The 110,195-nt window shown below is 73.9% G+C and carries 68 protein-coding genes; 29 read left to right on the forward strand and 39 right to left on the reverse strand.

Annotated features, from left to right (window positions below; genetic code table 11):
* The 8 genes from ACWDN5_RS08110 to ACWDN5_RS08145 all read left to right on the forward strand — a co-directional run.
* Positions 1 to 13,018 (forward strand): amino acid adenylation domain-containing protein (locus ACWDN5_RS08110; protein WP_449675418.1); only part of this gene is annotated, 13,018 nt, incomplete at its 5' end.
* Between the two features lie 27 nt (positions 13,019 to 13,045).
* Entirely contained in the window at positions 13,046 to 13,270 is a 225-nt protein-coding gene (locus ACWDN5_RS08115; RefSeq protein WP_091309248.1) for an MbtH family protein, read from the forward strand.
* Between the two features lie 71 nt (positions 13,271 to 13,341).
* Positions 13,342 to 14,679, forward strand: a complete 1,338-nt coding sequence (locus ACWDN5_RS08120) for a serine hydrolase domain-containing protein (protein WP_449675420.1) — start codon at positions 13,342 to 13,344, stop codon at positions 14,677 to 14,679.
* A 145-nt stretch (positions 14,680 to 14,824) separates the two neighbouring features.
* Positions 14,825 to 34,756: a non-ribosomal peptide synthase/polyketide synthase gene (locus ACWDN5_RS08125; protein WP_449675422.1), complete on the forward strand. Its 19,932-nt coding sequence runs from the start codon at positions 14,825 to 14,827 to the stop codon at positions 34,754 to 34,756.
* Complete coding sequence (locus tag ACWDN5_RS08130; protein ID WP_449675424.1) at positions 34,753 to 36,003, forward strand: MFS transporter; 1,251 nt, start codon at positions 34,753 to 34,755, stop codon at positions 36,001 to 36,003. Before ACWDN5_RS08125 ends, ACWDN5_RS08130 begins: the two co-directional genes overlap by 4 nt.
* Positions 36,000 to 37,205, forward strand: a complete 1,206-nt coding sequence (locus tag ACWDN5_RS08135) for a cytochrome P450 (RefSeq protein ID WP_449675426.1) — start codon at positions 36,000 to 36,002, stop codon at positions 37,203 to 37,205. The genes ACWDN5_RS08130 and ACWDN5_RS08135 overlap by 4 nt, the downstream gene beginning before the upstream one ends.
* Positions 37,206 to 37,288: 83 nt before the next feature.
* Positions 37,289 to 38,083: a hypothetical protein gene (locus ACWDN5_RS08140; RefSeq protein WP_449675428.1), complete on the forward strand. Its 795-nt coding sequence runs from the start codon at positions 37,289 to 37,291 to the stop codon at positions 38,081 to 38,083.
* Positions 38,084 to 38,459: 376 nt separating this feature from the next.
* Entirely contained in the window at positions 38,460 to 39,236 is a 777-nt protein-coding gene (locus ACWDN5_RS08145; RefSeq protein ID WP_449675430.1) for a sugar phosphate isomerase/epimerase family protein, read from the forward strand.
* On the opposite strand, the gene ACWDN5_RS08150 is transcribed toward ACWDN5_RS08145, so the two are convergent.
* From ACWDN5_RS08150 to ACWDN5_RS08160, 3 genes are all read right to left on the reverse strand, one after another.
* On the reverse strand, positions 39,220 to 40,089 hold the full coding sequence (locus ACWDN5_RS08150; protein ID WP_449675432.1) for an NADP-dependent oxidoreductase: 870 nt from the start codon (positions 40,087 to 40,089) through the stop codon (positions 39,220 to 39,222). The two genes, ACWDN5_RS08145 and ACWDN5_RS08150, sit on opposite strands and share 17 nt — an antisense overlap.
* A gap of 1 nt (position 40,090) precedes the next feature.
* Positions 40,091 to 40,681 carry an HD domain-containing protein gene (locus ACWDN5_RS08155; RefSeq protein WP_449675434.1) on the reverse strand — a complete coding sequence of 197 codons (591 nt, stop codon included), beginning with the start codon at positions 40,679 to 40,681 and terminating at the stop codon, positions 40,091 to 40,093.
* A gap of 92 nt (positions 40,682 to 40,773) precedes the next feature.
* Complete coding sequence (locus ACWDN5_RS08160) at positions 40,774 to 41,433, reverse strand: lytic polysaccharide monooxygenase auxiliary activity family 9 protein (protein ID WP_310976952.1); 660 nt, start codon at positions 41,431 to 41,433, stop codon at positions 40,774 to 40,776.
* Between the two features lie 384 nt (positions 41,434 to 41,817).
* Between ACWDN5_RS08160 and ACWDN5_RS08165 the strand changes: the two genes are divergently transcribed.
* Positions 41,818 to 42,114, forward strand: a complete 297-nt coding sequence (locus ACWDN5_RS08165) for a hypothetical protein (RefSeq protein ID WP_310976953.1) — start codon at positions 41,818 to 41,820, stop codon at positions 42,112 to 42,114.
* Between the two features lie 236 nt (positions 42,115 to 42,350).
* Here the strand turns inward: ACWDN5_RS08165 and ACWDN5_RS08170 are convergent, their stop codons facing one another.
* The 5 genes from ACWDN5_RS08170 to ACWDN5_RS08190 form a co-directional block, all read right to left on the reverse strand.
* A complete protein-coding gene (locus tag ACWDN5_RS08170; RefSeq protein WP_449675436.1) occupies positions 42,351 to 43,157 on the reverse strand; it encodes an MBL fold metallo-hydrolase in 807 nt (268 codons plus the stop codon).
* 53 nt (positions 43,158 to 43,210) lie between these two features.
* Positions 43,211 to 43,822, reverse strand: a complete 612-nt coding sequence (locus ACWDN5_RS08175; RefSeq protein WP_449675438.1) for a DUF3618 domain-containing protein — start codon at positions 43,820 to 43,822, stop codon at positions 43,211 to 43,213.
* A complete protein-coding gene (locus ACWDN5_RS08180; protein WP_310976958.1) occupies positions 43,819 to 44,253 on the reverse strand; it encodes a phage holin family protein in 435 nt (144 codons plus the stop codon). The genes ACWDN5_RS08175 and ACWDN5_RS08180 overlap by 4 nt, the downstream gene beginning before the upstream one ends.
* Positions 44,253 to 45,350, reverse strand: coding sequence for a hypothetical protein (locus ACWDN5_RS08185; RefSeq protein ID WP_449675440.1), 1,098 nt, complete (start codon positions 45,348 to 45,350; stop codon positions 44,253 to 44,255). Before ACWDN5_RS08185 ends, ACWDN5_RS08180 begins: the two co-directional genes overlap by 1 nt.
* Before the next feature lie 171 nt (positions 45,351 to 45,521).
* Positions 45,522 to 45,986, reverse strand: coding sequence for an SRPBCC family protein (locus tag ACWDN5_RS08190; protein WP_310976962.1), 465 nt, complete (start codon positions 45,984 to 45,986; stop codon positions 45,522 to 45,524).
* Positions 45,987 to 46,095: 109 nt separating this feature from the next.
* On the opposite strand from ACWDN5_RS08190, the gene ACWDN5_RS08195 reads away from it, so the two are divergent.
* Genes ACWDN5_RS08195 through ACWDN5_RS08205 form a run of 3 tightly spaced genes read left to right on the forward strand, consistent with a single transcriptional unit; the run spans position 46,096 to position 48,044 of the window.
* Complete coding sequence (locus ACWDN5_RS08195; RefSeq protein ID WP_449675442.1) at positions 46,096 to 46,476, forward strand: STAS domain-containing protein; 381 nt, start codon at positions 46,096 to 46,098, stop codon at positions 46,474 to 46,476.
* Positions 46,477 to 46,506: 30 nt separating this feature from the next.
* Positions 46,507 to 47,316 (forward strand): nucleotidyltransferase family protein, encoded by an 810-nt coding sequence (locus ACWDN5_RS08200; protein WP_449675444.1) that lies wholly within the window; start codon positions 46,507 to 46,509, stop codon positions 47,314 to 47,316.
* Positions 47,313 to 48,044, forward strand: coding sequence for a metallophosphoesterase family protein (locus tag ACWDN5_RS08205; protein WP_449675446.1), 732 nt, complete (start codon positions 47,313 to 47,315; stop codon positions 48,042 to 48,044). Before ACWDN5_RS08200 ends, ACWDN5_RS08205 begins: the two co-directional genes overlap by 4 nt.
* Before the next feature lie 103 nt (positions 48,045 to 48,147).
* Here ACWDN5_RS08205 and ACWDN5_RS08210 read toward each other — a convergent pair whose 3' ends face one another.
* From ACWDN5_RS08210 to ACWDN5_RS08225, 4 genes are all read right to left on the reverse strand, one after another.
* Complete coding sequence (locus ACWDN5_RS08210; protein WP_449675448.1) at positions 48,148 to 51,354, reverse strand: BTAD domain-containing putative transcriptional regulator; 3,207 nt, start codon at positions 51,352 to 51,354, stop codon at positions 48,148 to 48,150.
* Between the two features lie 292 nt (positions 51,355 to 51,646).
* Positions 51,647 to 52,789 carry a cytochrome P450 gene (locus ACWDN5_RS08215; RefSeq protein WP_449675449.1) on the reverse strand — a complete coding sequence of 381 codons (1,143 nt, stop codon included), beginning with the start codon at positions 52,787 to 52,789 and terminating at the stop codon, positions 51,647 to 51,649.
* Positions 52,790 to 52,970: 181 nt separating this feature from the next.
* Positions 52,971 to 53,330 carry a hypothetical protein gene (locus ACWDN5_RS08220; RefSeq protein ID WP_310976969.1) on the reverse strand — a complete coding sequence of 120 codons (360 nt, stop codon included), beginning with the start codon at positions 53,328 to 53,330 and terminating at the stop codon, positions 52,971 to 52,973.
* Positions 53,331 to 53,707: 377 nt separating this feature from the next.
* Positions 53,708 to 54,337: an SGNH/GDSL hydrolase family protein gene (locus ACWDN5_RS08225; RefSeq protein ID WP_449675451.1), complete on the reverse strand. Its 630-nt coding sequence runs from the start codon at positions 54,335 to 54,337 to the stop codon at positions 53,708 to 53,710.
* 17 nt (positions 54,338 to 54,354) lie between these two features.
* Here ACWDN5_RS08225 and ACWDN5_RS08230 point away from each other — a divergent pair, with 17 nt between their 5' ends.
* Positions 54,355 to 55,197, forward strand: coding sequence for an alpha/beta hydrolase (locus ACWDN5_RS08230; protein ID WP_449675453.1), 843 nt, complete (start codon positions 54,355 to 54,357; stop codon positions 55,195 to 55,197).
* 69 nt (positions 55,198 to 55,266) lie between these two features.
* Complete coding sequence (locus ACWDN5_RS08235) at positions 55,267 to 56,241, forward strand: quinone oxidoreductase family protein (RefSeq protein ID WP_449675455.1); 975 nt, start codon at positions 55,267 to 55,269, stop codon at positions 56,239 to 56,241.
* Here the strand turns inward: ACWDN5_RS08235 and ACWDN5_RS08240 are convergent.
* Positions 56,222 to 56,482, reverse strand: a complete 261-nt coding sequence (locus ACWDN5_RS08240; protein WP_449675457.1) for a hypothetical protein — start codon at positions 56,480 to 56,482, stop codon at positions 56,222 to 56,224. The genes ACWDN5_RS08235 and ACWDN5_RS08240 overlap by 20 nt on opposite strands.
* Before the next feature lie 207 nt (positions 56,483 to 56,689).
* Here ACWDN5_RS08240 and ACWDN5_RS08245 point away from each other — a divergent pair, with 207 nt between their 5' ends.
* From ACWDN5_RS08245 to ACWDN5_RS08260, 4 genes are all read left to right on the forward strand, one after another.
* A complete protein-coding gene (locus ACWDN5_RS08245) occupies positions 56,690 to 57,442 on the forward strand; it encodes an SDR family oxidoreductase (protein WP_310969705.1) in 753 nt (250 codons plus the stop codon).
* Positions 57,439 to 58,209, forward strand: a complete 771-nt coding sequence (locus ACWDN5_RS08250; RefSeq protein ID WP_449675459.1) for an SDR family oxidoreductase — start codon at positions 57,439 to 57,441, stop codon at positions 58,207 to 58,209. Before ACWDN5_RS08245 ends, ACWDN5_RS08250 begins: the two co-directional genes overlap by 4 nt.
* Complete coding sequence (locus tag ACWDN5_RS08255) at positions 58,206 to 59,741, forward strand: acyl-CoA carboxylase subunit beta (RefSeq protein ID WP_449675461.1); 1,536 nt, start codon at positions 58,206 to 58,208, stop codon at positions 59,739 to 59,741. The genes ACWDN5_RS08250 and ACWDN5_RS08255 overlap by 4 nt, the downstream gene beginning before the upstream one ends.
* Positions 59,742 to 59,863: 122 nt before the next feature.
* Positions 59,864 to 61,108: a cellulose binding domain-containing protein gene (locus tag ACWDN5_RS08260; protein ID WP_449675463.1), complete on the forward strand. Its 1,245-nt coding sequence runs from the start codon at positions 59,864 to 59,866 to the stop codon at positions 61,106 to 61,108.
* A gap of 12 nt (positions 61,109 to 61,120) precedes the next feature.
* On the opposite strand, the gene ACWDN5_RS08265 is transcribed toward ACWDN5_RS08260, so the two are convergent.
* Complete coding sequence (locus ACWDN5_RS08265) at positions 61,121 to 62,695, reverse strand: long-chain-fatty-acid--CoA ligase (RefSeq protein WP_449675465.1); 1,575 nt, start codon at positions 62,693 to 62,695, stop codon at positions 61,121 to 61,123.
* Between the two features lie 174 nt (positions 62,696 to 62,869).
* Here ACWDN5_RS08265 and ACWDN5_RS08270 point away from each other — a divergent pair, with 174 nt between their 5' ends.
* The gene (locus tag ACWDN5_RS08270) at positions 62,870 to 63,643 is read left to right on the forward strand and encodes a maleylpyruvate isomerase family mycothiol-dependent enzyme (protein WP_449675467.1); all 774 of its coding nucleotides are present in this window, start codon (positions 62,870 to 62,872) and stop codon (positions 63,641 to 63,643) included.
* Here ACWDN5_RS08270 and ACWDN5_RS08275 read toward each other — a convergent pair.
* On the reverse strand, positions 63,603 to 64,313 hold the full coding sequence (locus tag ACWDN5_RS08275) for an alpha/beta fold hydrolase (protein ID WP_449675469.1): 711 nt from the start codon (positions 64,311 to 64,313) through the stop codon (positions 63,603 to 63,605). The two genes, ACWDN5_RS08270 and ACWDN5_RS08275, sit on opposite strands and share 41 nt — an antisense overlap.
* A gap of 11 nt (positions 64,314 to 64,324) precedes the next feature.
* Entirely contained in the window at positions 64,325 to 65,500 is a 1,176-nt protein-coding gene (locus ACWDN5_RS08280) for an MFS transporter (protein ID WP_449675470.1), read from the reverse strand.
* A gap of 83 nt (positions 65,501 to 65,583) precedes the next feature.
* Between ACWDN5_RS08280 and ACWDN5_RS08285 the strand changes: the two genes are divergently transcribed.
* Entirely contained in the window at positions 65,584 to 66,477 is an 894-nt protein-coding gene (locus tag ACWDN5_RS08285) for a LysR family transcriptional regulator (RefSeq protein WP_449675472.1), read from the forward strand.
* Between the two features lie 4 nt (positions 66,478 to 66,481).
* Here the strand turns inward: ACWDN5_RS08285 and ACWDN5_RS08290 are convergent, their stop codons facing one another.
* Together ACWDN5_RS08290 and ACWDN5_RS08295 are read right to left on the reverse strand one after the other, a co-directional pair.
* Positions 66,482 to 67,054, reverse strand: coding sequence for a hypothetical protein (locus ACWDN5_RS08290; RefSeq protein WP_449675474.1), 573 nt, complete (start codon positions 67,052 to 67,054; stop codon positions 66,482 to 66,484).
* A 128-nt stretch (positions 67,055 to 67,182) separates the two neighbouring features.
* Positions 67,183 to 67,851 carry a TetR/AcrR family transcriptional regulator gene (locus tag ACWDN5_RS08295; protein ID WP_310969716.1) on the reverse strand — a complete coding sequence of 223 codons (669 nt, stop codon included), beginning with the start codon at positions 67,849 to 67,851 and terminating at the stop codon, positions 67,183 to 67,185.
* 129 nt (positions 67,852 to 67,980) lie between these two features.
* Between ACWDN5_RS08295 and ACWDN5_RS08300 the strand changes: the two genes are divergently transcribed.
* Positions 67,981 to 68,889, forward strand: a complete 909-nt coding sequence (locus tag ACWDN5_RS08300; protein WP_310969717.1) for an SDR family NAD(P)-dependent oxidoreductase — start codon at positions 67,981 to 67,983, stop codon at positions 68,887 to 68,889.
* A 12-nt stretch (positions 68,890 to 68,901) separates the two neighbouring features.
* Here the strand turns inward: ACWDN5_RS08300 and ACWDN5_RS08305 are convergent, their stop codons facing one another.
* The 5 genes from ACWDN5_RS08305 to ACWDN5_RS08325 form a co-directional block, all read right to left on the reverse strand.
* Positions 68,902 to 70,038 carry a hypothetical protein gene (locus ACWDN5_RS08305; RefSeq protein ID WP_449675477.1) on the reverse strand — a complete coding sequence of 379 codons (1,137 nt, stop codon included), beginning with the start codon at positions 70,036 to 70,038 and terminating at the stop codon, positions 68,902 to 68,904.
* 394 nt (positions 70,039 to 70,432) lie between these two features.
* On the reverse strand, positions 70,433 to 71,608 hold the full coding sequence (locus tag ACWDN5_RS08310) for a mandelate racemase/muconate lactonizing enzyme family protein (protein WP_310969719.1): 1,176 nt from the start codon (positions 71,606 to 71,608) through the stop codon (positions 70,433 to 70,435).
* A gap of 1 nt (position 71,609) precedes the next feature.
* Complete coding sequence (locus ACWDN5_RS08315; RefSeq protein ID WP_449675479.1) at positions 71,610 to 72,437, reverse strand: carbohydrate ABC transporter permease; 828 nt, start codon at positions 72,435 to 72,437, stop codon at positions 71,610 to 71,612.
* Positions 72,437 to 73,384, reverse strand: coding sequence for a carbohydrate ABC transporter permease (locus tag ACWDN5_RS08320; RefSeq protein ID WP_449675481.1), 948 nt, complete (start codon positions 73,382 to 73,384; stop codon positions 72,437 to 72,439). Before ACWDN5_RS08320 ends, ACWDN5_RS08315 begins: the two co-directional genes overlap by 1 nt.
* A 5-nt stretch (positions 73,385 to 73,389) precedes the next feature.
* On the reverse strand, positions 73,390 to 74,658 hold the full coding sequence (locus tag ACWDN5_RS08325) for an ABC transporter substrate-binding protein (protein ID WP_310969722.1): 1,269 nt from the start codon (positions 74,656 to 74,658) through the stop codon (positions 73,390 to 73,392).
* Between the two features lie 151 nt (positions 74,659 to 74,809).
* On the opposite strand from ACWDN5_RS08325, the gene ACWDN5_RS08330 reads away from it, so the two are divergent.
* Positions 74,810 to 75,568, forward strand: a complete 759-nt coding sequence (locus tag ACWDN5_RS08330; protein ID WP_310969723.1) for a FadR/GntR family transcriptional regulator — start codon at positions 74,810 to 74,812, stop codon at positions 75,566 to 75,568.
* Positions 75,569 to 75,611: 43 nt separating this feature from the next.
* Here ACWDN5_RS08330 and ACWDN5_RS08335 read toward each other — a convergent pair whose 3' ends face one another.
* From ACWDN5_RS08335 to ACWDN5_RS08400, 14 genes are all read right to left on the reverse strand, one after another.
* Positions 75,612 to 75,989, reverse strand: coding sequence for a hypothetical protein (locus ACWDN5_RS08335; RefSeq protein WP_310969724.1), 378 nt, complete (start codon positions 75,987 to 75,989; stop codon positions 75,612 to 75,614).
* Between the two features lie 77 nt (positions 75,990 to 76,066).
* Positions 76,067 to 77,257 carry a glycosyltransferase gene (locus ACWDN5_RS08340; RefSeq protein ID WP_449675484.1) on the reverse strand — a complete coding sequence of 397 codons (1,191 nt, stop codon included), beginning with the start codon at positions 77,255 to 77,257 and terminating at the stop codon, positions 76,067 to 76,069.
* Entirely contained in the window at positions 77,254 to 78,711 is a 1,458-nt protein-coding gene (locus ACWDN5_RS08345; RefSeq protein ID WP_449675515.1) for a serine hydrolase domain-containing protein, read from the reverse strand. The genes ACWDN5_RS08340 and ACWDN5_RS08345 overlap by 4 nt, the downstream gene beginning before the upstream one ends.
* 2 nt (positions 78,712 to 78,713) lie before the next feature.
* Positions 78,714 to 79,394 carry a hypothetical protein gene (locus tag ACWDN5_RS08350; protein ID WP_449675486.1) on the reverse strand — a complete coding sequence of 227 codons (681 nt, stop codon included), beginning with the start codon at positions 79,392 to 79,394 and terminating at the stop codon, positions 78,714 to 78,716.
* The gene (locus ACWDN5_RS08355) at positions 79,391 to 80,599 is read right to left on the reverse strand and encodes a cytochrome P450 family protein (protein WP_449675488.1); all 1,209 of its coding nucleotides are present in this window, start codon (positions 80,597 to 80,599) and stop codon (positions 79,391 to 79,393) included. The genes ACWDN5_RS08350 and ACWDN5_RS08355 overlap by 4 nt, the downstream gene beginning before the upstream one ends.
* Before the next feature lie 13 nt (positions 80,600 to 80,612).
* On the reverse strand, positions 80,613 to 81,485 hold the full coding sequence (locus ACWDN5_RS08360; RefSeq protein WP_449675490.1) for a TauD/TfdA dioxygenase family protein: 873 nt from the start codon (positions 81,483 to 81,485) through the stop codon (positions 80,613 to 80,615).
* A gap of 23 nt (positions 81,486 to 81,508) precedes the next feature.
* A complete protein-coding gene (locus ACWDN5_RS08365; RefSeq protein ID WP_449675492.1) occupies positions 81,509 to 89,923 on the reverse strand; it encodes an AMP-binding protein in 8,415 nt (2,804 codons plus the stop codon).
* Positions 89,920 to 93,663: a non-ribosomal peptide synthetase gene (locus ACWDN5_RS08370; RefSeq protein WP_449675494.1), complete on the reverse strand. Its 3,744-nt coding sequence runs from the start codon at positions 93,661 to 93,663 to the stop codon at positions 89,920 to 89,922. Before ACWDN5_RS08370 ends, ACWDN5_RS08365 begins: the two co-directional genes overlap by 4 nt.
* Before the next feature lie 662 nt (positions 93,664 to 94,325).
* Complete coding sequence (locus tag ACWDN5_RS08375; protein ID WP_449675496.1) at positions 94,326 to 95,534, reverse strand: cytochrome P450; 1,209 nt, start codon at positions 95,532 to 95,534, stop codon at positions 94,326 to 94,328.
* Complete coding sequence (locus ACWDN5_RS08380) at positions 95,531 to 96,064, reverse strand: GTP-binding protein (protein WP_310970577.1); 534 nt, start codon at positions 96,062 to 96,064, stop codon at positions 95,531 to 95,533. The genes ACWDN5_RS08375 and ACWDN5_RS08380 overlap by 4 nt, the downstream gene beginning before the upstream one ends.
* Before the next feature lie 52 nt (positions 96,065 to 96,116).
* Entirely contained in the window at positions 96,117 to 96,476 is a 360-nt protein-coding gene (locus tag ACWDN5_RS08385; RefSeq protein WP_310969732.1) for a DUF742 domain-containing protein, read from the reverse strand.
* 1 nt (position 96,477) lies between these two features.
* Positions 96,478 to 96,894 carry a roadblock/LC7 domain-containing protein gene (locus tag ACWDN5_RS08390; protein ID WP_310969733.1) on the reverse strand — a complete coding sequence of 139 codons (417 nt, stop codon included), beginning with the start codon at positions 96,892 to 96,894 and terminating at the stop codon, positions 96,478 to 96,480.
* Complete coding sequence (locus tag ACWDN5_RS08395) at positions 96,891 to 98,207, reverse strand: sensor histidine kinase (RefSeq protein WP_449675498.1); 1,317 nt, start codon at positions 98,205 to 98,207, stop codon at positions 96,891 to 96,893. The genes ACWDN5_RS08390 and ACWDN5_RS08395 overlap by 4 nt, the downstream gene beginning before the upstream one ends.
* Positions 98,208 to 98,463: 256 nt before the next feature.
* Positions 98,464 to 101,919, reverse strand: a complete 3,456-nt coding sequence (locus tag ACWDN5_RS08400) for a CHAT domain-containing protein (RefSeq protein WP_449675500.1) — start codon at positions 101,917 to 101,919, stop codon at positions 98,464 to 98,466.
* A gap of 84 nt (positions 101,920 to 102,003) precedes the next feature.
* Between ACWDN5_RS08400 and ACWDN5_RS08405 the strand changes: the two genes are divergently transcribed.
* The 5 genes from ACWDN5_RS08405 to ACWDN5_RS08425 all read left to right on the forward strand — a co-directional run bounded on the left by ACWDN5_RS08405 (position 102,004) and on the right by ACWDN5_RS08425 (position 106,331).
* On the forward strand, positions 102,004 to 102,366 hold the full coding sequence (locus ACWDN5_RS08405) for a hypothetical protein (protein WP_449675502.1): 363 nt from the start codon (positions 102,004 to 102,006) through the stop codon (positions 102,364 to 102,366).
* Positions 102,363 to 103,169: a hypothetical protein gene (locus tag ACWDN5_RS08410; RefSeq protein ID WP_449675504.1), complete on the forward strand. Its 807-nt coding sequence runs from the start codon at positions 102,363 to 102,365 to the stop codon at positions 103,167 to 103,169. The genes ACWDN5_RS08405 and ACWDN5_RS08410 overlap by 4 nt, the downstream gene beginning before the upstream one ends.
* Before the next feature lie 22 nt (positions 103,170 to 103,191).
* Complete coding sequence (locus ACWDN5_RS08415) at positions 103,192 to 103,782, forward strand: tetratricopeptide repeat protein (RefSeq protein WP_449675505.1); 591 nt, start codon at positions 103,192 to 103,194, stop codon at positions 103,780 to 103,782.
* A gap of 133 nt (positions 103,783 to 103,915) precedes the next feature.
* A complete protein-coding gene (locus tag ACWDN5_RS08420; protein WP_449675507.1) occupies positions 103,916 to 105,376 on the forward strand; it encodes an RICIN domain-containing protein in 1,461 nt (486 codons plus the stop codon).
* An 88-nt stretch (positions 105,377 to 105,464) separates the two neighbouring features.
* Positions 105,465 to 106,331 (forward strand): expansin EXLX1 family cellulose-binding protein, encoded by an 867-nt coding sequence (locus ACWDN5_RS08425; RefSeq protein ID WP_449675509.1) that lies wholly within the window; start codon positions 105,465 to 105,467, stop codon positions 106,329 to 106,331.
* Between the two features lie 4 nt (positions 106,332 to 106,335).
* Here the strand turns inward: ACWDN5_RS08425 and ACWDN5_RS08430 are convergent, their stop codons facing one another.
* The gene (locus ACWDN5_RS08430; RefSeq protein WP_310969741.1) at positions 106,336 to 106,815 is read right to left on the reverse strand and encodes a MarR family winged helix-turn-helix transcriptional regulator; all 480 of its coding nucleotides are present in this window, start codon (positions 106,813 to 106,815) and stop codon (positions 106,336 to 106,338) included.
* Positions 106,816 to 106,924: 109 nt separating this feature from the next.
* On the opposite strand from ACWDN5_RS08430, the gene ACWDN5_RS08435 reads away from it, so the two are divergent.
* On the forward strand, positions 106,925 to 108,100 hold the full coding sequence (locus tag ACWDN5_RS08435) for an FAD-dependent monooxygenase (RefSeq protein WP_449675511.1): 1,176 nt from the start codon (positions 106,925 to 106,927) through the stop codon (positions 108,098 to 108,100).
* Between the two features lie 407 nt (positions 108,101 to 108,507).
* Here the strand turns inward: ACWDN5_RS08435 and ACWDN5_RS08440 are convergent, their stop codons facing one another.
* Complete coding sequence (locus ACWDN5_RS08440; RefSeq protein WP_449675513.1) at positions 108,508 to 108,741, reverse strand: hypothetical protein; 234 nt, start codon at positions 108,739 to 108,741, stop codon at positions 108,508 to 108,510.
* Between the two features lie 201 nt (positions 108,742 to 108,942).
* Here ACWDN5_RS08440 and ACWDN5_RS08445 point away from each other — a divergent pair, with 201 nt between their 5' ends.
* On the forward strand, positions 108,943 to 110,115 hold the full coding sequence (locus tag ACWDN5_RS08445; protein ID WP_396136904.1) for an ROK family transcriptional regulator: 1,173 nt from the start codon (positions 108,943 to 108,945) through the stop codon (positions 110,113 to 110,115).
* Positions 110,116 to 110,195: the final 80 nt, after the last annotated feature.

The raw sequence follows: 110,195 nt of genomic DNA on the forward strand, positions 1-110,195 counted from the left end.
GGCCGACGCCCTCGGCCTGCCCGAGGTCGGCGTCGAGGACAACTTCTTCGAGCTCGGCGGCGACTCGATCCTCAGCATCCGGCTCGTGTCCGAGGCGGCCAAGGCCGGCCTGCGGATCACCACCAAGGACGTCTTCCGGCACCAGACGATCGCCGCCCTCGCCGCGGCCGCCGGGGTGGCCGAGCCCGCGGCCGAGCGGCCCGCGGCGACCGGCGAGGTGCCCGTCACCCCGATCCAGCACTGGTTCCTCGACACCGACCCGGCCGACCCGGACCACTTCGTCCAGCAGCTGAGCGTCCGCCTCGCCGACGACGTCGACGAGGACCGCCTGCGCGCGGCGGTGAACGCGGTCGTCGCCCACCACGACGCCCTGCGGCTGCGCTTCCGCAAGACCGCCGGAGGCTGGACGCAAGCCCACGCCGAGCCCGGCGAGGCCGACGTCTTCGGCGCGGAAATCGACGTCGAACACGGCCCGCTCGTGCGCGCGGAACTGGACGGCACGATCCTGCGCCTGGCCGTGCACCACCTGGTGGTGGACGGCGTCTCGTGGCGGATCCTCCTCGAGGACCTCGACCACGCCTACCACGGACGCGCCCTGAGCGCCCGCACGACGTCCTTCCAGGAGTGGGCGAACCGGCTCGCCGAGCACGACTTCGCCGCCGACCTCCCGTACTGGCAGGCGGTCGAGGGCGCCCAGATCCCCGTGGACACCGACGGCGCCGGCACCGTGGCGAGCACCCGCACGGTCACCACCCGGCTCGACGCCGAGCTGACCCGGGCCCTGCTGCAGGACGTCCCGGGTGTCTACCGGACGCAGGTCAACGACGTGCTGCTGGCCGCCCTCGGCGGCGCCCTGCGCCGCTGGACCGGCACCGGCCGCGTGCTCGTCGACCTCGAAGGCCACGGCCGCGAAGACCTGTTCGACGACGTCGACCTGTCCCGCACGGTCGGCTGGTTCACGTCGATGTTCCCGGTCGCGCTCGACGTCCCCGACACCGGCGCCGGGGCCGTGCTCAAGTCCGTCAAGGAGCAGCTGCGCGCGATCCCGGCCCGCGGCCTGTCCTACGGCGTCCTGCGCCACTTCGCCGGGACCGCTCCCGCGGTGAGGCCCCGGCTCAGCTTCAACTACCTCGGCCGCTTCGAGGCCGAGGGCGAGCTGTACCGGGGCCTCGAGCGGGAGCTGGAACTCGAGCAGCACCCGGATGACGTCCGCGCGCACGCCGTCGACGTCGTCGCCCGGGTCACCGACGGCCGCCTGGAGATCACCTGGTTCTACTCGGACCAGCTCCACGCCGAGGCCACGATCCGGACCGTCGCCGACGACCTCGTGCACGGCCTCGCCGGGATCGTCGCGCACTGCACCGGGCCGGACGCCGGCGGCCGCACGCCGTCGGACTTCCCGCTCGCCGCCCTCGACCAGGCCGCGGTGGACCGGCTGGCCGGCGACGGCCGCGACGTCGAGGACCTCTACCCGCTCACCCCGGCCCAGGCCGGCATGCTCTTCCACCGGCTCACCGGCGGCGGCCGCCACGCCTACCTCCAGCAGGTGACGTTCGTGCAGAGCGGCGTCCCCGATCCCGCCGCGCTGGGCCGCGCCTGGCAGCGGGTGGTGGACCGGACCCCGGTGCTGCGCAGCCGGGTGGTCTGGGACGGCCTCGACGAGCCCGTGCAGGTGGTCCACCGGCAGGTCACCCTGCCGATCGAGTACCGCGACTGGACGACCGAGCCGGCCGACCTCGACGCCGTGCTGGCGGCCGACCGGGACACCGGCCTCGACCTGGGCGAGCTCCCGCTGATGCGGCTGCTGCTCGCGCGGGTCTCGGCGACCGAGGTCCGCGTGGTCTGGACGTTCCACCACCTGCTGCTCGACGGCTGGAGCCTCTTCCAGGTGCTCTCCGACGTCGCGGCGGCGCACGCCGGGCGCCCGCTGCCGACCCGCCGCCCGTTCCGCGACCACGTCCGGTGGCTGTCCGAACAGGACACCCCGGCCGCGGAAGCCTATTGGCGGGAACGGCTTTCCGGCCGGCCCGAGCCGGCCCTGCTGCGCACCGACCGCGCTCCGGCCGGGCACCCGGTCGAATCGACGGCCTCGCTGCGGATCGAGCTGCCCGCCGGGCCGCTGCGTGCCGCCGCGCAGCGCCACGGCCTCACCCTCAACACGCTCGTCCAAGGCGCCTGGGCGGTGCTGCTCGCCCGGCACACCGGCCGGCCGGAGGTCTGCTTCGGCACCACGGTCGCCGGGCGGCCCGCGGAACTGCCCGGGGCCGGCGAAATCACCGGCATGTTCATCACCACGCTGCCGGTGGTCGCCGACGTCGACGAGCGGGCCACGGCGGTGGACTGGCTGCGCGGCCTCCAGGACACCGAGGCCGGGGCGCGGCGGTTCGACCACCTGTCCCTGGCGCGCCTGCAGAACTGGGGCGGGGAGTTCGACAGCCTGCTCGTGTTCGAGAACTACCCGGTCACCGCGGAACTCGGGCTGCGGGATCTGCACGGCGTCGAGACGACCAACTACCCGCTCAGCGTCGTCGCCTACCCCGGCGAGGAGCGCCTGGAGTTCCTCTTCGGCTACGACCCCGAGCTGTTCGACGCCGACACGATCGCCGGGTTCGCCGGGCACCTGCGGACGGTGCTGTCCGAGCTCGCGACCCGGCCGCACGAGCCTCTTTCCCGGCTGCGCATGCTCACCGACGCCGAACAGCGCGCCGTCCTGGCCCGGGGGACCGGCGCCACGCAGGACGGCCCGGACACGACCGTGCCCGCGTTGTTCGCCGAGCAGGTCCGCCGCACGCCGGACGCGATCGCCGTCACCGGCGAAGAAACCCTGACCTACGCGGAGCTCGACACGCGGGCGAACCGGCTGGCCCGCCGCCTGCTCGACCTGGGCGCGCAGCGGGACGGCCTGGTCGGGCTGCTGCTCGGCCGCTCGGCCGACGTGGTCGTCGCCGAACTGGCGGTGCTCAAGGCCGGCGGCGCCTACCTGCCGCTGGACGCCCGAGCGCCCCGCAGCCGGCTGACCGCGCTGCTCGACGGCGCCGGTGTCCTGGTGACCGACGACTCCGGCCGGGCGCTCGCCACCGAGATCCACAGTGGACCGATCCTGTCGGTCGGCGAGCTCGGCGACGAACCGGCCGAGGCGCCGGACCTCCCGATCCGGCCGGCGAACCTGGCCTACGTCATGTACACGTCGGGCTCGACGGGGACGCCGAAGGGCGTGGCCGTCAGCCACCGGGACATCGTCGGCCTGGCCCGGGACCGGTCGTTCGCCGGCCCGGCGCACCGGACCGTGCTCATGCACTCGCCGCTGGCCTTCGACGCCTCGACGTACGAGGTGTGGGTGCCGCTGTTGAACGGCGGCCGCGTGGTCGTCGCGCCGCCGGGCGACCTCGACGCCGACGTCCTGCGCCGGCAGATCGGCGGGCACGGCGTGACCGCGGTGTGGCTGACCGCCGGGCTGTTCCGCCTGCTCGCCCAGGAAGACCCGGCCTGCCTGGCCGGGGCGGGCGAGGTGTGGACCGGCGGGGACGTCGTGCCCGCCGAGGCGATCCGCCAGGTGCGGGCCGCCTGCCCGGGCCTGACCGTCGTCGACGGCTACGGCCCCACCGAGACCACGACGTTCGCCACCCGGTTCGTGCTCGGGCCGGACGCGCCGGTGCCCGCCGTGGTGCCGATCGGACGGCCCCTCGACGGCATGGCCGCCTACGTCCTCGACCACGGGCTGCGGCCGGTGCCGCCGGGTGCCGTCGGCGAGCTGTACCTGGCCGGCACCGGTCTCGCCCGCGGCTACCTCGGGCAGCCCGCGCTGACCGCCGAACGGTTCCTGGCCGACCCCTTCGGCGCGCCGGGCGCGCGGATGTACCGCACCGGCGACCTCGTCCGCTGGGCTCCCGGCGACGTCTTGGAGTTCGCCGGCCGGGCCGACGACCAGGTGAAGATCCGCGGCTTCCGCGTCGAACTCGGCGAGATCGAGACGGCGCTGACCGCGCACCCGGACGTGACCGAAGCCGTCGTCGTCGCGGCCGTGCACGGCGGGGCCAAGCGGCTGGTCGCCTACGTCGTCGCGACCGGGACGCCGGACCTGCGCGAGTTCCTGCTGCGGACGCTGCCGGACTACCTCGTCCCGGCCGTGTTCGTGCCGCTGGAAGCCCTGCCGCTCAACGACAACGGGAAGGTCGACCGCCGGGCGCTGCCCGCACCCGACTTCGTGTCCGGGCTCGGGTACCGCGAGCCCGCGACGGACGCCGAGCGGCTGCTCGCCGGCATCTGGGCCGAGGTCCTGCGGGTCGGCCGCGTCGGCGCCGACGACAACTTCTTCGAGCTCGGCGGCGACTCGATCCTCAGCATCCAGGTGGTCTCGCGGGCCCGCCGGGCCGGCCTCGACCTGATGCCCGGACAGGTGTTCGACCACCCGACCGTCGCCGCGCTCGCCCTCGCCGCCACCCCGGCCGCGCCCGCCGCGGCCGACGCCGGGCCGGTGACCGGCGACCTGCCGCTGACGCCGGTGCAGCACTGGTACCTCGACCCGCGGCCGGTGCACCCCGAGCAGTTCGTCCAGTCCGTTTCGGTGGAGGTGCCCGACGCCACGGAGCTGCCGCGCGCGCTGCGCGAACTCCAGCTGCACCACGACGTCCTGCGCCTGCGGTTCACCCCCGAGGGCCCGCGTCACGCGCCCGACGCCCAGGACGTCCTCGACGCCACCATCGACCTGGAGCACGGGCCGCTGCTGCGCGCCGAGCTGTCCGGCACCACCCTGACGCTGGCCGCGCACCACCTGGTCGTCGACGGCGTGTCGTGGCGGATCCTCCTGGAAGACCTGGAAACCCTCCTGGCCGCCGGCGGGCTCCCGCCCAAGACGACGTCGTTCCGCGACTGGGCCCGCACCCTGGCCCGCCACACGGCCGACGGCTTCTTCGACGACGAACTCGACCACTGGACGGCCATCGACGCCGACCCGGCCCTGCCGGTCGACGCGACCGGTGACAACACCTACGGCTCGGCCCGCTCGGTGGTCGTGCGGCTGCCCGCCGAACCGACCCGGGCCGTGCTGCACGACGTGCCGGGGGCGTACCGGACGCAGGTCAACGACGTCCTGCTGACCGCGCTCGGCCGCGTCCTGCGCGACTGGACCGGCCGCGACCGCGTGCTCGTCGACCTCGAAGGCCACGGGCGGGAAGACCTGTTCCCCGGCGTCGACCTCTCGCGGACCGTCGGCTGGTTCACCTCGATCTTCCCGGTCGAACTGACGTCGTCCGGCGAGGACTGGGGCGAAGCCCTCAAGGCGACCAAGGAACAGCTGCGCGCGATTCCCCGCCGCGGCCTCGGCTACGGCGCCCTGCGCTACCTGGCCGGCCGCGTCCCGCGCCTCGCACCCCGGATCAGCTTCAACTACCTGGGCCGCTTCGACCACGGCGGAAGCCTGGGCGGCGCCGCGCACCCCGACCAGACGCGGGCGCACCAGCTCGACGTCGTGGGCGCGGTCGTCGGCGACGAGCTGGAACTGACCTGGCACTACTCCGCGGGTGTGCACACCGAGGCGACCGTGCGCCGGCTGGCCGACGCCCTCCTCGCCGCGCTCACCGGGATCGTCGGGCACTGCGCCCGGCCGGACGCCGGCGGCCGCACGCCGTCGGACTTCCCCCTCGCCCGCCTCGACCAGGCCGCGGTGGACCGCCTCGCCGGCACCGGCCGGACGGTCGAGGACATCTACCCGCTCACCCCGATGCAGTCGGGCATGGTCTTCCACAGCCTCGTCGACGGCGCGGCCGGGACCTACCTCAACCAGGTGCGCCTGCGGCTGACCGGCATCGGCGACCCCGAGCGCCTCGCCCAGGCGTGGCAGCAGGTGGTCGCGGACACGCCGGTGCTGCGCACCCGCGTCGTCTGGGAGGGCCTCGACGAACCCGTTCAGGTCGTCGAGCGGAAGGTCACCGTCCCGGTCGTCCACCTCGACTGGAGGACGCTGGACGACGACGAGCGCGCCCGCGAGCAGGACCGGTTCCTCGACGCGGACCGGGCCGAGGGCTTCGACCTGACGGCCGCGCCGCTGCTGCGGCTGGCGTTCGCGCGGCTGCCCGGCGGCGATCTGCTGCTGGTGTGGACGTTCCACCACGTGCTCCTGGACGGCTGGAGCGCCGCGCAGGTGTTCGGCGAGGTGTGCGCCCGGTACGCGGGGGCCGCCGTGCCGGGGCACCGGCCGCCGTTCCGCGAGTACCTGCGCTGGCTCGGTGACCAGGACACCACGGCCGCCGAAATCCACTGGCGCGAGCAGCTCGCGGGGTTCCGGACGCCGACGCCGTTGCCCTACGACCGCCGTCCGGTGGAAGCCCACCGCGCGCGGTCCGCGGCGTCGGTCCGGGTGTCGGCGCCCGCCGACGGGCTGCGGGAGCTGGCGCGCCGCGCCGGCCTGACGCTCAACACGATCGTCCAGGGCGCGTGGGGACTCGTGCTTTCCCGCTACAGCGGGGAATCCGGCGTCGTCTTCGGCACCACGGTGTCGGGGCGGCCGGCCGACCTGCCGGGCGTCGAAGCGATGGCCGGGCTGTTCATCAACACCCTGCCCGCGCCGGTGACCGTCCATGATGGACTTACGGTGGCCGAGTGGCTGCGGGACCTGCAGACGGCCCAGGCCCGTTCGCGCCGGTTCGACTTCGTTTCCCTGGCCCAGCTGCAGACCTGGGCGGGCGGCAGCACGCTGTTCGACAGCATCCTGGTGTTCGAGAACTACCCGTTCGACACCGAAGCCGTGGCCGCGCACGGGATCGGCCTGCACGAGGACGGCGAACTGCAGCCGACCAACTACCCGCTCAGCGTCGTCGTCACGCCGGGGGAGCACCTGGCCGTGTCGTTCGACCACGACCCGGACCTGTTCGACCGGGCCACCGTCGAGCGGCTCGCCGGGCAGCTGCTGCTGGCCCTGGACCGCATCGCCGCGAACCCGGGAACGCGGGTCGGCGAACTCGACCTGCTCACCGGCGACGACCGCGAGCGCGTGCTGCGGACGTTCAACGACACGGCACACCCGGTGCCCGAGGCCACCGTCGTGAGCCGGTTCGCCGACCAGGTCCGCCGGACCCCGGACGCGCCGGCGGTCGACGACCTCACCTACGCGGAGCTCGCCGCCCGCGCCGACCGGCTCGCGGCCCGGCTGATCGCCCTCGGCGTGCGGGCCGAGGACCGGGTCGGGCTGCTGCTGGAGCGGTCGGCCGGCCTCGTCGTCGCCGAACTCGCGGTGCTCAAGGCCGGGGCCGCCTACGTCCCGGTCGACCTCCGTGCCCCGGCGAGCCGGATGCGCCTGGTCCTCGAGGAAGCCGGGGTCTCCGTCGTCATCGCGGGGGAGTCCTACCAGGACGTCCACAATGGACTCACCGTCCGGGTGGACGAGACCGGCCCGGAAGGTGCGCCGGAAGTCCCGGTGCGGCCGGGAAACCTGGCGTACGTGATGTACACGTCCGGGTCGACGGGCAAGCCGAAGGGCGTGGCGGTGACCCACCGCGACATCGTCGCCCTGGCCTCCGACCGCTCGTTCGCGGGCGAGGCGCACCGGACCGTGCTGCTGCACTCGCCGCAGGCGTTCGACGCCTCGACGTACGAGGCGTGGGTGCCGCTGCTCAACGGCGGCCGGGTGGTCGTCGCCCCGCCCGGCGACGTCGACGCCGAAGTGCTGCGTGCGGTCGTCACGCGGCACGGGGTTCGCGCGCTGTGGCTGACCGCCGGGCTGTTCCGCCTGCTGGCGCAGGAGGATCCCGGGTGCCTGCGGGGGGTCGGCGAGGTGTGGACCGGCGGGGACGTCGTGCCCGCCGCCGCGGTCCGCCAGGTGCGGGACGCCTGCCCCGGGCTGACCGTCGTCGACGGCTACGGCCCCACCGAGACCACCACCTTCGCCAGCCGGTTCTTCCTGGCCCCCGAAGACGCGGTGCCGGACGCGATGCCGATCGGGCGGCCGCTGGACAACATGGCCGCCTACGTCCTGGACGAGGGACTGCGGCCGGTCCCGCCGGGCGTGACGGGCGAGCTGTTCATCGCCGGTGCCGGCGTGTCCCGCGGGTACCTCGGCCGGCCGGGCCTGACCGCGGACCGGTTCGTGGCCAACCCGTTCGGGTCGCCCGGCGAGCGGATGTACCGCACCGGGGACGTCGTGCGCTGGACCGGCCACGGGGTGCTGGAGTTCGTCGGCCGCGCCGACGACCAGGTGAAGATCCGTGGCTTCCGGATCGAGCTGGGCGAGATCGAGACGGCCCTGGCCGCGCACCCGGACGTCACCGAGACGGTGGTCGTCGCGCGGGACCGGCGGCTCGTCGCCTACGTCGTCACCGCCGGGAAGCCGGACCTGCGGGCCTGGCTGCAGCGGGACCTGCCCGACTACATGGTCCCGTCGGCCTTCGTGACGCTCGATGCGCTTCCGTTGAGTGCCAACGGAAAGGTCGATCGCCAGGCGCTCCCGGAGCCCGCCGCGCAACCGGTGGCCGGGTACGTGCCGCCGCGCACCGAGACCGAGCGCGTGCTCGCCGGAGTCTGGGCCGACGTGCTCGGTGTGCCCGGTGTCGGCGTCGAGGACAACTTCTTCGAGCTCGGCGGCGACTCGATCCTCAGCATCCAGGTCGTTTCGCGGGCCCGGCGCCACGGCCTCGCGCTCACGCCGCGGGACCTGTTCGCGCACCAGACCGTCGCCGCGCTGGCCGTGGCGGCGGGGTCGGCCGCGGTGACCGTGGCCGAGCAGGGGCCGGTCACCGGCGCCGCCGCGCTGACCCCGATCCAGCTCTGGTTCTTCGCCGGTCACTTCGGCGATCCGAACGGGTTCACGCAGTCGGTGCGGATCGAGCGGCCCGAGCCGTTCGACGTCGAGACGCTGCGCGCGGCGCTGACCACGCTGACCGGGCACCACGACGCCCTGCGGATGCGGTTCACCGTCGCCGGCCAGGAAAACGCCCCGGCCGGACCGGCCGAACTCCTCGGCGCGGAGATCGACGTGACCCGCGGGCCGCTGCTCACCGCCGAACTCCTGGAGCCGGCCGTCCTGCTGCTGACGGTCAACCACCTGGTCGTCGACGGCGTCTCGTGGCGGATCCTCCTGGAGGACCTCGACACCGCCTACCGCGGGGGCCCGCTGCCGCCGAAGACGACGTCGTTCCGCGACTGGGCCAACCGGCTCGCCGGCCACGCCGAAGCCGGTGGCTTCGACGACGAACTGCCCTACTGGCGCACCGCGCTCGCCGTCGACGGGTCGCTGCCGATCGACACCGACGCCGCCGAGGCGGGCACCGGCACGGTCACCACGCGCCTGGACGCCGAGCTGACCCGCGCGCTCCTGCAGGACGTCCCCGGCGTCTACCGGACGCAGGTCAACGACGTGCTGCTGGCCGCGCTCGGCCGGGTGCTGGCCCGCTGGACCGGCCGCGACGGCGTGCTGATCGACCTGGAGGGCCACGGCCGCGAGGACCTGTTCGACGACGTCGACCTGTCCCGCACGGTCGGCTGGTTCACCTCGCTGTACCCGGTCGCGCTGCGGATCGACGACGACTGGGGCACCCTGCTCAAGTCGGTCAAGGAACAGTTGCGGGCCGTGCCCCGCCGCGGCATCGGCTTCGGCGCCCTGCGGTACCTGACCGGGACCGCGCCCGCGCTGCAGCCCGAAATCAGCTTCAACTACCTCGGCCGGCTCGACGGCGCGGCCGGCAGCCTCGACTCGGCGGTCGGCGAGGGCGCGGGCCGGGCGCACCTGCTCGACGTCGTCGGCCGGGTGGACCGGGACACCCTCGAACTGACCTGGTCCTACTACCGCGACACGCACACCGCCGCCACGGTGGAACGGCTGGCCGCCGAACTGGTGGCCGCGCTGGGCGAAGCCGTCGCGCACTGCGCCGAGCCCGGCGCCGGCGGCCGCACGCCGAGCGACTTCCCGCTGTCCACACTGGACCAGCGGCAGGTGGACCGGATCGCCGGCGACGGCCGCGGCGTGGCCGACATCCACCCGCTGACGCCGATGCAGGCGGGCATGGTCTTCCACGGGCTTTCCCAGGAAGCCCAGGGCGTCTACTTCGAACAGGTGACCGCCGTCCTCGACGGCGTGGCCGAGCCGCGGTTCCTGGCCGAAGCCTGGCAGCACGTGGTCGACCGGACGCCGGTGCTGCGCGGCAGCGTCGTCTGGGAGGACGTTCCCGAGCCGCTCCTGGTCGTCCACCGCGACGCGCGGGTACCGGTCACCGAGCTGGACTGGCGGGACCGCGACCGCGAAGAAGCCCTGCGCGAGCTGCTCGCCGATGACCGTGAGACGCCGTTCGACCTGGCGACGGCGCCGCTGCTGCGGGTCACCCTGGCCCGGCTGCCGGACGACGCCGTCCAGCTCGTCTGGACCTTCCACCACGTCCTGCTCGACGGCTGGAGCGTCTTCCAGGTGCTCTCCGACGTCTGCACGGCCTATGCGGCCCTGCGCGACGGCACCGCGCCCGCTCTGCCGCACCGCCGTCCGTTCGGCGACTACGTCACCTGGTTGCGCGGCCAGACCGCCGACGGTGCCGAGGAGTACTGGCGCCGCGAACTCGCCGGCGTCACCGAGCCGACCCCGCTGCCCTACGACCGGATTCCCGCGGCCACCCACGAATCGAGCTCGTCGACGTGGGTCAGCCGCGATCTCGGCGAGGCGGCGACCGCCCGGCTGGCGGCGTTCGCCCGGCGCGAGCGGCTCACCGTCAACGCCGTCGTGCAGGGCGCCTGGGCGCTCCTGCTGGCCCGGCACAGCGGCGAGGACGACGTCTGCTTCGGCGCCACCGTGTCCGGCCGCCCGGCCGGGCTCGCGGGAGTCGACGACATCACCGGCATCTTCATCAACACCCTGCCGGTGCGGGTCACCGCCGACCCGGCGGCCCCGGTCGCCGGCTGGCTGCGCGGCCTGCAGACCGCCCAGGCGGAGTCACGCCGGTTCGAGCACGTCCCGCTGACCGCGGTGCAGGCCTGGAGCGGTGTCGAGGGCGGCCGGAACCTCTTCGACAGCCTGGTCGTGTTCGAGAACTACCCCGTCACGGCGGACGACGTCGCCGGGCACGGCGTGCGGCTGCGCGAGCTGCAGGCCATGGAGACGACCAACTACCCGCTCACCGTCGTGGCCGCCCCAGGCCCGCGCCTGTCGCTCGGCCTCGGTTACGACACAGCGCTGTTCGACGAGGCGACGGTCGAACGGCTGGCCCGCCAGCTCGAACACCTCCTGGACGCGATCGCCGAAGACCCGGCGCGGCCGCTGCGGGACTTCGATGTCGCCGAGCGCGACCAGGTCCTCGTGGCGTTCAACGACACGCACCACGAGGTCCCGGCGGTCACCCTGACCGAACTGATCGAGGCCCAGGCGGCGCGCACGCCCGACGCGGTCGCGGTGGTCTCGCGCGAGGAGCGGCTCACCTTCGCCGAACTCGACGTGCGCGCCGACCGGCTGGCCCGGCTGCTGGCCGCGCGCGGGGCCGGTCCGGAACGGATCGTCGCGCTCGCCCTCCCGCGCTCGGTGGAGATCGTCGTCGCCCAGCTGGCCGTGCTGAAGACCGGCGCCGCCTACCTGCCGGTCGACCCGGACTACCCGGCCGAGCGCATCGCGTTCATGCTCGCCGACGCGAAGCCGGTCGTCGTGGTGACCAAGCCGGGGACACCGCTGCCGGTCGGCGACGCGCTCGTCCTCGACGGCTCGGAGGCACACGGCCCGGCCACCCCGCTGGGCCGGTCCGTGCCGCTGACCGCACCGGCGTACGTCATCTACACCTCGGGCTCGACCGGCACGCCCAAGGGCGTCGTCGTCACCCACGCCGGCCTGGCCAGCTTCGCGAGCGCCGAGATCGCCCACTTCGACGTCCGGCCCGGCGACCGTGTGCTCCAGTTCTCCTCGCCGAGTTTCGACGCTTCGGTGCTGGAGCTGTGCATGGCGCTGCCCGCGGGGGCCGCGCTGGTCGTACCGCCGCCCGGGCCGCTGCTCGGCGAGCACCTGGCCGCGGTGCTGCGGGAGGAAGGCGTCACCCACGCGCTGGTCCCGCCGGTGGCCATGGCGAGCGTGCCGGACGTCGCGCTGCCGGCGTTCCGGACGCTGGTGGTCGGCGGCGAAGCGTGCCCGGCCGACCTGGTGGCCCGCTGGGCGCCGGGCCGCCGGATGATCAACGCCTACGGCCCCACCGAAACCACGGTGGTGGCGACCTGGAGCGACCCGCTCGAACCCGGCGCCACCCCGCCGATCGGCCGGCCGATCCGCAACACCCGCGTCCGCGTCCTCGACACCGCGCTCCGGCCGGTGCCGATCGGGGCCGCGGGGGAGCTGTACGTCGCCGGGGCCGGGCTCGCCCGCGGGTACCTCGACCGGCCGGGGCTCACCGCCTCGCGGTTCCTCGCCGACCCCTTCGGGGCGCCGGGGGAGCGGATGTACCGCACCGGCGACCTGGTGCGGTGGCGCGCCGACGGCACCCTCGAGTTCCTCGGCCGCGCCGACGACCAGGTCAAGATCCGCGGCTTCCGGATCGAGCCCGGCGAGATCGTGGCGGTGCTGCGCAAGCACCCGCAGGTGCGCGACGCCGCCGTCGTCGCGGACGGGCAGCGGCTGATCGCCTACGTGGTGGGCGAGGCGGGGACCGGGCTGCGGGAGCACGTCGCCGCCGCGCTGCCGGCCCACTTCGTGCCCGCCGCGTTCGTCCGGCTCGACGCACTTCCCTTGACGGCCAACGGAAAGCTGGATCGGCGCGCGTTGCCGGCGTCGGCAACGCCGGCGGAGACCGCCGAGTACGCGGCTCCGGAAACCGAGACCGAAGAGGTCCTCGCGGCCATCTGGGCCGAGGCCCTGGACCTCGACCGGGTCGGCGTCGAGGACAACTTCTTCGCCCTCGGCGGGGATTCGCTGCGCAGCCTGCGGATCACGTCGATGACGAAGTCCGCCTTCGACGTCGAGATCACGCCCAAGGACGTGCTCACCGCGGGCACCGTGCTGGCGCTGGCGGAGCTCGTCGAAGAACGGGTCCTGCAGGACCTCGAGCGGCTCGCCGCCGGCCAAGACCACTGAAACACCCTTCGGAGGAAAGGAAATCCCATGCAGGACGACGCCGAATTCCAGGTACTCGTGAACGACGAGGGCCAGTACTCGCTGTGGCCGGTCGCGAACGAGGTACCCGCGGGCTGGCGCGCCGACGGCTTCCGCGGCGGCCGCCAGGAGTGCATGGACCACGTCGACGAGGTGTGGACCGACATGCGGCCGCTGAGCCTGCAGCGGCAGATGGCCGCCGACGCCGAGCCTGCCGCGGCCCGTCGTGAGTGAAAAAGCGGGTTAGCACCCGCCTTTCCCCTCACGACCGGCTCCTTCGACCCGACGCGGAAGGTCCCCACCCCATGCCCACACCCACCACACTCAGCCAGTCCACCCTGCGGGTGCCGGTACCCGCGGCCGACGGCCGGCTGCAGCGGCTGCTCGCCGGGCTGGCCCACAAGCACGGCGTGCCGGCCGCCCAGCTGGTCGTCACCGACGGCGGCCGGACGGACTCCGTCACGGCCGGTGAGATCACCGCCGAGGCGAAGGTCCCGGCCGGCTCGATCACCAAGACGTTCACCGCGGCCGTGGCGATGCTGCTCGTCGCCGACGGCGACCTCGACCCGGACGACCCGCTCGGCGAACACCTGGACGGCCTCGGCCCGCAGGTCGGCAGACCGACGGTCGGGCAGGTGCTCAGCCACACCGGCGGGCTGCCGGCCGCGCTCGGCGCCGCGGCGGACGGCGGCTCGGCCCGCCGCTACCTGCGCGCCTGCCGCGAGGCCGGGCTCGTCCAGCCGCCCGGCCTGGGGTTCTCCTACTCCAACGTCGGGTACGTGCTGACCGGGTACGTGATCGAGGCCATCACCGGGATGAGCTGGTGGGAGGCGGTGGAGACGCTGCTGCTCGACGAGCTCGGCATCGACGCCGCGTTCGTCGTGGAGCCGGGCGCACGCCGCCGGACCGGCGCGCACGTCAGCGGGCACGCCGTCCACGCGGCGACCGGCCGCGCCCGGCCGGTCGCGCAGACCCTGACGCCCGCGGAGGCCGCGGCCGGGGCGCTCGCGCTGAGCGCGTCGGACCTGGCGGCATTCGGCGGCCTGTTCCGCGGCGACGGCCCGCTGCCGGCGGATCTGGCCGAGCTCATGCGCCGGCCGGTCCCGGGGGCGGAGCCGTTCGGCCTGGCCGACACCTGGGGGCTCGGCCTGGCGGGCTACCGCGGCGCCGACGCGGACTGGACCGGCCACGACGGCACGGCCGACGGCACCTCGTGCCACCTGCGGATCGACGCCGCACACGGCCGGATCGTCGCGTTGACCACCAACGGGAACACGGGTGCGGCCCTGTGGACGGACCTGGTCGCGGCGCTGCGCGCCGAAGGCCTGCCGGTGGGCGACTACGAACTGCCCCGCGACCTCGACCGGGCCGCCCGCCCGGCGGCGGACCTGACGGGGCACTACACCAACGGCGACCTGGAGTACCAGGTGGACGTCCGCGCGGACGGCGACGCGGTGCTGGTGGTCGACGGCGAGGTCTACCCGGAACTGGCGCTGCTGCGCGACGGGTCGTTCTCGGTCCGCGAGCCGGCCACCGGCCGCCGCATCATCGGCGGCCGGTTCCTGACCGATCCGGCGACCGGGACGGTCAGCGCCATGCAGGCCGGCGGCCGCGTCGCCCGGCGGCGCCGCCGCGCCTCCTGAATTCCCCGCTCCGGCCGGAGGCGCGAGTGTCGCGAATGAGTCATGGGGGACCTCCGGCGTCCCGAATGAGTCATTCGCGGCATGGAAACCCCGGGCGACATCCAGACCCGGACCACCCGAACTGCGTTGTGAGGAAACGAAAGCGATGACCACCTCGAGGAAGAGCCGCATCGATGCGTTGCCCGCCGAGCTGCGGGAGACGCTCAAGCGCCGGCTGGCCGGGCGGGCGGAGCGGACCGATGTCATCGGCCGGGCGCCGCGGGAGGACGCCCTGCCGTTGTCGTTCGCGCAGCAGCGGCTGTGGTTCCTCGACGAGTTCCGCCCCGGGGATGCCGAGTACAACAGCGCCGTCGCGCTGCGGCTCACCGGGCCGCTCGACACCGGCGCGCTCGCCGGCGCGTTGCAGCAGCTGGTGGCTCGCCACGAAGCCCTGCGCACCACCATCGACGACGCCGGCGGCACCCCCGTCCAGGTCGTCCACGACACCCTGGAAGTCCCGCTGCGGACCGTCGACCTGACCAGCGACCCCGCGCTGCGGCCCGCCGACCTCGACGAGGTGCTGGGCACCGAGTACAGCCGGTCGTTCGACCTGCGCCGCGGGCCGCTGGTGCGGCTGCTGCTCGTCCGGGCCGCGCCGGAGCACCACGTCCTGCTGATCACCGCCCACCACGTCGTCACCGACGGCGAATCGATGGGCATCCTCGTCGGTGAGCTCGGCACGCTCTACGCGGCCGCCGTCCGGGGCGAGGCCGCGGACCTGCCCGAGCCGGCCGTCCAGTACGCGGATTTCGCCGTGTGGCAACGCAACCGCCTCGCCGGGCCCGCCCTCGACCGGCACCTCGCCTACTGGACGACGCAGCTCGCCGGCGTCGAACCGCTCGACCTGCCCGCCGACCGGCCGCGGCCCGCCGTCCGCACCACCGCCGGGGCCGTGCACCACTTCCGCGTCCCGGCCGGTGCCGCCGCCGGGCTGGCCGAACTGGCCCGGACCCACGACACCACGCTCTACACCGTCCTCGTCGCGGCCTGCCAGGTGCTCTTCGCCCGCTACACCGGCCGCACCGACATCGCCGTCGGCACCGTGGTGTCCGGCCGGAACCGGCCCGAACTGCAGCGGACCGTCGGCTTCTTCGTCGACACCGTCGTCATCCGGTCCACTGTGGACCGAACCGCCCCGTTCGGAACGTTCCTCGATGCGGTCCGCGCGACCGTGCTGGAGTCCTTCGAGCACGCCGAAGCCCCGTTCGAAAAGCTCGTCGAAGCACTGCGCCTCGACCGCGACGCCAGCCGCACCCCGCTGTTCGACGCGATGGTCCTGCTGCACGGCAGCGCGGGCGGCCCGGTGGACTTCGCCGGGCTGACGGCCGAGCCGGTCGAGGTGGCCCGCCGGGCCGCCAACTTCGACCTCACCGTCGAATTCCAGCCGGCCGGCGGCGCCCTCGAAGGCTCCCTGGAGTACAACACCGACCTCTTCGACGCGCGGACCGCCGTCGCGATCGGCGAGCACCTCACCGTGCTGCTGACCGCGATCGCCGCCGACGCCCGGCGCCCGGTCGGCGACCTGCCACTGCTCACCGCCGCTGAAGAATCCCGGCTGCTCACCGAGTGGAACGCCACCGAGCTGGACGTCCCCGCGGCCACCCTCACCGAGCTGTTCGAGTCCCAGGCCCAGCGCAGCCCGGACGAGACTGCGCTCGTCGCCGGCGACATCGCGCTGAGCTTCGCCGAGCTCAACGCGATGGCCAACCGCCTGGCCCGCCACCTCGTCACGCTGGGCGCCGGCCCCGAGCGCGTCGTGGCCCTCGCCCTCCCGCGCACCGCCGACGCGATCGTCGCCTTCCTCGCCGTGCTCAAGGCCGGTGCGGTGTACCTGCCGATCGACCCCGCCCTGCCCGCCGACCGGAAAGAGCTGCTGCTGCGCGACTCCGGTGCCGAACTGGTCCTCGGGCCGGCGGACATCGCGGACCGGGACCACCCCGGTACCGACCTCACCGACGCCGACCGGATCGCGCCGCTGCGGCCGGACAACACCGCCTACGTCATCTACACGTCCGGGTCGACCGGCCGCCCGAAGGGGGTGGCCGTCCCGCACCGCAACCTCACCAACCTGCTCTTCAACCACCGCAACGATTTCGCCGCACCCGGACGCCGGCTGCGGGTCGCGCTCACGGCGACGCTCTCCTTCGACACCTCCCTCGAAGGCCCGCTGCTCATGGCCGACGGCCACGAGCTGCACCTGATCGGCGAGGACACCCGGCTCGACGCGGACGCGCTCGTCGACTACATCGCCGAGCGCCGGATCGACTTCCTCGACCTCACCCCGACCTACCTGCGCCGGCTGATCCCCGCCGGGCTGCTGACCGACCCGCGCCACCGCCCGAAGATCCTCATGCTCGGCGGCGAAGCCCTCGACGACACGCTCTGGCGGGACCTCTCCGGCGCCGAAGTCACCGTGGCGCACAACTTCTACGGCCCCACCGAGTACACCGTGGACGCCGTGTCGTGCCGGGTCGGCGAAACCGCCCGCCCGGTGCTGGGCCGTCCGCTGGCCAACACCCGCGCCTACGTCGTCGACCAGGACCTGCGGCCGGTGCCCGCCGGCGTGCCCGGCGAACTTTGCCTCGCCGGGGCGCAGCTCGCGCGAGGCTACCTCGGCCGGCCGGGCCGGACCGCCGGCAGCTTCGTCGCGAACCCCTTCGGCGCGCCGGGGATGCGCATGTACCGCACCGGCGACCGCGTGCGCTGGACCGCCGACGGGCAGCTGGAGTACCTGGGCCGCCTCGACGACCAGGTGAAGATCCGCGGCTTCCGCGTCGAGCCCGGCGAGGTCGAGGCCGCGCTGGTGCGCCTGCCCGGCGTCTCCGCCGCCGTCGTCGTCGCCAACCGGCCCGAAGGCGGGCACGCCCGGCTGGTCGCCTACGTCGTCGGCACCGCCGAGGTCACCCCGGACAGCCTGCGCGCCGCTCTGCGGGCCACGCTGCCCGACTACCTGGTGCCCTCGGCGTTCGTCCCGATCGACGCGATCCCGCTGACCCCGCAAGGCAAAGTCGACCGCCGGGCGCTGCCCGCCCCGGACGCGCCGGCGGACGGCCAGGCCTACGTGCCCGCGCGCACCGCCGTCGAACACCAGCTGGTGGCGATCTGGTCCGAGGTGCTGGGCAACGACCGCATCGGCGTCGAGGACAACTTCTTCGGCCTCGGCGGCGACTCGATCCTCAGCATCCAGGTGGTCGCCCAGGCCCGCCAAGCCGGCCTGCGGCTCACCTCGCGCGACATCTTCCTGCACCAGACCATCGCCGGCCTCGCGACCGCCGTGCAGACCGCCGCGGTGCTCACCCCGGCGGCGGGGCCGGTCGCCGGCCCGGCCCCGCTCACCCCGATCCAGCACTGGTTCTTCGCCACCCACGGGCCCCTGGCCCACTTCACCATGTCGCAGCTGCTCGAACTGCCCGCCGACGTCGACCAGCAGGCGCTGCGGACCGCCCTCGACGCGGTCGTCGCCCACCACGACGCCCTGCGCACCCGGTTCTTCACCGTCGACGGCCACTGGCGGCAGGAGGTCACGCCGACGCCGCCGACCGGCGTCCTGCGGATCCGGGACCTGTCCTCCCTCGGCGACGCCGGGCAGCGCGCCGGTATCGAGGCCGCGGCCGCGCAGGTGCGCGCCGGCCTCGACCTCGCCACCGGCACCCTCGCCGGCGCGGCGCTCCTCCTGCGCGGCACCCGGTCGCCGCTGCTGTTCCTGGCCGTGCACCACGTCGTGACCGACGGCGTGTCGCTGCGGCTGCTGCTCGGCGACCTCGAAACCGCCTACGGCCAGGTGGTCGCCGGAGCCCCGATCCGGCTCGCGGCCACCGCCACGCCGTTCACCCAGTGGGCGCACCTGCTGGAACAGCACGTCCGCGACGGCGGGTTCGACGACGACCTCGAGCACTGGACGCGGGTGGCCCGCCGGGTCCCGGCGCAGCTGGCCGCCGACCACGCGGGCGCGGGCACCACCGGCTCCACCCGCACGCTGACCGTGACCCTCGGCGCCGAAGACACCGACGCGCTGCTGCACCGCGTCCCCGCGACCTACCGGACCCAGGTCAACGACGTGCTGCTGAGCGCGCTCGGCCGGGCCCTCGCCGACCGCACCGGGCAAGACGGCGTCCTGATCGCCCTCGAGGGGCACGGGCGCGAGGACGTCCTCGACGGCGTCGACCTCTCCCGGACGGTCGGCTGGTTCACCACGCAGTTCCCGGTGGCGCTCGACCTGCCGCCGTCGGGGGAGTGGGGTGCCACGCTCAAGGCGGTCAAGGAGCAGCTGCGGGCCGTCCCGCGCCGAGGCCTGAGCTACGAGGCACTGCGGTACCTCGGCGAGCCGGACGCGCCGGGCCATGCCCTGCAGGCGTTCCCGCTGCCGCAGGTCTGCTTCAACTACCACGGCCGCTGGGACGCCCAGGCCGGCGACCGGGGGCTGTTCCGCGGGCGGCACGACAGCCCGGGCGCGGACATCGCCCCGGAAGAGGCGAGCACCTACCAGCTGGACGTCACCGGGGTGGTGGAGTCCGGCGCGCTGTCGCTGACGTGGTCCTACTCCGACCAGGTCAACGACGAGCACACCGTCCGCGAGCTGGCCGAGGCGATGCTGACCGGTCTGCGGGAGATCGTCGCGCACTGCGCGCAGCCCGGCAGCGGCGGCCGCACGCCGTCGGACTTCCCCCTGGCCCGCCTCGACCAAGCCGGGGTGGACCGGCTGGCCGGGGACGGCCGCGATGTCGACGACATCTACCCGCTGACTCCGCTGCAGGCGGGGATGTTGTTCCACAGCCTCCTCGATCCCACCGCCGACGCCTACGTCGATCAGGCCCGGATGCTCCTGGACGGCGTCCGCGACCCCGACGCGTTCGCGGAGGCCTGGCAGCAGGTCGCCGACCGCACCCCGGTCCTGCGCACCGAGCTGGTCTGGGACGGCCTCGAGGAACCCCTGCAGGTCGTGCGGCACCGGGCGGTCGTCCCGATCACCCGCCACGACTGGCGGGGCCTTTCCGAAGCCGAGCAGACCGCACAGCTGGACCGGCTTTCGGCGGAAGACGCCGCCACCGGCCTGGACCTCACCACCGCGCCGCTGATGCGGCTGGCCGTCGTCGCGCTCACCCACGACCGCGTGCTGCTGATGTGGACCTCCCACCACATCGTGCTCGACGGCTGGAGCCTCGCCCAGATCTTCACCGAGGTGTGCGAGCAGTACGCCGCGATCACCGAGCACCGGGTCCCGCGCGTGCCGGCCCACCGGCCCTTCCGCGACTACCTCGGCTGGCTCGCCGCCCAGGACGTCACCGCGGCCGAAAACCACTGGCGTGATGTGCTTTCCGGCTTCGCCGCCCCGACCCCGCTGCCGTGGGACCGGCCCCCGGCGCAGGCCCACCGGACCCGTTCGTCGCGCACGATCCGGACGTCGTTGTCCCCAGAGGACACCACTCGGCTGCGGGACGTGGCCCGGCGCCACGGCCTCACCGTCAACACGCTCGTGCAGGGCGCCTGGGCGCTGCTGCTGGCCCACTCCGGCGGCGAGTCCGACGTCGTGTTCGGCACCACCGTCTCCGGCCGTCCCGACGACCTGCCGGGCGTGGAGAACATGATCGGGATGTTCATCAACACCGTCCCGACCCGCACGCGGATCGACCGTGGCGAGCCGGTCCTGGCCTGGCTGCGCCGGCTGCAGGACGAGCAGAACCAGGCCCGCCGCTACGACTTCCTCGCGCTGGGCAAGCTGCGCGCCCTCAGCGACGTCCCGCCGGGGGAGAACCTGTTCGACAGCATGGTCGCGTTCGAGAACTACCCCTTCGACGAGAACGCCGCCGCGCAGGCGGGCGTCACCCTGCGCGAGGTGACCGCGCTCGACGCCACGACGTTCCCGGTCACCCTGCGCGCCTACGCCGACCGGCAGCTCGGCTTCGAGCTGGCCACCGACCCGGCGCTCTTCGACGAGGAGACGGCCACCGCGCTGGCCGCCCGGCTGGAGACCCTGCTGCTCGGGCTCGCCGAGGACCCGGACCGTCCGATCGCCCGGCTGCCGTGGCTGTCGGCCGCCGACCGCGCCCGGCTCACCATCGAGCCGCTCCCGTCGCTGCCCGCGCCGACCCTCACCGAGCTGTTCGCCGCCCAGGTCGCGGCCCACCCGGACGCGGTCGCCCTCACCGCCGAAGGCACGCACTGCACCTACGCCGAGCTGAACGCGCGGGCCAACCGCCTGGCGCACCGGCTGATCGCGCTCGGCGCCGGGCCGGAACGGTTCGTCGCGCTGCGCCTGCCGCGCTCGCCGGAACAGGTCGTCGCGATCCTCGCCGTGCTCAAGGCCGGGGCCGCGTACCTGCCGATCGACCCGGCGACCCCGGCCGAACGCGTCGAGCGGATGTGCGCCGACACCGCTCCCGTCGCCGTCCTCGGCCCCGACGACGTCGACGTGGCGGAGGGGCCGGACACCGATCCGCCGCCGCGCTGCACGCCGGACCACCCCGCCTACGTCATCTACACCTCCGGCTCGACCGGGCTGCCCAAGGGCGTGGTGATCCCGCACCGCAACGTCACCCGCCTGTTCGCCGCGACCGCTCGCTTCGGCTTCGGGCGCGACGACGTCTGGACGCTGTTCCACTCCTACGCGTTCGACTTCTCCGTCTGGGAGATCTGGGGCCCGCTGCTGCACGGCGGCCGGCTCGTCGTCGTGCCGCACGCGGTGTCCCGCTCGCCGCGGGAGTTTCTGCGGCTGCTGGCCGACGAGCGGGTCACCGTGCTCAACCAGACGCCGTCGGCGTTCTACCAGCTCGTCCGGGCCGACGAAGACGACCCCGGCGCCCGGCTCGCGCTGCGGTACGTGATCTTCGGCGGCGAGGCGCTCGACACGCGCCGGCTGGCCGGCTGGTTCGCCCGCCACGGCGACCGCGCCCCGCGGCTGGTGAACATGTACGGCATCACCGAAACCACCGTGCACGTCACCGAACACGAACTTCGGTCCGAGGTGGACACTCCGGGTGTCATCGGCACCGCCCTGCCCGACCTGCGCGGGTACGTCCTCGACGCGGACCTGAACCCGGTCCCGGCCGGGGTGCCCGGCGAGCTCTACGTGGCCGGCGACGGCCTGGCCCGCGGCTACCTCGGCCGCCCCGGGCTGACCGCGGCCCGGTTCGTCGCTGACCCCTTCGGGGCACCCGGGTCCCGGATGTACCGGTCCGGCGACCGCGTGTCCCGCACCCACGACGGCGCCCTGCGCTACCACGGCCGCGCCGACCAGCAGGTCAAGATCCGCGGCTTCCGGATCGAACCGGGCGAGATCGAAGCGACCCTGCTGGCCTTGCCCGACGTCGGGTCGGCGGCGGTGCTGGCCCGCGAGGACGAGCCCGGCCGCAAGCGGCTGGTCGCCTACGTCGTCCCGGCGAGACCGGACGCGCCGCCGAGCATTGCGCGGCTGCGCGAGCACCTGGGCCGGTCGCTGCCGGACTACATGGTGCCCTCGGCGTTCGTCACACTCGGCGAACTCCCGTTGACCCGCAACGGGAAGCTCGACCAGCGGGCGCTGCCGGCCCCGGCCGCGGCCGCGGCGGAACCCGCCGAGTTCGCCGAACCCCGCACCGAAACCGAACGCACGGTGGCGGCGGTCCTGGCCGCGACGCTCGGCCTGGAGCGCGTCGGCGCCGACGGCAACTTCTTCGAACTCGGCGGGGATTCCATCCTCAGCATCCGGTTCACCTCCGCGCTGCGCGAGGCCTTCGGCGTCGACGTGTCCCCGCGGACGGTGTTCGACCACCCGACGGTGGCGGGCCTGGCCGCCGCGCTGCCCACCGCGTCGGCCACGCCGCTGTCCGCGGCGATCACGCCGGTGGGCCGCGACGGCGAGCTGCCGCTGTCCTTCGCCCAGCAGCGCCTGTGGTTCCTCGACGACTTCGCGCCCGGCAGCACCGACCACGTCACGGTCTTCGGCGTGCGGCTGCGCGGCGACCTGCGGCCTGGCGCGCTCGCCCGGGCGCTCACCACGCTGATCGCCCGGCACGAGTCGCTGCGCACCACGTTCCCGGCCGTCGACGGGCGTCCCCGCCAGGTCGTGGGGGAGCCGTGGCAGCTCGCGCTGCCGGTCACCGACGTCGCCGGCCCGGAGGAACTGCGGCGGCTGCTGGCCGAGGACCTCGCCCGGCCGTTCGACCTCGCCCGGGGCCCGCTGCTGCGGGCGCGGCTGGTCCGCGTGGCCCCGGACGACCACGCCCTGGTGCTGTCCCTGCACCACATCATCACCGACGGCTGGTCGATGGGTGTCCTGATCGGCGAGCTGGCCACCCTCTACAGCGACGAGCGCGCCGAACTCCCGGCGTTGCCGATCCAGTACGCGGACTTCGCCGCGTGGCAGCGCGAGCGCCTCACCGGCGACTTCCTCGACGAGCAGCTCGGCTTCTGGCGCCGGGAGCTCGACGGCCTGCGTCCCCTCGACCTGCCGACCGACCGCCCGCGTCCGGCCACCCGGACGTCGAACGGTGCCGAGCACGAGTTCACCCTCGGCGCCGAGGCTCTTGCCGGGCTGCGGCGGCTCGGCCGGGACCGCGACACGACGCTGTTCACGGCGCTGGTCGCGGCCTGCCAGCTGGTGCTGCGCCGCTGGTCCGGCCAGGACGACGTCGCCGTCGGCACGGTCACCTCGGGCCGCGACCACCCGGAGGTGCAGGACCTGGTCGGGCTCTTCGTCAACACCGTCGTGCTGCGGTCCTCGGTGGACGGACGCCGCGGCTTCGGCGAACTGCTCGGCACCGTCCGCCGGACCGTCCTGGACGCCTTCGCCCATCAGGAGGTGCCGTTCGAGCGGATCGTCGACGAACTGAGCCCCGACCGCGACCCCAGCCGCACCCCGCTGTTCGAGGTGCTGGTCACGCTGCAGAACGCCGGCAACCGCCTGCCTGCTCTGGCCGGCCTCACCGCCGGCGAGCTGACGCTGCCGATGACCACGGCCGGGTTCGACCTGAGCGTCGAGTTCGAAGAGCGCCCGGACGGGCTGCGCGGATTGGTGAACTACAACACCGACCTGTTCGACGCGGCGACCGTGCGCCGGTTCGCCGAGCAGCTCACGGTCCTGCTCGCCGCGGTCACGGCCGAGCCCGACCGGCCCGTCGACACCCTTCCCCTGCCCGCGGCCGAAGAGGAACTGGTCGTCGGGACGTGGAACGCGACCGGCCGGCCGGAACCGGAGACGACCGTCGTCGGGCTGTTCGAGGCTCAGGCCGCCCGGACCCCGCACGCGACCGCGCTCGTCAGCGGCGGCACCACGCTGACCTTCGCGGAGCTGAACGCGCGCGCCAACCAGGTCGCGCGGGTTCTCGTCGCCCGGGGTGCCGGGCCCGAGCGGCTGGTGGCGGTCGCCCTGCCGCGCTCGGCCGAACTCGTGGTCACGATCCTCGCCGTCCTCAAGGCCGGTGCCGTTTACCTGCCCCTGGACCCCGAGCTTCCCGAACGGCGGCGGGAGGCGCTGCTGGCCGACGCGCGTCCCGCCCTCGTGCTCACCGAACCCGTTGCCGCCGAGGAAGCGGACACGAATCCCACCGACCGGCCCGCGCCGGACCACGCGGCCTACGCGATCTACACCTCCGGCTCCACCGGAACGCCGAAGGGCGTCCTCGTCACCCACCGCGCAATGGCCAACTTCGCCGTCGACCACGCGGATCGGTTCACCGCCGCGGCCGGGAAGGACCGGCTGCGGGTGGCGCTGACCGCCGCGTTCTCCTTCGACGCGTCCTGGGAAACCGTGCTGCTGATGCTCACGGCCGGGCACGAACTGCACGTGATCGACGGCGACACCCGGCTCGACCCGGCCCTGCTCGCCGGGTATGTCGCCGAGCACGAGATCGATCTGGTCAACTCGACACCGTCGTTCGTCCGGCACCTGCTGGAAGCGGGTCACTGCCCGCCCGTGCTCCTGGTCGGCGGGGAGGCCGTCGGCGAGGCGTTGTGGCGCGACCTGAGCGACCTCGACGGTGTCACCGCGTTCAACCTCTACGGCCCGACCGAGTGCACGGTCGACGCCACCCTCTGCCGAATCGGCGAGACCGACCGCGAAGTGATCGGCCGTCCCACCGGGAACGTGCGGGCCTACGTCCTCGACGACCGGCTGCGTCCGGCCCCGATCGGCGTGCCCGGCGAGCTGCACCTGGCGGGCGTCCAGCTGGCCCGCGGCTACCTGAACCGGCCCGGGCTGACCGCGGATCGCTTCCGCGCCGACCCGTTCGGCCCGCCGGGCAGCCGGATGTACGCCACCGGCGACCGTGCCCGCTGGACCGCCGACGGTCACCTCGAGTACCTCGGGCGCGTAGACGACCAGGTCAAGATCCGCGGCTTCCGGATCGAGCCCGGCGAGGTCGAGGCGGCACTGCGAGCCCTGCCCGGCGTCGCCGACACGGTGGTCGTCGCCCGTGACGGCCGGCTGGTCGCCTACGTCGTCCCGGGTTCCGCGGCGGATCCGGCGCGACTGCGGACGGCGCTGAAGGAAACGCTGCCCGAGCACCTGGTGCCGTCGGTGTTCGTCCCCCTCGAACGGCTGCCGCTGGCCACCAGCGGCAAGGTCGACCGCCGCGCGCTGCCCGCGCCCGCCGTCCACCCGGCTCCGGCCGCGGGACGGACCGCTCCGCGCACCGACGCCGAGCGGCTGCTGGCGGAGATCTGGGCCGACGTCCTCGGCGTCGGCGAGCCGGGGGTGGACGACAACTTCTTCGCCCTCGGCGGGGATTCGATCCTCAGCATCCAGGTCGTGGCCCGGGCCCGGCGGCACGGCCTGCGGCTGACCTCCCGGGACGTCTTCCGCCACCAGAGCATCGCCGAGCTCGCGCTCGTCGCCGGCACCGGGTCCGGTGCACCCGAGGCCGGGTTCACCGGTGCGGCACCCCTCACGCCGATCCAGCGGTGGTTCTTCGAAACCGGCCGCCACGACCACTTCACCATGTCCACGCTCGCCGAACTCGACCCGGACGTCTCGGTGCCCGCCCTCGAAACCGCCCTCGGCGCGGTGCTGGCCCGCCACGACGCCCTGCGCACCCGGTTCACCGGCGACGGAAGGCAGGAGTTCCGGACCGGCGCCGCACTCCCGGCCCTGCGGCACGTGTCCGATGTGGACACCAGGGCGGTCGCGGCCGAAGCCCGCGCCACGCTCAGTGTCGAGGACGGCCCGCTGGTCGCACCCGTGCTGATCACGGCCCCCGGACAGCCACCGCGGCTGCTGCTGGTCGTCCACCACCTGGTGATCGACGGCGTGTCCTGGCGGATCCTGCTGGAAGACCTCGAAACCGCCTACCGCCAGGTGGCCGCCGGGCAGCCGGTCGACCTCGGCCCGGCCCCGGCGAGCTACCTCCGCTGGGCGGACCGCCTCGCCGGGCACGGCTTCGACGCCGAACTGCCGTACTGGACCGGCGTGCTCGACGGCGTCGACCCCGCCCTGCCGGTGGACGCGACGGGGGAGAACACCGCCGGAAGCGCCCGCACGATCACCGTCCGCCTGGACGCCGAGACCACCGACGCCCTGCTGCGCCGAGTGCCGGAGGTCTACCGCACGCAGATCAACGACGTCCTGCTCAGCGCGCTCGGCCGGGTGCTGACCCGCTGGACCGGCCGCGACCGCGTCCTGGTTTCCCTGGAAGGCCACGGCCGCGAAGAGCTCTTCGACGACCTCGACCTCTCCCGCACGGTCGGCTGGTTCACCGCCGAATACCCGGTCGCGCTCAGCCTCCCGGCGGCCGACGACTGGGGACCGACGCTCAAGGCGGTCAAGGAACAGCTGCGAGCCGTCCCCGGCAAGGGCCTCGGCTACGGCTCGCTGCGGCGGCACGGCGACCCGGTGCCGCAGATTTCCCTGAACTACCACGGACAGTGGACGGCCGGTGGCGACGCCGAGGGGCTGTACCGCGGCTGGGGCGGCGACCTCGGCGACGACATCGACCCCGCACGGCCGCGCACCGCCCTCCTGGACGTCGTCGGCATCGTCGACGGCGGCCGCCTCGAACTGGCCTGGACCTACGCCCCCGGCATCCACCGCGAAGACACCGTGCGCGGGCTCGCCGGGCAGGTCCTGACGGCGTTGCGCGAGATCGTCGCGCACTGCGCCACCCCGGGGGCCGGCGGCCGCACGCCGTCGGACTTCCCGCTCGCCCGGCTGAGCGCGGCCGAACTGGACACCGTGGCCGGCGACGGCCGGGCGGTCGAGGACGTCTACCCGCTCACCCCGCTGCAGGCCGGGATGGTGTTCCACACCCTGGTCGACGACGGGTCCCCGGCCTACTTCGAGCAGGTCCGCATCCGGCTCGCGGGGGTCGCCGACCCGGCCGGGCTCGCCGCGGCCTGGCAGCGGGTCGTCGACCGGACACCCGTGCTGCGCACGCGGCTCGTCTGGACCGGCGTCGAAGAGCCCGTGCAGGTGGTGGACCGGGCGGCGACCCTGCCGGTCACCCACCACGACTGGCGCGACCTCGGCCCGGCCGGGCGGGAAGCCGCCCGGAAGGACGCGCTGGCGGCCGACCGGGCCGTCCCGTTCGACCTGACCCGGGCCCCGCTGACCCGGCTGACGATCGCCGCCCTCCCCGGCGACGAGGTCGATCTCATCTGGACGTCCCACCACGTGCTGTTCGACGGCTGGAGTTCCGCGCAGGTCTTCGCCGAAGCCTGCGAGGAGTACGCCGCCGCGTCCGCCGGCGTCCGGCCCGCCCTGGTCACCCGGCGCCCGTACCGGGACTACCTCGGCTGGCTGGCCGGCCGCGACCAGGCCGCCGCCGACGCGTTCTGGGCGGGCACCCTGGCCGGCTTCGACGCGCCGACCGCGTTGCCCTACGACCGCCCGCCCGCCGAAGCCCACCAGTCCCGCTCCACCGACTCGGTCCGGATCGAGCTGCCGCCGGCCGCGACCCTGCGGCTGCGGGAGTTCGCCAGGACCCACGGCCTCACCGTCAACACCGTCGTCCAGGGCGGCTGGGCGCTGCTGCTGGCCATGCTGTCGGGTGACCGCGACGTCGTCTTCGGCACCACGGTCTCCGGCCGCCCGGCCGACCTGGCCGGCGTGGAGACCATGATCGGGCTGTTCATCAACACCATCCCCACCCGCGTCCGGGTGGACGGCACCCAGCCGGTCGCGCGGTGGCTCGGGCAGCTGCAGACGGCCCAGAGCGAGGCCCGCGACCACGACTTCGTGTCGCTGGCCCGGCTGCGCCCGCTCAGCGACGTCCCGGCAGGGCAGAATCTGTTCGACAGCATGGTCGTGTTCGAGAACTACCCGATCAGCGAGCCCGCCACCGCGGGCGCGCCCCGGGTCGTCGAGGTCGCCTCGGCCGACGCCACGAACTTCCCGCTGTGCCTGCGCGCGTCCCTCGACGAAGGCCTCGCGCTCGACCTCGCCTACGACCCGGCGCTCTTCGACACCGGCACCGTCACGGCGATGACCGACCGGCTGGGGTGGCTGCTCGACGCCGTCACCGCGGACCCGGACCGGCCCCTGGCCCGCGTGCCGTGGGTCGATGTCGCGGAACGCGCCCGGGTGCTCGCCGACGCCCACGGCCCGGGCGCCGCCGGGACGCCGTCCACGGTGCCCGCGCTGTTCGCCGACCAGGTCGCCCGCCACCCCGGCGACCCCGCCGTGCTCGCCGGCGAGCGGACCCTGACGTACCGGGAGCTGGACGAACGGGCCAACCACCTGGCCGGGCGGCTGGCCGGACTCGGCGTCGCCGTCGAGGACCGGATCGGGCTGCTGCTCGCGCCGTCGGTGGACCACGTCGTCGCCGAACTCGCCGTGCTCAAGGCGGGGGCGGCCTACGTGCCCCTGGACACCCGGGCGCCGCACGAGCGGTTGCGGGCCGTGCTCGCCGAGGCCGGGGTGTCGGTCGTGGTGGCCGGTGACACCTGGGTGCCCGCCGCCGAAGCCGTCCACAGTGGACCGGTGCTGACCGTCGGCGAGCAGCGGTCCGCCGCGGCGCCCGACGCTGTCGTGGGACCCGAAAACCTCGCCTACGTCATGTACACCTCGGGTTCCACCGGGGTGCCGAAGGGCGTCGCCGTGCGCCACCGCGACATCACCGCGCTGGCCCAGGACGGCCGGTTCGCCGGCGGTGCCCACACGCGGGTCCTCTCGCACTCGCCGCTGGCCTTCGACGCCTCCACCTACGAACTGTGGGTCCCGCTGCTGGGCGGCGGCGCGACGGTCCTGCCCGACGGGCCGGACCTGACGCCGGAGTCGTTGCGGCACGCGATCTCGGCCCACGGCGTGACGTCGGCGTGGCTGACCGCCGGGCTCTTCCGGCTGCTCGCCCAGGACGCTCCCGACGGCCTGCGCGGCCTGCGCGAGGTGTGGACCGGCGGCGACGTCGTCCCGCCCGCCGTGGTGCGCGCGGTCCAGGCCGCGTGCCCCGGCCTCGTCGTGGTCGACGGCTACGGGCCCACCGAAACGACCACCTTCGCCACCTCCTTCCGGATGGCCGGCGAGCCGGTCCCCGAACCGGTGCCGATCGGCCGTCCGCTCGACGGCATGCGCGCGTACGTGCTGGACGCCGAGCTGCGCCCGCTGCCCGCCGGCGCCCCCGGCGAGCTGTGCCTGGCCGGCGCGGGCCTGGCGCGCGGCTACCTCGGCCGGCCCGGCCTGACCGCCGAGCGGTTCGTGCCCGACCCCTTCGGTGCGCCGGGGGAGCGGATGTACCGCACCGGCGACGTCGTCCGCCGCGGTGCCGACGGCGAACTCGTGTTCCTCGGCCGGTCCGACGACCAGGTCAAGCTGCGCGGGTTCCGGATCGAGCTCGCCGAAGTCGAGGCCGTGCTGGCGGCCCATCCGGCCGTCGCGCAGGCGGTCGCGAGCATCCACACCGACCCGGCCGGCACGCGGCGGCTGATCGCGCACGTCGTCCTCGAACGCGCCGCCGATCCGGACGAACTCCGCGCGCACACCGCCGCGACGCTGCCCGAGTACATGGTGCCCGCCGTGGTGCTGGTACTGGCCGCGCTTCCGTTGAACCGCAACGGGAAGGTCGACCGCCGCGCGTTGCCGGCGCCGGACGGCCCGGTCCCGTCGCAGCGGCCGTACGTCGAACCGTCGACCGCGACCCAGTGGGCCGTCGCCGGGATCTGGCAGCGGCTGCTCGGCGTCGAGCGCGTCGGGGCGCAGGACAACTTCTTCGAGCTCGGCGGCGATTCGATCCTCAGCATCCGGCTGGTGTCCCGGCTGCTGGCCGAATGCTGCGTGTCGCTGTCGCCGCGGGCGGTGTTCGCCCACCCGACGGTGTCCCGGCTCGCCGCCGCGATCGAAACGGTCGGGGCGACGGCGGCCGACCCGATCCCGGCCGTGCCCCGCGACGGGGAGCTGCCGCAGTCCTTCGCCCAGCAGCGGCTGTGGTTCCTCGACGAGTTCGAGCCGGGCGGCACCGAGTACGTCACCAGTTCGGCCGTGCGCCTGCGCGGCGAACTGGCCGTCGACGCGCTCGCCGCGGCGTTCACCGCGCTGGTCGCCCGGCACGAGCCGCTGCGGACGACGTTCGGCTCGGCCGACGGCCACGGTGTCCAGCTCGTGCACCCGCCGTCGCCGGTGCCGCTGCCGGTCGTCGACACCCGCGAGGAGGAGCTCGCGGAGATCCTGCGGGCCGACGCCGAACAGCCCTTCGACCTGAGCGAAGGGCCGCTGCTGCGGGCGAAACTGATCCGGCTCGCGCCGCGGGAGCACGTGCTCACGGTGGCGGTGCACCACATCGTCACCGACGGCTGGTCGAACGGCCTGATCGCCGAAGAGGTCGGCGCGTTCTACGCGGCGGCGCTGCGCGGCGAACCGGCGGACCTGCCGCCGTTGCCGGTGCAGTACGCGGACTTCGCGGCCTGGCAGCGCGGCCGCCTCGCCGAGCGGGTCCTGGCCGGCCAGACCGACTACTGGACCGAGCGCCTGCGCGACCTGACACCGCTGGAGCTGCCCACCGACCGGCCGCGCCCGCCGGTGCGCACCACCCGCGGCGCGACGCACGAGATCGTCGTCCCGGCGGCGGTGACCGCCCGGCTCGAGCAGGTGAGCCGGCAGCGGGAGACGACCCTGTTCACCACGCTCGTCGCGGCGTGCCAGGTGCTGCTCGGCCGCTGGGCCGGCCAGGACGACGTGGCGGTCGGCACGGTGACGTCCGGCCGGGAGCGGCCGGAACTCGAAGGGCTGGTCGGGTTCTTCGTCAACACGCTGGTGCTGCGGTCGCAAGTCCGTCCGGAGGTGGCGTTCACGGCGTTCCTCGACGACGTCGCGGCCGGGGTGCGGGCGGCGTTCGACCACCAGGACCTGCCGTTCGACCGGGTCGTCGACGCGGTCCAGCCGGGCCGCGACCCGAGCCGGACACCGCTGTTCCAGGTGATGGTGGTCCTGCAGAACAGTCCCCGCGAGACGGCGCACCTGCCCGGCCTGGAGACCGAGGAGCTCCCGCAACCGGCGACGGCGGCGAACTTCGACCTGACCCTGGAGTTCCAGCCGGACGGGGGAGAGCTGCGGGCGGCGCTGACGTACAACACGGACCTGTTCGACGCGGCCACGATCGACCGCCTGGCGGCGCACCTGGGCGTCCTGCTGGCGGGGGTGGCGGACGACCCGGACCGGCCGCTGGCCCGGCTGCCGCTGATCGGCGCGGCCGAACGCGAGCTGGTCGTGGAGGCGTGGAACGACACGGCTGTCCCGGTGGAGCCGGTTGCGTTGCCTGCGCTGATCTCGGCCGGTGCTCAGCGGACGCCGGACGCGCCGGCGGTCATCGGGGGCGAGTCCCTGACGTACGCCGAGCTGGAGGAGCGGGCGTCGCGGCTGGCGTCGGTGCTGGCCGGGTACGGGATCGGGCCGGAGCGGATCGTGGCGCTGGCGCTGCCGCGGTCGGTGGAGATCGTGGTGGCGCAGCTGGCGGTGTGGAAGGCCGGCGGGGCGTTCGTCCCGGTGGACCCGACTTACCCGATCGAGCGCATCACGTTCATGCTCGCGGACGCGCGTCCGGCCCTGGTCCTGACGCTGGACGGTCTGGCACCGCCGGTCCCGGACGGGGTGCCGGTGCTCTCACTGGACGACCCGGCGGCGTTCGCCGGCGAGCCCGCCGAGGCTGTCCCGGTGCGGCCGGAGCACCCCGCGTACGTCATCTACACCTCGGGCTCCACCGGGCGGCCCAAGGGCGTGGTCGTCACCCACGCCGGGCTGGCGTCGTTCGCCGCCGCCGAGGCCGAGCACCTGCGGGTCGCGGCGGGGGATCGCGTCCTCGCCTACTCCTCGCCGAGTTTCGACGCTTCGATCCTCGAACTCTGCCTGGCCCTGCCGTCCGGTGCGGCGCTCGTGGTGGTGCCGCCCGAGCCGCTGCTCGGCGAGCCGCTCGCCGAGTTCCTGGCGGCCCACCGGATCACCCACACGCTGATCCCGCCGGCCGCGCTGGCCACGGTCCCGGCAACGGACCTGCCGCACCTGCGCACGCTCGTCGTCGGCGGCGACGCCTGCCCGGCCGAGCTCGTCGACCGGTGGTCCCCGGGGCGGCGGATGATCAACGCGTACGGGCCCACCGAGTCGACGATCGTCGCGACCTGGAGCGAGCCCCTGGTCCCCGGCACACCGCCCCCGATCGGCCGGCCCATCCCGAACACCCGGGTGTACGTGCTCGACGCGGCCCTCCAGCCGGTACCGATCGGAGTGGCCGGCGAGCTGTACGTCGCCGGGCCGAGCCTGGCCCGCGGCTACCTCGACCGGCCGGGCCTGACGGCCGACCGGTTCACGGCGAACCCGTTCGCCGCGCCGGGCGAGCGCATGTACCGAACGGGCGACGTGGTCCGCTGGACCGCGGCCGGCCACCTGGAGTTCACCGGCCGAGCGGACGACCAGGTCAAGGTCCGCGGCTTCCGCATCGAACTCGGCGAGGTCGAGGCGGCCCTGACCCGCCATCCAGGGGTGGCGGCCGCGGTGGCGGCGGTCCAGCAGGACGAGTCGGGGCACAAGCGTCTGGTCGCCTGCTTCGTCGCCGCGCCGGTGCCTGGGGCGCTGCCGGAGACCGCGCGCGCGGTTGGGGCGGACATCGCGCCGGAGAACGGATCGGGGGTCGCGATGGCGGCTGCGTCGCAGGCCGGTTCGGAGGCCGCGCCGCCGATCGCGCCGGAGACCGGGCGGGGGACCGCGCCGGAGGTCGAGCTGCACCCGGCGCCGGAGACCGACTCGGAGGCCGCGCCGCCGATCGCGCCGGGGGCTGGGCGGGGGACCGCGCCGGAGGCCGCGCCGCCGATCGCGCCGGAGGCCGAGCGGGGGACCGCGCCGGAGGTCGAGCTGCACTCCGCGCCGCCCACCGAGCCGGCGGGCGGTCCGGTCAGTGCCGCCGAGTTGCGCGAATTCCTCGCCCGGTCGCTGCCCGGCCACCTCGTCCCCTCGGCGCTCCTCGAACTCCCCGCCTTGCCGCTCAGCCCGAGCGGCAAGGTCGACCGCCGCGCTCTTCCCGTGGTCACCACCGCCGCCGAGCCTGCCGCCCGGCATGTCGAGCCGGTCAGCCCGGCCGAGCGGGCCCTCTGCGAGATCTGGGCCCAGGTCCTCGGCCTGGACCGGGTCGGCACCGCCGACAACTTCTTCGAGCTGGGCGGCGACTCCATCCTCAGCATGCAGGTCGTCTCGCGCGCCCGCCAAGCCGGCCTGCGACTATCCACAAAGGACATCTTCCTGCACCAGACCATCGCCGCCCTGGCGCCCGAAGCCGGCGCGGTGGCCGAACCGACCGAAGCCGAGGGCCCGGTCGTCGGCCCGGTGCCGCTGACTCCGATCCAGGACTGGTTCTTCGCCACCCACACCGTCAACCCGCACCACTTCAACCAGTCGATGCTCGTCGAGCTCGCCGACGGCTTCGACGCCGCCGCCCTCGAACAAGCCCTCGCCGCGGTCTGGACCCACCACGACGCCCTGCGGATGCGCTTCACCCAGACCGAAGACGGCTGGCACCAGCACAACGCCGACGTCGAGCCGGTGCCCGAACTCCGCCGCGCGGACCTCACCACCGAGGCCGACCGCCCGGCCGCCCTGGAACGGATCGCCGACGCCGTCCACGCCGGGTTCGACCTCACCCGCGGCCCGCTGCTGGCCGCCGTCCTGGTGACGGCCGATCCCGGGTGGCGGCCGCGGCTGTTCCTCGCCGCGCACCACGTCGTCGTCGACGCCGTCTCCTGGCGCATCCTGCTCGACGACCTCGACACCGCCTACCGCCAGGCCGTCCGGGGCGTCCCGATCGACCTCGGGCCGCGGACGACGTCGTTCCGGGACTGGGCGCACCGCCTGCGCGACCACGTCCGCGGCGGCGGCTTCGACGACGAACTCGAGTACTGGGCCGGCCTGCCCGCCGCGGGCGCGCTGCCGGTGGACGACGACGCCACCGGCACCGGCACCGCCGAGGTCACCGTGGTGCTGAACGCCGATGACACCGACGCCCTGCTGCGCTCGGCGCCCGCGGCCTACCGCACGCGCGTCAACGACGTCCTGCTCACCGCCCTGGCCTGGGCACTCGCCCGGTGGACCGGCCGCCCGGACGTGGCGATCGCCCTCGAAGGCCACGGCCGGGAGGACGTCCTCGACGGCGTCGACCTCAACCGGACCGTCGGCTGGTTCACCACCCTGTTCCCGGTCGCACTGTCCGTGGAGGACACAGAAAGCGCGGACTGGCGGACGCTCGTCAAGTCCGTCCGCAAGCAGTTGCGGGCCGTGCCCGGCAACGGGTTCGGCTACGGCGCCCTGCGCCACCTCGGCGCACCGGACGTCCGGGAGCGGCTGGCGGGCCGCACCCCGCAGATCTCGTTCAACTACCTCGGCCAATGGGACGGGGCCGGCGGGCCGGCGACGTCCGAGAGCCTCTACGCCGCCGTCCGCGGTTCGCTCGGCCGCGACCACGACCCGGACGAGCACCACCCGCACCTGCTCGACCTGGTCGGCGCGGTGCAGGACGGCGAGCTGGTGTTCTCGCTGATCTACCAGCCCGCCCGCCACGACCGGCGGACCGCCGAAGCGCTGGCCGGCGACTTCGCGGCGGCGCTGCGGCAGATCGCCGCCGACAGCCAGGTCCCGGCGCGCCGGAAGGAGCGGCGGTGACCACGCGGCTGTCGCGCAACCGCAACTACCAGCTGCTGTGGGGCAGCCAGGCGCTGTCGGAGGCCGGGTTCAGCGCGTCGATGATCGCCTTGCCGCTGCTGGTCCTGACGGTGACCGGCTCGCCGGCGCTGTCCGGGCTGGTGCTCGGCGTCGACGCGATGGCCCAGCTGGTCGCCGGGCTGCCCGCGGGCGCGCTGGCCGACCGGTGGGACCGCAAGAAGATCCTGCTCGGCTGCGAGGCGGTGTACGCGCTGGCGGTGGGGAGCCTGGCCGCGGCGATCTTCTGGGACAGCGTGGGCGTCCCCCACCTCATCGCGGTCGCGGCGGTGATGGGCTGCTGCCGGTCGCTGTTCGGCCCGGCCGAAGGCGCGATGCTGGCCGGCGTCGTGCCCCCGGTCCAGCTGCCGACGGCGGTGGCGATGAACTCCGCGCGCGGCGCGCTCGGGCAGCTGTCGGGCACCGCGGTCGGTGGGTTCCTCTACGGCCTCGGGCGGGCCGTCCCGTTCGCCTTCGACGTGCTCGTCCACCTGGTTTCGCTGGTCGCGCTGACCTTCGTCCGGGCGCCTCGCCGCGAGGCCGCGCCGGTCGAGGGCGGGCACCTCGGCAAGGAGATGGCCGAGGGGCTGCGCTGGGTGTGGAGCGAACGGCACGTGCGCGTCACGGTGGCGTGCGCGGTCAGCCTGAACTTCTTCTTCAGCGCCTACTACATCGTCATCATCGTGCTGGCCAAGGACCGCGGCGTCACCTCGGGCGAGATCGGCGTGATGGCCGCGATGCTCGGCGTCGGCGGCGTGGCCGGCTCGCTGATCGCGCCCTACCTGCAGCGGCGGCTCAGCCCCTACGTGTCGATCATGAGCGTGTTCTGGGTGCTGACGCTGCTGACGCCGCTCGCGGCCGTCATCCACGGCGGCTACCTGCTGGGCGCGCTGTTCGTCGCGATGGCCCTGCTCCCGCCGACCGCCAACACGACGATCGGGACCTACCAGCTGCTGCTCACCCCCGACCGGCTGCGCGGCCGCCTGACCAGCGTGATGGGCGTGATCGGCGGGGTGTCGGCGGCGACCGGGCCCGCGTTCGGCGGCCTGGTGGTGCAGACGTTCCCCGGCACGAACGCCGTGCTGCTGTGCGCCGCCGGGATCGCCCTGGTGACCCTGGTCGTCACGGTCAGCCCCACCCTGCGCCGGTTCCCCCGCGCCGACACCCTCGTCCCCGAACCCCAGCCGACGACCGAGGAGAAAACGTCATGACCACCCAGGAATCCGGCGTCTCGTTCGCCTTCGAGGAGCTGCTGGCCCGCTCGGCCGAGCTGCGCGAACGCGGCCCGGTGCACCACGACGAAGAGCGGGGGCTGTGGCGGGTGCTCGACCACGCGGGCGTCTCGCGGGTGCTGTCCGACCCGGCGGCGTTCTCGTCGGACTTCAGCGGGCTCACCCCGGTCCAGGAGGACTTCGAGACGTTCCGCAAGGGCAACTTCGTCGGGATGGACCCGCCGGACCACCGCAAGCTGCGCACCCTGGTCAGCCAGGCGTTCACCCCGCGGGTGGTGGCCGGCCTCGAACCGCGGATCCGGGCCATCACCGGCGAGCTGCTCGATGAGGTCGCCGGGGAGTCGCGCTTCGACGTCGTCGACGCGCTGGCGTACCCGCTGCCGATCATCGTGATCGCGGAGCTGCTCGGGGTGCCGGTGGCGGACCGCCCGCTGTTCACCCGCTGGGCGCAGGTCCTCTTCAGCGGCGACCAGCTGGGCGAGTCGGCCGACATGGAAGACATCCAGCGCGCGCTGGACGCGATCGCGCCGACGATCCGCGAGATGAACGCCTACATCCTCGACCACATCCGCCACCACCGCGCCCACCCCGGCCCGGGCCTGACGAGCCGGCTGGTGGAGGCGGAGTTCAATGGGGAGCGTCTCGAGGACCAGGAGATCGTCGGGTTCGTCGCGCTGCTGCTGATCGCCGGGCACATCACGACGACCGCGCTGCTGGGCAACGCGGTGGTGACGTTCGACCGGAACCCCGCGGCCGCGGCGGCGCTGCGGTCCGCGCCGGAGAGCGTGCCGGCGGCGCTGGAGGAGGTGCTCCGGCTGCTGCCGCCGTTCCCGGAGCTCGGCCGCCGGACGACGCGCGAGGTCGAGCTGGGCGGCCACCGGATCCCGGAGAACTCGATCGTGATGGCGGACCTGGCGTCGGCCAACCGCGACCCGGCGGTGTTCGACCGCCCGGACGCGTTCGAGCCGGGGCGGACGCCCAACCCGCACCAGACGTTCGGCCACGGCATCCACTTCTGCTTCGGGGCGCCGCTGGCCCGGCTGGAGGGGCGGATCGCGTTCGAGGTGCTGTTCTCGCGGTACCGGGACCTGGCGGTCGCCACGGACGCGCCGGTGGTGTTCCAGAACCCGTCGGTGATCGTGAGTGTGCGGCACCTGCCCCTGGACGTCGAACGGGCCTGATGTTCCGGATGCGCTCTCACTGGGTAGCCCCTGGGTGTGAGGTGAGCAGGTGATGCCTGCTGCGACGAGTGAGAGGTGATCACATGAGCCAGGGCGACGCCCCGGTCGGGCGATCGGTGAAGACGGCGGCGGCCGGCGTACGGGACCTCGCCGCGGAGGCCGCGCGGGTCGGGGCGGCAGCAGCCGCGCGGGCGGTCGAAATCACCGATCGGAAGCTGGCCGAAGGCAAGGACGAGCTCGCGAAGGTCGGCCGGGCGGCGACCAAGGACCTCGACAAGAGCACCCGGTCGTCCCGCCGCGACGTGCTGGCCAATTCCGGCGCGGCCCGCGACGAGGTGATGGCCCGCGCGGCCAAGCTGCGCGACCCGGGCCGCAAGGCGGCCCAGGCGGTGGCGACGGTGGTGAGTTCGGCGGGCGAGTCCGGTCGCAAGCGCCGCAAGGCGGTGGCGACGGCGAAGCGGGATTTGGCGGTGGCGCTGCAGGAGGCCAAGAGCGTGGCCCGAGGGGAGCGCTCGAAGCGAGCCCGCTGGCCGTGGCTGGTGGCGCTGGGGGCGGTGGCGGCGGCGATCGTCGCGGTCGTCCAGATCCGGCGGCCGAACCCGCTGGCCGAGGCGGAGAAGAACGCTTCGGAGGGTTCGTCGGCGGACAAGGCTACGCAGTCGTCGGACAAGCCTTCGGCGGCTCAGGCCTCGGCTCCGACCCCGGCCAAGCCGGCTTCGGCTGCGCCGGCGGCTCCGGCTCCGGCTCCGGCCAAGCCTGCGACCCCGGCTCCGGCCAAGCCGGCTTCGGCCGAGAAGCCGGCACAGCAGGCGGCCAAGGCCGCCGACGGCGCGAACGGCCGAGCCCCCGCGGGCCGCGGCCAGAACAAGGCCCACTGAGCCGGGAGCCGGTGCCCGCGCCCGAGGTGATCACGGGCGCGGGCACCGGCCTGCCCGCGAACGGCTCGCGAGGCGAGGCCGGGTAAGTCGTGGGCATCGCCGCGAGCGGCGCGGTTCGGGGACCCATCCGCGCGGCCAAGGCGGCATGGATCGGGCATGGCGCGAGCGGCGAAACCTGAGAGTGCTCCGCGGCGCCGGGCGGTCGTGGGGCATTGCTATGAGCGGCGGCGGCGCGGGGATCGGTCCGCGAGGTTGCCGTCGTCCGGTGCGGATGATCGCGCAGCCGCGGGCATGGCCACGACAACACCCGTCAGCCACCTCGTGCACCTTGGTGAAAGCGCTTACACTCGCCACCAACCGAGCGGGGAGGGCATCGATGGGGTGGCAGTTCGCCGTGAGCACGCTGGGCATGCCCGGCATCCCCGTCCGCGAAGCGGCGCGCACCGCGAAAGCCCACCACTGCGCCGGACTCGAACTGCGTGTCCACCCCGACGAAGAAGTCCACTTGGGACTCTCCGCCTCCTCCCTCGACTCCGTCCGGTCGCTCCTGAACAGCGAAAACCTCGCCGTCTCCTGCCTGGCCGGCTATGCGAAAGTCGCCGCTCCCGGGGCCGACCAGCCCGTCATCGACGAGCTCAAAGCCCTGATCGCCCTCGCCCACCGCCTCGGCGCCCCGCAGATCCGGTCGTTCCCCGGCGGAGACGGGAACGCCGAACCCCGCATCGCCGCCGTCCTCGACGATCTTCGGGATGCCCAGGTGAAGCTGCTCGTCGAAACCCACGATTCGCACCCCACCGGGGCCGCCGCCCGAAAGCTCGTCGACGGGTTCGATGCTCCCGACCTCGCCGCCGTCCTCTGGGATGCCGTTCACCCCTGGCGGGCCGGCGAACACCCGGCCGTGACCACAACCGTGCTCGGCCCCTACCTCGGCTACTTCCAGGTCAAGGACGTGCAGAGCCGCGAAGCACCCACCCCCGTCCCGCCGGGGGAGGGCGCCGTTCCGCTCGGTGAATGCGGTGACCTGCTGCGTTCGTGGTCCGGCTGGGTGTCACTCGAATGGGAGAAGGCCTGGTATCCCGACCTCCCGGCGGTCGACGGTCCGTTGCGCGCCGCCAAGAGCTGGTTCGACCGGTACGTCACGCCGTCCGGATGATCGTCCTTCCACGCGTGCCGAACGCCGCCGGGGCTTCCGCCAGCGGGCGGACCGTGTCGATCCGGGGGCGGAGGCGGCCGTCGCGGACGCGCTGGGCCAGGTCCGCGAGACGGGCCCGGTCCGGCTCCACGACGAAGAAGATGCCCGGCCCGCGGGGCGGCTCGGCGACCGTGACCAGGGTTCCGCCGTCGCGCACCAGGGCCGCCGACCGGTCCAGGACCTCGCCGCCGAGGACGTCGAGGACCAGGTCCACCTGGCCGATGTCCGGCGACATTGGGTCGAGGCAGGCCTCCGCGCCGAGGCCGAGCACCGTGTCCCGGTCGGCTTCGCGGCCGGTGCCGAGCACCCGCGCGCCCGCCTCGCGCGCCAGCTGGACCGCCAGCGAGCCGACGCTGCCGGCCGCGCCGTGGACCAGGACGGTCCGGCCCGCCGTGAGGCGCCCGTGGTCGAACAGCGCCTGCCACGCCGTCAGCCCGGAGATCGGCAGGGCGGCGGCCGTGACGTGGTCGACGTCGGCCGGCAGCGGCGCGAGGTTGCGCGCCTCCACCGCCGTGTACTCGGCCAATGAGCCGTTGCGGGCCCAGTCGGCCATGCCGAAGACACGCTGGCCGACGGTCAGGCCGGTGGTGCCGTAACCCAGTTCCGCGACGACGCCGGACAGCTCGTGGCCGGGGACGCTCGGCGCCCGGTCCCGGCCCGCGCGGTCGGTCCAGGTGGCCGGCCAGGTCAGCTCGCCGGGGGTGAACCCGGCCGCGTGCACCCGCACGATGACGTCGTTCTCGGCGGCGTGCGGGTAGGGCAGTTCGGTGAGGGCCGGTGCGGCGGTGCGATCGGCGACGGTGACGGCTTGCACGTCAATTCCTTTCGAGCGGGTTGCGGGCCATGCGGGTGGCGAGGTCGTTCTTCATCGCGGCCGCGGCCGAGCTCTCCGGCTTGCGGGCCGCCTGGTCGCCGAAGCAGCGGAGGAACTCCGCCACCAGGTCCAGCCGCGGGTAGCGGTCGAGGACCTCCGCGCGGAAGCCCGCGGGCAGGTCCGCGACGTCCCGCCCGGCGATGTCGGCCGCCGCGGCCCTCGACAGCAGGAAACCCTCCGGGTCCTCGGCCGGGTCGACCTCCGCCTGCATGTGCCGGACGATCACCTCCGCCAGCCGCGCCCGGCGCTCGGGCGGCCAGCCGGCGCCGGCGGCGAACACCCACGCCACGTGCCCGCCGGCCACCTCGAACGGCACGGTGTGGCTGTCGAATTCCGCCGCGAGCCCGGCGTCGTGCAGCATCGCCGCGACGAACAGCAGCTCGGCGTCGAACTCGACGTGGTGGACGTCGCCCAGCGCGACGGCCCAGGCGTAGACCCGCATCGAATGGTTCAGCAGGGACGGCGGCGAATAGGCCGTCGCGACCTCGATGGCGTGCCCGCAGTCCGGGCCGCCCGGCAGGGTGAGTTCCATACCCCGAGCTTACGCCTTGCGTTACGATCAGGAGCTGTAACGTATCTAACGCCGGAAGCCGGGCCGCGGGGACGTCCCGCGGCCCGGGCCGGTCAGCGTCCGGAGAAGTTCACGTCACTGCAGAAGTAGTACGACTGGTCGAGGTGGCTCGCCTGCCAGATGGTGTAGACGACGTGCCGCCCCGTCCGGGATCCGGCGTTCACCGCGACCTGGTACTGCCCGGCGGGCGCGAGCTTGCCCGTCTGGGCGACCAGTTCGAGGTTGCCCCAGCCGAGCGGCTGGGTCGCCGGGTTGAAGCCCTGCTTGGTGATGTACACCAGCAGGTAGTCGGCGCCGTGCCGGGCCTGGTCGGTGATGGTGAGGGTGAACCGGTTGTCCTTGTCGGCCATCTGCCACGCGCCGACCGTGTCGAGCGCGTTGTACCGGGGCGCCTGCGTGCGCCCGCCGCTGCACAGCGTCCCGTCGGGGATGGCGCCCTGGTGGTTGCCCTTGACACCTTCGCGGTAGAGCCCGTTCCAGTTCCACATCGCGTTCGGGTCGGCCTGCCAGGCCTGCCAGCACATCGGGTCCTTCGTCGCCATCGCGGGGTTCTGGAAGTCGCTGCCCCAGCGGTTCCAGCAGCCGTAGTTGCGCGACGGCGGGTCGGTGGCCGAGCCGTGCGCGTCGGCGACGCCGGTGAACACGCCGCCCAGCAGCACGGCGGCGACGGCCGTCACCACCAGGGAGAGCAGGTTTTTGCGTCGGGGAACCACGCTGTCCTCCTTCGTCGGGGCCGGATTCGGGAGCGCTCCCAAGCTCGTGCCGGCCGACCATACGCGGCCACGTCCGCGCCCGGCCAGCGCGTGATCTCCGGAAAGTGTTGCGAGACAGCGCTTTCCGGCACGCAGGCGAACTGAACGGTCACTGAACGGCGGAAGGCCGCGAGGTCCGGGCCGCCCGATCGGTCCCGGGCCCGGGGACGCCCGGTGAACACGGCGGCGGCCGGCTGCTCCGGGCGGGTGTATCCGGAAAAAATGTCACGGGGGACCCGGGGGTCCTTTGAGGACTTGAAGCGATCATCGCGCGGTGCTATACGAATAAGGGAAAGCAGGACATGACCTGGTGACATCGCGAGACGATCCGGGGAGTGAACGACGATGCCGGACAAGATCGCCCGTTCGGCCGTGGCCGACGGGTTCGCCGAGCTGGTGCTGGCCGACCCCGCGTGGGTCCGGGCGGAGTTCGACGCCATCGTGGCCGCGAACTTCGAGCCGCCGTCACCGCCGGTGCCCGCCGCCCGCCGCCGTCGCGGGGTGCCGCGGCCGCCCCGCGTCGCCGGCCTGCCGCGGCGACGACCCGGTGTCCGCCTGCTCGCCGCGAAGTGCCCGCGGCGGGAGCGATCTCCTCCGCGGCGCCGGACGGCGAAGGGAACGGACACGAGGAGAGGGGAGTGATGCCGTGACGGCGCCCGGGTGTTCCACGGCGCCGGCGGACGCCGCCTGCCCCGACAGCGGCCGGTAGGACCAGTCCCGGCCACCGCGCCTCCAGGCGCATCCCGCGGCAGCGACGCCGGCGTGCCGGGTGCCGTCGAGTTCGCAGGTCACGGACAACGGTTTCGACACGCGTGTTCCTCCGCCGGTATCCGGTGCCGGCCGGCACCGGATACCGGGCGGGTGGCCGTGAGCCGCGGTCACAACGCCAGGAATTCGCCCCGCTGCAGCAGTTGCACCCGCGTTTTCGGGCGCCGCAGCCGGACTTCTTCCAGGAAGTTGGACACCGGCGAGTGGAACAGGCCGTAGTCGTCGAAGTGCACCGGCACGGCCTGGCGCGGTTCCAGCAGGTTCAGCAGGTCGACGCCGCCGCGGTGGTCGAGGGTGACCAGGACGCCGAACGCGCGCGTGCCGCCCAGGTGCACGACGGCGAGGTCGAGGTCGGGGAAGTGCGTGCGGATGGTCCGCAGCTCGTCGTGGATCACCGTGTCGCCGCTGAGGTAGATGCGCAGCGGCTCGGCATCCGGCGTCGCGCGGTACTCCAGGACGCTGCCCATCACCGGCGGCAGCACCCGCTGCATCGGGCCCGGCGCGTGCCGGGCGGGCACCGACGTCACCGTCAGCCGCGCGCCGGCGTCCGAGAAGGTCTCCGTCGTCCACGTCGGCAGCGGGAGCGGTGCGTGGAAACCGCGGCGCAGCAAGCGGGTCGCCGCGTGCTCGGTGGTCAGGATCGGGGTGTCGCGGGGGAGTTCGCGGGACGCGATCCGGTCGAAGTGGTCGCCGTGCAGGTGGGAGAGGATGACCGCGGTCAGCGGTGGGAGGTCGGCGGGCTGCAGCGCGGGTTCGGTGCGCCGCCGGGAAAGCAGGCCCTGGCCGAAGTAGGACCACTGGCCGCGGTGGAGGAAGTTCGGGTCGGTGAGCAAGGTGAACGGGCCCAGCCGGAGCACCGTGGTCGCCGTGCCGACGAACATCAGCGAGTCGCCGGCGGGCGGGTCGAACGGGGACATCGCCGTCCTTTCGCGGGAGGTGGGGCGCGGCCGGGCGGCCGCGCCCCGCGGCCTCAGCTCTGCGAGCGCACGTTCTCCCGGGCTTCCTGGGCGCGATCGGTGACGTCGCCGGTCGCCGAGCGCGCTTCGTCCTTGACCGTGGACGCCGCGTCGGCGGCTTCCGACTTCACCGACTCGGCCGCCTGCTGGACCGGTTCGCGCAGGTTCTCCTTCAGCTCCTCGGCCGCGTGCTGGGCGACCGGGGCGACGTGCTCGCGGGCGAGGTCGGTCGCCTGACCGGCCAGCCGGCGCTCCGGCTCGCTCGCCGGCAGCAACGACGACACGAGCCAGCCGGCGCCGAAGGCGATCAGGCCGGCGGCCAGCGGATTGCCCTGCGTGCCGCGCCGGATCGACTGCGGGGCCTCGCTGACGGCGTCGGCGGCCGAACTCACCTTGTCCCCGGCCGCCGAGGCGACCGAGCCGGCCTTGTCGCCCACCGTCGACGCGTGGTCGGACGCCGTGCCCATGACGCGGTCCCGCGCGTTGCCGACCGCCGTCCGCACCCGGCCGATCCGGCGTTCGACGATCCGGCCCGGGGTCACCTTTTCGGTGAGGGCGTTCACGTCGGTGCTGAGATTGCGTTGCGTGCTCTCGATTTCGCGGCGGATCCGCTCCGGTTCGGTCATGGTCGTTCGCCTTTCAGTGCGTCGGGAACCTGCTGCAGGGTCTCGACGGTGCGTTCGGGTTTCGGGTTGACGCGGCGGACTTCCCGCCGTCCCGTCGCGTAGAGCACGGCACCGGCGATCGCCCACACGACCGCGACGATCAGCGCGGCCCAGCCGGAATCCATGACGTTCGCCAGGCCCTGCCACAGGGCGATGGAGAGGAACAGCACGACCAGGTAGCCGGCGAACCCGGCGCCGCCGAGCATGCCGGCGCCCTTCGCGGCCTTGCCCGCCTCGGCCTTGACTTCGGCCTTGGCCAGCTCCACTTCCTGCCGCACCAGGGTGGAGAGGTCCTTCATGACGTTGGACATCAGCTCGCCAACCGAAGCATCGGCGACATCGACGGGTTCACCGGCGCGGGGCACGGGCCCGGGCCCGGGTGCTTGGGTCATCACGGCACCTGCCCCGGCGCGGAGAAGCGAGGGCTCGGCTGGGGCAGGCCTTCCGGCGGCGTGGGCGCGGTGGACCCGCCGGGACGGCCCGGCTGGGGAAGGTCACCTGCCGGCGGTGTGGTGTGGCTGCCGGGGGTGGCGCCCGGCTGCGATGCGGTGTGGCCGCCAGGGTGACTCGGCTGGGGAAGGTCGCCCGTGGGCTGCGACGCGTTGTACCCACCGGGAGCGGCGCCCGGCTGTGAGAAGTCGCCCGCGGGCGGCGTGGGGTGCCCGCCAGGGACTGCACTCGGCTGGGGCAGGCCTTCCGGCGAGGGCGCGGCATGCCCGCCGGGCCGGCCCGGCTGGGGCAAGCCTTCAGAGGGCTGCGGCGCGTTGTACCCGCCGGGCGCCGCGCCCGGCTGGGTCGGCTGCGGGAGGCCGCCTGCCGGCTGCGGTCCGTTGTAGCCGCCCGGGGCCGCGTATCCCGGCTGCGGAAGGCCCTGCTGCGGCGCCGGATACCCGCCGCCCGGCTGGGGCACCGGCGGCGTCGCGGCCGGGCCGGCGTGCGGTTGCGGGGCGCCCGCCCGGCCGTTCGACGACTGTTCCTTCTGCTGCGCCACCACACCCCGGGTGAGCCGCCCGACCAGCGCACCGGCGACCGCCGCCCCCACCAGGAACGTGCCCGGGCGGCGGCGGGCGAAGCGGCGGACCTCGTCCAGGAGGTCGCCCGGTTCGCGGTGCTCGAGCCAGTCCGCCACCGAGCGCGTGCGGTCCGACACCTGGCGCGCGACGTCGCCGGCGAGGCCGGGGGAGTCGGTCTGCTCCGCCATCCGCTCCAGCTGGCCGGCCAGCTGGTGGAGGCTTTCGGCCGCCTTGCGCTGGCCGTCCCTGGCCTGCGACTGCAACTGCTCCCGGCCTTCGCGGAGCAGGTCGCGCGCTTCGCTCTGAGCGTGCGCGGCGACGTGCTTTGCTTGGTCCGCAGCCGTTTGCGCGACTTCGCCGCCCCGGTCGGCGGCCGTCGAAGCCACTTCGCGGGCTTCGTCCTTCGCGGTTTCCGGCATCGACGGCGAACCGCTGCCCGGTTGCGGCGGTGACTGACCGCCGGCTCCCTGCGTCATCTCGACCTCCTGCGGGAGAGGCACTTTCGCGCCCACATGGGTGCCGATGGGCGACCACCGGCTTGGTAGGGCGGCTGGCTACCCGGGTGGTCCGGGGATAAACCGGACGCCGGCGGCAGCGAACCGCCCCCGTCGTCCAGGTGACGGCGGGGGCGGTTGCGGGCCGGTCGGTCAGTTGCCCGGGCGCGCCACGTCGCCGCGCCAGGCGCCGGTCTCGCGGCCACCGCGGTCCTCGATGAAGGTCTTGAACCGGCCCAGGTCGCCCTTGATGCGGCGGTCGAGGATGCCGAGCTTGTCGGCGACGTTCTCGACGAAGCCGTCCGGGTCGATGTCGAGCTGGGCGGTGACCCGGGTGTGCCGGTCGTCGAGGCGGTGGAAGGTCACGACCCCCGCGTGCGTCGGGCCGGAGTCGGACTTCCAGGCGACGCGCTCGTCCGGGTGCTGCTCGGTGATCGTCGCGTCGAACTCGCGGGTCTGCCCGCCGACGGTGATCTTCCAGTGCGTGTGGGTGTCGTCGAGCTGCCGGATCTCGTCGACACCCTCCATGAAGTGCGGGAACGACTCGAACTGCGTCCACTGGTTGTAGGCGGTGGTGACGTCGGTCTCGACGTCGACGGATTCGGTGACGGTGCTCATCGCCGGCTGTCCTCTCCTCTGGGGCGGCTGGTCCGCTCCGGTTACCCGGCAAATCGATGACAAAACGATGCAACCGATCTAGGGTCGGCAGCGACGGAAGGGAGCACCCGTGACCGACGACGGGGCGTCCACACTCACGGTGCGCGTCCGCACCGTCCCGGAGGCCGTCGTCGTCGCGCCGGCCGGCGACCTGGACCTCGGCACCGCGCCGGTGCTGCGCGCCCGGGCCCGCGCCGCGCTGGCCGGGCGGCCGGGCGCGCTCATCGTGGACCTGGCGGCGATCACCTTCTGCGGCTCGGCGGGGCTGCAGGTCATCGCCGAACTGGCCGGCGCAACGGCGGCCGCGGACCTGCCGTTCGCGGTGGTCGCCGACGGACGCCCGGTGCTGCGTTCGCTGCAGGTCACCCGCATGGACCGCACACTCGCGCTGCACCCCACGGTCGACGGCGCCTGCGCGTGGCTCCGGGAGCGGCCCGCGAACGGCGGTTAGGGCCGAGCCGGTCGCGGGTAACCCTCCGCCATGGAAGCGGAGGCGCTGCTGCAGAGCCTGACTCGCGTCGTGACCACGCTCGACGGCACCGGCATCCGGTTCGCCGTGGCGGGCGGGCTGGCCGTGTACGCCCGCGGCGGGCCGCCGTCGGACCACGACGTCGACCTGTTCCTCAAGCCCGGCGACGCGGACCGGGCCGCGGAGGTGCTCACCGCCGCGGGCCTGCGCCGCGTGCACCCGCCGGAGGACTGGCTGACGAAGGTCTACGACGGCGACATCCTCGTCGACCTCATCCACGGCCCCAACCACCGGCCGGTGACCGACGAGCTGCTCGACCGCGCGGCGCTGATGCGCATCGGCTCCACCGCGGCGCCGGTCGTCTCCGGCACCGACCTGCTGGTGGACAAGCTGCTCGTGCTGAGCGCGCACCGGTGCGACTTCGCGCCGCTGCTGCGGATCGCCCGCGACCTGCGCGAGCAGGTCGACTGGACCGACGTCGCCGTGCAGGTGTCGGCGTCCCCGTACGCCCGGGCGTTCCTGGCGCTGCTCGGCGACCTGGCCGTGATCGACCCGAAGGAGGCTCTCGTGCCCGAACCACCGCAGTACCTCGTCGCCCGGCTCAGCCGGGCCCTCGCCGAAGACCCCCGTACCGCCGAGCTCGGCGTGCACGTGACCGTCCGGGGCGAGCACGTCCACCTGACCGGCGAAGTCACCTGCCCGGCGCGCAAGGAGGAGGTCGACGCGGTCGTCGGCGAGTACCTGACCGGGGAGCTGGTGCACAACGACGTCCGGGTCGCCGACGTCCGCGAGCCGGCGAGCGCGGAGGAGATCGGCCGATGAGGATCGCCGCGGTCGGGGACGTGCACCTGGGCGAAGATTCCCGCGGCCTGCTCCGGCCGGCCCTGGAACACCTGGCGGGCACCGCCGACGTGCTGCTGCTGGCCGGGGACCTCACCCGGCACGGCACCGTCGAGGAAGCCCGCGTGGTGGCCGACGAGCTCGCCGGGCTCGGCGTGCCGATCGCCGCCGTGCTCGGCAACCACGACCACCACAGCGACTCCGGCGAGATGATCTCGAACCTGCTCCGGGAAACCGGCGTCGACGTGCTGGAAGGCGACGCGGTCCGGTACGACCTGCCGGACGGCTCCCTGGGCGTCGCGGGCGTCAAGGGCTTCGGCGGCGGGTTCGCCGGCAAGTGCGCCAGCCGGTTCGGCGAGCGGGAGATGAAGGACTTCGTCGAGACGACGATGGCTTCGGCGGATTCGTTGCGCAAAGCGTTGCAAACCCTCGACACGGACGTCGTCGTGGCGCTGACGCACTACGCGCCGATCCCCGGGACGCTGCACGGCGAGCCCCCCGAGATCCACCCGTTCCTGGGGTCGTACCTGCTGTGCGAGCCGATCGACGAGGTGGGTGCCGACCTGGCGCTGCACGGGCACGCGCACTTCGGGTGCGAGCAGGGCGTGACGCCCGGCGGGGTGCGGGTGCGGAACGTGGCGCAGCCGGTGATCCGGAAGGCGTACGCGCTCTACGACCTGCACCCGGCGGAGCTCTCCGCGCGCCGTTGACGGTCTCCGCGGGCTTCCGCGCACGGGCCGCCAGTGTCGCGAATGACTCATTCGGGACCTGGGAGGCCGCGAATGAGTCATTCGCGGCGCCTGCGGCCGGAGGTCACCGGGCCAGCAGCGCCCGCACTGCCGCCAGCGCCGGGCGTTCACCGGCCGTGGCCAGGATTTCCTCGGCCGTGTGCCAGCACTCCCGGGCCGCGGCGGGGCCGGTCAAGCTCAGGCGGGCGCGGCCGAGCACCACGAAGGCGTACGCCTGGCCCAGCCGGTGCCCGCTCGCCCGGAACCCGGCGATCGCCTGTCCGGCCAGGCGTTCCGCTTCTTCGGGCGAGCCCGCGTTGAACGAGATCCACGCCAGGCTGGTCCGGGCCTGCTCGGCCAGCAGCCGGAAGCCGCCCTCTTCGGCTTCGCGCAAGGCCGCCGCGCCGTGCGTGGCCGCGTCGACCGTGTCCACAGTGGACAGACCGAGCAGGGTGGCGATCCGGCCGCGGAGGTAGCCGATCTTCTCCGCCAGCCGGTGGGCTTCGGTGTATTCCGCCAGCGCCGCCGCCGGGTCGCCCGCCTGGCGGTGCAGGTCGCCGAGCGCGCCGAGGGCGTCCACCTCGAACCGCTGGTTGCCCGCCTCGCGCGCCACCGTCACCGCCAGCCGCGCCGCGGGCCACGCTCGTTCGAGGTCGCCGGTGACCCGGTGCACCGCGGCGAGCCGGACCAGCGCGTCCGCCTCGTCGTCGCGGGAACCCAGCTCCCGCAACGCTTCCAACGCTTCGGTCAGCACGGCCCCGGCGCGGGCCAAGTCGCCCGACACGCGGTAGGCGTACCCGAGGTTGCACAGCGCGATCGCCGCCGCGTGCGGTGAGCCGAGCCGGCGGCAGAGGTCGAGGGCACGCTCGTTGTGCTCGACGCCTTCGGCGAGCCGCCCGTGTTCGATGAGCACGGCCCCGAGGTTGATCAGCCCGTTGGCCGCCCGGATCGACGCGCCGCTGCGCAGCGTCCCGGCCAGCGCCGCGGTGAAGTACTCGATCGCCCGGTCGAGCCGGCCGAGGTCCAGGTGCACGACGCCGAGCGCGTGCAGCACCGAGTCGGCGCCTTCGCGGGCACCGGCGGCGCGGTAGGACGCCTGGGCGGCTTCGAGCTCCGCGAGCGCCGTCTCGTAGTCCCCGCGGCTCCAGGCCAACGCCCCGAGGCTGTGCCGCATCGCCCCGGCGGCCCGCTCGTCCCCGGCCCGGCGCGCGGCGGTCAGCCCGGCGGTCGCGGCCGCCTGCCACTCCGCGTCGAGGCGGTGCGAGTGGAAGAAGCCGCGCAGCAGGTCGGCCGCCCGCCAGGCGAACGGCCCCTGCTCCCGCCCGGCCGTCCAGCGGATCGCGGACAGGACGTTGCCGTGCTCGGCCAGCAGCCACCGGCGCGCTTCGGCCGGCTCGACGGCCTCGCTGTCCTCGGGCGCGTCGGGCAGCCGTTGCAGGTCCGGGTAGAGCGCGGTCGCCGCGCCGGCCGCGGCCCGCAGGTAGTACCCGAAGAGCCGGTCGAGCGCGGCCGCCCGCTCGGCCGCCGGGAGGTCCTCGCGCGCCCGCTCGGCGGCGTACGCGCGGAGCAGGTCGTGCAGGCCGAACCGGTCGCCGCCGCGGGGCTGCACGAGGTGGCTCGCGGCCAGGTCCCACAGCAGCCGGCGGGCCTGCAGCGCGGTGACCCCGGCCAGTGCCGCCGCGCCCGCCACCTCGATGTCGGCCCCGGGCACCAGCCCGAGCAGGCGGAAGAACCGGGCCGCGGCCGCGGAAACGGCGTCGAAGGACAGGTCGAACGCCCGCCGGACGCCGAGCTGTTCGAGGTCGGGGCCGGCCAGTTCGGCGAGGTAGCCGTCCAGCGACCGGTCCGGCCACAGCGCCAGGTTCGCCGCGGCGATCCGCAGGGCCAGCGGCAGCCCGGCGCACAGCCGCACCAGCTCGCGCGCGGCGGTCTCCTCGGCCGCGACGCGCTCTTCGCCGACGACCGAGGCGAGCAGCGCGAGCGAGTCGTCCGGTGGTAGTTCGGCCAGCTCCACCAGCCGGGTGTCCACGGTGGCGGCCAGGCCGCAGAGCCGGTCGCGGCTGGTGATCAGCACCGCGCAGCCCGGGCTCCCGGGCAGCAGCGCGCGCACCTGGTCCGGCCCCGCCACGTTGTCCAGCACGATCAGCACCCGCCGGTCGGCGAGCACCGAGCGGTAGAGCGCGGCGGCGTCGGCGAGCTCGGTCGGCACCTGGCCGGGCCGGACGCCGAGCGCGTGCGCGAAGCGGGTCAGCACCTCCAGCTGCGCGAGCGCCGGGACCGCCGAGTAGCCCTGGAGGTCGGCGAAGAGCTGGCCGTCCGGGAAGTGCCGCGCGGCGCGGTGCGCCCAGTGCACGGCGGCCGTCGTCTTGCCCACCCCGGCCGGCCCGACGAGCAGCGCGATCGGCGGGTGCGTCCCGGCCGGCCCGCCCACCAGGTCGTCCAAAGTGGACATGAGCGCGGCCCGGCCGACGAGCGTGGCGACGTCCGGGGGCAGCTGCCGCGGCCGGAACTCCGGCCGCGCGGCGGGCGGTTCGTCGGGGGTCTCGTCGGCGAGGACGGCCCGGTGGGCGCGCCGCAGCCGCTCGCCGGGCCCGACGCCGAGCTCGTCGGTGAGCATCCGGTGTACTTCACGGTAGGCCTCGAGGGCGTCGGCGCGGCGGCCCGAGCGGTGCAGGGCCTCCAGGTACAGCGCCCAGAACGCTTCCCGCCACGGGTGTTCGCGGGTCACCCGCGCCAGGTCGTCGGTGATCTCGCCGGACCGGCCCAGCTCGAGGCTGACCTCGAAGTACCGCTCCTGCGCCCGCAACCGCTCCTGCTCGACGTCTTCCCGGTTCACCACCTCGGCCGGAACATCGGCGAGCACGGGCCCGCGCCAGCAATCGAGCGCGGCGGCGAGCAGTTCGCGTTCGGTTGCCGGATCCGGCTCCCCGGGCGCGGCGGCGACGAGCTCGCGGAACCGCAGCAGATCGTGCTGCGCGGACCGGACGCGCAGCAGGTAGCCGGTGGGCTGCGTTTCGATGACGCCGTCACCGAGCGCCCGTCGCAGCCGGACCGCGTGCACCTGGATGCTCTTGCGCGCGGTGTCCGGCGGGTCGTCGCCCCAGAGCAGCTCGGTGAGCCGTTCGAGCGAGACCGTGGTGTTCGCCCGCATCAGCAACGCCGCCAGCAGGGCCCGCACCTTGGGCCCGGTGATGGGGACGGGCTCGCCGTCCCGCAGGACCTGCAACGGTCCCAGCACCCCGAAGCTGAGCACTCTTGTCCGCACCCCCCGCTGACCGGACGAACCGGTCATCCCGCCGAGAGGGTAGCGGGAATCGGCCGGTGGGGCCGTATGGGCTGCACCACGGAGGGTGAGACACCGGCCTTCCCGGGGCGGCTCGGGTGGGGGGCGGGCGGGTGATCGGCCGGGGCGGGCGGGCTGCGCCGGGAAAAGGGCGAGTGCCGGTCGGGTGGATTGCCGCCGGTCGGCGGGGTCGGGGGGCTGCGCCGCCGACGAGGCGAATGATCAACCTGTGAGCCGAGGCGGGCGGGCTGCGCCACCAGCGGTGAGAGCGGCGAGCCGGCGCCGGGCCGGGGGTTGCCGGTCAGCCGCGTCGGGTGGGCTGCACCGCCGGCGGCGACAACAGCGAGCCGAACACCGGCTCCGGGGCGGTGATCCGCAGGTCGAAGTCGTCGAGCGTATCCGCGGACTCGAGCACCTTCGCCGTCGCCTGGTTCACGAAGCGGGAGCCGACGCAGGCCGCGCTGCCGAAGCCGTACGGGAGATACCTTGCCTTGTGGCCCTCCGGGGGCGCCGCCCAGCGGGCCGGGCGGTACTCGCCCGGCTCGGTCCAGACCTCCGGGTCGCGGTGCAGCAGGTACGTGCACAGGTACAGCCGGTCGCCCGGGACCAGCGGGACGCCGCCCAGCCCGGTCGCCGCGGTGACCTTGCGGGACAGCAGCCAGGCCACCGGCCACAGCCGCAGTGCTTCGCGGACGCGGTGGGCGGCGGGCTCGGTCACCGGGACCGGCGGCAGGGTCGTGCCTGCCGGGGTGCCCGGTCGCCAGCCGCGGTCGAGCAGGACCGTCCAGGCGAACACCATCGCCGCGGCCCGGCAGACCGCGCCGACCAGGCCGTGCAGCGCCAGCGCGACGTCGTCGGCCGAACCGAGGGCGGTGCGCAGGGCGTCGGGAAGGGGCTCGGTGCGGCCGGTGGCCCAGCGGTGCAGGGCCGCGTCGGCCCGGCTGTGCGCGAGGCGGCCCCGGAGCCGCCGCAGGGTCGTGCTCGTGCGGTCGAGCCCGTCGGACGCCGCGAGGGCGTCCTGCAACGTCTGCCGGGCCCGCGCGTGCAGGCCGGGGAAGAGCTGTTCGCCGAAGAGCCGCAGGTAGCACGTCGCAAGCGCGCCTGGCCACGTCTCACCGGCCTCGGCGGACCGGCGGAGTTCGGCGCCGATCCGTTCCGCCGGGACGGCCTCCCCGGCGCGGTCCAGTTCCCGCGCCAGCGCGGCGTTGACCGGACGGCTGCGTTCGGAGCCGGGCACCCACCCGGCGACGGCCCCGAACGTCGCCGCCTTCGCCTCGAACGGCGTCGTGGTCCCGGCCAGCGCCGTGCGGACGAGCTCCGCGCCGGACACCAGGTACCGGCCCGGCTCGAACCGGCGGATCGCGATCCCGTCGCCGGCCCACCCCTCGAGGGCGGCGCGCGGGTCGGTCAGGAACGTGCCGGGCTCGGCAGTGGCTCGGCGCACGGAAGTCTCCCGGGAAAAGCCCCGCGACCGGGGCTGGGGGACCCCGGCCGCGGTGGTCATCAGTAGATCTCGTAGTAGAAGCGCCAGGCGGCGCCCAGCTCACGAGTGCGCAGGCTGCGCGCGACGGAACGGGTGAAGAAGCGAAGCGTCCTCATGGTGGTTCTCCTTCTCTTGCCGGGTGTTACCAGCGCAGGCCGATGTTGGACGAGCCGGCGGGTCCCGAGACGACGCCGTACAGCCACTGGGCCGGCACGCCGCTGCAGGTCCAGGACCGCGGCGGGTCCACGGCGCTGAACCCGGAGCGGCAGACGGTGCCGTTGCTGTTGAGGACGGCCCACTCCGCCCCGCCGCTGCCGTGCACGTCGGCGTCGACCGACAGGGTGCCGCCCGGGAACCAGACCTCGCTCGTCTGGCAGGAACTGCCCGCGCACGTCGACGAAGTGCCGCCCTGCACGGTGGCCAGTGCGGCCGGTGCGGCGAGTGCGAGCGCACTGGCCGCGATCGCGCCGACGACGACGGCGCGCTGGGTTGATCGGTACATGTCTGCCCTCTCTCCCTGAAGCGGAAGGGGCGGGCGCTGCAGGCCCCCAGCCTGCAGCGCGCGTCACGACGGACGCGGGAAGAACTCCCCCAGTACCCCCTGGCTGCCAGGCGACCGGCACCCTCCCACCGGCAGGTCCCCCCGGCCGGTGAGCTCCGGACCCCCAGCCCCTCGCTCCGACCGCCTGGCGGAACTGATCTTGCCGGTCGCCGGTTAAAGCCGGGCAAAACCGGCCGGCGGTCGGCGCGTACGAGGCCGGTGGTGCGTTGGGGGAGTGTGCGGGGGTCGCGAACGGTTCGGGTGTCCAGGTCGCGCGCGGCGGTCGGTGCGGGCGAGGCCGGTGGTGATCTGCGAGCGTCCGGGCGCCACCCACCCGGTCAGGCGGCCAGGTCCCGCGCCGCCGCCAGGACGTGGGGGGCCAGGCCGTCGGCTATCACCGCGTAGCCGGCCGACGATGGGTGGAACCGGTCGGCGGAAAACAGCCCCGGCTCCGCCGCGAAGCGAGCCGCGAGTTCCGGACCGGCCGTTGCCACCGCGCCCCCGGCCCGGATGGCGGCCTCCGCCTGCGCCTGCGCGTAGTGGCCGCTGGCCGCCGAGACCAGCTGACGATAGGGACCCGGCACGCGCGCCACGATCCCCAGGTCCGGCGCCGGCACCACGATGACCCGCGCGCCGGCTCGCACCAGGCGGGCCACCGCGTCGTGCAGCTGGCGGGCGCCGACCGCCGGGGCGACGAACCCGGCGAGGTCGTTCGCGCCGATCACGATCAAAGCCAGGTCCACGCCCTCGCCGAGGGCGACGCCGACCTGGCGTTCGAGGTCGGCCGAGCGCGCTCCGGGTACGCCGAAGTTCCGCAGGCGCACCGCGTGGCCCGCGTCGCGCAGGCGGCGGGTCAGCCGCCGGCCGAGCGTGTCGTCCTCGCGGCTGCTGCCGACGCCCGCCGCCAGGGAGTCGCCGAGGACGCAGAATCGGAGTGGTGAAGGCATCGACAGGTACAACGTGGGCACGCCGCGGTTGCTTCCCCGTGGCCGTGGTCCTCGTGCTGCTGCTCACCGCTCTCTGGGCGTTCCAGCGGCGCCTGATCTACGTCCCGGACCCGGCACCGCTACCCGCCGCCGCAAACCTCCTGCCCGGCGCTGTGACAACCGGGGCTTCGCCCCGGAGCGGGGGCTCTGCCACCCGCACCCCCGAACCGATTGCCGAAGACATCCTCCTCCGCACCGCCGACGGCCTCGACCTGGGCGCCTGGTACCTGCGCCCGGCCGGCCGGGACCCGGCGGCGACCGTGCTGGTCGCGGGCGGCAACGGCGGCAACCGAGCGGGGCGCGCGCCGCTGGCCGCGAAGCTCGCCCAAGCCGGGCTGGCCGTCCTGCTCCTCGACTACCGCGGCTACGGCGGCAATCCCGGCGACCCGAGCGAGGACGGCCTCGCCCTCGACGTCCGCGCCGCCCACCGGTTCCTGACCGAGGACCGGCAGGTGCCGCCCGGGCGCCTGATCTACTTCGGGGAGAGCCTCGGCTCCGCCGTCGTGACGGAGCTGGCCCTCGATCACCCGCCGGCCGGGCTGCTGCTGCGGTCGCCGTTCACCGACCTGGCGGCCGTCGGCGCGGAGGTCTACCCCTACCTGCCGGTGCGGCTGCTGCTGCGCGACCGCTTCCCGGTCGAGGAGCAGGCCGCGCGGCTGCGCGTCCCGGCGGTGGTGGTCGTGGGCGGCCGCGACTCGCTCGTCCCGCCGGCCCAGAGCCGCGCGGTGGCGGCCGCGGCGTCGGCCCGGCTGGTCGAGGTCCCCGGCGCCGACCACAACGACCCGGCGCTGCTCGACGGCCCCGAGCTGGTCGCGGCCGTCCTCTCCCTGGTTCCGCGCTGAACCTGGTCCTGGCGGACCCAGGCTGGACCGGGCCTGGCCGGGTGCGCCCGGCCGCCGCACGATGGCCGCATGACGAACACCATGCAGGCGGTCACCATCCCCGAGTTCGGCCCGGCCGACGTCCTGCGGCTCGACGCCGTGGCGGTCCCGGAGCCCGGCCCGGGCGAGGTCTCGATCGACGTCGCCTACGCCGGCGCCAACTTCGCCGAGGTCCTCTACCGGCAGGGCGTCGTGGACGTCCCGCTGCCCTTCGTCCCCGGCATCGAGGTCGCCGGCCGGATCCGCGCGCTCGGCGAAGGCGTCACGGGCCGGTCGGTGGGGGAGCCGGTCGCCGCGTTGACGATCGTGGCGAGCGGGGGCTACGCCGAAGTCGTCACGACCTCCGCGGACCTCGTCGCGCCCCTGCCCGGGACCGACCTGGCGACGGCGGCCGCGGTGCCGTCCAACAGCACCACCGCGTTCCTCGTGCTGGAGCGGGTGGCCCGGCTCGCGCCCGGCGAGCGCGTGCTCGTGCACGCCGCCGCCGGCGGGGTCGGCAGCCAGCTGGGCCAGGTGGCCCGCCTGCTCGGGGCCGGCCGGGTGGCCGGCACCGTCGGGAGCGCCGCGAAGATCGCCGCCGCGAAGGCGTTCGGCTACGACGAGGTCGTCCTGCGCGACGAGGTCGCGGGCCTCGGCGAGTTCGACGTCGTGGTGGACGTGGTCGGCGGCCCGGCGCGCCGCGCGAGCCTGGACCGGCTGGCCCCGATGGGCCGCCTGGTGGTGATGGGCAACGCCTCGGGCGCCGCGGACGTCGGCATCCCGGCCAACGAACTGTGGTTCACCAACAAGACCGTGTCGGGCTTCAACCTCGCCGCGTTCACCGCCGTGGCACCGGAAACCGCGGGCCGGGCGCTGCGCCGGGCCGTGGCGGCCGTCGCGGACGGCACCCTGCGCGTCGACGTCGAGGCCCTGCCGCTGGCGGACGCGGTCACGGCCCACCGCCGCATCGAATCCGGGGCGACGACCGGCAAGCTCGTGCTCCGCGTCAGCGGCCCATCTGCTTGATCGGCTCGCCGATGTCGACGACCTGGCCGGCGGGCGGCGGCCGGATGTCCACCGGTGTGCCCCAGCCGCGGTAGCCGGTCGCGCCGGTGACCGGACGCAGCTTTGCGGACCCGGCGGCCGCCTGGGACACCAGGTCTTCGCTGCCGGGATCGGTGCCGACCCACTCCTTGCCGGGTATCCCCGCCGGGGCGTGGATGAAGGTTCGCCTGCCGAGCACGCGGATCTCACTGCCGCCGGTCACCATCGTGAGGTTGCACGTGCTGCCGTCGATGCTCAGCGCGCCGGGGGGTGTTCGTGGTACCGGAGCCGTCGGCGGGGCGCTGCCCCCGGACCGCGGTCGCAGGCGGCCAGTGTGACGTGTGTCCGCCTTGAGACCTCGGCCGCATCGCGCATAATGGCCCTGACCGACTGCTTGGTATGTGCCGGGCACCACAGCCGAAGGAGACCCGTGAACTCGTTCAAGGATCGCGTCGCGATCGTCACCGGGGCCAGCCGGGGCATCGGCCTCGGGATCGCGAAGACGCTCGTCGAGCGCGGCGCCAAGGTCTGCCTCACCGCGCGCAAGACCGACGCCCTCGAAGAGGCCGTCAGCTCGCTCGGCGGCCCGGACGTCGCCATGTTCGTGGCCGGCAAGTCCGACGACACCGACCACCAGGACGAGACGGTCGCCAAGACGATCGAGACCTTCGGCAGGCTCGACTACCTGGTCAACAACACCGGCATCAACCCCGTCTACGGCCCCACCCTGGACATCGACCCGGCCGCCGCGGCGAAGATCCTCGGCGTCAACGTGCTCGCGCCGCTGGCCTGGACCAAGCGCGCCCGCGACGCGTGGATGGGCGAGCACGGCGGCGCCGTCGTCAACGTCGCCTCCGTCGCCGGCCTCGGCGCTTCGCCGGGCATCGGCCTGTACGGCGTCAGCAAGGCCGCGCTGATCCGGCTGACCGTCGAACTCGGTGCCGAGCTCGGGCCGAAGATCCGGGTCAACGCCGTCGCGCCGGCCGTGGTCAAGACGAAGTTCGCGACCGCGCTCTACGAAGGCCGCGAGGAGGAGGTCGCCGCCGCGTACCCGATGAAGCGTCTCGGCGTGCCGTCGGACATCGCGGGCGCGGTGGCGTTCCTGCTGTCCGACGACGCGGGCTGGATCACCGGGCAGACCGTGGTCCTCGACGGCGGCGTGACCCTCGGCGGTGGCCTGTGACCGGCGTCGTCGTCACCGGGGGCGGCGGCGGTATCGGCGCGGCGCTGGCCCGCCGCTTCGCCGCCGACGGGGCCCGGGTCGTGGTGGCCGACCTCGACGGGGACAAGGCCGCGGAGGTGGCCGCCGAAGTCGGCGGGACGGCGTTCGCGGGCGACGTCGCGAGCCTCGACGGCGTCACGAAACTGATCGACAGCGCGCGCTCGGCGCTCGGCGAGATCGACGTCTTCTGCGCCAACGCGGGCATCGCGCCCTTCGGCGGCGCGGAAAGCGGTGAGGACGTGTGGGCGCGCACCTGGGACGTCAACGTCATGTCGCACGTCCGCGCGGCGAACCTGCTGCTGCCGGCGTGGCTCGAACGCGGCCAGGGGCACTTCATCGCGACGGTGTCCGCGGCCGGCCTGCTGACCAGCCTCGGTTCGGCGCCGTACTCGGTGACCAAGCACGGCGCGCTGGCGTTCGCGGAATGGCTGTCGGCGACCTACCGCCACCGCGGCATCACCGTGCAGGCGATCTGCCCGCAGGGTGTCCGCACGGCGATGCTGGAGAGCACCGGCACGGCGGGGCAGCTGCTGATGGGTGCCTCGGCGATCGAGCCGGAGCAGGTGGCGGACGCGCTGTTCGACGCGATGGCCGACCAGCGGTTCCTGGTGCTGCCGCACCCGGAGGTCGCGGGCTACTACGCGGCGCGCGCCACCGAGACCGACCGGTGGCTCGGCGGGATGAACAAGCTGCAGCGCAAGGTCGAAGAGGCCGTCGGAGAGCTGTGAGCTGGCAGCCCGAGGTCGACGAGATCGCCCGGCGGCGCGAGCTGGCCGAGCGCATGGGCGGGCCGGAGAAGGTGGCCCGCCAGCACGCCGCCGGGCGTTCGACGGTCCGCGAGCGCATCGCGGCACTGGCCGACCCGGGCAGCTTCGGCGAGATCGGGGCGCTGGCCGGTACCCGGTCCGAAGTGGACGGATTCACCCCGGCCAACTTCGTGGTCGGGACCGCCCGCCTCGACGGCCGCCGGGTGGCCCTCGGCGCGGACGACTTCACGATCCGGGGCGGCGCGGCGGACGCGGCGATCATGGAGAAGCAGGTCTACGCCGAGCGGCTGGCGAACGAGCTGGGGCTGCCGCTGGTCCGGCTGATCGAGGGCACCGGGGGCGGCGGCAGCGTCAAGATGCTGGAGCAGCACGGGTTCAGCTACGTCCCGGTCAACCCGGGCTGGGACGTGGTGGTGGACAACCTGTCCGCGGTCCCGGTCGTGTCGCTGTGCCTGGGCCCGGTGGCCGGGCTGGGCGCGGCGCGGGCGGTGATGTCGCACCTGTGCGTGCTGGTCGAGGGAACGGGTCAGCTGTTCGTCGCGGGACCGCCGGTGGTGAAGCACGCCACCGGCGAGGACCTGACCAAGGAGGAGCTCGGCGGCGCCGAGGTGCACCGGCGCAGCGGCGCGGTGGACCGGATCGTGCCGTCCGAGGCGGCCGCCTTCGCGGTGGCCAAGCAGTTCCTGTCGTATCTGCCGTCCTCCGTGGACTCTTTGCCGCCAGTGGTGTCCACTGTGGACCCGGTCGATCGCCGTGACGAGGCGCTGCTGTCGCTGGTGCCGCGCAACCGCCGTCACCCGTACCGCCTGCGGCCCCTGCTCGACGGCGTGTTCGACGAGGGATCGGTGTTCGACTACGCCGTTTCGGGCGGCTCGGCGTATGCGGGTCTGGCCCGCTTGGCGGGACACCCGGTGGGCGTGCTGGCCACCGACGCCTACCGCGGCGCGACGCTGACGCCCGAGGGCGCCGACGTGCTGACGCGGCTGGTGGACCTGTGCGAGACGTTCCACCTGCCGCTGGTGTCCTTGACCGACCAGGCGGGCATGGTGATCGGCGCGGCGGCGGAGCGGGCGGGCGCGATCCGCCACGGCGCCCGCGCGGTGACGGCGGTGTACCAGGCCCGCGTGCCGATGGCGGAGGTGATCGTCCGCCGGGTGTTCGGCGTGGGCGGAGCGGGCCAGGTGAACCGGCACCGCCTGGTCCGCCGCTGGGCCTGGCCCTCGGGGGACTGGGGCTCGCTGCCGGTGGAGGGCGGCATCGAGGCGGCCTACCGCGCGGAACTCGAGGCGGCCCCGGACCGCGAGGCGCGGATCGCGGAGATCCGGGCCCGGCTGGACGAGGTGCGCTCCCCGTTCCGCACGGCGGAGCGGTTTTCGGTGGAGGACGTGATCGACCCGCGGGAGACGCGCGCCCGGCTGTGCGACTGGGTGGTGGACGCCTACGCGGTGCTGCCGAAACTGGTGGGCCGGCTGTCGTTCGGGATGCGGCCCTGAGGGCTCCCGCTGAAAGTTACACCGGGCCGGAGCCCGCTGACCCGCACGATTCCGCGGCCGGTTGACAGGTTCGCCGCGCCGGTTCCAGCATCGGCCTGCTGACCGCCGGAAGGAGTCGCGTGATGATCAAGAAGGTCCTGGTGGCCGTGGCCGCCGCGGCGCTCGCGCTGGGAACCGGCGGGGTGGCCGCGAGTGCGCCCCTGCAGCCGGCTGCCGCCACCGCCGGCTGCGGGAAGGCGCCGACGCTGACCAGCGGCACCCGGACGATCCAGACCAGCGGGAAGAACCGCAACTACCTCCTGCGGATCCCCGACGGCTACGACCGCACCCACCCCTACCGGCTGATCTTCGGCTTCCATTGGCTGGGCGGCACCGCCACCGACGTCGACACGGGCCGGACCGTGCAGACCGGGGCCTGGGCTTACTACGGCCTACAGCGGCTCGCGAACAACAGCGCGATCTTCGTGGCGCCGCAAGGGTTCAACAACGGGTGGGCGAACTCCGGCGGCGAGGACGTCACGTTCACCGACGACATCATCCGGCAGGTCGAGGGTGACCTCTGCGTCGACACGACCCAGCTGTTCTCCGTGGGCTTCAGCTACGGCGCCGCCATGAGCTACTCGCTCGCCTGTTCCCGGGCGACGGTGTTCCGCGCGGTGGCCGTGCAGTCCGGTGGCGTGCTCAGCGGGTGCAGCGGCGGCACGCAGCCCATCGCCTATCTCGGCGTGCACGGGCTGCGGGACAACGTGCTCGGCATCGCGGGCGGCCGGTCGCTGCGGGACCGGTTCGTGGCCAACAACGGCTGCACCGCCCAGAACCCGCCCGAGCCGGCCCAGGGCAGCCTGACGCACCGGGTGACGAGCTACGCGGGCTGCCGGGCCGGGTACCCGGTGCAGTGGGCGGCCTTCGACGAGGGGCACATCGCCGCCCCGCAGGACGGCGCGACCGGCGACAGCGGCTCCCGGACCTGGGTGCCGGCGTTGGTGTGGCAGTTCTTCTCGCAGTTCGGTTCCACCACGCCGCCGCCCGACGACCCGCCGCCGGGCACCGGCGCCTGCCGGGTCGGCACCACGGTCAACGCGTGGAACACCGGCCTGACCGAGAACATCACCATCACGAACACCGGCTCGGCCGCGATCAGCGGCTGGTCGCTCGGGTTCACCCTGCCCGCCGGCCAGACCATCACCTCCGGCTGGAGCGCCACCTACTCGCCGTCGAGCGGGCAGGTCAGCGCCACCAACGTCGCCTACAACGCCGACCTCGCCGCCGGAGCGTCGATCACCATCGGCTTCCAGGCCAACCACACCGGCAACCCGGCTCCGGCCACCGCGTTCACCCTCAACGGCGCGGCCTGCACGGCCGGCTGACCGGCGCCGGGGTCACGCCTTCGTGGCGCGGAGGCGTGACCCCGCTTCGGTGTAGGCGATGGCCTTTCCGTCGCGTTCCCAGATCACGTCGGCGCACTCCACGCCCTCGGCGGACAGCTGCCGCTTGAGGACCTTGAACGTCGAGGTCCGCGGGAGTTCCCGGGCCGTGCGCACGTACCGGGGCACCTGCTTGGGCCCGAGATCGGCCTGGCCGGCGAGGAACCGGCCGAACTCCGCCGGGTCCAAGGGCCGCCCGTCGGTGACGATCGCGGCCATCACCTGGTCGCCGGTCACCGGGTCGGGGACCGCGTAGACGGCGGCGTCGGTGATCGCCGGGTGGCGCAGCAGGATCCGCTCGATCGGTGCCGTGCCGAGGTTTTCGCCGTCGACGCGCAGCCAGTCGCCGAGGCGGCCGGCGAAGTAGCAGAAGCCCTCGGCGTCGGCGTAGGCGAGGTCGCCGGTGTGGAACCGGCCGTCGCGCAGCCGTTCGGCGTCGGCCGCGGGATCGCGGTAGTAGCCGGCGAACCAGCCGGCGCCCGCGGTGTTGACCAGCTCGCCGACGGCGTCGGCGGCGTTGACCAGGTGACCGTCGGCGTCGAACTCGGCGGGCGGACACGGGCGGCCGGTGTCCGGGTGCAGGATGGCGACGTCGCCGGCCGGTCTGCCGAGCGAGCCGGGCGGCGTGTCGTCGGTGCGGGCGAACCCCACACCGCCCTCGGTGGAGCCGAAGGCGTCGACGACCTTGCAGCCGAAGCGGTTCTCGAACGCGGCCAGGTCGGCGCTCGCCCCTTCGTTGCCGTAGACGAGCCGCAGCGGGTTGTCGGCGTCGTCCGGACGTGGTGGGGTGGCGACCACATAGGACAGTGGCTTGCCGACGTAGTTGGCGTAGGTCGCGCCGAACTTCCGCACGTCGGGCAGGAAGCCGGAGGCGGAGAACCGCCGGCGCAGGGCGATGCCCGCGCCGGCCGCGAGCCCGACGGCCCACCCGGCCATGACGGCGTTGGAGTGGAACATCGGCATCGTGACGTAGACGGTGTCCGATGTGGACAACCGGAAGCGTTCGGCGAGCATGGCGCCGGGGAAGGCGATCTTGCCGTGGGTGCAGCGCACGGCCTTCGGATCGCCGCTGGTGCCGGAGGTGAAGATCAGCATCAGCAGGTCGTCCGCGGTCGCGGGGACCGGCTCGATCGGGTCGTCCGCCGGTGTCCAGGCCGCCAGGTCGCGCACGTCGAGGTCGAGGCCCGCCAGCAGGGGCCGGTACTTCGCTTCGGCGAGCACGAACTGGCAGTCGGCGAGCCGGACGTCCCGCGCGAGCGCGGCACCGCGCCGGGTGGGGTTGAGCCCGACCAGCACCGCCCCGGCGAAGGCGCAGGCGCCCAGGAGGAAGGAGAACTGCGGGACGTTGTCGGCCAGGATCCCGACGTGGGGCGGTTCGCCGGGGCGCAAGGCCTCACGAAGGCGGCCCGCCCAGCGCGCGGACGTCCGGACGTGCTCCGCCCACGACCAGGTTTCGTCCTCGAACCGCAGGCCCGGCCGCTCGTCGCCGGCGCGGGCCAGCAGCAGCTCGGTCACCGTCGGGACGCTCATCCGCGCACCTCCAGGCCAGTACGGTCAGAAGTGAAACACGTTCTACTTCTACCACGGGCCTGCCGCGGGGTCCACCACGCCGGTGACCTGCCTCGGTGGTGGTTGCCGCGACCCGGTCACCGGAGCTGTTGTGCTCGGCGGAACACCTGCGGCCCGTCGTGAGTTGTGCGTGGCATGACCCAACTCGTGGACCGCACGATCGCCGCCCTCCGTTCCGAGCACGACACGCTCGCCGACCTCGTCCGCGGCCTCACCGATGAACAGCTGGCCGCCCCCAGCGGGGCCGCCGAATGGACCGTCGCCCAAGTCCTCTCCCACCTCGGCAGCGGGGCGGAGATCGGCCGCGCGCCCCTCGCGCGGGCCGCCGGCGAGACCGTGGCCGCCGAAGAGAATCAGGCGATCTGGGCCCGCTGGGACGCCTCCGCCCCGCGCGCGCAGGCCGAAGGGTTCCTGGAGCACAACGCCCGCTGGCTCGAGACGGTCGAGGCGCTCACGCCCGAGCAGCGGTCCTCGCTGACCGTCGACCTCGGTTTCCTGCCCGAGCCCGTCCCGCTGGTGACCGCGCTGGGCCTGCGGCTCAACGAGGTGGCGAACCACTCGTGGGACGTGCGTGTCGCGTTCGACGAAACCGCCGGGGTGGCCGCCGGCTCGGCCGACGTCGTCGTCGAGCTGCTGGCCGGGCCCGTCGGGTTCATGCTGAACTTCCTCGCGAAGCCGGCCGAGCTCGCCGAGCCGGTGTCCGTCGCGGTGCCCGGCGCCGGCCTGGTGATCGACGACGCGGTCACCGTGGTGGACCACCTCGAAGGCCCGACGGCGACGTTCGACGGACCGGCGGAAGCGTTCGTCCGGCTGGTGAACGGCCGGCTCAAGGCGCCGTACGACAAGGGCGTCACCGTCGAGGGCCGGGTCACGCTCGACGAGCTGCGCCGGGTGTTCCCCGGCTTCTGAAGCTCTCGAGGAGGGCGGCCAGTTCGGCCGGGCGGCTGAGCGCGGCGCAGTGACCGGCGGTGATCTCGTCGGGCACGATGCCGAGCCGCTCGGCCGCCAGCCGGCGGACGAAGTCCGGTGGGAAGCAGCGGTCCTCGCGGCACAGCACGAAGCGGGTGGGCACGTCCGGCCACGCGGCCAGGGGCCACGGTTCCCGCATCGCCGTGGGGCAGGGGTGGGCGCGCTCCTTGCTCAGCGCTTCGTCGGCGAGGGCGCGCGGGACGTCGTGGTAGAAGCTGACGTACGGGTCGGCGTGGCCGGTGCGGCCCTCGTCGCGGGCCGCCTGGGCCTGCACGGCCTCGCCGCAGCCGGTGTTCCGGCTCCACTCTTCGGGCGGTTCGCCGGGTGCGGGGATCATGCCGGCCACCAGGACCAGCAGGCCGGCCGCGAGCCGGTCGGCGACCAGCGGGGCGGTGAAGCCGCCGAACGAGTGGCCGACGACGACCACGTCGGTCCGGTCGCCGATGCCCTCGACGACCGCGTCGGCGTAGTCGGTGAGCGTCGCCGTGTCGTCGTCGCCGGGCAGGTCCGGGGCGATCACCTCGTGGCCGCGGGCCCGCAGCTCGGCGGCGACCAGGTGCCAGGACCAGCCGACGTCGCCGCCGCCGTGGATCAGGACGTACGTGCTCATGGGACTGCCTTTCAGTGGTTTCGACGGCGCAGGGCGGGCCCGAGCGCCATTTGGACGGTGAACAGCGCGATCCCGCCGATCGCGCAGGCCGCGCCGAGGACGGTCGGGCCGGCCAGGTCGAGCAGTGCGGTCCCGGCCAGCGGGCCGAGCACCGCGCCGACGCTCCAGGTCGTCGAGGCGAGACCCAGGTAGCCGCCGCGGAGTTCGGCCGGCGCGAGGCTCGCGAAGGTGTCGCCGAACCGGACGGCGATCCCGATCTGGCCGAGCGTCCAGAGCACCACCGAGCCGGCGAAGGCGGCGGTGCTGTGGCCGACGGCGCCGAACCCGGCTCCGAGCCCGGCCAGGAGCATCGAGACGGCCGACACCGCGTGGGCGTTGCGGCCGGCGAGCAGCCGGACCGCCGGCGGCTGGAGGGCGACGACGGCGATCCCGTTCAGCGCCAGCACGCCGCCGTAGGCCGCGGGGCCGAGCCCGCCGGCCGCCATCAGCAGCGGCAACGTCGTGAACGTCTGCAGGAACAGCGTGAAGTAGCCGACGTGCAGCGCCAGCATCGCGAGCATCAACCGGTCGCGCAGCACGACGGGCAGCAGCGCCCGGCGCGTCCGCACCGAGCCCGGCGGACGGGTTTCCGGCACCTGGCGCCAGACGATCAGGGCCGCGGCCAGCGCGGTCAGGACGTTGATCCAGAACAGCAGCCCGTAGCCGTACCGGGCGAGGATCCCCGCGGTGACCGTGGCGACCGAGAAGCCGAGGTTGGCCGCCCAGTAGAGCATCCCGAACGCGCGGATCCGCTGGGACGCGGGGAGATCGGCGACCGCGGCCGACCCGGCCGGGCGGAACAGCTCGAGCGTCAGCCCGACGGCGACGGCGGCCGCCCAGATCGCGGGCAGTGAGTCCGCCGAGCCGAGCGCGGTGAGGGCCGCGGCGGCGCCCAGGAAGCCGGCCAGCATGGTGTTGCGCCGGCCGATCCGGTCGCCGAGCCAGCCGCCGAGCAGCTGGGAGCCGATGTCGCCGAGGCCGACCGCCGCGACCACCGTCCCGGCGCTCGCGGCGGAGAGGTGCTGCGCCTGCGTCAGGTACAGCACCAGGAACGATCGCACGACACCCCCGGCGCGGCCGACGAAGTGCGTGGCCGCCAGGGCCCAGACGAGTTTCGGGAGTCCGTGCCGGGTGTCTGTGGTCGTCATGGGAATCACGCTAGATCCGCGGAGACATCACGAAAAGCGATAAATTCCGATCGAATCGATCGCCATCGGCTATGTTAGGAGTTATGGCCGACTTCGAGCTGCGTCACCTGCGGACCATGGCCGCGATCGCCGAGGAAGGCACGTTCGGGCAGGCGGCCGCCCGGCTCGGCTACACGCAGTCCTCGGTGAGCCAGCAGATCGCCGCGCTGGAGAAGGCCGTCGGCGGCCCGGTGTTCGACCGGCCGGGCGGGCCGAGGCCGGTCCGGATCACGCGGCTCGGTGAGGTGGTCCTGGCGCACGGCCGCGAGCTGCTGGCGAAGGGCGAGGCGCTGACCGACGCCGTCGACCGGTTCCGGGCCGGCCACGGCCGCATCGACATCGGCACCTTCCAGAGCGTGTCGAACCTGATCCTGCCGTCCGTCATCCGCCGGCTGCTGGACGAGCACCCCGGCTGCGACATCCGGCTGTCCGACGTCACGCCGGACGACCCGCGGATCGGCGAGCTCGACCTGCTGTTCCACGACGGCCCGGTGTCCGGCGACGTCGAGCACGTCAAGCTATTCGACGAACCCTACCTGCTGGTGACGGGCGCGGCCGCGCTGCCGGACGGCCCGGTCCGGGTGAAGCGGCTCGACGACGTGCCGATGGTCGCCTGGCCGCCCACCCACCACCAGCGCTGGCTGGAGCGCACGTTCGCCCGCGCCGGCGCGCAGCCCCGGTTCGTGTTCCGCACGACGGGCCACGAAACGATCCTGTCGATGGTCCGGGCGGGCATCGGCTGGGCGGTGCTGCCGTGGCTGGCGCTGCACGGCCAGGACGCCTGGTCCGACGACCAGCTGAGCCTCCACCGGCTGACGCCGTCGCCGGAGCGCGAGCTGTCCCTGTACTGGCCGGCCGGGCGCACGGAGTCCCCGCTGGCGATCCGGACGCGCGAGATCGTGATCGAGGTGGCGGCGGAGCTGGCCGGGCGGATGTGACCCCTCAGAGGTGGATCAGCGCGCGGGCCGCCGCGGCGGCGTCGGTGAGCTTCGTGCCGGTGCCGGTGACGAAGTAGAGGCCGGACGGGGCGTTGCACTGGAGGGTCACGCTGAACCCGCCGGTGATCGGGCTCGAGCTGTAGTCGGAGCACAGCTGGCCGGTCCCCGCGTAGATCTGCGCGAGGGTGTGCGCTTCGTGGGCGGCGTCGGTGAGCTTGGTGCCCAGGCCCTGCCGGAAGGTGAGGCCGGAAGGGGCGGTGCACTGCAGGGTCACGCCGAAGCCGCCCAGCACGGAGCTGCTGCCGTTGGCGGAGCTGCACTTCAGGGCGGCGATGGCGGGATCCTGCACCAGGGAAGTGGCTTCGGCGGCTGCGTCGCTCAGCGTGGTGCCGAGACCGGCCACCACGCGGAAGGAGCTGCCGGTACAGGTCAGCGTCTGTTCGTAGCCCCCGAGGACGGCGCGGTTGGTGTAGGCGGAGCAGGAATCGGCCGCGTCGGCGACGGTGGGGGCGGCGACGGCCGAACCGACGGCGACGGCGAGGGTGCCGAGCGCTCCGAGGCAGCGACGCACGAACATGGCGGAACTCCTTTGCCGGGCCGGGCACCGCCGTGGTGCGGCGCGGGCGTTTCGTGGTCTACCACCCGGACGTGCGGAGGCTTCACGGCATTTGTGACGACAGGTCCGGACCAGGCGGGTCCGGCGGCTCAGCCGTTGCGGGCCATGGCGCCGGCGATCAGCAACGCCAGCCCGTGCTCCAGCGCCGGCGCCAGGTCCAGGTGCAGCGCGGCCAGTGCCGGGTCCGCTTCGTAGGCCGCGCGGGCGCTGGGTGACGGGCGGCAGTGCGTCCACAGCCCGCCGGTCAGGATCATGGCCAGGAGGCACACCGGTCCCGCCTCGGTACCGACCTCGGGGACGGACCGGCCGAGCAGCTCGGCCATTTCCTCCAGTCCGCCGAGGGCGGACCTCTTGAACCGCACCACGACGTCGGTGGACACGTTGTGCTCCAGCACCCCCGCCTGCGCGCCGATCAGGTCGCACAGCACCGTGCGGCGGGCCAGTGAACCGGCGACCACCGCCGCGAACGCTTCGGCGCGCTCCTGCGCCGGGCGGTCCGGGTCGACGCCTTCGGCCACTTCGCCGGCCACCTCGGCCAGCCAGTCCCGCAGGGCGCGGTCGAGCAGTTCGAGCAGCACGGCCTCGCGGGATTCGAAGTAGCGCAGCACGTTCGACTTGGCCAGGCCGACCCGGCGGCTGAGCTCGTTGAGGCTGACCTCGGCCACCGGCATCTCGTCGAGCATCTTCAGCGCCGTGTCGAGGATGGTGCGGCGCCGCTCCTCCCGCTGCTCCGCGCTGCGCGCCCGCTGGAACGTCATGAGATCAGCGTAACGCGCCCGCGGCCGGATTGGAGACCAGCAGTCTCTTGACAATAGACCGACGGTTCCTTAGCGTCGGAGTCATAAAAGACCGACGGTCCGCAAGGGCCGCGACGCAGGAGGACTGCCATGAGCGACACCTGGACCGAGCGCGACGTCCCCAGCCAGCGCGGCCGCGTGGCCGTGATCACCGGCGCCAACACCGGCCTCGGCTTCGACACGGCGAAGGTGCTGGCCGAGCGCGGCGCGACGGTGGTGCTCGCCGTCCGCGACGTCGAAAAGGGCAAGCAGGCGGCCGCCCGGCTCGGCGCGGATGCCGACGTCACCGTGCAGGCACTGGACCTGGCGTCGCAGGAGTCGATCCGGGCCGCGGCGGCCGATCTGCACGCCACGCTGCCGAAGATCGACCTGCTGATCAACAACGCCGGGGTGATGTACCCGCCGCGCCAGACCACCCGGGAGGGCTTCGAGCTGCAGTTCGGCACGAACCACCTCGGGCATTTCGCGCTGACCGGCCTGCTGCTGGACCTGCTGCTGCCGGTCGAGGGCTCCCGGGTTGTGACGGTCGCCAGCATCGCCCACCGCATCCGCGCCGGAATCCACTTCGACGACCTGCAGTGGGAGAACTCCTACGACCGCGTCGCGGCGTACGGGCAGGCCAAGCTGGCCAACCTGATGTTCGCCTACGAGCTGCAGCGCCGCCTCGCCCCGCACGGGACGACGACGTCGATCGCGGCGCACCCGGGCGTGGCCCGCACGGAGCTGATGCGCAACTCCCCGGCGGTGCTGCGCGCGCTCTTCCCGTTGGTGGCACCGCTGTTCACCCAGAGCTCCGAGCGCGGCGCCCTCCCGACGTTGCGCGCGGCCACGGACCCCGCAGCCCTGGGCGGCCAGTACTACGGCCCGGCCGGCCTCGGCGGCTACCGCGGGCGCCCGGAGGTGGTCGCTTCGAGCCCGCAGTCCTACGACGTCCGCACCCAGCAGCGGCTGTGGACGGTTTCGGAGGAGCTGACCGGCGTCAAGTTCCCGGTCGGCTGAGCGGCCTGCGCGTCACGACAGTCGTTCGGAGACGCCTTCGACGTAGCCGCGCATCTGTCCGGAGATACGCTTGCTCTTCTTGATGTCGTTCCACGTGTAGGGCGTGGCCCCGGCGCCGTGGTGGGCCGCTTGGAACTCCTTGGCCGCTTTGACCACGTTCGAGTGCCCGCCGTTGTAGGCGGCGAACACGAGTTTCTTGAACTCGTCGCCGGACGGGTGCGGGGCCGGCAGGGCGCCGACGAGCAAGTCGGCTTCGCGTCCGAGGTAGGCCGCGGTCAGTTTGATCGACTCGGCGGGCACCGTCCGGGGATCGGGCTTCGGCGGGATGGTCACCCCCTGCCCCGCGGCCCAGGTGATCGCCTCCGCAGCGGATCCGGTGGAGTGCTGCCCGAGGCCGGTGAAGGTCCCGGGATTCGGCACCTTCGTGGTGATGCCGGCCTTCTTGCGGGTGATCCCGGCGACGGTGGTGTTGGTCAGATCGCCGGTCTCCTGGCCGGTGATGGCCTTCACCTCGGCGGCGTGGAACGAACCGCCGGCGATCGCCTTGACCAGGGTGTCGACGTCCGCGGCCGTGAAATCCGCGTCGAACCGGTGGAACTCGGTGTCCTCGTCATCGAGTTTCTTCCGGTCGGCGAGGAACCTGCTCAGCGTCTTGAGGAACTCGGCCGCTTCGCCCGCGGCCGGCTTGTCGGCCTTGGCCGTCAAGCCTTTCAGATCCGACTTTTCGTCGGCGATGTCGGCATCGATGGTGCCGGGGAGCGCGGACGTTGCGGGCGTCGACGACCCGGCGAGGAGTTTGCGCAGCCCGGACCAGCGTGCCTGGAGCCGCCCGAGGGCCGCCGCGGTGGGGCTGGCCGGCTTCACGAGCTTCGCCCGCGCCGCGAGGATGCTGTCCCGCCGGGCGAGCTTCTTGCCCACACCGGCCCAGGTGTGGTCCAGATTCTGCGAGAACTCCTCCATCTGCAGGCTCCGGACGTCGGCGACGTCGGTCGTGGCGAAGCGTTGCAGGGCACGCGGTGCGAGCACACCGGCGATGGCGGCGTTGCCCGCGGCGCGCAGAAGCGCGATGCCCGCGAGCTCCTGCCCGGCACCTCCGCGGATGGCCCGGGTGCGCGGTGGCGTGCCGTGATCCTCTTCCCTGCAGTGCATGGGAACCACCTCTGCCACCGAGGCTCCCGCCGGCAGCTCGGGGGCACAACCGGAAGACGGGCAGGATGCTCCGCACCTTCAGGCAACCGGAAGGGCAGTATCGGGCAGTGTTCGATTCAGCGGCGACCGTTGCGGTGCTGAGCGGCGTACGCGTCAGTGCCGAGCGCGGCTTCGCGGCCACGGGCCGCGGCGATCGTGGCCGGGCCGAGGTCGTCGGCCCTGGAGCCGGTGGTGGGCTGGTCCCACCGCCACCCGACACTGCCGTGATCGAAGGGCCGACACGCGTGATGGCGAAGCCGACACGCGTGATTGGGGCGACGACACGGCCGCCGGCGCCGTGTCGACCCTTCAATCACGCGTGTCGACGCTTCGATCACGCGTGTCGGCCTTTCGATCACGGGAGCTCGACCGATGTTCGGTGGCCGTTGCCGGAGGCCGGGAGCAGGTGGTAGCCCGCGCGGTCCGGGCGGATGTGGGAGCCGCCGGATGACGGGTCCGGTAGCCGGTGCCCGGCGGCCGCGATCGCCGCCTCGTCGAGGTGGATGCCCAGGCCGGGGCCGTCGCCGAGGAGGAATGCCCCGTCGCCGACCTCCACGTCCAGGGTGATGCCCACCGGGGGGCGGAGGTCCTGCAGCTCGGTCACCAGGTGGTTGGGCACCGCCGTCGCCGCGTGGACCAGGCCGATCGGGGTCGTCCCGATCGGGCTGACCGGGAGGTCGTGGGCGTGGGCCAGGGCCGCCACCCGCAGGAAGTGGGTGACGCCCCAGCCCGCCGCCGTCTGGACGACGTCCACCGCTCCCGCCGCGATCAGGGGCCGGTGCTGTTCGAGCCCGGTGAGGTTCTCCCCGGTCGCCACCGAGGCGCGGATGCCGCGGCCGACCGCCGCGTGGCCGTCGACGTCCCAGCGCCGCACCGGCTCCTCGATCCAGGTCAGGTCGAGGGTCCGTTCCAGCTCGGCGACGTGCCGGACCGCCTGCTTGCGCGTCCAGTTCTCGTTGACGTCCAGCATCAGGCCCGGACGGCCGCCGCCGGCCTCGGCGAGGACGTCGCGGACCAGACCCAGACGGCGCCGGTCGCGGTCGATGTCCAAGCCGCCCTTGAGCTTCGCCGCGCGCAGGCCGTGGCCGGCGTACGTCCGGTACAGCGCGGCCAGCTCGTCGTCGTCCAAGGCGATGTCGAGGCCCGAAGCGTACGCGGGCACGCGCCGGTCCCGCCCGCCGAGCAGCCGCCAGAGCGGCTCGCCCGCCAGCTGCGCCTTGATGTCCCACAACGCCGTGTCGAACGCGCCGATGGTGCCGAACACCGCGCCGGCGTGCCCCGCCTTGAACGTCCGCCGCAGCATCCGGTCGTAGAGCGCCGTCACGCCGCGCGGGTCTTCGCCCTCGATCGCGGCGAAGACGGTCTCCGCCTGCACGTGTGAACCGAGCCCGACACCGGTGACACCCTCGTCCGTTTCGACGACCACGAGCGGCATCCGGACGAGACCGCCCGCGTGGACGCCGTTGGCGTCGCCGATCGGGCGGCCCCAGTCCTGAACGGTCGTGAGGGCCCGGAAAGCAGTGATGCGCATTTCATCCCTTCGTGGACCCGGCGGTGACCCCGTCGGCGATCTGGCGTTGCAGGAACAGGTAGACGAGCAGCACCGGCACCGCGGCGATCAGCACACCGGCGGCGAACGTCGGGATGTCGGCCGAGTACTGCCCGCGCAGCGCGGTCACCCCGACCATCAGCGTCCGGTGCTCCGCGGACGGCATCAGCAGCAGGGAGATCAGGACGTCGTTCCAGCAGAAGAGCGCGTTGAGCACCCCGACCGACAGCAGCGCCGGGGCCGCCAGCGGGAGCATGATCCGCCAGTAGACGCCGTAGAGGGTGGTGCCGTCGACGCGGGCGGCGTCGACGATCTCCGCCGGCACGGCCGAGTAGAAGCTGGTCATCAGGAAGACCGTGAACGGCAGGAACTGCGCCACGTACGCCAGCACCAGCCCCGGGTAGGTGTCGATGAGCCCGGTGCCCGCCATGATCCGGGCCAGCGGCACCATGATCACCTGGAACGGCACGAACAACGCGGCGAGGATGCCCAGGAAGACCACGGACGACCCGCGGAAGCGCAGGCGCCCCAGTGCGAAGCCGGCCATCGACCCGAGCAGCAGGAGCACCACGACCGAGCACGCCACGACCACGACCGAGTTGAGGAAGTACCGCGACATCCCCACGCTCGTCCACGCCCGGGCGATGTTGTCCCAGCGCAGCGACCCGGCGGGGGCGAACCGGTCGAGGGTGTACTCGCGGCGGTCCTTCATGGCGACGTTCGCGGTGAACACCAGCGGGTAGATCGTCGCCAGGGCCAGCGCGGCCATCGGGACGGCGGCGAGCCACCTGGTCAGCCGGGAACCGGACATCAGTCCTCCCTTCCGGCGCGGCGCAGGATGCCGATCTGGGCCAGGCCGACCACCAGCATGATCAGGAACAGCACCGTGGACGCCGCGGAGGCGAGCGCGGGCTGGTTCAGCTGTCCCTGCTGGATCCAGACGTAGTACTCGGGCAGGTAGGTGGAGCCCGCCGGGCCGCCGCTGGTCATCACGTACAGCAGCCCGAACATCGAGGTCAGCATCCCGATCATGGTGGTGACGAAGACGAACTGGATGGTCCGGGACAGGCCGGGGACGATCACGTGCCGGATGGTCTGCAGCAGCGACGCACCGTCCACTTTGGCCGCGTCCAGCAAGGAAGCGTCCAAAGTGGAGAATCCGGCCAGGAAGACGACCAGTGCCATGCCGAACGTCGCCCAGACGTGCACCCCGACGACGGCGAAGATCGCCACATCCGGGTTGCCGAGCCAGTCCACCGGGCCGAGACCGATCAGTCCGAGCAGGGCGTTGACCGGCCCGTCGAAGGCCAGCAGCAGGTTGAAGATCGCCCCGACGATCACCGGGGACAGCACGGCCGGGAAGAAGTACACGCCGCGGTAGACGCGGTGGCCCGGCACTTTCAGGTGGATGAAGGTGGCGAGCAGGCCGGGGATGGCGACGGCGACCGGCAGCAGCAGCACGAGCAGCCCGACGTTGCGCAGCGCGGTGCGGAACAGCGGGTCGGCGAACAGCGCCGCGTAGTTGTCGAAGCCGACCGCCGTGCCGTTGCGGTCGCCGTCCCCGGTGAAGGAGAAGTTGACGCCGAGCAGCAGCGGCCACAGCCGGAGCAGGAGGACGACCAGCACGGCCGGGGCGACGAGCACGAGCGGGGCGAACCGCTCGAGCCGCGTCCCGCGCGGGGCGCGCCGGGCCGGCGCGGGTCCTCCGGTGGTCCGGGCCGGAGCCCGGACCACCGGAGCGGGGGAGTACCCGGTCACGCTCCTCAGCCCTTGTCCGACGCGGCCAGCTGCGTCAGCACGTCGTCGACCCCGACCGACCCGCTCAGCAGCTGCTGCGAGAGCCGGCCCATCAGGTCGAGCGTCTTCGAGGAGAGGGCGACGTGCAGGGCGGGCTTGCCGTTCTTGACCTCCGCGACGATCTTCGCCACGGCCGGTCCGGCCGCCGAGACGTCGATCGAGGTGTCCGCGGCGATCGCGCCGCTGTCGGCGTAGAAGGACTTCAGGGCTTCGGTCGAGCTCAGCGACCGGACCAGGTCCGCGGCCAGCTTGGGGTCCTTGGTCCCCTTCGCGACCGCGTAGCCGATGCCGCCGTCGTACGGGAGGCTCGGCGTGGCGGCCGGGTTGACCTGCGGCGCGGTCATCACGCCGACCTTGTCCGCACCGAGGAACTCGGCGAAGTCCTTCCAGTGCCCGACGTCGGACATCAGGCCGATGACGTTCGCGGCCTTGCCGGACTGGAAGAGCGCGAAGGCGTCGTTGAACATCGCGGTGGAGTTGGCGCCGTCGGTGTTCAGGCCGGTGTCGCCGGCCTGCTTCCAGAGCTCGAAGATCCGTTTGACGTCCGGTGCGGTCCAGTCGCGCTTGCCGGCGATCCAGTCGGTGTACTCCTGCGGCGTCAGGCTCGCCGAACCCAGCGCCGACAGGAAGAACTGGATCCCGGCGCCTTCCTTATTGCCCAGCGCCAGGCACTTCGCGCCGGTCTTGGCCGAGATCGTGCCGCAGTCGCCGACGAACTGCTCCCAGGTCCGGGGCGGGGCGTCGGGGTTCAGCCCGGCCTTTTGGTACAGGTCCTTGTCGTAGTACACCGGGTGGCCCTGCAGGGTGACCGGCTCGGCGTAGACCTTGCCGTCCTTGGCGAAGGCGTCCCAGCCGCTCAGGCGCGACCGGTCGTCGGTGACGTAGGAGTCCAGCGGGACGAGGTCGCCGACCCGGTCGCGGATCTGGCCGCCGCCGTTGAAGAGCATGACGTCCGGCCCGCGCTTGGCCTGGATCGCCGCGCCGAGCAGGGTGTAGTACTGGTCGTAGGGCTGGGCCACGAACTCGACGGTGACGCCGGGGTGCTGCTTGGCGAAGTCGGCCTTGGCCTTCGCGACGTACCCCGCGGCCTTGGCGTCGCCGGATTTCCAGTCCCAGACCACGAGCTTGCCGCTCGCGTCGCCGGACGGGGCGGCCGGGCCGGCGGCACTTCCGCACCCGGCGGTCAACGTCAACGCCGCGGCCAGGGCGGCCGAGAATAGTGTGCGCTGCTTCATCGCTGCTCACTTCTCCAGACGGTGGCCGGACGGGGAGTGGCCCGGCACGGTGCGGCAAAACGTAACTCGTATGACGTATGACGTCAACGGGCGCGCTGTGTAAGCTTCACCTGCGTACGGCGGAGGTCGGCGCAGTGCGACCGGAGGAACGATGACGGCATCAGACCGGCAACCCGCCGCCCCCGAGTGGGTGCGCCGCCCCGCGAACCTGGCGAGCGCGGTCACCGCCGAACTCGTGGGCCGCGTGGTGCGCGGGATCCACCCGCCCGGCACGTCGCTGCCGGCCGAACCGGTGCTGTGCGAGAGCTTCTCGGTGAGCCGGACCGTCGTCCGCGAGGCGGTGAAGCTGCTGCAGGCGAAGGGCCTGGTCCAGGTCCGCCAGGGCGCGGGCACGGTGGTGAACCCGGCGTCGATGTGGAACATGCTCGACGAACTCGTGCTGGCCGCGGTGATCGCCGAGGACGAGACTTCGGCCGTCCTCGACGACCTGGTGGTGACGCGCCGCCTGCTCGAATCGGACATGGCGCAGGTCGCCGCGCGGACCGCCGGCCCGGAGGTGGTCGCCCGGCTGGGCGAGCTGGTGGACCTCATGGACGAGCTCGTCGACGACCCCGCCGCCTACCGCGAGCAGGACCTCGCCTTCCACGACACGATCATGCAGGTCTCGGGCAACCGGCTGGCACGGGGTGTGGTGCGGGCGCTGGAGAGCCAGGTCGTGAACACGGCCCGGTACGTGGGGCCGAGCGAGCGGGCTCTGTGCGTGGCGTCGAACAAGGGGCACCGGCGCGTCTACGAACGGATCGCGGCCGGGGATGGGGACGGCGCGGCGCAGGCGATGTTCGACCACATCACCGAGGCGTGGCTGGCGCGCCGTCCCGAATCCGGGGATCCCGGCCGCTTGGAGCGCTGACCGCCGGAGGATTCCCTTGTGGACGGTCAACTTCCGCTGAGGCTCAGGCGTTCAGCCAGTTCGAGCACTGCCAATTGGGTGTCTTCTGGCAGACGCGGAAGATGGTCACCGGGTTGGCCGAGGTGCCCGGGACCTTGGCGCTGCAGCCCGAGCTGCTGCCGTTGGCGTCGTCCACGCCGCTCCCGCCGCCGCTGCGGGTGCGCCACTCCGTGCGGAAGCCGTAGCCGTCGCCGAACGTGTCGCAGGCGTACACGCGGGTGTGGCCGTTCGTCACGCCTCCGTAGCCGCAGCGGATCGCGCCCTGGTAGCTGCAGTTGACGATGTCGGCGTACGCGTCGTGCGCCGACGCGGCCGGGGCCACGGCGACGGTCCCGACGGCGGCGAGCAACGCCGCTCCGGCAAGGGTCAGTAGTTTCGGCACGCTTCCTCCTGCTGTCGGCAACAGTGCGTACCGTCCACTCCGGACGTTCCCGGCCGGTTGAGGCCGGAACCCGGGAATCACCCGTTCGGCCGCACCGCGCCGAGCTCGTCGAGCAGCAACCGGGCTGCCGCCTTGGCCCCGTCGGTGCGGATCCGAGCTCCTAAGGCCGCCGCTCGGGCGCGGGTCTCCGGGGCCAGCGCCGTGTCGAACGCCGCGGCGAGGGACTCGGCCGTCGGGTCCTCGAGGGCCGTGCCGACCCCGTGCGCCGCCACCCGGCTCGCCCAGTACGGGTTGTCCGCCAGCCGGATCGGGACCACCACCTGCGGCACCCCCGCCCGGGCCGCCGTCTGCGTCGTGCCCGCGCCGCCGTGGTGGACCACCGCCGCCAGCCGGCCGAACAGGCGCTGGTGGCTGACGTCGCCGACGGCGAAACAACCGTCCACGGCCAGGTCGGCCCAGCCGCGCGAGACGAGCACCCGGTACCCGCGGGCCCGGCTGGCCGCCACCGACCAGCGGGCGACCTCCGGTGCCGGGGTGATGCTGCCGAAGCCCACGTAGACCGGCGGCGGCCCGGCCGCCAGGAACTCCTCCAGCCCGGCCGGCAGCGGCCGCTCGTCCGGCAACGTCCACGCGCCGGTCTGGACCACTTCGAGGTCCGGGGTGGCCGCCCCGAGCACCGGGTCCGCCGCCAGCCACGGCCGGTCCGAGTAGACGTGGTCGCGGACGCCGGCCACCGGCGGCAGGCCCAGCGCGGCCCGGTGGGTGTCGAGCGGCTCGCGGAACTGCGCGTCGACCCGCCGGGCGTCCAAGGCCCACCGCGCCGGGTTGTCCAGCCCCGGCGGCTCCGGCCAGCCCGGCCGCGGCGGCGGCGCGTGGTGCGGTGACGGCAGGTTGACCGCCGAATACGTCACGTAGACGTAGCGGCGGCCCGCGGCTTCGGCCACCGACCGCGCGGCGACCTGTGCCAAGCCGGCCGCCACCAGCGCGGCGCAGTCCTCGGCCGCCTCGGGCAGAACGGCGAACTGCGTCTCGAGCAGCTCGGCGCGGTACCGGGTCAGTTCCGCGGGGGTTGCGCCCATCAACGCCCGCACCGGCGGCCCGATCGGCACCTGCTCGATCCCGAGACCGGCCAGCCGGTCCGCGAACTCCTCGTCCGGCGGGGTGCCCATCCGCACGTCCGCGCCGAGCGCCCGGAGCTCGACCGCGAGGGCCACCAGCGGTTCGACGTCGCCGCGCGTGCCGTACGTCGACAGCAGGACCCGCGTCACCGCGGTGTCCCGGCGTAGAAGCCGACCGGCATCGTGACGTCGGCACTCGCCGCCCCGCACTCCAGCATCCACAGCGCCGCCGCCGGGCCCAGCTCCCGGCCCAGCGCCCCGAGCGCGGCCGGGTCCGGCGCCACCGCGCGGGCCTGCTCCACGCCGCGCCCGAACGCGTCGGCGTCCCAGCCCTCGGTGTCTCCCTCGCCCAGGGAACGCGCGCCGGCGGTCAGCGCCGTCACCGGCAGCGGGCCGGGCACGCCGAGCAGGCCGTGGGTGCGTTCGCCGACCAGGACGCCCATCCAGTGCGAGCTCTCCGGCGTGGGCCGGGGACCGGTCCACCGCGGCCGCCCGTCCATGTCCGGGAGCTTCGCCGGCGCGCCGGACACCGCCCAGCGGCCCGCCCACTCGACGGCCAGCCCGGGCGCGCTGCGCGTCGCGGGGTTGTGGAACCGGGCCATGTCCCACCGGTTGCCCACCGCGACCGCGGCGAGGTCGCGGTGCGGCCAGACCCGCGCTTCCCACCAGAAGCCCCACGGGAACGCCGCGGTGTGCCCCCACCACCAGTCCTCGCCCAGCGCCGGATCGGCGAGTTCGAGGGTCAGGCCGGAGAACGAGCGGACGCCGTGCGGGCTCGGGCGCTCGACCCGCGGCGCCACCATGGCCGCGAGCGAGTCCGGTCCGACCAGCCCGCGGTCGCCCCGGGCGGTGCGCAGCAGGGATTGCAGCAGCCGCGCGAAATCGGCGGCACTGGTGTGCATCCCGACGCCGGGGGAGGCCGCGGTGCGCAGCGGCGGGCTCGGCACGCACCAGTCGCCGAACGCCGCGTACCCGGTGGCGCCGCCGGGGTTCCCCTCGCCGACGCTCGTGTCGGCCATCCCGGCCGGCGCGAACACTTCCCGGGCGACGCGGGCGGCGTACGGCTCACCGGCCAGGTGCTCGACGACCCCGCCGAGCACGCCGACGCCGAAGCTGGAGTACGAATAGGACCCCGGCGCCGTCACCAGCGGCCGCGTCCCGCCGTACTCGACGGCGCGGCCGGTCTCGTGCCGGCGCCGGACGTAGCCGAGGATCGGCTCGGCCGGTGCGGTCGGCGCGACCGCGGTGACGATGTCGCTGGTGTAGCCGCCCTGGTGGGCGGCCAGCATGGCGGTGGTGGCGGGCGCCGCGCCGGGACCGCGCAGTCCCGCGGGCAGCACCTGGTCGACCGGCGTGTCCAGCCCGGCCAGCCCCGCCTCGACGAGCTGCAGGAACGCCAGGCCGGTGACGGGTTTGGTGAGCGAGCCCGCCGGCGCGACCGTCCCGGCGGTCATCGGCGTGCGTGCGGCCAGGTCCGCGAACCCGGTCGCGGCCGTCCGCAGGTCGTCGCTGGTCGCCACCGCGACGGCGACGCCGGGCGTGCCGGTGACCGCGGCCAGCCGGGGCAGGACGGTGTCCAGCGCCGCCATCACGTCGTCGAGCATGCTCATCCCTCGGTGGTGTTGTAGTTGACGATCCGCGCCACCATCAGGGCGCGCGCCCCGGCCAGGGGGCTGTCCGCGTCCCGCCGCGCGACGTCCGGCAGCCGGTGGGCCTGGTCCGCGGTGACCGCCACCATGCCCCAGAGCGCGTTGAAGCCCGACGGGTCGGCCGGCTTCTCCGCGGCGGCCTCGACGGTCACGACGCCGTCCCCGCTGGCCACCGCCAGCGCGCCCATCTGCCGCAGCACCACGGGATCCCGCTCTTCGGCGGCCACCACGCTCCAGCCCGCGACGTCCGTCTGCCGCAGCGCGCCGAGCAGGCTGTCCACGCTGCTGACGACGATGTCGGGCAGCACCAGCGCCACCGGCCCGCACGTCAGCGGCAGGGCGCACCGGATCGCCCCGTCGAGCCCCGGCGCGGCCACGTCGTCCTGGTAGACGAAGACCAGCTGGAAGGTCCCGGCGTAGCGCGCCAGGTACTTCACGGTGTCCAGCTTGTGCGGGCCGATCACGACGACCACGCGCACGCCGAGCCCGCTCTTCACCAGCTCCACCACGGCCTCCAGGCTGCGGTCGAGCACGGTGACCCCGGGCGCCAGGCAGTGCAGTTCCTTCGCGTACGGCGCGCCGAACCGCGTTCCCAGCCCGGCGCACGGCAGGATGACCGAAACGTCCGGGGCGTTCACCGCAGCCGCACCTCCACGGCGACCCGGTGCCGGGCCCGCGGCAGCGGCACCCACGCCTCTTCCCCGATCGGCTCGACGTCCGGGAAGCGCTCGAACAAGCTCCGCAACGCGACCTCCGCCTCCAGCTTCGCCAGCGCCACGCCGAGGCAGAAGTGCGGCCCCCAGCCGAATCCGACGTTCCCTTCCCGGCCCCCGTGCTCGGCCTGCCACCGCACGTCCGCGGCGTGCGGGTACGCGAACTGGGCCGGGTCCCGGTTGGCGGCGCCGAGCACCGCCTGCACCGCGTCCCCCGCCTTGATCCGCACGCCACCGACCTCCAGATCGGTCGCCGCGTACCGCAAGCGGGCCAGCTGGACCGGGCCGTCCGTGCGGACCAGCTCGCGCACCGCCGCCGGCCAAAGCTCCGGCTCGCCGCGCAGCAGCTCCCGCTGGGCGGGGTCGCGCATCAGCGCGAGCGCCGCGTTGGCCAGCATGTTCGCCATCGTCTCGTGACCGGCCAGCACCAGGAACACGACCAGGGCCACCGCGTCGACGTCGGTCAGGTCGTCCTGGGCGACGATCTCGCTGAGCAGGTCGTCCCGCGGCTCGGCGCGGCGGCGGTCCACCAGGTCGTGGCAGTAGGCGAACATCGCGGTCAGCGTCGGCGTGATCGACGCCGGGTCGCCGTCGACGAGGACCTTGCCCCAGCGCCACCAGTCCGCCCAGTCCGTCTCGGGCACCCCGACCAGTTCGCAGACCACCGCCATGGCCAGCGGGTAGGCGTACTCGTCGAGCAGGTTCGCCGTCTCGCCGAGCCCGTCGAGCAGTTCGCCGGCGATCTGCTGCACCCGCGGGCGCAGCGTGGCGACCCGCGCCGCGCCGAACGCGTGGCTGATGCTGCGCCGCAGCCGCGTGTGTTCGGCGCCGTCGAGGCTCAGCAGGCTCGCGCGCAGGTACGGCAGGTGTTCCCGGGGCGTGCCCAGCGCGAGGAACGTCTCCTCCTGCGTCTGCGCACCCTGACCCGGCAGACCCGCCGGGTCGTTGCGCACGGCCGGATCCGCCAGCACGGCCCGGACTTCGGCGCTACCGGTCACCAGCCAGCCCTCTTCGCCGTTCGGCAGGCGGGCCCGGCAGACCGGTGCCGCGGCCAGGATGCGGTCGTAACCGCGCATCGGGTCGTCGAGGACGGCCGGATCGCGCACGTCCACCACGGGTTCGGACGACATCGAGAGCTCCCTCTCAGCCTTTGAGCGGGCCGCCGTTGATGGCGACGCGGTGGCCGAAGCGGGTGTGCGGGTAGTAGTCGTAGGTCGCGTGGTGCTGGACGCAGCGGTTGTCCCAGAACACCAGCGTGTCCGGCTCCCACCGCACCCGGCAGGCGAGCATCGGCCGGTTCGGCACGACCGAGAACAGCAGGTCGAGCACGGCCTGGCTCTCGTCGGCCGACAGCTGCGGGATGCGCGAGGTGTAGGCCGGGTTGACGTACAGCAGCGGCCGGTCGGTTTCCGGGTGCCGCACGACGACCGGGTGCTCGCTCACCGGCGGCTCGTAGCCGTCCGGGATCTTGTGGCCGCGGAAGGCGTGCGCGCCGTCGTGGATCGCGGTCAGCCCGGTCAGGAGTTCCTTCAGCTTCGGCGACAGCATGTCGTAGGCCAGGTGCATGTTCGCGAAGAGCGTGTCGCCGCCGCTGCCCGGCTCGGGCATCCGCGTGATGTGGAGCATCGAGCCCAGGGACGGCTCTTCGTCGGCCGTGCCGTCGGCGTGCCAGCCGTTGCCGAAGACGGTGGCCGACTCCGGCGCGGTCGCGACCTCGAGGATGTACGGGTCACCGTGCTCGGGCGGCGGGTTGACCGGGCGCAGCTCGCCGAAGGCCGCGGCGAGGCGCTTGTGGTCCTCGACCGAGATGTCCTGGTCGCGGAACACCAGGACGTGGTGGTCCAGGAAGGCCGTCTTCAGCTCGGTGAGCTGCTCGTCGGTGAGTTCACGGGTCAGGTCGAGGCCGGTGACCTCGGCGCCGATGACCGGGGTCAGGCCCCGCACCGCCAGGGTCCGGTAGGCGCGCGCCGGCCGCGTGGTGATCCGCTTGACGGCGTCGAGTTCGTACTGCTCCATGGTTTCCTTTCCTCCGGTGGGTCTCACCGTTCGATGGCGGCGGCCACCGCGGTGACGTGCGGGGCGCGCACGACGCCGTAGTGGGTGGCGGGCAGTTCGTGCCAGTGGCTCGGTTCGGGCAGCAGGTCCCGCCAGCCGTTCCGGCTCGCCACCGGCAGGCCGGGCTCGGGTTCGGTGGCGAGCCAGACGTGGCTGGGCGTGGCGGCCAGGCGGGGCAGGGCGTGCCCGGTCATGCTGCGCAGGTTGGCCCGGGTGGCGCGGGCGAGCTTGCGCGCGTGTTCGCCCGCGGCGCCGCCGAGTTCGCGCTCGAACACCGTCTCCAGCTGGGTGTCGTCGTAGTCGGCGGCGCTCGCGCCGGGCGGCGGCGGATCGATGAGGTGCAGGGCCCGCACCGGCTGCCCGGCCGCTTCGGCTTCGGCGGCCATGCCGGCCGCGACCCAGCCGCCGAACGACCACCCGGCCAGCTGTTTGCTCCGGCCGGGGAAACGCCGTTCGAGGGCCTCGTGGTAGCGGCGGGCCCGGTCCGGGATGGACCACCCCGGCGGTTGGGGCCGGCTCAGCGCGGGGTCGGCGATCACGCAGACGCCGAGTCCGGGCGGCAGCGCCTCGACGAGCGGGCGGTACGCGTGGACGTCCCCGCCGATCGGGTGCACGAGGCAGACGACCTCGGCCGTCGTCCCTTCGCGCCACACCTGGACGACGACTTCGCCGGTGTCGGCGGCCCGGCCCAGCTCGGCCAGCAGCCCCGCCATGGTGACCTCCGGGCCGAGCCAGGCGAGATCGAGGTCGACGCCGTAGAGGCGTTTCACCGACTCGACCACGTCCAGCAGGGTGAGGGAGTCGGCGCCGAGGTCGTAGAGCGGGACGTCCGGATCGAGCTCGGCGACGCCCAGAAGGGCGCGGACTTCCTCGGTCAGGTCCGCCCCGGCCGGGTTCGCCGCCGCCGGCGGGGCTTCGCGCTCGTGGAACGTTTTGGCGGTCTCGAGGCCGGTTGTGGCCACCAGGACCTGCGGGAAGCCGGTCGCCAGCGCGCGGGCGAAGGTGCGCCGGCCTTCGTCGTCGCTCAGGCCGACGGCCAGGTGGGCCTGGTGCCGGGCGTCGGTTTCCAGGGCGGTGACGGCCATGCCGCTGTCGCGCCAGACGTCCCAGCCGATGGCGAGCCGGGCGGTCGGGCCCTCCCGGTGGGCGAGCGCGTCGAGGAAGCCGTTGGCGGCGGCGTAGTCGAGCTGGCCGGTGCCGCCGAACTGGGCGGACAGCGAAGAGCAGTAGACGGCGAAGGCCGGCTGGTCGCGTTCGATGAGCGCTTCCACGAGGAGGGCGCCGGCGAGCTTGACGTCCTGGGTGCCTTCGCCGCGGGTGGCGATCAGGCGGCCGGCCGGCGTCCCGGCGGCGTGCACGATCCCGGCCAGCGGGCCGTCGATCGCGTCGGCGGTGATCTTCGTGAGATCGGCGGCGAGCAGGTCGACGCGGCCGGCCCACGGTGCGAGGGCCTCGGGCAGGTGCGGGTGGCGGGCGAGCAGGACGACCCGGCCGGTCGAGCGGGTCAGCAGCTCTTCGGCGACCGCGGTGCCGATGCCGCCCGTGCCGCCGAGAACGAGGAATTTGCCGTCCATTGTGGACAGTTCGGGGGCCTCGACGGGAGCGGTTCCTTGCCGCCACCAGAACCCGTTCCGGAGGATCACGCGCTCGGGCGGGGTCGGCCCGGTGAGGAGGTCGGCGATCCGGTCCAGGTCGGGGCCTTCCAGGTCGACCCAGTGGCCGGGGACGCCGGTCTCCTGCGGCCCGACGGCGGTGATGCCGGCGAGCAGCCCGGCTTCGGGGCGCGTTGCCGGGCCGCCGTGCGAGACCCACCACGTCCTCAATGGACGGTCGTGGGCGGCCCGGAGTAGCGCGGCGGGGGTGTCGAGGCAAGCCCATCGGGCGTGGTCGAGGGACTTTTCCCCGACCGGGCCGGTGATGCCGAGCGGGAGGGTGTGGAGCCAGTCGATTTCCCGGTCCGGCAGGGCGTCGAGGACTTGCCGGAGCTGCGCGGTGTCGGCCGGGTCGGCTTCGAAGGCGTCGGGGCCGAGGCGGGCGAAGTGGCCGGCCGCGTGGACGCGCACGACGCGGGAGTAGGCGGCGTCGAGGGCGGGCGCGGTGAGGGGGCCTTCGCCGGAGATGACGAGGACGCGGCCGGTCGTGGTGGCGGCGGTCGCCCGGCGCAGGCGGATCCAGGTGGGCTGGTGCAGCCAGCCGGCTTCGGGCAGCCGGGTGGTGGTGCGCCGCGGGAAGTCGAAGGATGCGGTGTCGAACGCGGGTGGTGGGAAGTCCCACGGCGCGGGGGCGGGGGAGTGACCCCAGTCGACGGGGGTGCCGGCCAGCCACGCGGCGGCCGGCCCGGCGGCGGGCGTGGTGCCCGCCGGCTCGGTCACCTCCCGCGGCTCGGCCGTGCGCAGCCACTCGACCGCCGCGGCCGCGTCCTCGCAGGCCGCCGCCATCCGCCAGCGACCCGCCGGGCGACCGGACTGCAGGTGCCGCAGCACGTCCACATAGGACTCCGGGTGCGCCGCCAGGTACTCCGCCACCCGGGCGGCCTCCAGCTTCAGGGCCGGGGCGCTGCGGGCCGAAAGCACCAGGCACCGCACCGGGTCCCGCCGCGCCGGCGACCCGGGCCGGACCGGCTCCAGGACGACGTGCGCGTTCGTCCCGCCGATGCCGAAGCTGCTCACCCCGGCCACCCGCGGACCCGCGGGCCACGGCTCCGCCGACGTCGGCACCCGGAACGGCCCCAGCTCCAGCGCCGGGTTGGGGGCCCGGAAGTCCACCGTCGGCGGCAGGACGCCGTGGTGCAGCGACAGCACCGCGCGGACCAGCCCCACCACCCCGGCCGCCGCGCCGAGGTGGCCGATCTGGCTCTTCACCGACGAAATCGCGCACGCCGAAGCCTCGGGCATCGCCTCGCGCAGCGCCGCCACCTCGATCGGGTCGCCCAGGCGGGTGCCCGTTCCGTGCGTCTCCACGTACCCGACGTCCGCCCCCGTGCGCCCGGCTCGCTCCAGGGCCGCTCGGATCGCCGCGCGCTGCCCGGCCGGGGACGGTGCGCTGTAGCCCTGCTTGACCGCGCCGTCGTTGGTCACGGCCGAGCCGGTGACCACCGCATACACCGGGTCGCCGTCGCGGCGGGCCGCCGACAGCGGCTTCAGGACCACGACGCCGACGCCGCTGCCCCCCACCGTTCCGGCCGCGTCGTCGCTGAACGGGCGGCAGTGCCCGTCCGGCGAGAAGATGTGCTGCGGCCGGTACCGGTAGCCCTCGGCCAGGGTGAGGTCGACGAGCACGCCGCCCGCCAGCATCACCTCCGCCTCGCCGCCGCGCAGCATCGCGGCCGCCTGGTGGACCGCCACCAGCGAACTCGAGCACGCCGTCTGGGTCGTCAGCGCGGGACCCGTCAGGTCCAGGTGGTACGCGACCTTCGTCGCCAGGAAGTCCTTCTCGTGGTGCAGGGCCAGCTGGAAGCCGTCCGGCAGGGCCGCCGGGTCGGCTTCGCGCAGCATCTGCTGGAAGTACGTGCTCTCGCCGCAGCCCGCGATCAGGCCGACGCCGGCTCCCGCGGTGATCCCGGCGTGCGCCAACGCCTCCACGCACGTCATCAGCAGCTGCCGCTGCTGCGGGTCCATCAGGGCCGCGTCGCGGTGGCTGACGCCGAAGTACCCGGGGTCGAACGCCAGCGGGTCGGCCATAAGGCTGCGCGCCCCGACCAGGCCGTCCGCCGCCGGGAACTCCTCGATCCCGCGGCGGCCCGACACGACCAGGTCCCAGAACTCCGCCAGGTTCCGGGCACCCGGCAGCCGGACCGCCATGCCGATCACGGCCACCGGCTCGTCGGCCGCGGGCCGGGACGACGCAGTGGCCGCGGCCGGGCCGCTCGCCAGGTGCCGCGTGAGGTCCCGCAGCGTGACGTGCTCGAAGAGGTCCGCCACGGTGAACCGGTACCCGGCTTCCGCGCAGCGCAGGTGGAACCGCATCAGCGCCAGCGAACCGGCGCCGGCGGCGAAGAAGGTCTCGTCCGGGCCGATCGGCGTCCCGGTCACCTCTTCGAACAGCGCCGCCAGCTCGCTCGACGGCCGGTCCGCCGTCCGGTGCAGGTCCGTTCCGGGCGCCGAAGAAGCGGCGTCCCGGTCGAGCTTCCCGCTCGGCGTGCGCGGCAGGACGTCGACGACCCGGAAACGGTCCACCCGCGCGTGCGGCGGCAGCAGCGGCACCAGGAAGTCCGCCAGTTCCGCGGCCGACGGCGTCCGGCGGCACTCCAGGAACGCGGTCAGCCGGTCACCCTGGACCGTGACGACCGCGTTGACGACGTCCGGGTGCCGCAGCAGCGCGGCTTCGACCTGCCCGAGTTCGAGGCGGTGGCCGCTGACCTTGACCTGCCGGTCGGCCCGGCCGTCGAAGTGCAGCAGCCCGGCGCGGTCGAAGTGCGCGAGGTCGCCGCTGCGGTAGTACAGCTCCGGCAGCTCGGCGAACTTCTCCGGCGCCGCGTCGCCGAGGTAGCAGCGGTTCGCCGCGAGCCCGCCGATGAGCAGCTCGCCGACCTGTCCCGGCGGCAGCGGGGCGCCCGCGGCGTCGGCGACGCGCAGGACCGCGTTCGCGACCGGGCGGCCGATGGCGGGCCGCTCGGGCCACGAAGCCGGATCGCCGTCGAGGGTCAGCGCGCTGACGACGTGGGTCTCGGTCGGCCCGTAGTGGTTGTGCAGGCGTGCGCCGGGCAGCCCGGCGAACCACCGGCGGATCGCCGGCGTGCACACCAGCTGCTCGCCGGCCGTGAGCACGTCCCGCAGCCGCGCGGGGTACCGCCCGAGCCGGACGCCGTGCTCGGCGAGCAGCTGCAGAGCGACGTACGGCAGGAAGATCCGCTCGATCCCCGCGGTGTCGAGCTGCGCCAGCAGCGCCGGGACGTCGTGCCGCCACTCCGGGCGGATCAGGTGCAGCCGGCCGCCGCCGCAGAGCGTCGTGAAGATCTCCTGGAACGACACGTCGAACGACAGCATCGAGAACTGCTGGGTCGTCGCGGGGGGCGCGTCCTGCCACTGCAGCAGGTTGGCCAGCGTGCGGTCCGGCACGCGCACGCCCTTCGGCACGCCGGTCGAGCCCGAGGTGAACAGCGTGTAGAGCGGCCGTCCGGCGTGCCGGGCCGGGACGTCCGGCACCGGGCCGCCGGTGAGCGTGACGAACCGCCGCTCGACGTCCGTGTCGAAGGTTTCCCCCGGCGCGAGCAGGACACACCGCGGCCGGACGCGGTCGAGCATGGCGCGCAGCAGCTCCGGCGGGTACGCCGGATCCAGCGGCACCGCGGTGATGTTCAGCCGGGCGAGCGCCAGCAGCGCGACGACGTGCTCGGCCGACGGCCGGAAGTACAGCGCGATGTCGGTGGCGTCCGCGGGCAGGGTGGCGGCGAGCCGGGCCGCGTGCGCGTCCAGTTCGGCGTAGGTCAAGGTCGTGTCGCCGGTCAGCGCCGGGGCGTCGGGCGTCCGCGCGACCTGACGCGCGAAGCCTTCGGCGATGGTTTCCCAGGTCAGGCCGGTGTCGGCCCCGCGGCCGTGGTCAGGACGGTCCGGCGTCCGCGCGTCGCCGTGCAGGGCGCGGTCGAAGACGTCGCCGAGGGCCGTCACCTCGGCCTCGGTGAAGTGGCCTTCCCCGTACTCCCACAGGCAGTCGAACCCGTCCGGCCGTTCCACGACCGACAGCGTGAGCGCGCACTTCGCCTCGGCCGCCTCGATCCACTGTGGACTGATCGCGCAGCCGGGGAGGCGCAGCGCTTCGAAGTCCGTGTTCTCCAGGACGAACAGGTAGTCGAAGGCCGCGTAGCCGGGATCGAGGTCGGCGAACGCGACGTCCTGGTGGTCCAGGGCCGCGGCCGCCGCGGTGCCGAGCCGGCGGAGCTGGGTGTCCGGATCCTCCTCCGGGACCACGGCCAGGGGCAGCCGGACGGTGTTGGCGAACATCCCGACGCTGTCTTCGAAGGCCCGCACCGGCCGGTTCGCCACCGGCGCGGCGATCCGCGGCCGGGTCCGCCCGGTCACCGCGTAGAGGCTCCACGCGAACACGCCCAGCAGCAGCTGGAACCGCGTCAGGCCCAGCTCGGCGGCCCAGGCGTCGACGCGCTCGCGGTCGATGCGGGTCGTGTGCAGCCGTCCGGCCAGGGACGCCGCGCCGAGGGGTTCGGCGTCGTCGGACCGCTCGATCAGCCGGTCGCGATAGCCGGGGGAGGCGAACCAGCGGGATTGCCAGGCGGCGAAGTCGAGGGGCGTGTGCGCGTCTCGCGGCGGGGCGCCGGACAGCTCCCGGAACAGGATGTTGAGCGACCAGCCGTCGACCGCGATGTGGTGCAGGCACAGCAGGAACGTGCCGTCGGGACGCCAGGCCGCGCGCACCAGCCGGCCCGAAGCGAGGTCGAAGGGCGCGGTGAAGAAGTCGTCGGAAGGCTCGGTCCACGGGTCGTACGCCGGTTTCGTCACCTGCCGCAGACCGGCGGAGGTGGCCTCGAACGCGGTGCGCAGCGCCGGGTGCCGCTCGACCAGCCCGCGCACGTCCCGGCGCAACGCCTCGAGGTCCGGCTCACCGGTGATCCGGAAGGCGAGCGGCACGTGGTACGCCGTGGACGCGGGATTGCGGTGCTGCACCAGCCAAAGCCGCTGCTGTTCGCTGGTGGCGGGGGCGACGGAGGCGGTGGTCGGGGCGCCCGGATCCGGGTAGGCCGCGCGACCCGCCCCCGAGATCGCCGCGGCGAGATCGGCGAAGGTGCCGCGTTGGACGACCGACGGCGGCAGGTCGGTGCCCCAGCGTTCCCGGATGGCGAACCGCAGCCGCAACGCCTTGAGCGAGTCGCCTCCGGACCGCAGCCACGTGTCGCCGGGATGCAGCTCCGGGACACCGAGGACGGCCGACACGACGTCGAGGACTTCGCGTTCCCACGCCGTCGCGTCGCCGCCGGTGTCCGGCCGCCACGCGGGAAGACCGCCGGCCAGGAGCGCGGCTTCGTCGACCTTGCCGTTCGCGTTCCGCGGCAGCTCGTCGACGCGGAAGACGTGGTGCGGCCGCATATAAGCCGGGACCGTCTCGGCCAGGTGCGCTTCGAACGCGTCGAAGGGCAGGTCGCCGGCCACGACGAAGGCGAGCAGTTCGGCGGTGGCCGCGCGGCGCACGGCCACGTGGGCCTGCCGGATCCGCGGGTGCGAGAGGAGGCGCTGCTCCAGCTCGCCCGGCTCGATCCGGAACCCGCGGACCTTGACCTGGCGGTCGGTGCGCCCGACGTAGGCGTAGCGCCCGCCCGGGAGCACGCGGACGAGGTCGCCGGTGCGGTAGAACCGCGCGCGGCCCTCGTCCAGCCACGGCAGCCGGACGAACCGCTGCCCGGTCTCCGCGGGCAGCCCGCGGTAGCCGAGGGCGACACCGGCGCCGGAGAGGTACAGCTCGGCGACTTCGCCTTCGGTGGCCACCCGCTCGTCCGGCGGCTCGTCCGTTTTGACGACTGCCACCGCGCCGGTGCCCGGCAGCGGGCGGCCGATCGGCACCACGTCGCCGTCGAAGCCGCGCGGGATCGGGTAGCTGAGCGCGAACGTCGTCGTCTCGGTCGGGCCGTAGCCGTTCTGCAGCCGCGTCGGCGAGTCCGGGTTGGCCCGGTACCAGCGGCGGATCAGCGGGGCGTTGAGCTGCTCGCCGCCGATGACGACCCGGCGCACGGTCGCGAAGCTGCCCGGCACGGTTTCGGCGACCGCGTTGAACAGGGTCGCGGTGACGAACATCGTGTCGATGCGCTCCCGGACGAGCGCGTCGGCGAACGCCTGCGGGTCGCGCACGGTTTCGTCGTCGAGGATCACGCACGTGCCGCCGGTCAACAGGGGCACCCACACCTCGAAGCTGAGCGCGTCGAACGCGGGGTTGGCCAGGCAGGCGAACCGCGTGCCGATCTCGAGCCAGCCGGGCTCGGCCAGCCGCAGGATCCCGGCGTCGCGGACCTCGACGCCCTTGGGCCGCCCGGTCGTACCGGAGGTGGCGAAGAGGAACGACGCCGGCGCCGGTTCGGCGGGCACACCCACTTCTGCGGCTTCGGCCAGCAACTCGGCCGGGGGGATGCCGGGCGGTTCGTCGCCGACCACGATCGCAGCGCCCGCGTCGGCGAGGATGACCTCCCGGCGCGCGGGCGGGCTCAGCCGGTCGAGCGGGACCACCTGGCCGCCGAGGCGCAGCACGCCCAGCATGACCTGGACCAGCTCCGCCGAGCGCGGCAGGCTGACGGCGACCGCGTCGCCCGGGCGGATTCCCCGGCGGGACAGCGACTCCGCGACGGCGGCGGCCCCCGCGTTCAGCTCGGCGTAGGTGAGACGGCGGTCGCCGTCGGACACGGCGAGGGCGTCCGGGTGCCGCAGGGCCCGGTCGTGGACGCGGCGGGCGATCGAGGTCATCGGGCCGCCAGCTCGGCCGTGATCAGCTTCGCGACCAGCGGTAACGCGTCGCTCTCCAGCATGTCCCAGTGGCCGCAGTCCGCGGGGACCACCTCGAATGCGCCGCGGGCGCGGCGGCGCCAGAACTCGGCGCTGCCGGGGACCGGGTCCTCGCCGACGGCCTGCACGAAGAGCACGCGCGCGGCGGTTTCGCCGGGGTCGTGTTCGCGCGCGGTCAGCCGGTTGTGGTTGTACGTGCGGTGGTAACGCTCGATCTGCGCGTCCTCGATCCCGGGGTACATCCCGTTGAAGCGGACCAGTTTCTCGCGGAACTCGGCCGCGGGCACCGGTTCGATCGCCGCCTTCGCGGCCGGGTCGTCGGTGGCGGCCGTGTCGAGCAGGACGACGCTGGCACGCTCGCCGAGCCGGCGGCCCATCTCGTAGGCGATCAGCCCGCCGTAGGAGAGTCCACAAAGGACCAATTTTTCCTCCGGCCGCGGGTCGACGAGCCGCAGGTACTCTTCGGCCATCGCTTCGACGCTCGGCAGCGGCTCCTCCCCGGCGTTGAGCCCGGGGGACTGGATGCCGACGACCCCGGCGTCATCGGGCAGCAGCCCGCTCAGCGGCAGGTAGCAGAACGCCGTGCCGCCCGCCGGGTGCACGCAGACGACCCGGGCCGGGCCCGTGCCGCGGCGGAACTCGATCAGGCTGCCGGTCTCCGGTGGGCGGTCCGCGCGCAGCAGCGCGGCTTGCGCCTCGATGGTCGGGTGCAGGATGACGTCCCGGATCGGCAGCTCCCGGCCGAACTCCGCGCCGATCGCGTGGGCCAGCTTGATCGCCGAGATCGACGTGCCGCCGACGTCGAAGAAATCGTCCGAGACGCCGATCGCCGGGTGCACCAGCAGGTCCCGCCAGATCCGCAGCAGCGCGAGTTCGGCGTGGTCGCGCGGAGCGGTGGTGTTCACCGCGGCGGGGGCGCTCGTGCGGGCACGCGCCAGGACGGCGTCGCGGTCGAGCTTGCCGCTGCGGCTCAGCGGCAGCCGGTCGAACTCGGCGAACACCGACGGGATCATGTAGTCCGGCAGCCGGCCGGCCAGCGCGGCCCGCCATTCGTGCGGTGTCCGGCCGGCGCCCGCGACACCGGCGACGAGCCGCGGCTCGCCTTCGCGGTCCACCAGCACGGCGGCTTCCTGCACCCCGGGCACGGCCAGCAGCGCGGCCGTCACCTCGCCGGGCTCGATGCGGAAGCCGCGCAGCTTGATCTGGTCGTCGCGGCGGCCGGCGTATTCGGCTTCACCGCTCGGGAGCCACCTGGCCAGGTCCCCGGTCCGGTACATCCGCGCGCCGGGCATGAACGGGTCCGCGACGAACCGTTCGGCGGTCAGGTCGGGCCGGTGCAGGTAGCCGCGGGCCAGGCAGTCGCCGGCCAGGAAGACCTCGCCGACGACGCCGGGCGGCACCGGGCGCAGCCGCTCGTCCAGGAGGTACAGCCGCGAGCCGGGCAGTGGCCGTCCGATCGGGGCCGGGCGGTCGCGCGGCTGCGGGTCGACGTGCGCGGTGGCGTAGAGCGTGGCTTCGGTCGGCCCGTAGCCGAAACAGATCCGCAGGCCGGGCCGGGCGGCCGCGAACCGGGCGAGGGCGGCCTCCGGAAGCGGTTCGACGCCGGTCAGCAGCTGCCGCAGCGCGAGCCCCTGCAGGCGCGCGGGGTCTTCGTCGGCCCACCGGACGTAGGCGGGTGGCAGGAAGGCCTGGACCACCCGGTGGTCCCGCAGCCAGGCCATCAGCGCGGCCGGGTCGGGCCGGACGTCCTCGGGCACGACGTGCAGCACGGCACCGGTGGTCAGGGGCAGCAGTAGTTCGTGCACCGAGGCGTCGAAGCCGATGCTCGACCACGCCGACGTCGCTTCGCCGGGTGTCGCGCCGAAGCGGTCCAGCCATTGGTCGAACAGGGCGAGGACGCTGTGGTGGGTGACCTCGACCCCCTTGGGACGCCCGGTGGACCCCGACGTGTAGATCACGTACGCGGTGTCGCCGGGCTCGGTTCCCGCCGGTCTGCGGGTTTCGTCGCCGTCCAGGGGGAGGTCCTCGTCGAGGACCAGCACCGGGCACGCGTCCTCGATCATCGCCGCGCGCCGGGCGGCCGGCTGGGTGGGGTCGAGCGGGAGGTAGGCGGCCCCGGTCTTCAGCACGCCCAGCACGGCGGTGACCAGGTCCCTCGACCGTCCACTGAGGACACCGACCACCCGTCCGCGGCCGGCCCCGCGGGCCCGCAGCGCGTTCGCCAGTTTCGTGCTGCGGCGGTCCAGCTCGCCGTAGGTGCAGGTCCGGCCGTCGCAGACGAGCGCGGGGGCGTCCGGGGTGGTGTCGGCGTGCGCGGTGAACCGCTCGACGAGCCCGCCGGGCCGCCGGTTCGGCCGCGGGCCGGTGCTCCAGGAGGTGAGGATCTCGCGGCGTTCGGCGTCGTCGAGGAGCTCGTAGGTGGTGATTTCCGCGTCCGGCCGCGTGGCCAGCTGGTCCAGCAGCCGCACGAGGTAGCGGGCGTACCGCTCGGCGGTGGCGTGGTCGAAGAGGGCGACGGCGTAGTCGAGGTGGCCCTCGACGTCACCGGCTTCGTGCGCCAGGCCGAGGGCCAGGTCGAACTTCGCGGGAGCGTGCTCGACGTCGAGGGGCGCGACGGCCACGCCGGGCAGTTCGAGGAGGTCGTGCTGGGTGGGCACCCAGGCGAACATCGTCTGGAACAGCGGGGTGTGCGCCGGGCTGCGTGGCGGGTTGACCAGCTCGACGACCCGTTCGAAGGGCAGCTCGGCGTGGTCGATGGCGCCCCGCAGGGCCGCGCGGACCTCCGTGAGCAGGGTGGTGCCGGTCCGTGAGCCGGACAGGTCGGCGCGCACGGCCAGGGTGTTGACGAAGAAGCCGAGCGTGTGCTCGCCGGCGTCGTCCCGGTTGGCGGTGGGGACGCCGACAACGATGTCAGTTTGCGCGGAAAGTCGGGATAGCAGCAGGTACCAGCAGGTCAGGATGGTGGAGTAGAGGGTGACGCCGTGCTCGCGCGCCAGGGTCTTCAGCCGCGCGGTGAGCTCCGGCCCGAGCTTCACCGGCACCCGTGCGCCCCGGAAGTCCTGTCGGGCGGGCCGCGGCCGGTCGGCGGGCAGTTCCAGCACCGGGGGGACGCCGTCGAGCCGGTCCCGCCAGTAGTCCTCGTGCCGCGACGGGCCGGCACCGGCCAGCCAGTCTTGTTGCGCCCGCGCGTGGTCGCGGTAGGGCCGTGCGGGCGGCAGGGCGGCTTCGGTACCGCTGAGTCCGGCGGCGTAGAGGAGGCCGAGTTCGCGCAGGAGGAGGGTCCGCGACCAGCCGTCGAAGACGGCGTGGTGGACGGTGATCAGGAGAACGTGGTCGCCATCGGACCCCACCAGCAGCCGGGCCCGGGCCAGCGGCGCCCGCGTCAGGTCGAACGCCTCCAACGCCTCGGCCCGGCGCAGCTCAGCCGCTTCCTCCGGCCGTCCGGAGACATCGTTGACAAGGCACGCGAACCCGACATCCTCGACCACCTGCACCGGCCGCCCGTCCTCGACGACGAACCGGGTCCGCAACGCCTCGTGCCGCTCGGCGAGAGCATCGAACGCCCGCTGCAGCGCTTCTCGATCCACCGGCCCGCGCAACGCGAACGCCATCGTCTCGTTGTAGGCCGCTCCGGCCCCGTCCAGCTGGGAAACGGTCCAAAGGCGCTGCTGGCCGGACGACAGCGGGGCGGACACGCGCATGGAGGGCCTTTCCGGTGGGGGGCGGGCGAGCCTGCGCCGTCGCAGCCGCGTTGGGGAAACGCTCTCTGTCTTCCGCGCCAGTTAACACCACACCATCGGGTGGTGCCAAAAGTCTGCCCGGAAGTCCCTGCGCGAGTGGGTAAAGCGTCAGCCCCGGAGCAGCTCGTCGACGGCCGTCGCCTCGCGGCTCTTGAGCGCCGTGTAGCTGTCCAAGGCTCGTCCGGCGTGGCTTCTGCTCGCGGTGAGGTCGCCGAGACCGCGGCGAGCTGCTCGATCCGCCGCGACGAGATCGACAGGGCGTCCGCCAGCCGCCGCAGCCGGCCCGGCAGGTCGGCCCGCAGGTCCGCGTAGTGGAACCACGCCACCCGCGGCTCGTCGCGGTGGTCCCAGAACGTCCGCACGTGGTGGACCAGGTTCGCCGGGCTCACCCCGAACGAGTCCGACGACGGCGTGGGTTCCGCGTCCACCCATACGTCGTCGCGTCCAGCCACGGGGAAATCTCCGTGAGCGGCCGGGGCAAGCTCGGCGGTGTCGAAGACCAGCGGCGCGCACAGCATCTGCATCCACGTCGTGCCGCACTTCGGCGGGGTCCGGCTCCCCACCCGGTGAGCCGCCAGAATCCCACGGTCCCCGGTGCGCGGGCTATCCGCGAGCCGGGGGAATCACCAGGCCGGCGTGAACTTCACCGGCAGCGCCGCCAGCCCGCGGAACAGCGGTGACGGCCGCCAGGCCAGTTCGCCGGCCGGCACCGCCAGCCCGACGTCCGGCAGCCGGTCGAGCAGGACCTCGATCGCCGCCTCGGCGATGACCTTGGCGATCTCCTGGGCGGCGTACGGGCACCGGTGTTCGCCGTGGCTGAACGACAGGTACGCCTGGTTGCCGGTCGAGGCCTGCGGGACCGGCCGGACGAGCGGGTCCTGGTTGGCCGCGGCGAGCCCGAGGATGAGCAGGTCGCCCTTGCGGATCTGCCGGCCGCCCAGTCCGAGGTCGTGGACGGCGAACCGGCCCGGGAAGTTCTGCGTCGGCGTGTCCTCCCAGAGCACCTCGTTCAGCGCCTGGCCGACGCTGCGGCGCCCGCCGGACAGCGTCATCGCGAAGCGGTCGTCGGTGAGCATCAGGCGCAGGGTGTTGCCGATCCAGTACGCGGTGGGCAGCTGGCCCGCGTTCATCAGGTGCAGCAGATCTTCGGTGATCTCCTCGTCGGCGAGCCCGGCCGGGTGGGCCAGCAGCCGCGAGGTGACGTCCGGGCCGGGGGCGCGCCGCTTGGCTTCGACCATCCGCCGCACCTTGTCCCGGACGCGCGCGTACGCCTCGTTCGCGCCCTCGCCGGCGGCGTGCGTCCGGTAGACGTCCTGGACCAGGTCGGCGGTTTCCGCGTCCGGCACGCCGATCATGCGGGCCACGACGGGCAGCGGGATCCCGTCGGCGTACTGGGTGATCAGGTCGGCCTCGCCGCTGCCGGCGAAGGCGTCGACGAGCTGATCGGCCACCTGCTGGGCCCGGGCGCCCAGCTCGAACTGGTCGACGGCGCCGAGGGCCTCGTCGAGCGCCTGGGCCCGCCGCCGGTGCTCGGCGCCCTCGGCGAACATCATCGTGGGCTGGTGGGCCAGCAGCGGGAGCAACGGCCAGTCGGGCGGGACGCGGTCCCAGGCGTTCCAGCGCCGCGAATCGCGCCCGAAGACCTCCGGATTGCTGACGACGTACTGCACTTCGCGGTACCCCAGGACCAGCCACGCCGGCACGTCCCCGTCGAGCAGCACCGGGGCCACCGGCCCGTGCGCCCGCCGCATCTCCGCGTAGAGATCCGCCGACGTCTGCTGGAAACCCGGCCCGGACAACCGGGTGGCGAGGGCGGGCTGAGGGGTGCTCATGAAGTGGTCTCCCGGGCGGCGGACAGGGCGAAGAGGTGGTGGACGAGGGAGAGCAGGACGGTCTTGCTGGAGTCGCGCCGGCGGGCGTCGCAGTCGATCAGCGGCACGTCGGCGGACAGGTCGAGGGCCTGGCGCACCTGGTCGAGGGAGTGTTGCGGCTCGCCGAAGTTGTTGCGCGCCACGATGAACGGCGTCCCGTGGTGTTCGAGGCGGTCGATGGAGTACCAGGAATCGGCCAGCCGGTGGGTGTCCACCAGCACGACGGCGCCCAGCGTCCCGGCGAACAAACGGTCCCAGAGGAACCAGAACCGCTCCTGGCCCGGGGCGCCGAACAGGTACAGCACCATCTGCTCGTTCAGGCTGATCCGGCCGAAGTCGAACGCGACCGTGGTGGTGGTCTTGCCGGGCGAGGCGCCGTCGTCGATCCCGATGCCCGCCTGCGTCATGGTTTCCTCGGTGCTGAGCGGGCGGATCTCGCTGACCGACCGGACCATGGTCGTCTTGCCGACCCCGAACCCGCCGACGATCACGATCTTCAGCCCGTCCCGGGCGGTGCTCGGCAGCGGGGTGCGGACGTCCTGGTCAGAGCTTCTGCAGTCCAACGAGTACCTGCTTCAGGGTTTCGAGATCGGGCAGATCGGCGGCGGCGGGAGCCGAGGACGGGTGGCGGGCGGTGACCCGGCCGGTGTCGAGCAGGTCGCACAGCAGGATCTTCACGACGCTCACCGGCAGGCCCAGCTCCGAGGCGACCTCCACCATCGCCGTCGGGTGCCGGCACAGGTGCAGGATCCGGACGTGCTCGGACTGCATGCCCGGCACCGGATCGCCTTCGCTCACGATCAGCGTCACCAGGTCCAGCGCGCTCTCGTTCGCGCGGCTGCGCCCGCCGGTGACGGTGTACAACCGGTCCGGGTCCTCGCGGTGGAGGTCTTGCCGGCTCATGTCACCCGGCCGCCGTCGGCTGCTGGGGGCGGGCCGGCGCGGTCAGATACTCGCCGAGCTGCTCGACGAGCTCGTTCATGTTGTGGCCGATGAGGCCCACGTCCGCGTCGTCGTCGGCGATCACGGCGAGGTGGGCGCCTTCGCCGGCTTCCACGATGAACAGCATCCCGCCGTGGAACTCGGTCATCGACTGGCGCACCCCGCCGGTCCCGTCGCCGAACTCGATGGACGTGCCGTACGCCAGGCTCTGGATGCCCGAGGCGATGGCGGCCAGCTGGTCGGCCTGGTCGACGGTGAGCCCGCGGGTGTGGCAGAGCTTGAGGCCGTCCTTGGACAGCACCAGGGCGTGCCGGGTGCCCGGCGTCTTGCTCCGGAGGTTCTCCAGCAGCCAGTCCAGGTCGTGGTCCGTGGTGTTCATCGGCTGTCCTCCGAGGAAGCAGAAGGGCGGGTTCCCCGGCCGGCCGCGTGGAACGCGCTGAACTTCGCGCCGGCGTCGGCCCGGGCGGGGGCGGGACTCGGCGCCGGTGGTGGCGGCGGCTTGGGCGCGGCGGCCAGCGTCTGCCCGCGGCGCCGCTGCGGCAGCCCGGGCGATGAACTCTCCACTGTGGACACTGATGCGGCGGCCACGGCCACTGGTTCGGGCTTCTCGACCGGAGGCACGACCGGCGGGGTGTCCGGTTCGGCCTGGGTGATCAGGAGCCGCGGGATCAGCACCACCACGCCGGTGCCGCCCCGCGCGGACGGCCGGAAGTGCACGGTCAGGCCGTGCTTGCGGGCCAGGCACCCCACCACGGCCAGGCCCAGCCGGGTCCCGGACAGCGTGGTCAGGTCCAGCGGCTCGGCGGACACCGCCCGCACCGCCCGCTCCAGTGCGGCGGGCCCCATGACCAGGCCGCTGTCCTCGATGGTGACCACCACCCCCGCCTGCACCTCCTCGACGTACACGTGCACGTCCTCCGAGGGAGGGGAGAAGCTCGTGGCGTTGTCCATCAGTTCGGCCAGGGCGTGCATGACGCCTTCGGCGGCGTACCCGGCGACCGCGACGGTGCTGGTCGAGTGCGTCCGCACCCGCTGGTAGGCGCTGATGCGCCCCATCGCGCCGCGCAGGATGCTCTCGATGACGATCGGCTTGGTCCAGCGCCGGCCGGACCGCGCTCCGGTCAGCACGGCGATGCTGTCCGCCAGCCGGCCCGCCTGCGCGGTGCTGTGGTCCAGTTCGAGCAGATCGCCGAGCACGGTTTCGTCGTGGCGGCCTTCCATCTCGCGCAGGTCGGCCAGCATGCTGGTGGCCAGCGCCTGGACGCGGCCGGCGGCGTTGGCGCAGGCCGCCATCGTGGCCGCGCGCATCCGCTCGCCCCGGCTGATCTCCTGCGCGACCGTGTCCAGCAACCGCCGGTGGGCCCCGGCGACCGAGTCCGGCACTTTGGCGAGCGCGGTGTCCGCCGACGCGCCGTCGCGCACCCGCTGGACCAGGGCGGGCACCGTGTCGTCGGCGAGCCGGACGGCTTGGGCGTCCAGTGCCTCGATCCGGCCCCGGTACCGGCGCGCAACCTGCGCGAAGTGCGCGGCGAGCGTCACCGCGGCGCACACCACCGCCGCGGTCACCCCGCCGTACCAGGCCACCAGCGTCCGGTCCGCCCCCGACGCCTCGGTCGTCAGCCACCACCACCCCGCACCGGTGACGACGACGGCGACCGGCAGGACGTAGCGGGCGGGTAACTGCACTGACATCGATCAGGTCCTCGGGGGCGGTCGGAGACAGGACAACGGCGCGCGGCACCCGGATTTCGGGCTGCGCCGGGGTGCGGAGCGGATTTCACGGAATGGGCAAGCGGGAGCGTCGCCAGGGCGAGGACGACCCTAGCGCCGATCTTTCCCGTCCGTAAGAGTCAATCTTCTCCGGCACATATTTCGCCGATCGCCGTCGTTTCTTGAAAGTCAATTACCGACGCGCCGGGAAACGCCCGGGAAACGGGGTACCGCCGGTTCACTGTCCGAAGTGGACGAACTGCGCCCACTTGCCCGGCTCGTAGGGCGACTCGTCCCGCAGCCGCTTCACCACGGCGTGCAGGGCGGCGGCCGTGCCCGCCGGGTCGAGGGTGCCGTCCGGTCGGGCGAGGGATCCGTAGACGCCGGCCGTGACGGTGGCCGCCGTTTCTTCGCCGATGGCCCACAACGTCGAGACCACTTGGCGGAACCCGGCGATCTGGAGGGCCGCGGCCAGGTGGCCGGCTTCGTCCGGCGCGGCCGCGTCGGGCATCGCGGTGTGGCACGCCGACAACACCGCCAGATGGGCGTCTTCGAGATCGAGCCGGCTGATGCCGGTGGTGGTGAGCGGGCCGTCGGCGAGGAACAGCGCGGCTTCGCCGTCCGGGGTCGTGCCACCGTGGCAGGCGAAATGCGCGCACGAGTACTCCGTCAGCCGCTCCGTCACATTCCGGACGGTCGCCTGCGCGCCGGCCAGGATCGCGCTGCCGGCGGCGAACACGCTGACCATCTCGGCTTCGTGGACGGCGCCGGGCAGATCGGGCAGGCCGGTGACGTAGGCGGGACGTCGCTCGCAGGCGACGGCGAGCGGCCGGTGCGGGACCGGCCGCGCCGGGCGGCGGGCGTGCCGCAGCGCCCTGATCGTCGGGGTGCTGGAGGAGACCACGCGGTCGAGGACGGTCCGGCCGGGCTCGTCGTCCGGGTCGTGGTACCCGGCGGCGTGCAGCGGGCTCAGCGCGAGGGGACCGGTGGGGCACCACCACAAGCGCGACCCGGGCGGGACCCGGATCTCGTCGAGCACCGGCTCGGCCACGGTGTCCCACAGCCATTCCAGGTAACCCAGCAGCAGTTGCTCCCGCGGCCCGGAGGAAAGCCCGCCGGTGCCTTTCTGCGCGGTCGCGGCGAGGTAGGCCTGGGTGCGGTCGTGCGCTTCGGCGTGGGTCAAGCCGTCGAGCGGGATGACGTGGCTGCCGTCCGGGGTCAGCACGACGGCGTCACAGCGGATCCGGCTGACGTTCACCAGCACGATCGGACCGGCCGCCGAGGACTTCGCGAGTTCCGCGAACGGCGTCGGACGCAGGAAGCCGGCGAACCCGGGCCGGGTCCGGATGTCGGCGACGACCGCGTCCCACTCGGCCGCCGCGGCCCGCCGGTCCGGGGCGTCCGGGTCCACGGCGCTCAGCCGGTCGGCCAGCTCGGGGTGGGCCGCCCGCAGCCCGGTCAGGTCGGCGCGGCGGTCCAGGACCTGGCTCCACCACAGGGAACGGCCGTGCTCCAGCAGTTCGACCGCCCGCTCCGGCCGGCCCGCGGCCAGTGCCGCCGCGGCCGCGTCCCCGGCGAGCCCGGGCCACTGCGCGACGAGCTTCCCGCGGTCGGTCGCGGACAGCCCCCGCCACACCAGTTGCGGCAGGAGTTCCACGGCCTGCTCGTAGAGGTCGGCGACCTCGCCCGCGTCGTCACCGCGCCCGGCGCGCAGCTCCGCGAGCGTCACTAGGGCGCGCATCCGGTCGAACGACCGGCCTTCCGGCAGGGCCGAGAGGACCGCGATGGCGTCGTCCGGACGGCCGAGCGCGGTGTAGGCCTCGGCGAGGCCCTGGAGCGCGATCGTGTGCAGCGGCGCCTCTTCGCTCGTCGCCGCGCGGACTTCCGTGAAGGCGGTGACGGCGTCGAGCAGGTCCTGCCGGCCGGTGCGCAGCTGCCCGCGGTCGCTCAGCGCGAGGCCGGCGTTGAGCAGGGCGTGGACGTCGTACTCCTGGCGCAGTGCGGCGTCGAGGTGGTCGATCGCCGCGTCGAGGTCCGCCGGCTCGCCGGTGGCGAGGAAGCGCTGCCGCAGCCGGTTGCCGAGGTTGGCCCGGGCGTTGGCGATCCGCAGGGGCCCGGCCGTCGCGACCGCCCGCTCGCCGACGGCGATCGCCTCGTCGAGGTCGTGCCGCCGCCCGAGGTGGCTGTAGCGGTAGAACAGCGCGCTGCCCAGGATGTGCAGGCTGGTGGTGCCGTGGGCGTCGTCGAGCTCGACGCCCCGGCGGGTGAGCGTGACCGCCTCGTCGAGATCGGCGCTGTCGCGATCCCGCAGGAACCGGTTGACCAGCGCGGCGGCGAGGTTGCCCAACTCCTCGAGCACGTCGGCCGGGCCGTCCACGGGACGGCCGATCGCGGCGCGCTGCAGGTCGATCGCGGCGTCCAGCTCGGCGCGGTCGCCGGTGAGCTCGTAGCGGAGCATGAGCGCGGGACCCAGCCGGGTCTCGATCAGCCACCGGCGCGGGTGCCCGGACGGCACCGCGGCCAGCAGGGCCTCGCCGTCGGCGCAGATGCGGTCCAGCAGGGCGCGGTCGCGGGTCTGCTGGTACTCCCCGAGCAGGCGGGAGAGCCGGTTTCCGTGGCGCACCAGCTCGGCCGGGTCGCCGGCCACCTCGGCGGGCGTGCTCCGCGGTTCTTCGGGGCCGGCGACGTACTCCAGGGTGACGCCGGGCGGCGGCTCGTACTGCCGCACCGGGCCGCGGGCCTCCAGCACGCTCGCCAGCCCGCGCTCGGCCGCGGCGCGGAGTTCCGCGTCCGGCGCGTGCTCGACGGCCTGCCGCAGGTAGTGCGCCGCCGTGTCGAGGTCGGCGACGTCGCCGGTCGACTCGTGGCGCTCGCGGTACAGCCGGCCGATGTTGTGCACGGTGATCGTCCAGACCTGGTGCCCCGGCGGGTAGACGTCGAGGACCTGGCGTTCGGCCTCGAGGAAGGCGTCGAGGGAGGCGCGGGTCCGCTCGTGGTCGTGCCGGAGGCGGCGGACGTCGGCCGCCACGGTGAGGAAGGGACGGCGGTTGCCGTCGTCCGGCGGGCACCGCTGCAGCGCCCGGTCGATCTCCTCCTCGGCGGCACCGAGGAGGGCGACGTCGCCGGTGGCCTCGATGTGGTGGATCAGGGCCGTGCAGCGCAGCGCCCCGATCGCCGCGCGGTCCGGATGATCGGCCGGAAGCGCCACCAGCGCCCGCTCCAGCAGCTCGCTCACCAGGCCGAAGAGGTGGACGGCGCCGGTCGACCCGGCCAGCAGGTGCAGTTCCCGGGTGGCGAGCACCGACTCCTCGGCGCGGGAGCGGTCGCCGGTGAGCACGCCCAGCCGCAACGCGCTTTCGGCGATCGCGGCCAGCGAGAACGGGACCAGATCGGGCTGGTCCGCCCGCACGAGCGGCAGCAGTTCGCGGTAGTGCTCCAGGGCCCGGCCGAGGTCCGGCACCGAACCGGTGGCCTGGTGCCGCCGCATCCGCGCGTCACCGAGGAACATCAGGGTCGCGGGCCGCTCGGGCGCGTCGGGGGCGCACCGCTCGAAGGCGGCCGTGCCCGCGGCGATCGCCTGCTCGAGGGCGGCGAGGTCGCCGGACTCCTCGAAGGTGGCGAGCCACCCCTTGCCCTCCCACAGGGCGCCGCCGACGAAATCGTCGTCCGCCTGCCCTTTCCGCCGCCCGAACACTGGCGCCCCCTCGCGACCGGTTGGCCACCGATGGTAGTGCGGATGGCTAGACTCCGTGATCGTCCGACGTCGGAAGGGGGCGCGGTGGACTCCGAAGCCGATCACCTGGCCTTGTGGTGCCTGCTGCTGCCCGAGTTGCGGACGGCGGCGCGCCGGAGCGGGGTGCTCGACCGGCTCGACCGCGACGCCGATCGGGTGAAACAGGGCGGTCCGGCGAAGACCGCGCTCAAGAAGTGGGGCCCGGTCGGGCCCGACGGCGCACCGCGCAGCTGGGCGGACCGGCCGGCGCTCGGGATCGCGGCGCTGCCGGGCGGGGGCCGCGCGCCCGGCGTCGGCGCGGGGGAGTACGGCTGCCCGCTCGACCGGTGCGCCCGGGTGGCCACCCGGGACGAGAACGGCCACCCGCCGCGCTGCGCGGCCTTCGACGCCTCGATGCGGCCGAAGTGACCGGCTTCCTGACCGAGGTGGGCAAGCGGCTCGGCAACCGCTGGGTCACCGCGATCCTGCTGCCCGGCCTGCTCCTCGTCGCCGTGGTCGTCGCCGCGTCCACGCTGGGGCACGGGCATCCGTTCGCCTTCTCCCGGCTGTCCGCCCGGGCCGAGTTCTCCGCCCGGCCCGCGCGGCTGGTCGTTCTCGCGGCCGTGGTGCTCGCCGCCGCCGGACTGGCCGGCACCGCCGCCGGTGGCCTGGGCAGGCTGGTCCAACGCTGGTGCCTGCGCGAACGGTTCCTGACCGGCGGGCTGCTCCAGCGGACCCGGTGGTCGCGGCGGAGCCGGGCGTTGGCCGCCGCGGACCGGGCCGGCACCCCGGTCGTACCGGCCTACCTGCCGCAGCGGCCGACCTGGCTGGGCGACCGGGCCCGGCTGCTCGAAGTCCGGGTCCGGGCGCAGTACTACGTCAGCGCGGCCCTGGTGTGGCCCAGGCTGTGGCTCCTGCTGGACGAAGACGCGAGACGCCCGATCACCGACGTCCGCACCCGCTACGCCGAGGCCGCGACGCTGGCCGGCTGGGGACTGCTGTACCTCGTTCCCGGTGTCCTGTGGTGGCCGGCGCTGCTGGTCGCCGCGGGGGTGCTGCTCACGGCGTGGAGCCGGCTGCGGGAAACCATGGCGGAGTTCGCCGACCTGGCCGAGGCGGCGATCGATCTGCGGCTGCGGGACCTGGCCGAGAAGCTCGGTGTCCCGCTCGGTGCCGAAATGGGGCCGGCGGAGGGCCGGTCCCTCGACGACCTCCTCGGCAAAGCCGGCTGAGACGTCTGCAAAGGACATACGGATGGGACTGTTCTCCAAGCGCCCCCGGGCCTTGCCCGCCGACCTCGAACGCCGGGCCCGGGCCGCGGGCGCGATGTTCGACGCCGGCCAGTTCGCCGCGGCGGAGCTCAGCCTGACTTCCCTCTTCGCCGACTGCGAGACCGCGGCCGGTCCGGACCACCCGGGCACCCTCGCCGTGCTCGACCTGCTCGGCTCCACCCAGTTCCGGCGGGAGCGGCTGCCCGAGTCCGCCGTCAGCCACCGGGAGGCGCGCCGCCGGGCGGTGTCGGCGCTGGGGCCCGACCACCCGGAAACCCTGAAGTACGGCCACAACCTCGGCTGCACCCTGTCCGTGCTGCGGGCGTGGGACGAGGGCCTGCCGGTCCTGCGGGACGTGGTGAGCCGCCGGACCCGGAAACTGGGGGAGCGGCACCCCGACACGATCGACACCGCCAAGACGCTGGGGGCCGCGCTCTACATGACCGGTGACAAGCAGGCCGCCGCGGTCACCCTCCAGGCGGCGTACCACGCGGCGCTGAAGGCGTTCGGAGCCGATGACCCGCTGACGCAGGAAGTGGCGCACAACCTGCAGATCGTACTGCGCAACCTGTGACCGGTTTCCCTCGAACCGATTCGACGGCGTCGGCGATGCTGGTGTAATTTTCCCAGCTTCTGCCTTGGTCCGGCTACTATCCTGGGCGAGTCGATCCGGCGAACCGGTTCGACCACCCGTGGAGAGGACACCGATGTCCGGCTCAGCGCACCAGGTCCCGAAGCCGTTCGCTCTGTTCGTCGTCCTGCTCGCCGTCCTGGCCGGCGTGCTGGTGCCCGCGGACCGGGCGCACGCGGCGGCGAACACGTTCACCCTCGGCGTCACGCGCACCGACACCGCCGGCCGCCCGCTGCAGCTGCACGGCCTCGGCATCGTCAAGGCCGGGAACACCTGGTATGGCTTCGGCGAGGACAAGACGGGCCAGACCACGGCGAACACCGCCTTCCAGGACATCCCCTGCTACACCTCGACCGACCTGGCGAACTGGACCCACCAGGGGATCGCGCTGGCGAAGCAGAGCAGTGGCGACCTCGGCCCGAACCGGATCGTCGAGCGGCCCAAGGTCCTCTACAACGCCGCGACCCGGACGTACGTGATGTACCTGCACATCGACAGCACGAGCTACTCCGACCAGCGGGTCGGGGTGGCCACCAGCCCGACGCCCTGCGGCCCGTACAGCTACCGCGGGAGCTTCCAGCCGCTGGGCAACCAGGGCCGCGACATCGGCCTGTTCCAGGACACCGACGGAACCGGCTACCTGCTGAGCGAGAACGCCGGCCGCACCCTCCGCATCTACCGGCTGTCCGCGGACTACACGTCGGTGGCGAGCGCGGTGGCGACGCTGCCGAACTACGAATCCCCGGCCGTGGTCAAGGTCGGCGGGACGTACTACCTGCTGGCCTCGCACCTGACCGGGTGGGCCACCAACGACAACGTGTACGCGACCGCGACGTCGCTCGCCGGGCCGTGGTCGCCGTTCCGCACCTTCGCGGCGACCGGCACGAACACCTACAACAGCCAGACCGCCAACATCATCACCGTCCAGGGCAGCGCGGCGACCACGTACCTCTACGCGGGCGACCGCTGGACGGGCAACGCCATGGGCAACTCGCCGCTGATCTGGCTGCCGCTCACGATCCGCGGCACGACGGTCAACCTCGGCCAGTACCCGAGCTGGAACCTCGACGCCGACGCGGGAACGTGGTCGGCGAACGCGGGGCTGCCCGGCGACGGGACGCACGTGCTGAAGAACGCCGGCAGCTCGCAGGTGCTGGACGCCTCGGGCGCGTCGACCGCGACCGGCGGCAAGGTCATCCAGTGGCCCGCGCACGGCGGCACCAACCAGCAGTGGCGGTTGACGAAGGTCGCCGACAACGTCTTCACGCTGGTCAACGTCAACAGCGGGCTGTGCCTCGACGTGCCGGACGGGTCCAGCGCGAGCGGAGTCCAGCTGCAGCAGTGGACCTGCACCGGCGGCGCCGGCCAGCAGTGGGCCGCGGATCTGGTGGGCAGCCTCACCGGCAGCCAGTACGTCCTGGTGAACGCCGGCAGCGGCCTGACGATCGGGGTGTCCGGGTCTTCGACGGCGAACGGGGCGCCGGTCGTCCAGCTCGGCGGGACGGGCGCCGCGAGCCAGGTGTGGACGGTCTCCTGAACCGGCCGCGGTTGTGTTAGCGTGCACACCGCCCGGCTGACCCTCGGGTGCGGTCTGTTGTGGACTGTCCGGCGGTGCGGGAGGTGCGGTGCGCGGACGCGCGGTGCTCGGGGCGATCGTGGCGTTGCTCGTGGTGGCCGCGACGGTCGTCGTCCTGGTCGCGACCCGGACCGGCGGCAGCGCACCGGCCGAAGCGGCGAACCGGGCGGACGCCGCCCCCGCGATGAGCACGGCCGTCACCACCACGCCGCCGGCTTCGACCCCGGCCACCACCACGACCCCGCCCGCGACGACTTCGACGTCGTCCGGTGCCGCGGCTCCGACGTCGGCGGCCGCGCCGCTCGCCGGGCGGATCAAGCCGGGCGTGTCCCACTCCGGCGTGGCCACCTTCTACGACACCGACGGCACCGGCGCGTGCGGGTTCGACGCGAGCCCGGATCCGTTGAACGCGGCGATGAACGTCGCCGACTTCGAGGGCGCCCAGGCGTGCGGGGCCTACGTCCAGGTCCAGGCGGCGGGTGGCGCGAGCGTGACGGTGCGGATCACCAACCTGTGCCCGGCGCCGTGCCGGGTGGGGCAGGTGGACCTGAACCCGGAGGCGTTCGACCGCCTCGGGGCGCGCAACCTCGGCGAAATCCCGGTCACCTGGAAGCTGGTGAGCTCGCCGTCGCCGAAGCAGATTTCCCTGCGCTACAAGGACGGCTCGTCCCGGTACTGGTGCGGGATCCAGGTGCTCGACCACCGCAATCCGGTGGCCCGGCTGGAAGTTGGCGTCGGCGGCAGCTGGAAACGCCTGCAGCGCACCGACTACAACTACTTCCTGTCGGAGAACGGCGCCGGGTGCGGCGGGCCGGTCGCGATCACCGACGTCTACGGTGAACGGCTGGTCCTCGACCCCCTGCCGGTCAAGCCCGGGGTCGGCCAGCCGACGTCACGGCAGTTCGCCCGGCACTGATCGCTCACTCCTCTTCGGCGGTCGCCGACAGGAAGGCCGCGAGGTCGTCGGTGAACCGCAGGAGCAGGTCGTAGAAGGTGCGGCGGTCCTCCGGTGCCCAGCCGGACAGGGCGTCGTCGAACCAGCCGAGCAGGGTGGAGATGTAGCGGTCGGCGATCTCGGCACCGTCGGGGGTGAGCTCGACCAGCCGGGCCCGCCGGTCGTCGGGATCGGCCAGGCCGCGCACGAGCTGCCGCCGTTCGAGCACGTGCAGGTGCCGGGTGACGTGCGGCCCGGCGACCTGCATCCGGTCCGCGATCTCGCCGACGCGCAGCGCCTTCCCGGTCATGTGCAGGGCGAGGATGATCGACAGCCCGGGCCGGTCGAGGTCGGCCCCGATCCGCCGCATCGCGCGTTCGCCGAGGCCGCTGCGGTTCATCAGGTTGCCCAGCTGCATGAGCCGGGGCAGCACGGCACGCAGGTCGCCGGCTTCTGTGTCGGCCATCACACCTCTTAGATAGCTAACTTAGGTATATAGTCGGTCTGGTCGGGGGTTGATCACGAGCATTGTCGCACCCCGGATTTGGATACCTAACTTAGCTATCGGAGGCGTCATGAAGCGAGTGTTGATTTCGGGTGCCAGCATCGCCGGTCCGGCGCTGGCCTTCTGGCTGCGGCGGGCCGGGTTCGCCGTCACCATCGTGGAAAAGGCGGCCGGACTCCGGACCGGCGGCTATCCCATCGACGTCCGCGGCACGGCGCTGGACGTCGTCGAGCGGATGGGGATCCTCCCGCGCCTGCAGGACCTGCACATCTCCACGCGGCGGCTGACGTTCCTCGACGCCGACGGTGCGGAAATCGCGTCGCTGGCCCCGGAAGCGATCATCGGGGGTGCGGACGGCGAAGACCTCGAGATCCGCCGCGGCGACCTCATCCGCACGCTGTTCGACCTGGTGCGCGACGACGTCGAGGTCCGCTTCGGCGACACGATCGAGACCCTCACCGACGACGGCGAGGTGACGTTCCGCAGCGGTCACCGGGACACCTACGACGTGGTGGTCGGCGCCGACGGCCTGCATTCCCGCACCCGCGAGCTCGTCTTCGGCGACGAGGCACCGTTCCACCACTACCTCGGCTACTGCTTCGCGGGCTTCACCATGCCCAACGACTTCGGGCTGTTCCGGGAGGGGCTCGCGTGGAGCAAGCCGGGGAAGGGCGCGGCGCTGTACGCGGTCCTCGACAGTGAAGAGGTGCACGGGTTCCTGGTCTCGGCCCGGCCGGAGCCGCCGCTCGAGGCGTTCCGCAACCCGGAGGCCCAGCGAGAACTGATCGCCCGCACCTTCGCCGGCGACGGCTGGGAGATCCCGCGCATGGTGGCGGCGATGCGCGAGGCCGACGACCTGTTCTTCGACGTGATCAGCCAGATCCACATGCCCCGCTGGTCATCGGGCCGGGTCGTCCTGGCCGGCGACGCGGCCCACGCACCATCGTTCCTGACGGGCCAGGGCACGAGCCTCGCCCTGGTGGGCGCGTACGTCCTCGCGCACGCGCTGGCGGTGTTCCCGGACCACATGGCGGCGTTCGCTGCGTACGAGAACCGGTTGCGCGGCTTCGTGGAAGCCAACCAGGCGCTGGTGAGTGCGGGCCAGGCGACGTTGTTCCCGGCGACGGCGGAAGCGTTGGAGGCCCGCAACGCCGCGCTCCGGGGGCTGACCACGGCACCGCCGGCCACGGCTCGGCCGGAGCACTCGGCGCTGGTGCTGCCGGACTTCCCGCTGCCGGTGCGATGAGGCGGCTGCCGGTACTGGATCGGCTTGGCCGGCTCGCCGCGCGTGGGGTGGTTGGTTCGCGGTGGGTGGCGCCGGTGGCTTGCTGTGCCTCGGGTGATTGGCCGGTGCCGGTTGCCCCGTTGCACTCGGGTGGCCGCCTTGCGGCGAGCGGCCTCGGCTGGCCTGCCGCGTATCGGGTGGTTGGTTCGCGGTGGGTGGCGCCGGTGGTCTGCCGTGCGCGGGATGGCTGGTCCGCGGTGAGGGGCCCCGGCTGCCCGCCACGCATCAGGTGGCTGGCCCGCTGCCACCGGCGTCCGGCGCCCGCGCCGAGCGGGGCTGCGCCTGGCGCTTCCGACCGGCACTCGCCGACCCGCGGAGGCGGGCCGGGTGCCGGGTCCACCTTGCTCGGCACCCGCCCGCCGGCCGCCTCAGGTTGCCGGGATGAGCAGGATCGGGTAGGTCCGGGGGACCACGCACAACGCGGTCGTGGCGAACATCGCGAGCGAGCTGCCGATGCACCTCTCCGCCGGGACGCTTTCCGCCTGAGCCGATGCCGATGCCGATGTCGTTGCCGATGCCGGTACCGATGCGGCCGCCGAAGCGCCGATGAGGACTCCGGTCGTCAACGCCAACGCACCCAGCGCGGCCGTGATCCGTCGCATGGTGATCCTCCTGTCGTAGAGCCGGTTTGCGATGGCGGGAGGCTGCCCCCGAAGCCCGGCCGATGAACGGGATCGCCGCCGATCGCACCGGTCCGGGTGACCCCCACCCGCACCCCACCAGCCACGGCCGGGCGGATCGGCGGGCCGCCGCGCACCAGTACGCTGAAGCGAATGAGCACGGTATCCACCCCGGAGCAGTCGATGGTCGAAACCCGGCACCAGACCCGGCTGCTCACCCTGCTCCGCGACGACGGCCCGATGTCGCGGGTCGAACTCGGCGAGCGCCTGGAACTGCCGCGCGCCCGGGTGGGCGCCGAGGTCGCCCGCCTGGCCGAGGTCGGGCTCGTCGAAGCCGCCGGGCCGTCGGCCAGCCGGGGCGGGCGGCGGTCCACGCTCGTCCGGCTCGCGGGGGAACTGCGGGTGCTCGCGGTCGACGTCGGGGCGACGTCGGTCGGCGTGGCCGTCACCGATGCTTCGTGCGAGGTGCTCGCGCACGCCGTCGAGGACTGCGATGTGCGGCAAGGCCCGCACCCGGTGCTGCGGCGGGTCGCCGAGCTCGCCGCGAAGGTCCGGGACGAGGCGCCCGGCCGGCTGATCGCCGCCGGGATCGGGCTGCCGGGGCCGGTCAGCTTCGCCGAAGGCATGGCCGTCGCGCCGCCGATCATGCCCGGCTGGGACCGGTTCAACGTCCGCGACCACCTCGGCGGGCTGTGGGGCTGCCCGGTCGCGGTGGACAACGACGTCAACGCGATGGCGCTCGGCGAGCGGCACGCCGGGGTCGCGCGCTCGACCGACGACCTGATGTTCGTCAAGATCGGCACCGGGATCGGCTGCGGGATCGTGCTCGGCGGCAAGGTCTACCGCGGGGTCGCGGGCACGGCGGGCGACATCGGGCACATCCGGCTCGACGACTTCGGCCCGACCTGCGCGTGCGGCGAGGTCGGCTGCCTGGAGGCCTACTTCGGCGGGGCCGCGCTCGCCCGCGACGGGCTGGCCCTGGCTCGCAGCGGCCGGTCGGCGCACCTGGCCGAGGCGGCCGCCGAGCGCGGGGCGGTGACGGCGCGTGACGTCGGCCGCGCCGCCGCGGCCGGCGACTCCGGCGCGGTCAACCTCATCCGCGACGGCGGACGGCGGCTCGGCCAGGTCATCGCCTCGCTGGTCTGCTTCATCAACCCGGGCATGGTGGTGATCGGCGGCGGGGTGGCCCAGCTCGGGCACCAGCTGCTCGCCGAGGTCCGCAGCGCGGTGTACCGGCGCTCGCTGCCGCTGGCCACCGGAAACCTGCCGATCGTGCTGTCCGAGCTGGGCGAGACGGCGGGCGTGATCGGGGCCGCCTGGTCGGCCACCGACCGGGCGTTCACGCTGAGCAGCTGAGCGGCCCAGTCGGGATGCCTCCCCAAGGTCGCGAATGACTCATTCGCGACCTCCGACGTCCCGAATGAGTCATTCGCGAC

The organism is Amycolatopsis sp. NPDC003731 (genome assembly GCF_053586895.1).

Bases quoted from the DNA above. Each gene is read 5' to 3' on its own strand.
- ACWDN5_RS08115 (WP_091309248.1), top strand. From the start codon at position 13,046: ATGCAGGACGACGCCGAATTCCAGGTACTCGTGAACGACGAGGGCCAG.
- ACWDN5_RS08120 (WP_449675420.1), top strand. From the start codon at position 13,342: ATGCCCACACCCACCACACTCAGCCAGTCCACCCTGCGGGTGCCGGTA.
- ACWDN5_RS08125 (WP_449675422.1), top strand. From the start codon at position 14,825: ATGACCACCTCGAGGAAGAGCCGCATCGATGCGTTGCCCGCCGAGCTG.
- ACWDN5_RS08135 (WP_449675426.1), top strand. From the start codon at position 36,000: ATGACCACCCAGGAATCCGGCGTCTCGTTCGCCTTCGAGGAGCTGCTG.
- ACWDN5_RS08140 (WP_449675428.1), top strand. From the start codon at position 37,289: ATGAGCCAGGGCGACGCCCCGGTCGGGCGATCGGTGAAGACGGCGGCG.
- ACWDN5_RS08145 (WP_449675430.1), top strand. From the start codon at position 38,460: ATGGGGTGGCAGTTCGCCGTGAGCACGCTGGGCATGCCCGGCATCCCC.
- ACWDN5_RS08155 (WP_449675434.1), bottom strand. From the start codon at position 40,681: ATGGAACTCACCCTGCCGGGCGGCCCGGACTGCGGGCACGCCATCGAG.
- ACWDN5_RS08165 (WP_310976953.1), top strand. From the start codon at position 41,818: ATGCCGGACAAGATCGCCCGTTCGGCCGTGGCCGACGGGTTCGCCGAG.
- ACWDN5_RS08170 (WP_449675436.1), bottom strand. From the start codon at position 43,157: ATGTCCCCGTTCGACCCGCCCGCCGGCGACTCGCTGATGTTCGTCGGC.
- ACWDN5_RS08175 (WP_449675438.1), bottom strand. From the start codon at position 43,822: ATGACCGAACCGGAGCGGATCCGCCGCGAAATCGAGAGCACGCAACGC.
- ACWDN5_RS08180 (WP_310976958.1), bottom strand. From the start codon at position 44,253: ATGACCCAAGCACCCGGGCCCGGGCCCGTGCCCCGCGCCGGTGAACCC.
- ACWDN5_RS08185 (WP_449675440.1), bottom strand. From the start codon at position 45,350: ATGACGCAGGGAGCCGGCGGTCAGTCACCGCCGCAACCGGGCAGCGGT.
- ACWDN5_RS08190 (WP_310976962.1), bottom strand. From the start codon at position 45,986: ATGAGCACCGTCACCGAATCCGTCGACGTCGAGACCGACGTCACCACC.
- ACWDN5_RS08200 (WP_449675444.1), top strand. From the start codon at position 46,507: ATGGAAGCGGAGGCGCTGCTGCAGAGCCTGACTCGCGTCGTGACCACG.
- ACWDN5_RS08205 (WP_449675446.1), top strand. From the start codon at position 47,313: ATGAGGATCGCCGCGGTCGGGGACGTGCACCTGGGCGAAGATTCCCGC.
- ACWDN5_RS08210 (WP_449675448.1), bottom strand. From the start codon at position 51,354: ATGACCGGTTCGTCCGGTCAGCGGGGGGTGCGGACAAGAGTGCTCAGC.
- ACWDN5_RS08220 (WP_310976969.1), bottom strand. From the start codon at position 53,330: ATGTACCGATCAACCCAGCGCGCCGTCGTCGTCGGCGCGATCGCGGCC.
- ACWDN5_RS08235 (WP_449675455.1), top strand. From the start codon at position 55,267: ATGACGAACACCATGCAGGCGGTCACCATCCCCGAGTTCGGCCCGGCC.
- ACWDN5_RS08260 (WP_449675463.1), top strand. From the start codon at position 59,864: ATGATCAAGAAGGTCCTGGTGGCCGTGGCCGCCGCGGCGCTCGCGCTG.
- ACWDN5_RS08265 (WP_449675465.1), bottom strand. From the start codon at position 62,695: ATGAGCGTCCCGACGGTGACCGAGCTGCTGCTGGCCCGCGCCGGCGAC.
- ACWDN5_RS08270 (WP_449675467.1), top strand. From the start codon at position 62,870: ATGACCCAACTCGTGGACCGCACGATCGCCGCCCTCCGTTCCGAGCAC.
- ACWDN5_RS08275 (WP_449675469.1), bottom strand. From the start codon at position 64,313: ATGAGCACGTACGTCCTGATCCACGGCGGCGGCGACGTCGGCTGGTCC.
- ACWDN5_RS08280 (WP_449675470.1), bottom strand. From the start codon at position 65,500: ATGACGACCACAGACACCCGGCACGGACTCCCGAAACTCGTCTGGGCC.
- ACWDN5_RS08285 (WP_449675472.1), top strand. From the start codon at position 65,584: ATGGCCGACTTCGAGCTGCGTCACCTGCGGACCATGGCCGCGATCGCC.
- ACWDN5_RS08290 (WP_449675474.1), bottom strand. From the start codon at position 67,054: ATGTTCGTGCGTCGCTGCCTCGGAGCGCTCGGCACCCTCGCCGTCGCC.
- ACWDN5_RS08295 (WP_310969716.1), bottom strand. From the start codon at position 67,851: ATGACGTTCCAGCGGGCGCGCAGCGCGGAGCAGCGGGAGGAGCGGCGC.
- ACWDN5_RS08300 (WP_310969717.1), top strand. From the start codon at position 67,981: ATGAGCGACACCTGGACCGAGCGCGACGTCCCCAGCCAGCGCGGCCGC.
- ACWDN5_RS08305 (WP_449675477.1), bottom strand. From the start codon at position 70,038: ATGCACTGCAGGGAAGAGGATCACGGCACGCCACCGCGCACCCGGGCC.
- ACWDN5_RS08310 (WP_310969719.1), bottom strand. From the start codon at position 71,608: ATGCGCATCACTGCTTTCCGGGCCCTCACGACCGTTCAGGACTGGGGC.
- ACWDN5_RS08315 (WP_449675479.1), bottom strand. From the start codon at position 72,437: ATGTCCGGTTCCCGGCTGACCAGGTGGCTCGCCGCCGTCCCGATGGCC.
- ACWDN5_RS08325 (WP_310969722.1), bottom strand. From the start codon at position 74,658: ATGAAGCAGCGCACACTATTCTCGGCCGCCCTGGCCGCGGCGTTGACG.
- ACWDN5_RS08330 (WP_310969723.1), top strand. From the start codon at position 74,810: ATGACGGCATCAGACCGGCAACCCGCCGCCCCCGAGTGGGTGCGCCGC.
- ACWDN5_RS08345 (WP_449675515.1), bottom strand. From the start codon at position 78,711: ATGCTCGACGACGTGATGGCGGCGCTGGACACCGTCCTGCCCCGGCTG.
- ACWDN5_RS08355 (WP_449675488.1), bottom strand. From the start codon at position 80,599: ATGTCGTCCGAACCCGTGGTGGACGTGCGCGATCCGGCCGTCCTCGAC.
- ACWDN5_RS08360 (WP_449675490.1), bottom strand. From the start codon at position 81,485: ATGGAGCAGTACGAACTCGACGCCGTCAAGCGGATCACCACGCGGCCG.
- ACWDN5_RS08365 (WP_449675492.1), bottom strand. From the start codon at position 89,923: ATGACCTCGATCGCCCGCCGCGTCCACGACCGGGCCCTGCGGCACCCG.
- ACWDN5_RS08370 (WP_449675494.1), bottom strand. From the start codon at position 93,663: ATGCGCGTGTCCGCCCCGCTGTCGTCCGGCCAGCAGCGCCTTTGGACC.
- ACWDN5_RS08375 (WP_449675496.1), bottom strand. From the start codon at position 95,534: ATGAGCACCCCTCAGCCCGCCCTCGCCACCCGGTTGTCCGGGCCGGGT.
- ACWDN5_RS08385 (WP_310969732.1), bottom strand. From the start codon at position 96,476: ATGAGCCGGCAAGACCTCCACCGCGAGGACCCGGACCGGTTGTACACC.
- ACWDN5_RS08390 (WP_310969733.1), bottom strand. From the start codon at position 96,894: ATGAACACCACGGACCACGACCTGGACTGGCTGCTGGAGAACCTCCGG.
- ACWDN5_RS08395 (WP_449675498.1), bottom strand. From the start codon at position 98,207: ATGTCAGTGCAGTTACCCGCCCGCTACGTCCTGCCGGTCGCCGTCGTC.
- ACWDN5_RS08415 (WP_449675505.1), top strand. From the start codon at position 103,192: ATGGGACTGTTCTCCAAGCGCCCCCGGGCCTTGCCCGCCGACCTCGAA.
- ACWDN5_RS08420 (WP_449675507.1), top strand. From the start codon at position 103,916: ATGTCCGGCTCAGCGCACCAGGTCCCGAAGCCGTTCGCTCTGTTCGTC.
- ACWDN5_RS08430 (WP_310969741.1), bottom strand. From the start codon at position 106,815: ATGGCCGACACAGAAGCCGGCGACCTGCGTGCCGTGCTGCCCCGGCTC.
- ACWDN5_RS08435 (WP_449675511.1), top strand. From the start codon at position 106,925: ATGAAGCGAGTGTTGATTTCGGGTGCCAGCATCGCCGGTCCGGCGCTG.
- ACWDN5_RS08440 (WP_449675513.1), bottom strand. From the start codon at position 108,741: ATGCGACGGATCACGGCCGCGCTGGGTGCGTTGGCGTTGACGACCGGA.
- ACWDN5_RS08445 (WP_396136904.1), top strand. From the start codon at position 108,943: ATGGTCGAAACCCGGCACCAGACCCGGCTGCTCACCCTGCTCCGCGAC.